75 protein-coding genes, 1 tRNA gene and 2 pseudogenes (1 of these 78 only partly in view) are annotated in these 88,004 nt (G+C 39.2%); 73 read left to right on the top strand and 5 right to left on the bottom strand.

The features are described 5' to 3' along the window. From BM146_RS07295 to BM146_RS07315, 5 genes are all read left to right on the top strand, one after another. Positions 1–11: the 3' end of a PolC-type DNA polymerase III gene (locus BM146_RS07295; protein ID WP_074886591.1), read on the top strand. Its footprint begins 4,534 nt before the window's first position; the window shows 11 of its 4,545 coding nt (coding positions 4,535–4,545); the start codon falls outside the window, past its left edge; the stop codon is at positions 9–11. A gap of 82 nt (positions 12–93) precedes the next feature. Further along, positions 94–756, top strand: a complete 663-nt coding sequence (locus tag BM146_RS07300) for a phosphatase PAP2 family protein (protein WP_177201614.1) — start codon at positions 94–96, stop codon at positions 754–756. A gap of 159 nt (positions 757–915) precedes the next feature. Continuing rightward, a complete protein-coding gene (locus tag BM146_RS07305; RefSeq protein ID WP_074886594.1) occupies positions 916–2,754 on the top strand; it encodes a peptide ABC transporter substrate-binding protein in 1,839 nt (612 codons plus the stop codon). Between the two features lie 15 nt (positions 2,755–2,769). Beyond that, positions 2,770–4,833 (top strand): methyl-accepting chemotaxis protein, encoded by a 2,064-nt coding sequence (locus BM146_RS07310; protein ID WP_074886597.1) that lies wholly within the window; start codon positions 2,770–2,772, stop codon positions 4,831–4,833. A gap of 164 nt (positions 4,834–4,997) precedes the next feature. Further along, positions 4,998–5,708, top strand: coding sequence for an EAL domain-containing protein (locus tag BM146_RS07315; protein ID WP_074886600.1), 711 nt, complete (start codon positions 4,998–5,000; stop codon positions 5,706–5,708). A gap of 192 nt (positions 5,709–5,900) precedes the next feature. Here BM146_RS07315 and BM146_RS07320 read toward each other — a convergent pair whose 3' ends face one another. Continuing rightward, positions 5,901–7,040 (bottom strand): RNA-guided endonuclease TnpB family protein, encoded by a 1,140-nt coding sequence (locus BM146_RS07320; protein ID WP_074886603.1) that lies wholly within the window; start codon positions 7,038–7,040, stop codon positions 5,901–5,903. Between the two features lie 134 nt (positions 7,041–7,174). Here BM146_RS07320 and BM146_RS20395 point away from each other — a divergent pair. From BM146_RS20395 to BM146_RS07445, 25 genes and pseudogenes are all read left to right on the top strand, one after another. Next, positions 7,175–7,351: pseudogene (locus tag BM146_RS20395) on the top strand (transposase); the annotation flags it as partial. A 28-nt stretch (positions 7,352–7,379) separates the two neighbouring features. After that, on the top strand, positions 7,380–8,342 hold the full coding sequence (locus BM146_RS07330; RefSeq protein WP_074886608.1) for a D-2-hydroxyacid dehydrogenase: 963 nt from the start codon (positions 7,380–7,382) through the stop codon (positions 8,340–8,342). A 136-nt stretch (positions 8,343–8,478) separates the two neighbouring features. Next, positions 8,479–8,550: transfer RNA gene (locus BM146_RS07335), tRNA-Glu, on the top strand. Positions 8,551–8,754: 204 nt separating this feature from the next. Then, a complete protein-coding gene (gene rimP / locus BM146_RS07340) occupies positions 8,755–9,216 on the top strand; it encodes a ribosome maturation factor RimP (protein WP_074886611.1) in 462 nt (153 codons plus the stop codon). A gap of 24 nt (positions 9,217–9,240) precedes the next feature. Then, the gene (nusA, locus tag BM146_RS07345; protein WP_074886615.1) at positions 9,241–10,398 is read left to right on the top strand and encodes a transcription termination factor NusA; all 1,158 of its coding nucleotides are present in this window, start codon (positions 9,241–9,243) and stop codon (positions 10,396–10,398) included. Between the two features lies 1 nt (position 10,399). Beyond that, positions 10,400–10,669 carry an RNase P modulator RnpM gene (rnpM, locus tag BM146_RS07350; protein WP_074886619.1) on the top strand — a complete coding sequence of 90 codons (270 nt, stop codon included), beginning with the start codon at positions 10,400–10,402 and terminating at the stop codon, positions 10,667–10,669. Continuing rightward, complete coding sequence (locus BM146_RS07355) at positions 10,659–10,988, top strand: L7Ae/L30e/S12e/Gadd45 family ribosomal protein (protein WP_242949362.1); 330 nt, start codon at positions 10,659–10,661, stop codon at positions 10,986–10,988. Before rnpM ends, BM146_RS07355 begins: the two co-directional genes overlap by 11 nt. Beyond that, positions 10,989–13,949: a translation initiation factor IF-2 gene (gene infB, locus BM146_RS07360; protein WP_074886623.1), complete on the top strand. Its 2,961-nt coding sequence runs from the start codon at positions 10,989–10,991 to the stop codon at positions 13,947–13,949. 44 nt (positions 13,950–13,993) lie between these two features. Beyond that, positions 13,994–14,416: a 30S ribosome-binding factor RbfA gene (gene rbfA / locus BM146_RS07365; protein WP_074886625.1), complete on the top strand. Its 423-nt coding sequence runs from the start codon at positions 13,994–13,996 to the stop codon at positions 14,414–14,416. Between the two features lie 19 nt (positions 14,417–14,435). After that, the gene (locus BM146_RS07370; RefSeq protein ID WP_074886628.1) at positions 14,436–15,380 is read left to right on the top strand and encodes a DHH family phosphoesterase; all 945 of its coding nucleotides are present in this window, start codon (positions 14,436–14,438) and stop codon (positions 15,378–15,380) included. A gap of 63 nt (positions 15,381–15,443) precedes the next feature. Further along, positions 15,444–16,400, top strand: a complete 957-nt coding sequence (truB, locus tag BM146_RS07375; RefSeq protein WP_074886631.1) for a tRNA pseudouridine(55) synthase TruB — start codon at positions 15,444–15,446, stop codon at positions 16,398–16,400. A gap of 23 nt (positions 16,401–16,423) precedes the next feature. Continuing rightward, complete coding sequence (locus BM146_RS07380; RefSeq protein WP_074886634.1) at positions 16,424–17,332, top strand: bifunctional riboflavin kinase/FAD synthetase; 909 nt, start codon at positions 16,424–16,426, stop codon at positions 17,330–17,332. A 43-nt stretch (positions 17,333–17,375) separates the two neighbouring features. After that, a complete protein-coding gene (locus BM146_RS07385; protein ID WP_074886637.1) occupies positions 17,376–18,314 on the top strand; it encodes an AEC family transporter in 939 nt (312 codons plus the stop codon). A 194-nt stretch (positions 18,315–18,508) separates the two neighbouring features. Beyond that, positions 18,509–21,085 carry an alpha-L-rhamnosidase gene (locus BM146_RS07390; RefSeq protein WP_074886640.1) on the top strand — a complete coding sequence of 859 codons (2,577 nt, stop codon included), beginning with the start codon at positions 18,509–18,511 and terminating at the stop codon, positions 21,083–21,085. 18 nt (positions 21,086–21,103) lie between these two features. Continuing rightward, complete coding sequence (locus BM146_RS20290) at positions 21,104–22,591, top strand: MFS transporter (protein ID WP_074886643.1); 1,488 nt, start codon at positions 21,104–21,106, stop codon at positions 22,589–22,591. Positions 22,592–22,602: 11 nt separating this feature from the next. Continuing rightward, positions 22,603–25,695: a beta-glucosidase gene (locus BM146_RS07400; protein ID WP_074886646.1), complete on the top strand. Its 3,093-nt coding sequence runs from the start codon at positions 22,603–22,605 to the stop codon at positions 25,693–25,695. 13 nt (positions 25,696–25,708) lie between these two features. Beyond that, the gene (locus BM146_RS07405; RefSeq protein ID WP_074886648.1) at positions 25,709–26,140 is read left to right on the top strand and encodes a hypothetical protein; all 432 of its coding nucleotides are present in this window, start codon (positions 25,709–25,711) and stop codon (positions 26,138–26,140) included. Positions 26,141–26,366: 226 nt separating this feature from the next. Continuing rightward, a complete protein-coding gene (locus tag BM146_RS07410) occupies positions 26,367–27,425 on the top strand; it encodes a Fic family protein (RefSeq protein ID WP_074886651.1) in 1,059 nt (352 codons plus the stop codon). 12 nt (positions 27,426–27,437) lie between these two features. Continuing rightward, on the top strand, positions 27,438–28,937 hold the full coding sequence (locus tag BM146_RS07415; protein WP_330391777.1) for a class I SAM-dependent DNA methyltransferase: 1,500 nt from the start codon (positions 27,438–27,440) through the stop codon (positions 28,935–28,937). Between the two features lie 42 nt (positions 28,938–28,979). After that, positions 28,980–29,276: a hypothetical protein gene (locus BM146_RS07420; RefSeq protein WP_074886659.1), complete on the top strand. Its 297-nt coding sequence runs from the start codon at positions 28,980–28,982 to the stop codon at positions 29,274–29,276. Positions 29,277–29,298: 22 nt separating this feature from the next. Further along, entirely contained in the window at positions 29,299–29,958 is a 660-nt protein-coding gene (locus tag BM146_RS07425) for a TIR domain-containing protein (protein ID WP_074886662.1), read from the top strand. 23 nt (positions 29,959–29,981) lie between these two features. Further along, entirely contained in the window at positions 29,982–31,067 is a 1,086-nt protein-coding gene (locus tag BM146_RS07430; RefSeq protein ID WP_074886665.1) for a restriction endonuclease subunit S, read from the top strand. 10 nt (positions 31,068–31,077) lie between these two features. Further along, complete coding sequence (locus BM146_RS07435) at positions 31,078–31,509, top strand: hypothetical protein (RefSeq protein ID WP_074886668.1); 432 nt, start codon at positions 31,078–31,080, stop codon at positions 31,507–31,509. 96 nt (positions 31,510–31,605) lie between these two features. Beyond that, positions 31,606–32,751, top strand: a complete 1,146-nt coding sequence (locus BM146_RS07440) for a HipA domain-containing protein (RefSeq protein WP_074886671.1) — start codon at positions 31,606–31,608, stop codon at positions 32,749–32,751. A gap of 47 nt (positions 32,752–32,798) precedes the next feature. After that, entirely contained in the window at positions 32,799–36,089 is a 3,291-nt protein-coding gene (locus BM146_RS07445) for a DEAD/DEAH box helicase family protein (RefSeq protein WP_074886674.1), read from the top strand. A gap of 58 nt (positions 36,090–36,147) precedes the next feature. Here the strand turns inward: BM146_RS07445 and BM146_RS07450 are convergent, their stop codons facing one another. The 3 genes from BM146_RS07450 to BM146_RS07460 form a co-directional block, all read right to left on the bottom strand. Next, positions 36,148–37,347 (bottom strand): leucine-rich repeat protein, encoded by a 1,200-nt coding sequence (locus tag BM146_RS07450; protein WP_177201616.1) that lies wholly within the window; start codon positions 37,345–37,347, stop codon positions 36,148–36,150. Between the two features lie 111 nt (positions 37,348–37,458). Beyond that, on the bottom strand, positions 37,459–38,772 hold the full coding sequence (locus tag BM146_RS07455) for an MBOAT family O-acyltransferase (RefSeq protein ID WP_177201617.1): 1,314 nt from the start codon (positions 38,770–38,772) through the stop codon (positions 37,459–37,461). Between the two features lie 206 nt (positions 38,773–38,978). Next, positions 38,979–40,733 carry a leucine-rich repeat protein gene (locus tag BM146_RS07460; protein ID WP_177201618.1) on the bottom strand — a complete coding sequence of 585 codons (1,755 nt, stop codon included), beginning with the start codon at positions 40,731–40,733 and terminating at the stop codon, positions 38,979–38,981. A gap of 301 nt (positions 40,734–41,034) precedes the next feature. Between BM146_RS07460 and BM146_RS07465 the strand changes: the two genes are divergently transcribed. The 26 genes from BM146_RS07465 to bsh all read left to right on the top strand — a co-directional run bounded on the left by BM146_RS07465 (position 41,035) and on the right by bsh (position 69,204). Further along, positions 41,035–41,763 (top strand): LytR/AlgR family response regulator transcription factor, encoded by a 729-nt coding sequence (locus tag BM146_RS07465; protein ID WP_074886685.1) that lies wholly within the window; start codon positions 41,035–41,037, stop codon positions 41,761–41,763. Positions 41,764–41,765: 2 nt separating this feature from the next. Then, positions 41,766–43,082, top strand: a complete 1,317-nt coding sequence (locus BM146_RS07470; protein WP_074886688.1) for an ATP-binding protein — start codon at positions 41,766–41,768, stop codon at positions 43,080–43,082. Between the two features lie 84 nt (positions 43,083–43,166). Beyond that, entirely contained in the window at positions 43,167–44,861 is a 1,695-nt protein-coding gene (locus BM146_RS07475; protein ID WP_074886692.1) for a phospho-sugar mutase, read from the top strand. A gap of 159 nt (positions 44,862–45,020) precedes the next feature. Further along, complete coding sequence (gene rpsO, locus BM146_RS07480; RefSeq protein ID WP_022775827.1) at positions 45,021–45,287, top strand: 30S ribosomal protein S15; 267 nt, start codon at positions 45,021–45,023, stop codon at positions 45,285–45,287. Positions 45,288–45,555: 268 nt separating this feature from the next. Further along, positions 45,556–47,646: a polyribonucleotide nucleotidyltransferase gene (locus tag BM146_RS07485; protein WP_074886695.1), complete on the top strand. Its 2,091-nt coding sequence runs from the start codon at positions 45,556–45,558 to the stop codon at positions 47,644–47,646. 243 nt (positions 47,647–47,889) lie between these two features. Continuing rightward, positions 47,890–49,494 (top strand): peptide chain release factor 3, encoded by a 1,605-nt coding sequence (locus BM146_RS07490; RefSeq protein ID WP_022775830.1) that lies wholly within the window; start codon positions 47,890–47,892, stop codon positions 49,492–49,494. A 27-nt stretch (positions 49,495–49,521) separates the two neighbouring features. Beyond that, positions 49,522–50,979: a transglutaminase domain-containing protein gene (locus tag BM146_RS07495; protein ID WP_074886699.1), complete on the top strand. Its 1,458-nt coding sequence runs from the start codon at positions 49,522–49,524 to the stop codon at positions 50,977–50,979. 71 nt (positions 50,980–51,050) lie between these two features. Then, a complete protein-coding gene (locus tag BM146_RS07500) occupies positions 51,051–51,404 on the top strand; it encodes an Asp23/Gls24 family envelope stress response protein (protein ID WP_074886703.1) in 354 nt (117 codons plus the stop codon). A 31-nt stretch (positions 51,405–51,435) separates the two neighbouring features. Next, positions 51,436–51,837, top strand: coding sequence for a transcription antitermination factor NusB (nusB, locus tag BM146_RS07505; RefSeq protein WP_022775833.1), 402 nt, complete (start codon positions 51,436–51,438; stop codon positions 51,835–51,837). Further along, positions 51,827–53,050 (top strand): exodeoxyribonuclease VII large subunit, encoded by a 1,224-nt coding sequence (gene xseA / locus BM146_RS07510; protein WP_074886706.1) that lies wholly within the window; start codon positions 51,827–51,829, stop codon positions 53,048–53,050. The genes nusB and xseA overlap by 11 nt, the downstream gene beginning before the upstream one ends. Next, on the top strand, positions 53,034–53,267 hold the full coding sequence (gene xseB / locus BM146_RS07515) for an exodeoxyribonuclease VII small subunit (protein ID WP_074886709.1): 234 nt from the start codon (positions 53,034–53,036) through the stop codon (positions 53,265–53,267). The genes xseA and xseB overlap by 17 nt, the downstream gene beginning before the upstream one ends. Before the next feature lies 1 nt (position 53,268). Continuing rightward, positions 53,269–54,213: a polyprenyl synthetase family protein gene (locus BM146_RS07520; protein WP_074886710.1), complete on the top strand. Its 945-nt coding sequence runs from the start codon at positions 53,269–53,271 to the stop codon at positions 54,211–54,213. 58 nt (positions 54,214–54,271) lie between these two features. Continuing rightward, positions 54,272–56,122 (top strand): 1-deoxy-D-xylulose-5-phosphate synthase, encoded by a 1,851-nt coding sequence (gene dxs, locus BM146_RS07525; protein WP_074886712.1) that lies wholly within the window; start codon positions 54,272–54,274, stop codon positions 56,120–56,122. A gap of 5 nt (positions 56,123–56,127) precedes the next feature. Beyond that, the gene (locus BM146_RS07530) at positions 56,128–57,042 is read left to right on the top strand and encodes a TlyA family RNA methyltransferase (RefSeq protein ID WP_022775840.1); all 915 of its coding nucleotides are present in this window, start codon (positions 56,128–56,130) and stop codon (positions 57,040–57,042) included. 2 nt (positions 57,043–57,044) lie between these two features. Beyond that, positions 57,045–57,887 carry an NAD(+)/NADH kinase gene (locus BM146_RS07535; RefSeq protein WP_074886715.1) on the top strand — a complete coding sequence of 281 codons (843 nt, stop codon included), beginning with the start codon at positions 57,045–57,047 and terminating at the stop codon, positions 57,885–57,887. Positions 57,888–57,914: 27 nt separating this feature from the next. Next, entirely contained in the window at positions 57,915–58,370 is a 456-nt protein-coding gene (gene argR / locus BM146_RS07540) for an arginine repressor (protein WP_074886718.1), read from the top strand. Between the two features lie 46 nt (positions 58,371–58,416). Next, positions 58,417–60,111, top strand: coding sequence for a DNA repair protein RecN (recN, locus tag BM146_RS07545; RefSeq protein ID WP_074886720.1), 1,695 nt, complete (start codon positions 58,417–58,419; stop codon positions 60,109–60,111). A 1-nt stretch (position 60,112) separates the two neighbouring features. Beyond that, a complete protein-coding gene (locus BM146_RS07550) occupies positions 60,113–60,772 on the top strand; it encodes a DUF1836 domain-containing protein (protein WP_074886723.1) in 660 nt (219 codons plus the stop codon). A 6-nt stretch (positions 60,773–60,778) separates the two neighbouring features. Beyond that, positions 60,779–63,280: a UvrD-helicase domain-containing protein gene (locus tag BM146_RS07555; protein ID WP_074886728.1), complete on the top strand. Its 2,502-nt coding sequence runs from the start codon at positions 60,779–60,781 to the stop codon at positions 63,278–63,280. A 90-nt stretch (positions 63,281–63,370) separates the two neighbouring features. Continuing rightward, positions 63,371–63,637: a hypothetical protein gene (locus tag BM146_RS07560; protein WP_022775848.1), complete on the top strand. Its 267-nt coding sequence runs from the start codon at positions 63,371–63,373 to the stop codon at positions 63,635–63,637. A 10-nt stretch (positions 63,638–63,647) separates the two neighbouring features. Continuing rightward, positions 63,648–65,060, top strand: coding sequence for a 23S rRNA (uracil(1939)-C(5))-methyltransferase RlmD (rlmD, locus tag BM146_RS07565; RefSeq protein ID WP_074886732.1), 1,413 nt, complete (start codon positions 63,648–63,650; stop codon positions 65,058–65,060). A gap of 609 nt (positions 65,061–65,669) precedes the next feature. Then, positions 65,670–65,849 carry a hypothetical protein gene (locus BM146_RS07570; protein ID WP_074886734.1) on the top strand — a complete coding sequence of 60 codons (180 nt, stop codon included), beginning with the start codon at positions 65,670–65,672 and terminating at the stop codon, positions 65,847–65,849. 52 nt (positions 65,850–65,901) lie between these two features. Further along, positions 65,902–66,705, top strand: coding sequence for a hypothetical protein (locus tag BM146_RS07575; RefSeq protein ID WP_074886737.1), 804 nt, complete (start codon positions 65,902–65,904; stop codon positions 66,703–66,705). Positions 66,706–67,138: 433 nt separating this feature from the next. Next, positions 67,139–67,576, top strand: a complete 438-nt coding sequence (locus tag BM146_RS07580) for a DUF4869 domain-containing protein (protein ID WP_074886740.1) — start codon at positions 67,139–67,141, stop codon at positions 67,574–67,576. Between the two features lie 21 nt (positions 67,577–67,597). Continuing rightward, positions 67,598–68,104: a P-loop NTPase family protein gene (locus BM146_RS07585; protein ID WP_074886743.1), complete on the top strand. Its 507-nt coding sequence runs from the start codon at positions 67,598–67,600 to the stop codon at positions 68,102–68,104. Positions 68,105–68,229: 125 nt separating this feature from the next. Next, a complete protein-coding gene (gene bsh, locus BM146_RS07590; RefSeq protein ID WP_074886746.1) occupies positions 68,230–69,204 on the top strand; it encodes a choloylglycine hydrolase in 975 nt (324 codons plus the stop codon). A 234-nt stretch (positions 69,205–69,438) separates the two neighbouring features. On the opposite strand, the gene BM146_RS19435 is transcribed toward bsh, so the two are convergent. Next, entirely contained in the window at positions 69,439–69,612 is a 174-nt protein-coding gene (locus tag BM146_RS19435; RefSeq protein WP_177201619.1) for a hypothetical protein, read from the bottom strand. 199 nt (positions 69,613–69,811) lie between these two features. Between BM146_RS19435 and BM146_RS07595 the strand changes: the two genes are divergently transcribed. From BM146_RS07595 to BM146_RS07680, 17 genes and pseudogenes are all read left to right on the top strand, one after another. Further along, on the top strand, positions 69,812–70,102 hold the full coding sequence (locus tag BM146_RS07595) for a helix-turn-helix domain-containing protein (protein WP_074886749.1): 291 nt from the start codon (positions 69,812–69,814) through the stop codon (positions 70,100–70,102). Between the two features lie 54 nt (positions 70,103–70,156). Further along, on the top strand, positions 70,157–70,723 hold the full coding sequence (locus tag BM146_RS07600) for a hypothetical protein (RefSeq protein ID WP_074886752.1): 567 nt from the start codon (positions 70,157–70,159) through the stop codon (positions 70,721–70,723). A gap of 59 nt (positions 70,724–70,782) precedes the next feature. Beyond that, positions 70,783–72,537, top strand: coding sequence for a recombinase family protein (locus BM146_RS07605; protein WP_074886755.1), 1,755 nt, complete (start codon positions 70,783–70,785; stop codon positions 72,535–72,537). 661 nt (positions 72,538–73,198) lie between these two features. Beyond that, positions 73,199–73,990 (top strand): hypothetical protein, encoded by a 792-nt coding sequence (locus BM146_RS07610; RefSeq protein WP_074886758.1) that lies wholly within the window; start codon positions 73,199–73,201, stop codon positions 73,988–73,990. 79 nt (positions 73,991–74,069) lie between these two features. Further along, positions 74,070–74,207, top strand: a complete 138-nt coding sequence (locus BM146_RS19440; protein ID WP_177201620.1) for a hypothetical protein — start codon at positions 74,070–74,072, stop codon at positions 74,205–74,207. Positions 74,208–74,270: 63 nt separating this feature from the next. Continuing rightward, positions 74,271–74,462, top strand: a complete 192-nt coding sequence (locus BM146_RS07615; RefSeq protein ID WP_074886762.1) for a hypothetical protein — start codon at positions 74,271–74,273, stop codon at positions 74,460–74,462. Between the two features lie 117 nt (positions 74,463–74,579). Continuing rightward, positions 74,580–75,662: an NUDIX domain-containing protein gene (locus BM146_RS20005; protein WP_242949363.1), complete on the top strand. Its 1,083-nt coding sequence runs from the start codon at positions 74,580–74,582 to the stop codon at positions 75,660–75,662. A gap of 109 nt (positions 75,663–75,771) precedes the next feature. Continuing rightward, positions 75,772–76,953, top strand: coding sequence for a MerR family transcriptional regulator (locus BM146_RS07630; RefSeq protein WP_074886766.1), 1,182 nt, complete (start codon positions 75,772–75,774; stop codon positions 76,951–76,953). A gap of 469 nt (positions 76,954–77,422) precedes the next feature. Next, positions 77,423–77,806: pseudogene (locus BM146_RS20400) on the top strand (ATP-dependent helicase); the annotation flags it as partial. Between the two features lie 64 nt (positions 77,807–77,870). Then, the gene (locus BM146_RS07640; protein ID WP_083413449.1) at positions 77,871–78,218 is read left to right on the top strand and encodes a DUF1492 domain-containing protein; all 348 of its coding nucleotides are present in this window, start codon (positions 77,871–77,873) and stop codon (positions 78,216–78,218) included. Positions 78,219–78,383: 165 nt separating this feature from the next. Then, positions 78,384–78,671 carry a hypothetical protein gene (locus BM146_RS07645; protein WP_074886772.1) on the top strand — a complete coding sequence of 96 codons (288 nt, stop codon included), beginning with the start codon at positions 78,384–78,386 and terminating at the stop codon, positions 78,669–78,671. 503 nt (positions 78,672–79,174) lie between these two features. Beyond that, positions 79,175–80,569 (top strand): group II intron reverse transcriptase/maturase, encoded by a 1,395-nt coding sequence (ltrA, locus tag BM146_RS07655; protein WP_074886775.1) that lies wholly within the window; start codon positions 79,175–79,177, stop codon positions 80,567–80,569. Between the two features lie 79 nt (positions 80,570–80,648). Continuing rightward, complete coding sequence (locus BM146_RS07660; protein ID WP_074886778.1) at positions 80,649–81,440, top strand: recombinase zinc beta ribbon domain-containing protein; 792 nt, start codon at positions 80,649–80,651, stop codon at positions 81,438–81,440. A gap of 209 nt (positions 81,441–81,649) precedes the next feature. Continuing rightward, entirely contained in the window at positions 81,650–82,534 is an 885-nt protein-coding gene (locus BM146_RS07665) for a helix-turn-helix transcriptional regulator (protein ID WP_074886781.1), read from the top strand. Between the two features lie 202 nt (positions 82,535–82,736). Beyond that, on the top strand, positions 82,737–84,404 hold the full coding sequence (locus BM146_RS07670; RefSeq protein ID WP_074886786.1) for a nuclease-related domain-containing protein: 1,668 nt from the start codon (positions 82,737–82,739) through the stop codon (positions 84,402–84,404). A 574-nt stretch (positions 84,405–84,978) separates the two neighbouring features. Then, positions 84,979–87,084, top strand: a complete 2,106-nt coding sequence (locus BM146_RS07675; RefSeq protein WP_074886789.1) for a DUF262 domain-containing protein — start codon at positions 84,979–84,981, stop codon at positions 87,082–87,084. 15 nt (positions 87,085–87,099) lie between these two features. Then, positions 87,100–87,303 (top strand): hypothetical protein, encoded by a 204-nt coding sequence (locus BM146_RS07680; RefSeq protein ID WP_074886792.1) that lies wholly within the window; start codon positions 87,100–87,102, stop codon positions 87,301–87,303. Positions 87,304–88,004 lie beyond the last annotated feature (701 nt).

Genomic DNA, 88,004 nt, shown 5'->3' on the forward strand with positions numbered 1-88,004 from the left:
TGAAGGGATGATTACAAAAGTGTTATTTAATAGTCATTTAACTGTAATAAAAATAAATTATTATAGTAGAAAATGACTAGGAGGAGAAAAATAATGGAAACAAATGACAATGTGGAAAAGAAGGGCAATATGTTTGCCAGGATCATGTTTGGAGCTTTTCTGGTTCTGATCTTTTTGGTAAAAAGAGTTGATGTTGCGGCTATAGGTCCGGAGGATACTTCTATAGGGCTTTCTCATATCAATGGCTTTATTCATGAGTTCTTTGGAATTAACATGGTGTGGTATAAACTCACAGAGCTTTTTGGAGTTCTTGCAATTTTAGTTGTTGCTGTTTTTGCGTGCCTTGGAGTGATACAGCTTATTAAGAGAAAAAGTATTGTTAAGGTTGATAAAGAAATTCTCTGCCTTGGAGGACTCTATGCAGTTGTACTTGTCACATATGCTTTTTTTGAAAAAGTTATTGTGAACTACAGACCTATAATTGAAGAAGGAGCTGAGCATGTTGAGGCTTCTTTTCCTTCTTCACATACAATGCTCATCGTTACAATATTTGGGACATTAATGTATGTTCTTCCTAAGTATATAAAGAATGAAAATGTCGTTAAGATATGCAAGATAGTATGTCTGGTGATAGTAGCACTGACTGTTGTAGGAAGACTTGTTTGCGGTGTCCACTGGTTTACTGATATTTTGGGTGGGTGTTTGATAAGTCTTTGCTATATTAGCCTTTTCTCTAATGTTTATAACAGGTTGTAATAAATAAATAGTTTAAAAAAGCCGGGATCGTTTAAGAGATTCCGGCTTTTTAAAATTAATAAAAAGTTAATTGAAATATCGTATAAATATAGTTTTTTTTTGATAGAGTTATATGTAGAGGGTCTGTGTTTTTGGGAATATATATTAGGAGGTAACAAAATGTGGAACAAAGTGTTATCCTGTGGAATAGTTATATCAATGATATTAAGTATTTGCACGGGATGTGGAAAGCAAATTGATAATTCCGAAGATGTAGGTCAGGCTGCAGATAGCGCATCAGGTTCGGCTGTTGAAGCAAATACTGAAAATTCAGTAAGTGGTATTAACTGGCCAACCACACTTACCAATTCTGTGCATAACAGTGCAGCACCTGATTGGATTGAGTATAATCAGTTGATTTTTAATATAAAAAATACCACGGATTATAAAGAGCGAGAGGCAATGATGCATCGGGCTGAAGACATATTAATGTCAACAGGGGCTGTTGTTCCACTGTATTATTATAATGATCCTTATCTTCAGAAGGCATCAATTGATGGAATTTATTCTTCATTGTTTGGTACAAAATACTTTATGTATGCAAAAGGATGTACTGACAATATCTTAAGAGTAAGTCTTTCGTCTGATCCGACTTATCTTGATCCTGCGCTTAATTCCTCTGTGGACGGCGCATGTCTTGTGGCTAACACTTTTGCGGGTCTTTACACCTATAATGCTGATGGTGAGTGCATTCCTGCGCTTGCAGATGAAGCTAACCCATATGAGGTATCGGAAGACGGGCTTAACTATACTTTCCATTTAAAAAAGGATCTGAAGTGGTCTGATGGTTCACCTTTAACAGCATCTGATTTTGTATATTCCTGGAATAGAGCAGTTACACCTTCCGTTAATGCTGATTATGCGTACATGTTCAGTAACTTTGCAGGGTATGATGATGGAAAAGTCAAGGCAAAGGCAGTTGACGATACAACACTGACCTTCACTTTAACATCACCTTGTGCATATATTCTTGATCTTATGGCATTTCCGATTTTCTTTCCTGTGCATCAGCCTTCAGTAGAAGCTGCAGATCCTGACGGAGTTAATCCGGGAGCCTGGGCGGAACATGTGGGATTTGTGGCAAGTGGTGCGTTTACACTACAGTCGTGGGAGCCCGGAAACAGAATGGTCTATGTGAAAAATCCGTACTTTTATGATGCCGAGAATGTATCGGTAGATGAACTTGTTTTTGTTCTTACATCGGATGAAGAAGTGATTTTTAGTCAATACAAAAATGGAGAAATTGATTTTGCAGATTCTGTTCCTACGGATGAAATTGCCGGCTTTATTGCATCTTCAGATCCGGAATTTCATATTGATCCGAACCTTGGAACATACTACTTTGCTTTTAATGTAAACAGTCATTTGTTTGACGGAAAGACATCAATGCAGGCTTCAGCCATGAGAAGGGCAATAGGACTTTTGGTTGACAGAAGCTATATCGTAGAAAAAATCGGCCAGACAGGACAGACTATAGCAACTTCGTTCATACCTGAAGGAATGCTTGACGGTAATGGAGGAGTGTTTAAAGCAAATGACGATAGCTATTCATTCCCTGATTCTTCATCTACAGGCTATTATCCGGCAGAGAAAACAGATGCAACAATTCAGGAGGCAAAAGCACTTTTAGAAGAAGCAGGTTATACCTTTGATTCAGAAGGAAAGCTTTCGCAGGATACGCCCATAGCATTTGAATTTCTGACTAATGACAGTCAATCTCATGTTCTGGTGGCAGAAGCCATAAAAAGAGATCTTGCTGAAATTGGAATCGAGATGACAATAGTAAAGCAGGAGTGGAATACCTTCCTTCAAAACCGCAAGGATGGCAACTATGATGTTGCCAGAGAGGGGTGGCTTGCAGATTTCAATGATCCCGTAAACATGCTTGAAATGTTTATTACTGACTCAGGTAATAATGATCCTCAGTTTGGCAGAGAGCCATATGTAGAAGAAGAGTAAGGAGGGGACACTGTAATGTTAAGAAAAATGAACCTGCTATCCAAGATGCTTTTGGGAATAATACCGGCTGTTGCACTGGCACTGATTATTGTAACTGCAGTCAGCGTTAACAAATCATCGGATGCTATAGAAACATTGACCGAGCAAAAAGCTGAAGAATCTATTATGGCAAATGTCAGTGATATCAATGCAACACTTATGACACTCAGGTCAACGGCAACAACTCTTGCCAATACAGTTGGCGGAACATACAGCTCCACAGATCTTGATGTATATCAGGCAATTTTTAAAAAAGCTGTTTTGTCAAATGACGTTATATCAGGATCAGGAATATGGTTTAAACAGGGCGTATACGAGCACAAGACGTATGCTGGGCCTTACTGGTACAGAGATGGAGATACAATTACATACACTGATGAGTATTCAAATGCTGATTATGACTACTTTAACCAGGAATACTACACAGTGGCAGTTTCTCTTTCCGAGGGAGAGTCAAACATAACAAATCCGTATTATGATCCTTCAAGCAGTAAAGTAATGGCAACGTGCTCTGCTCCGATATATGATGTGGCTGGCTACTATTCGGGATGCATTACTGTAGATATATATCTTGATTCGATTCAAAGCATGGTATCAGGTATTTCACTTGGCAAAAATTCAGCTCCGATACTATTGGATTCTAATGGAGTGTATCTGTATGATGTTGATCCTGAAAAAATTTCTACGGGATTAAATATAGCAAATGACAGCAATACAACGCTTGCCGCTGCCAGCGCAAAGATAATGTCTGAAGATAGTGGAGTTACATCTTTTATCCAAAATGGAGAGAAGTATCTTTTATTCTACGGTACTGTACCTGATGTGGGATGGAAGCTGGCTGTTACGCTTCAGGAGAAAGAAATGAATGCAAGTGTAATTGCCATAAGGTCATTTTTGATTCTTATATGCGTTATAGCACTTGTGGTTTGCGGAGCTATAATAATCGGCCTTGCGTTCTCAATAGTAAAGAGTGTAAACAATGTAAAGGCTTTTGCTGGGAATCTGGCACAGGGAGACTTTACAATTGAACGTATATCTTCTAAAAGTGATGATGAGTTGGGGCAGATGTCGCAATCTCTCAATAACATGTATGAGAGCAATAAATCCGTTATCACACAGGTTTCAGAAGAATCCGAAAGAATTGGCGATGCATCATCCAATCTTGGAAATATGGCTGAACAGTTAAGTAATGATTTCCAGATGATAAGAAGTAATATGACAGGCGTAAATGATGCAATGATGAGCGCTTCTGCAGCAACAGAGGAAGTAAATGCTTCCATAGAAGAAGTTAATGCGTCTGTACAGATGCTCTCTGCTCAGGCTGATGAAACCAGAACACAGGCTGACGATATTCAGAAAAAGGCTGCAGATATTGAAGCAAAATCAAGAATGGCAAGTGAACATGCAACTGCTATAGCTTCTGAAAGAGAAAGAGATGTAGAAGAAGCCAATGAGCAGGCAGAGGTTGTTAAAGAAATAGGTTCCCTTGCTGATTCTATAGCAGAGATAGCAGATCAGATCAATCTTTTGTCATTGAATGCGTCTATTGAGGCTGCAAGGGCTGGCGAACATGGTAAGGGATTTGCGGTAGTGGCATCGGAAATCAACAAGTTGGCAGGTGATACAGCGGAGGCTGTAGGCCAGATTCAGGGAACAGTAGAGAATGTTCAGGCTGCATTTGAAAATCTTTTAAATGCTACCAATGAGCTTTTGAAGTTCCTTAATGAAACAGTTAAGTCTGACTATGATAATTTTGTAAACGTTGCTAGGGAATATGGCAGCGATGCAGAATCTTTTGGGCAGCAGTCGGGATCAATTGCTGAAATGGTCAATACTATACGTGGTGCTATGAATGAAGTCAGCTCGGCAATTCAAAATATTACCGAGTCGACACAGGATACTGCTTCAAGAAGTTCAGAAATAACAGATACGGTAAATACGGTTTCAGGTGTTGTTGATAATGTGTCAGATATGTCTGTGCGTCAGCAGGAAATATCCAGAAGTCTCTCAAGCGTTGTAGGAAAGTTCAAACTTAGATAATGTATATAGCCTAAAAGAGAGTCAGGCGAAAATTCTGACTCTTTTTTAGCGCTTTTAAGCTGTCACTGATGATAAATTGTGCTTGAATTAATAAAAGAAAGCTGATATATTTTCATTGTTTTGTTTTTGTGTGAAATGGGTTTTGTTTTTAGAAAAGGGTTTTAATGAATAACAAGGATGTTACGGTTGAGTATCTGCTTGAGAATCCTCAGAATATAAAGTTTGCGTTTCAACCGATTATTAAACTGGAAGACAATTCAATATATGGCTACGAAGCTCTTATGAGACCTGAACCATATACACCTGTTGAGTTTATAAAAGCTGTAGCTGAGATGGATAAGCTTTATCTGATAGAAGAGATTACCAACTATTACGGAGTTAAGCATTTCATGGAGGCAGGACTTGAAGGAATGCTCTTTATGAATTCTTTTCCATCGGTATGTATGAGGATTGAACAGACTAAACAGGTAGCAGCACTTGGCGGTGATACCATGAGAAATCGCCTTGTTTATGAAATGCTTGAATATACCAAGCTTGAAAAATATGCCTGGGAGATGAAAAAAGTTGCTTTTTCTATTGAAGGAGCAACTCCGCTTGTGGCTATAGATGATTTTGGAACCGGCAGCAACATAGACAAGGAGTGTCTTGATTTTTACAGACCTGATCTTGTTAAGATCGATAGGAAATTTGTATCCGGTGTGGATAAGGATTTTACCAAGCAGCATAACGTAAAAGAAATTATTGAGGAACTTAAGGCAAGAGATATAATTATTCTTGCAGAAGGAATTGAGACTCAGGAAGAATATAATTTCTTTAAGAGAATGAAAATTGACCTTGCTCAAGGGTACTTTTTAGGTGAACCTAAGATTTATTAATCTTAGGTTCTTTTGTAAATAATTTCAAATATTATAAATTGAGGAGAAAAGCAGATGTCAACTACCACGCACCTAAAGGTACGTGGCTTGCGACTCCCCTGTAGTTCGTTGCAATAACTCCTACATTTTGTCGGTGTAACTTCCGTGGGGTCGCATCATGGGACGGTTGACACCGCCCCTTACGACAAAGATTTACTCTGCCGTAACTGTATCAGGTACTTGACTATCTTCAAGATAGTTGATTCCCATGCGGTACAGATTCATAGCTCCAATGCGGTCATCGTTTGATTTATAGCCACAGTTCTTACAAGTAAACAGATGCAATTTCTTATCACGATTGGCTTTTTCAATGTGTCCACATACAGGACAGCACTGACTCGTATAACGAGGGTCAACCTTAATAACAGTAGACTGATTCTGTTTAGCTTTGTAGATGAGTTTCTGTTCAAGGTCATAAAAAGACCACGATACGGAAACGTAGCGGTCTTTGGTTCTGACACACTCTGTAGCATTACGAACGCCTGACAAATCTTCAAGAACAAAGAGCGTATGCTTCGGGTTGGATTCAATGAGTGCCTTTGATACCTGATGGTTAACATCCTGCATCCAACGGTTTTCTCGCTGACCGATAGCTTTTAATCTACGTCTTGAAGATGGTGTCTGACACATTTGGAGTTCTTTACGAAGCTTAGAATAGTGAGCACGTTTCTGCTTGATGGCTTTACCGCTTACAAATCCAGACTTGTGCTTACTGTCATAAGTAGCAACGACAAAGTTTATACCTCTGTCAATACCAACGACATTACAGATGTCAGAAACATTACTTTCTTCGACATCGTAGGTTACGGGGATATGCAAAAAATACTTACCATGCTTATTTACAAGCTTGGCAGTTCCAAACTTATAGATGTCGTGGTCAAAGTATTTTGCCATGCCTTCAGCGAAATAGGGCAACTTAACACGTCCATTCAGTGTATTTACTGAAAAGCAGTTTTGTGTAAGGGAATAATCTCTGTTCCAAACAAGGTCATACTGTGGTTTTTTGAAGGATGGCTGAATCCACTCCTTCTGATTTTCGAGGATGGTCTTATATCTTGCAATAACAGTCTTAAATGCGGATTGAGCCATCTGAGATTTGAGTCCAAACATTTCTCGGAGTGTAGAGTACAAAGCCTTGTTAAGTGAGAACTGCTTTAGGTCGTGAGTGCGGAACACATAGTCAGATACATAATTACAGGCATCAGAATAAACAGACATGGTTTCATCAAGAAAAACCTTACTGTCTGCATTAACAGATATCTGAATTTTAGCTGTAACTGTCATCTGTTCCATAGTGTACCTCGTTGCTGTTTCACTAAATATATAATATAATATTTATTAGTGAAAATCAATTATTTGTAAGGCGATTTTACATGGAAAACTAAGTTAAAGACATAATAATCAAAGCTTTGCAAGATGCAGGCTACGACATAGTAAAGCTTATTAAGCAACAGACCACACACTATCTATGGCAGAAATATCCAAACTTTTTATCTAAGTGTTACTGGAAGCATAAGATATTTTGGTCAGATGGTTATTTTGCTTGCAGTATAGGCGAAGTATTCTCAGCAACTATACAAAAATATATCGAGAACCAAGGTTAATGGCTACGAAATCGAAAGGGGTTTATTTATGAAAATTGTTGTAGCAGATACAGACAGCGTAGGATCAGATATGGACTATACACTCTTTGATGAGCTTGGAGAGTGTACCTATTACGATGATAAGATAACAGATGACAATGCAGCGGAAAGACTTGCAGGCGCCAAGGTGCTTATGATCAATAAAAGTGCAATATCAGACAAGATTCTTGATGCGGCTCCGGATCTTGAACTTATCTGTGAGTTTGCAACGGGATTTGATAATGCCAATATTGAAGCTTGTAACAGACATGGCGTCAAAGTGGCCAATGTAGTTGGTTATTCAACTATGTCAGTTGCTCAGCATACATTTTCACTTTTGTTTTATCTGATGGAAAATTCCAGATACTATGACGAATTCGTTAAGAGTGGAAAGTACGCTAATCAGTCTCATTTTTGTTGTCTTGATATTCCATTTAATGAACTTGATGGAAAAACTTATGGAATTGTTGGAATGGGAAACATTGGAAGAAAAGTTGCGGAGGTAGCAACTGCCTTTGGCGCAAAGGTCATTTTTTATTCTGCTTCCGGAAAGAGCACATGTACAGATTATGAGAGAGTTGAGTTTGATGAACTCTTATCCCGTTCAGATGTTATATCATTACATTGCCCGCTTACAGACAGAACCAGAAATCTTTTCAATAAAGATGCTTTTGATAAGATGAAGAATAGCGCTATTCTTATAAATGTAGCCAGAGGTGCAGTGGTATGTGAGCAGGATCTTTATGATGCTCTTATAGAAGGGAAGATTGCGGCAGCAGGACTTGATGTATTAAATCCCGAACCTATGGCAAAGGATTCACCGCTTCTTAAAATACAGGACAGCGGAAAACTATTTGTAACACCTCACATGGCGTGGGCAAGTACAGAAGCAAGAAAAAGATGCCTTGAAGAAGTAAAGAAGAACGTTGTAGCCTGGCAAAAGGGCGAGATGAGAAATATAGTTAATCCATGAAAGATAGTTAATAAAATAGCGCTATAACGATTTTTGAATTTTTTTCAAAAAAGTACTTGCATTTTTAATTGCAATGGGCTATTATAAACAAGTCGTCGCGATACAGAAGATACAGAAGCGACAAACAAACTGATAAGCCTCGTTGGTCAAGCGGTTAAGACGCTGCCCTCTCACGGCAGAATCAGCGGTTCGATTCCGCTACGAGGTATTGACTGTTTATAACAGCCCAACCCGAATCCCAGATTGCTTTAGCAATCTGGGAATTTTTGTGCATATCCTTGACGAAATGTCGTTTTTGTGATATGGTCAAAATGGTAATTGCGAAGTGGGCTTGAAGAAAGCCCACTTTCTTTATGTAATAATGCGTATGGTAACCATCGGGTTGTGCCATGGCATGTAAAGAGGAAAATGAATGAAGAAAAATGAAATTGAAGCAAAAGTAGAGGAAATGCTTGTCCCTATTGCTAAGGCAAATGAAGTCAGCATCTACGATGTAGAGTATGTTAAGGAAGCCGGCGAATGGTATCTTAGAGCATATATCGACAGGGATGGTGGCGTTGACATCAATAAATGCGTTGATGTAAGCCATGCACTTTCAGATGCTCTTGATGCAGACGACTTTATTGAGGATGCCTACACTTTGGAGGTTTCGAGTCCGGGACTTGGAAGACAACTCAAAAAGGACAGACATTTTGAGAATAGTTTGGGACAGGATGTTGAGCTCAAACTTTTTAAAGCGCGTGATGGTGTCAAAGAGTTTGCCGGTACACTTAAAAGTTATGATAGCGACAGTGTAACCGTGACAATAAATGATAAAGATGAGATTTTTTCAAGAAAAGAGATATCAGTGATTAAGCTTGCACTGGATTTTTAATCCAGGCGGAAAAAGGAGATTACGATGAGTAAAGAATTAATGGATGCCCTTGACCTTTTAGAAAAGGAGAAGAACATCAGCAAAGATTCTCTGTTCGATGCAATTGAGAATTCACTTATCACAGCCTGCAAGAATAATTTTGGCAAGGCTGAGAATATTAGAGTAGAGGTAGATAGAAATAATTGCGATTTTAAGTGCTATGCCGATAAAGAAGTAGTCGAGCTTGAAGATGATGTTATGGATCCACAGCTTGAAATTTGCCTCGACGATGCAAAGAAGATAACAAAAAAGGCAAAGATTGGTGATATCGTTGCAGTTCCTCTTAACTCAAAGGAATTCGGACGTATTGCTACTCAGAATGCCAAGAACGTTATTCTTCAGAAAATTCGTGAGGAAGAGCGTGGCGCTATCTACAATGAGTATTTTGAAAAAGAGCATGATATCGTAACAGGTGTTGTTCAGAGATTTATCGGAAGAAACGTAAGTATTAACCTGGGACGTGCAGATGCGATCCTTAACGAGAACGAGCAGGTTAAGGGTGAAGTATACAGACCAACATCACGTATCAAAGTATACGTTCTTGAGGTTAAAAATGGATCAAAGGGACCAAGAATTCTTGTATCAAGAACTCACCCTGATCTTGTAAAGAGACTTTTTGAGCAGGAAGTTGCTGAAATCCAGGACGGAACTGTAGAAATCAAGTCAATTGCAAGAGAAGCCGGAAGCCGTACAAAAATTGCTGTTTATTCTAACAACCCTAACGTAGATGCTGTTGGTGCATGCGTTGGTGTGAACGGCGCCAGAGTTAACCTTATTGTAGATGAGTTAAATGGTGAAAAGATTGATGTCATCAACTGGGATGAGAATCCTGGAAATCTTATCCAGAATGCTCTTTCACCAGCTAAGATTGTAGCTGTATTTGCTGACCCGGATGAGAAGAGTGCTAAGGTAGTTGTTCCTGATTATCAGCTCTCACTTGCAATTGGTAAGGAAGGTCAGAATGCAAGACTTGCTGCAAGACTTACAGGATACAAGATTGATATCAAGAGTGAGACACAGGCTAAGGATGCTCCTGGATTCCGTATGGAAGATTATCTTGATGATGAAGATTATGATGAGTACGAAGAAGGCGAGTATGAGGAAGGTGAAGCAGAAGCTTCCGATTCTGAAGTAGAGGAATAATATGCAGAAAAAGATTCCGATGAGAAAGTGCGTTGGATGCATGGAGATGAAGGAAAAAAAGGAGATGATCAGAGTTATTAAGTCTCCTGAAGGCGATGTGAAAATAGATTTCACCGGGAAAGCTAATGGCAGAGGAGCTTATCTGTGCAGATCAGAGGAATGTCTGAAAAAAGCATTTAAGAATAAGGGCCTTGAGAGATCTCTTAAATCATCTGTTCCTGAAGACGAGCTTCAAAAGCTTAAAAAGGAGTTAAGCGAGATTGGATTCTAAAGAAAAGATACTTGGTATGCTGGGGCTGTGTCAGCGGGCCGGTAAGCTAAAAAGCGGTGAATTTGCTGTTCTTGAAGCAATCCGGAAAAAAACAGCTGTGATGGTTATTGTCAGCGAGGATGCCTCAGATAACACCAAAAAAGAATTTAGTGATAAATGTAGTTATTATAACGTTCCGTTTTATTTATATGGAAATATGGATGAACTGGGACATGCAATAGGTAAGGACGTTCGAACGAGTTTGGCTATTACTGATGCGGGATTTGCCAAGACGCTCATAAAGAACTTACTTTCAGAAAAAAGTACGGAGGAAATGTGAATGGCAAAGATTAAAATATCCGAACTTGCAAGTGAGCTTGGATGCGACGCAAAGGAGCTGATAAGTGTTTTGCAGGAGAAAGGCATAGAGGCAAAGCGTTCGAACAGTTCAATAGAAGAAACTGATGCGGAGGTGGCTAGAAATCATTTTAAGGGTTCATCTAAGAAAATAGATGAGTCCAAAGCAGAAGAGAAGAAGGCACCTGCAAAAACAGAAACTTCTAAAGCTGACGCGGATGCGCCAAAGAAAAAGAAGAAGATTATCATGGTTACAAATGCCGGCAATTCAAAAATGGGAGGCTACCACAATAACCAGGGCGGTAATAATTCCGGTACTCAGAATAATAACAATAACAATCAGCGCCGTGATAATAACAGAGGCGGTTATGGCAATAACCAGAATAATGGTAATAACAGAAGAGGCACTTTTGCACAGTCTCAGAATATTTACCATCCTATCAAGCCATTAACTGCTCCTTCACAGCTTGAGAGCTATAATACTCCTATTAATAAGAGCGTTACCCCAAAACCGGCTCCTAAGAAGGAAGTAGCGCCTGAAGTTCAGGAGAATAAGGTTGTTAAAGAGCAGCCTGTTCAGCAGGCAGCACCTGTTCGCAATGAATCTCCTAAGAGAGAAAATGCAGCACCTGTTCAGAATGAGAGACCTAGAGATAATAGGGATAATAGAGATAATAGAGACAACAGGGATAGCAGAGACAGCAGGGATAATAACAGAGAAAATAACAGAGACAATAGAGATAACAACAGAGATAACAGAAATAATTCCGGAAGAAATGATCGCAATGACAGAAACGGCTTCCAGAATAGAAATAACGGACAGAATGGCGGATTCCGTAGAGATAACAATCAGGGCGGATTTGGTCAGCGTGGTGGCCGTGACGGTCAGATGAACGGTGGACAGCCTGGTGGCAAGTTCGGCGGAAGAAATGATCGTAACGACAGAAGTGACAGAAACGATAGAAATAACAAGTTCGATAAGAATCAGAGAGGCTCGTTTGCTGATGCAGCTCCTGTAAAGGACGGCGGAAGCCACAGAGACGAAGAGAGACGTCGTATTGGTCAGGAAAAGGATAAGAGAAATAAGAAGGATCTTGCTTATGAGCAGGAAGAGATGATGCCAAGAAGCAAGAGAGTTGGCAGATTCATTAAGCCTGAAGTTAAGAAGGTAGAGGAACCTGAAGAGCAGATCAAAGTAATTTCTATTCCTGAGAAGGTTTCTATCAAGGAACTTGCTGAGAAGATGAAGATGCAGCCTTCAGTTATCATCAAGAAGCTCTTTATGGCTGGACAGGTTTCTACTGTAAATACAGAGCTTACTTATGAAGAGGCTGAGAATATAGCAATCGAGTACGATATCATCTGTGAGAAGGAAGTTCCTGTAGACGTTATTGAAGAACTTCTTAAAGAGGATGAGGATGCAGCTGAGACACTTAAGAAGAGACCACCTGTTGTCTGCGTAATGGGTCACGTTGACCACGGTAAAACATCACTTCTTGATGCAATCCGTAAGACAAGCGTAACTGACAGAGAGGCCGGCGGTATCACTCAGAGAATCGGTGCTTATACAGTATCTGTAAATGATCAGAAGATCACATTCCTTGATACACCTGGTCATGAAGCATTCACAGCAATGCGTATGCGTGGTGCTAATTCTACAGATATCGCAGTACTTGTAGTAGCTGCTGATGACGGTGTAATGCCTCAGACAGTAGAAGCTATCAACCATGCTAAGGCAGCTGAAGTTGAGATCATCGTAGCTGTCAACAAGATTGATAAGCCAAATGCAAATATTGATAAAGTTAAACAGGAAATGACAGAGTATGGTCTTATTTCTACAGATTGGGGCGGAACAACAGAGTTTGTTCCTGTATCAGCTAAATCTGGTGAGGGTATTGAAGACCTTCTTGAGACAATCATCCTTACAGCTGATATCTTAGAGCTTAAGGCTAATCCTGACAGAATGGCCAGAGGACTTGTTCTTGAGGCAAGACTTGATAAGGGACGTGGTCCTGTTGCAAACGTTCTTGTTCAGAAGGGAACACTTCATGTTGGTGACTTCATTTCTGCAGGCGCAAGCTCAGGTAAAGTTCGTGCCATGGTTGATGATAAGGGCAATAAGCTTAAAGAAGCCCGTCCTTCACAGCCTGTTGAGATCCTTGGTCTTTCTGATGTTCCTAATGCAGGTGAAGTATTCCTTGGACATGAGACTGATAAGGAAGCTAAGCAGTATGCAAATACATACCTTCAGCAGCACAAGAAAGACCTTATCGAAGAGACAAAGGCTAAGATGTCTCTTGATGATCTTTACTCCAAAATTGAGGAAGGAAGACTTCAGGAACTTGATATCATCATCAAGGCTGATGTCCAGGGGAGCGTAGAAGCCCTTAAACAGAGTCTTCTTAAGCTCTCTAATGATGAAGTTGTTGTTAAGGTTATCCATGGTGGTGTTGGTGCCATCAACGAGTCAGATGTAACACTTGCTGCTGCATCTAACGCTATCATCATCGGATTTGACGTTCGTCCTGATGCTACAGCAAAGAGCATGGCTGAGCACGAAGGCGTTGAGATCAAGCTTTACAAGGTTATCTACCAGGCAATCGAAGAGATTGAATATGCTATGAAGGGAATGCTTGCTCCTATCTATGAAGAAAGAGTTACAGGACATGCGGAAGTTCGTCAGATATTCAAGGCTTCCAAGATTGGTAATATCGCAGGTAGCTTCGTAAAAGATGGTATCATTAAGAAAGACTGCAAAGTTCGTATTTCAAGAGATGGCGAGCAGATCTTTGAAGGTGACCTTGCTTCACTTAAGAGATTCAAAGATGATGTTAAGGAAGTTAAGGAAGGCTTCGAGTGTGGTCTTGTATTTGATGGCTTCGACCAGATGCATGAAGGTGATATGGTAGAGGCTTATGAAATGGTAGAAGTACCTAGAACATAAGTGATATAGGGGCGAAGCATTCGTATATCACGGAGGAAGCAATAATGCGTAAGAACAGTAACAAAAATAAAAGAATAAATGGCGAAGTAATGAAAGTTATTTCAGAAGCCATTCGTTATAGTAAAGATCCAAGGATCAGTCCATTTGTCTCCGTTATGGAAGTTGAAGTTGCTCCAGACCTTAAAACATGCAAGGTCTGGGTAACTGTAATGGGTGATGAAGAGGACAGACTTCGTACTCAGGAGGGACTTAAGAGTGCTTCAGGTTATATCCGCAGCACTTTGGCAAAAGAGCTCAATATGAGATACACTCCAGAACTTAGATTCATTATGGACGACTCAATTGAGTATGCTATCAATATGTCCAAGAAGATTGATGAAGTTACAGCAAAGGACAATGAAGCAAGAGCAGCCCGCGGAGAAGAAGTAGAAGATTCTTTTGAGGACGAAGAAGATAACGAAGATTGATAGGAAAGAGTAGGTAGATATGAAGATAGATGAATTAATGCAAGGCGTAAAGACAGTAGGTATTAGCGGTCATATAAGACCAGATGGAGACTGTGTCGGATCATGCATGGGAATGTATCTTTATCTATCCAAGAATTATCCTGATACAAGGGTGGATGTTTTTCTAGAGAGTATTCCACCTGAACTTGAATTCATTAAAAAATCAGATAAGGCTAATAAAGAATACACAACAGATGTTGAAAGTTATGATCTGTTTATTGCTCTTGATTGTGGTAAGGATCGTCTTGGTAATGCAGAAGGCTTTTTTGATGCTGCTAAGAACACTGTCAATATTGACCATCACATCAGTAATCCGGGAACAGGAAATGTGAATTATATAGTTCCTACAGCAAGTAGTGCCTGCGAGCTGGTTTATACTGTGATCGATACTGATAAGATGGATGAAGATATTGCAAAATCTCTTTATACCGGAATGGTGACAGATACAGGTGTATTTAAGTATTCCAGCACTTCTCCAAGAACTATGGAGATAGCCGCAAAGCTTATCGGATATGGATTTGATTTTGGAAGTCTTATAGACCATGTATTCTATGAAAAGACATATCTTCAGAATCAGATTCTGGGCAGAGCGCTTCTCGAGAGTATTCTGCTGATGGATGGAAAGTGTATTGTATCAGTTGTTTCAAGACAGACAATGGATTTTTACGGTGCTACCAGCAATGACATGGATGGAATCGTTAATCAGATGCTTCTTACAATCGGTGTTGGTTGTTCAATATTCATGTATGAAGAGGAACCAATGACTTACAGGGTAAGCCTTCGCAGCGACGGAAGTGTAGATGTTTCGAAGGTTGCCAAGATTTTTGGCGGCGGCGGACATATGAGAGCTGCAGGTTGTACTGTCAATGGAACACAGCATGATGTTATAAATAACATTACAAAATATATTCAGCAACAGTTATAATAATATAGCCACAAGATATGAGATGTCTTGTGGCTTGTTTTGACTAAGAATGAGAATAAGAACATGAACAAATATAATGGTTTGATAAATATATATAAGGAGCCCGGCTTTACATCTAATGATGTGGTGGCTAAACTAAGGGGAATCCTTAAGCAAAAAAAGATTGGACATACCGGAACTCTTGATCCTGATGCTGTTGGTGTTTTGGTAGTATGCCTTGGAACCGGTACAAAGCTTGTAGAGATGCTTACAGACCATGATAAAGAATATATCGCGGTCTGCAGGCTTGGGGTTACAACTGATACACAGGATATGTCGGGAAATATTCTTAAGGAACTGCCTGTAAATGTAACAAAGGCTGAACTTCATGAGGCTGTTCAGGCTTTTGTTGGCGATTATGATCAGATTCCTCCCATGTATTCTGCTATAAAGCAGGATGGCAAAAAGCTCTATGAGCTTGCAAGAGAGGGAATTGAGGTCGAGAGAAAGCCAAGAAAGATCCATATTGGAGCAATAACTGTTCTTGATGATTCACATTTGGAAAGTGATCATATTTTTACCATTGAGGTTAAGTGCTCAAAGGGAACATATATCAGAACTCTTTGCAATGATATTGGAGAAAGACTTGGCTGCGGAGCGGCAATGCAGCATCTTACAAGAACAAGAGTCGGAGCGTTTAATCTGGAAACAGCTATAACTCTGGCACAGGTGGAAGAGATGCGCGATAATGGTACATTATCAGATGCAATCCAGTCTCCTGAGTACATTTTCAGGGATCTGGACAAAATCCATGTAAAAGACAGTGCAAGAGTCCTTCTTGAAAATGGAAACAGCTTTAAGAAAGACAATATTTTGAATGAAGATCCGAGCGGTGTTAACGACAAGGATTTTGAAAAAGAGATGTTCACGGATGGCAACATGATAAGGGTTTATGCGGAAGACGAAACTTTTTTTGGAATCTATAAATATGATGAGAGAACAAGGATGTTCAAAGTCGATAAATTCTTTTTCGAGAAATAATGATTTAATTGGTGGTGATTTGATTGGAAATAATAACCAGACTTGATGAACTGAATATAAATAGCAAAACTGCCATAGCAATGGGAAAGTTTGACGGTATCCATTTAGGACACAAAAAGCTTTTGGGGAAGATTCTTGAGCAGAAGCAGGATGGTCTTAAGGCCTGTGTGTTTACATTTGAACCTTCACCTGAGGAGTTCTTTGTTGGACACACGGTCAGACAGCTTTTTACCAGAAATGAAAAGAGACGTGCCTTTGAAAAACTGGGTGTTGATATCCTGGTTGAATTTCCTCTTACAGAGGCTACAGCAGCCACGGATCCTGAGGATTTTGTAAGAGATATTCTCTGCGATGATCTGAAAGCTGTGTATATCGCTGCGGGGAGCGATGTATCTTTTGGCGATAAAGGAAGAGGAGATCAGCATCTGCTCAGAAACTTAAGCAAGGAACTTGGCTTTGAGCTTAATCTTATTGAGAAGGTTATGCTTGATGGAACAGAAGTCAGCTCTACAAGAGTCAGAAACGAAGTCGCAGACGGCAATATGGCTGAAGTAAAAAGGCTTCTTGGCACAGAGTACAGCATAAGCGGAATTGTGGAGCATGGAAGACATATTGGTCATACAATAGGAGTTCCTACAGTCAATATCCTTCCTCCAAATAATAAGCTTCTTCCTCCATTTGGAGTATATTCAAGCATTGTGGTCATAGATGATAAGGAATATGCAGGAATGACCAATATTGGCAGGAAACCAACAATTTCTGAAAAAGAAGCAGTTGGGGTCGAGACTTATATTTATGACTTTGATGAGGATGTATATGGTAAAGGTCTTACAGTAAGATTAAAAGAGTTTTTACGACCTGAAATGAAGTTTGACAGTATTGAGGACCTTAAGCATCAGATTGAAAGTGATCTGAAAAGGGCTGCGAATTAAGATAAAAAAACGGGGAATTGGGATAGTCTAAGAGGAGAAGAGTATGGAGAATCTGCAAATTGCAACGGGGGCTGTAATACCTTTTATGGTGTACATTTTTCTGGGGATGATCGCCAAAAAAAGTGGCGCTGTAAAAGAGAGTTTTTTAAAGGAATTAAATGGGGTTGTATTTAAAGTTTTTTTCCCATTCATCATGTTTAACAATCTGTATGATGTGGACTTTAGCAGGCTGAGCAATGCGGGGTATGTAGCTTTTGCATTTGTGGCTACGCTGATAGTTATATTTGCCTGCTTCTTTATTGTTCCTATTTTTGTAAAAGAAAACCCAAGGCGCGGAGTTGTGATGCAGGCAATCTTCCGGAGTAATTCGGTTCTTTTTGCCATTCCTCTTACTGAAAGCGTGTTCGGAAAAGAGGGAGCTGTAATGGCCAGCATCATGGTCGCATTTATTGTTCCTTTGTACAATATAGCTTCGGTGGCTATTCTTGAGTATTTCAGAGGAGGCAAGGTCTCTTTCCCGGTACTTTTGAAGAATATACTTAAAAATCCGCTTATTATAGGCGCTATTGCAGGTGTTGTGTTTAATATGCTTCCTGTGACCATGCCATCAAGCCTTGTAAAGCCTATAGCTGAGCTAAACAGCATGGCAACACCTCTGTCGCTATTTGTTCTCGGAGGAAGCCTTCATGCAGCAAACATGAAAAGAGATGTGCTTCCGCTTTGCACAGGAATATCTCTTAAGCTTGTTATCATTCCAAGTATCATGGTGACTGCTATGTCCCTGGCCGGAATAAGTGGAGCAGAGCTGTTTGTTGTATTTTGTATGTTTGCAACTCCTGTTGCTGCAGCCTCTTATCCAATGGCTCAGAGCATGGGCGGAGATGCGGATCTTGCCGGAGAATATGTGCTTGTTTCAACTCTTTTGTCAATTGTGACAATATTCTTCTGGATACTTATACTAAAGAGCTTTGGATTGATGTAAAAAACAAATTTCAAAAAACTAAATACTATCGGATTGGTGAAAATATACAATTATTATCCGTGGTTTATTGTGCATAAACACCAACGTAAAGACCAAATATGTAATAAAAGGAGCAAAACATGACAAAATTGTTTTGCTTCTTTTTTTTGTGAGAATATAAGTTAACAAGATTAGGTTGAGAAAAGAGGCTAAGTATGTTTGAGATAGCGCGACTTACAGTTGAAGGTCTTGAGAACAATATTGTTACTGATAAGAGCAATCCTCATATTTCTTACAAAGTGGCATCAGACGGACAGAATGTGCATATTACAAACTGTCATATTGTAGTGAGAGATCAGGCCGGCAAAACAATGTGGGAAACAGATACCACAGAGCAGATAGAAATATTATATGAAGGAGAAAAACTAAAACCTTCTTCTGAATATACTGTTGATGTGGCAGTAAAGTCAGACACCGGGGAAGAAGCATTTTCCTCAATAAGATTTACGACAGGGCTTATGTCAGACAAGTGGCCGGGAACATTTATTACTGATGGAAGCTATTCTTTTACGGAAAAGAAAGTATCTCCTGAGCCTATGACTTTCAGGAAAAAGATAAGGGCAGCAGGAAATGTTGTAAAGGCGTATGTGTATGCTACAGCCATGGGAATATATGAGATGTATTTCGATGGAGAAAAAGTTGGCGACAGATATTTTGCTCCCGGATTTACATCCTATAAAAAGAGGCTACAGTATCAAACCTATGATGTAACTGAGTATTTTAACCAGGGAAAAGAAATAAATGTTGATTTCACTGTATCGGGTGGCTGGGCAGTTGGCTCTTTTATTTACAGCAGAAACAACAGATTTGCAGCAGACAGACAAGCTCTTTCAGCAATGTTTTATTTTGTCTATGACAACGGAGAGGCAGATCTGTTTGGAACGGATTCCTCATGGCTTGTAACAAGGCAGGGTAAGGTTAAAATGGCTGATCTCTATGATGGAGAAACCTTCGATAGTACGGTAAAGCTTGAGGAAAGTGCTTGGAAAAATGCCGAAGAAGAAAAGCTAAAATACAATCCACAAATAATAGCAGAGTGTGGAGCACCTGTTACAGAGCATGAAGTATTTTTACCCTTATCTGAAGATAAAAAAGGTGAAGAGATAATATATGACTTTGGTCAGAACTTTGCAGGAATTGTGCGATTCACAGTAAAGAATGCAAAGAAGGGCCAGGTCATTGAGATAAGACACGCAGAAATCCTTAATCCTGACGGGACACTTAATACCAGCTTTTTAAGAAGCGCAAAAGCAACAGTTACATATATTTGTAGTGATGGAGAGCAGATATTTAGCCCGTCATTTACATACATGGGATTCAGGTATGTAGCAGTTAAAGGAGTAAAAAGAGAAGACTTTGAGATCAAGGCAATAGCTCTATACTCAGATATGGCTGACAGAGGAAGTTTTGAATGCTCAGATGAGATGATAAATAAACTTCAGTCAAATATACGATGGTCAACAAAATCAAACTTTGTAGACATTCCAACAGACTGTCCGCAGAGAGATGAGAGAATGGGCTGGACAGGAGACATAGCTGTCTTTAGTACAACAGCTTGCTTTAATTTCGATACAGGAAGATTTTTGAAGAAATGGCTTGGAGATGTAAGAAGTGAGCAGCTTCCTACAGGAGGTCTGCCAAACACAGTACCTGCAAACGGTTTTGGGTTCCCTGTTACCATGCCAACTATGGCAATTGATTGGTGGGGAGATGCATGTGTACTTGTTCCATGGGCTTTGTATATGTCAGATGGCGATATAAGTGTGCTTAAAGACAACTATGACATGATGAAAAAGTACGTTGGTGCATGCAGAAGATGGGCAGCAGCATTTAGTCTTGGAAAGAACAGATTTATCTGGCATACGCCTTCTATTTTCCATTTTGGAGACTGGGTTGCACCTGATGCACCAAAGATGCCACAGTGGCAGAAAAGAAGCAAATGGACAGCCACAGCAAGTCTTTATAACACCAGCAGCATTCTGGCTAATGTAGCTGAAATTCTTGGGCATAATGAAGATGCAAAAGAGTATAGAAAATTATCTGAAAATGTGGCAGATGCCTATGAGTGTATTTTCACTGATGGCAACGGCAGGCTTAAGGAAGAATTTCAGACTGCATATGTACTTCCTATACAGTTTGGAATGTTTAAGAAAGAAAACCGGAAAAAAGCAGTTGATAACCTGGTTAAGCTTATCGAAAAGAATAATTACTGCATAGGGACAGGATTTCCGGGAACTCCATATATTCTTTTTGCCCTGGCGGATAACGGAAGAGCAGATGTGGCCTATAAGATGCTCCTTAATACAAAATGTCCAAGCTGGTTATACGAGGTAAGGACAGGAGCTACAACAATCTGGGAGAGATGGGACGGACTTGATGAAAATGGACAGTGCCCTATAGGAGATGATGGCACTGGAAATATGATATCTTACAATCACTATGCTTCAGGAGCTGTTGGTGATTTCCTATACAAGAGAGTTGCAGGAATTGAACCTTTGGACGCCGGCTATAAAAAATTCAGGATTAAGCCTGTTCTTGGAGGAAATCTTACTTACGCCAAGGCAAAAATAGATACTTCTTATGGAGTGGCAAGCTCCGAATGGCGTATAGAGGATTCAGTATTTTCCATTGATATTGAAGTTCCTGTTGGATGTCAGTGTATTTTGGAACTTCCAGACGGAAAGACTTTAGAGTACGGCAGTGGGCATTATAGTGCAGCTGCAAAGCTATAAGCAAATGCGGAGGATAAAATGTTAAAAGAAATTGTCGAATCACCGGTATTAAAAACGAAAATAAAAAGTCCGGAAGTAAAACTTAATGAAAAAGCACTTGGATATCTGATCGGACCATTTTGTGCCTTGATATCAAATGCGATTTTCGGTTCATATCTAAACAGGTATTATTCCGATGTTATAGGGTGGACAGACACAGCCAGGTTTGGAACTTTTTCAGGACTTCTTCCAATTTTGTCAGTGATTTTTGTAATCATAGGAAACCTTTTTGTTGGAAGAGTTATGGATAATACCAGAACCAATCAGGGAAAGGCAAGACCACTTCTTATTTTGTCAATGCCACTTATAGTGGTTGCCATAATAACTCTTTTCATGGTTCCCAAGGATAGCTCTCCTGTAGTTCAGATGATTTGGATAGCGGTTTCTTACAATCTCTACTACGCAATGGCTTATCCATTTTATTACACAGCTCACAGCGCGCTGGTTTCTCTTTCAACAAGAAACAGCGATGACAGAGGGCAGCTTGCAACATTTTCAAATGCGGCAGGTGTGGCAGCGGTTGGTGTAGGTGCCAGCATACTGGTTCCGATACTTTTACAGAACTTTTTGTTTGTTCCAAAGGCTGACGGCGGAATTGATGCTGTGGCAAGTTATAACAACTGGAAAGTAGTTATGCTTGTTCTTTGTGTTTCTACTTTGATAGGCATCATTATTGAGTATTTCTTTACAAGAGAAAGAATTACCGAAGAGACTTATGGACTAGAGGAAGAAAATAAAAAGATTCCTCTTTCTAAACAGATTGAAGTATGCGTTAAAGAAAAATACTGGTGGATAATAATTCTTTATTTCCTCCTTTTCCAGTTTGGAGGACTTGTTAAAAACGGATCAATGAATTATTACTGCACATGGGTTTTTGAAGGAATAGATGGTGGAACAGCCATGGGACTTCTTGGAGCTATAGGCGGAATTCCTACAGGAGTTGGAATGCTTCTTGCATGGCCAATTGCCAATAAGCTTGGCAAGCAAAAAGCTGTAACACTTGGCCTTTTGATATCAGTTATCGGAGGTCTTGTAAGCTTTATAAATGTTCATAATTTCATCATCGTAACTATCGGTGTCATTTTAAAAGGTGTTGGTTCAATACCGGCTATGTACGTGACACTGGCTCTTTTGGCAGATGTACTTGATCATCTTGAAGCCAAAAACGGATTCAGATCTGACGGATTTACCATGGCTGTTTATGGGGCGATCATGGTAGGAATGACAGGACTTGGTAACGGTATTATCAATGTATTTTTGACTGCAGCAGGATATGATGCAACTTTATCAGTCCAGAATGCTTCTGTTCAGAACATGCTTGTTCTTTGTTACCTTGGTATCGAGCTTATCTGCTACGCAATAATAGTTGTTCTCATGAGCTTTTTGAAGGTAGAAAGTCATATAGAAGAAGATCACAGGTTAATACGCGAACGTCAGGAAAAAGAAGGCGCAGCGTTAAACAAATAAGGGAGGTTAATATGAGTAAAGGTAAAAAAATATCGCTCTACAGAGGCTTGACCGCTAGTGGAGCAGCATTACTTGCTTTGTCTGTATCAGCAACAACAGTGGTAAATGATCACAGAACTGATATAGATAAGTTTCTTGGTACATCAAGTACCAAAATCGTAACAGATGGAGATGTGGATACATCAAATATGTACACATATACATCAGATTATTCCAATACAACTGAACTTGTTCAGGCTATTGCAGATGTTGGGGAGAGGATGAGTGAAGAAGGAAGTGTCCTTTTGAAAAACAATGGAGCTCTTCCACTTTCATCAGATGAAACTCAGAAAGTAAGTCTTTTAGGATTTTCAAGCTATTATCCTGTACAAGGCGGCGATATGGGCTCATCCCTCACACCAAATGTTGGTACAGATGCAGATACAGTGGATTTTGTCGGAGCACTTAAGGCAAAAGGATTTGTAATAAACACAGAGCTGCAGGATGCATATGAAAAGCTTAAAGAGACATTCAAAACTGAAGTTGAGAACTGGGGCGGAACTTCAACATACTACAACATCACTGCTCCTTCCATAGGTGCTCAGTTCACAAGTAAAGAGCCATCACAGGATGCTTTGACCGGAGCCAGCGCTTCATGGAAAGATTCACTTGCCAAGAACAATGTAATGATCATTACAATAGCAAGAAGCGGAAGTGAGAATAAAAACTACACACCGGGACAGGATGGTGTTGATTCAACTCAGAATCTTGGTCAGAGCGATCCTCTGGGACTTTCAGATGATGAGAGAGATTTGATCCAGGCTGCTATTGATGCAAAGAATGCAAATGGCGGTAAGGTAATAGTTCTTTTAAATAACTCAAGTGCAATGGAGGTGCAGGAGCTTCAGGATAATGAGGGTGTAGATGCAATCCTTCAGATTGGACTTCCGGGCGGCTATGGATTCTATGGAATTGCAGATATCTTAAGCGGAGAAGTTAATCCTTCAGGACATCTTACAGATACATATGCGGTAGTAGCTGCAAACTCACCTGCTGCACAGAACTATGGTGATCTTAGATGGACAAATGCGGATGATACTCTTTATATCAACGATGCGCTTGTTGAGGCAGAGGGTATCTATACAGGATATAAATATTATGAGACCCGTTACGCTGATGTGGTTTTAGGCCAGGGTAATGCAGCTGATGCAATTGGCAGCAGCACTGGAAATGCCTGGAACTATTCCGATGAAGTAACATACACATTTGGTTACGGACTTTCATATACAACCTTTGAGCAGACAATCGACAGCATTGATGTTGATACTGCTGCCAGAAAAGTAACTGCTCAGGTTACTGTAACAAATACAGGTGACACAGCCGGAAAAGATGCAGTACAGCTTTATGTATCACTTCCTTATACTCAGTATGATATTGAGCACGGAATTGAAAAATCAGCTATTCAGCTCCTTGATTTTGGAAAGACGGAAAGTTTGGAGCCCGGCGCATCTGAGACAGTAACTATCGAAGCAGATATGGACTACATGACCAGCTGGGACAGCACAGCTTCAAACGCAACGGGAACAACAGGATGCTATATCCTTGATGAAGGTGATTATTACTTCACTGTTGGCAATGGTGCTCACGAAGCACTTAACAATGTGCTTGCAGCCCAGGGAAAAACAGTTGCTGATGGAATGACAGAAGATGGCAATGGAGAAAACGTAAAGGTTTGGACTTTGTCAGACTTTGACGGATCAACTTTTGCAACAACAAAAAATGGAACAGCTGTAGAAAATCAGCTTTCTGATATGGATCTTAACAACTGGCTTCCTGACACAGTAACCTACCTTACAAGAAATGACTGGGCAGGTACCTGGCCAAAGACTTACGAAGGTCTTACAGCAACAGATGAGATGCTGGAAGTCCTTGACAATGATACTTATGAGATCACAGCAAACGGCGATCCATCATCAGTAGTATTTGGTGCTGACAATGGTCTTAAGCTTGCTGATCTTAAGGGAGTTACAGATATAAACGACGAGAGATGGGATCTTTTAATTGATCAGATCACTCTTTCAGAAGCAATGATCAGAACAGGTTTTGGTGGAACAAGTACAAAGACTATTGATTCTATTTCTTCTCCTGAAGTAATTCAGAATGATGGTGCAAACGGAATTTACTCATATCCACTTAGCCAGTATGCTAACACAGATACATCTTCAGATGATCCTTGTGCTATTGATGCAAATGATAAGAATGCAGGCTACAAGGCAGGTGTTATGGCAAATGCAACAGTTATTGCCCAGACATTTAACAAGAACCTTGCTTCTGAGTATGGCGCAGTAATGGGTAACTACTCACTTTGGTCAAACCTTACAATTTGGTGGGGAATATCAAACAACATCCACAGAGTTCCTTACAATGCTCGTAACCATGAGTATTATTCTGAGGATCCTGTACTTTCATCCTTCACTGGACTTGCTGAAGCAACTGCAGCTCAGAAATATGGTGTGATCGTAGCTACAAAGCACCTTGCATTCAATGATACAGAAGTAAACAGAACCGGTGTTTCAGTATTTATGACAGAGCAGAAGGCTCGTGAGCAGGAACTTAGAGCAACTCAGGCTCCTATCGAGACAGGAAAAGTTCTCGGTGTAATGACAGCCTTCAACCGTGTAGGTATAACACCTGCTAATGCTCATGCAGGTCTTTTACAGAATATTCTCCATAAGGAATGGGGATTCTATGGACTTATGTCAGAAGACTTTATTATGGATCCTACTTATGTAGTATTAAAAGAAGCTGTTCAGAATGGTGTAACAATGTCATGTAATACCGGTGACAACACAATGGATGCAGTATCTTCTACATATTCTTACTGGACACTTGATAATGTTTCCAAGGATGCAACTCTTATGCAGGCACTGAAGGATTGCATGAAGATGCAGAACTATGCTATTGCTAATTCAAATGCAATGGATGGACTTGTTTCTAATTCCAGACTTGAAAGCGTAAGAACATGGTATGACAACCTTCTTACAGTACTTTCAATAATATTTGGACTTGTAGTAGTATGTGGAATCGGTTTGTATGCAAATACAGCCCGCAAAAAAGAGGACTGATAGGAGGCAGAGTATGAATAAGAAATTAGGAAAAGGAATGATAACAAGCTGCATAACGTTTATCCTTGCGGTTGTTGGATTTGTAGCTTACATAATCAATACAAACACAGCGTATTTTTCAAACCTTGGAAAAAACACTACAATTATTGCTTCACTTGCAATTGCAATAGTGGCCTTGGTCCTTTGGATGACACTTGGAGATGTATCACCTTCATGGACAGATATATTACCTGTGATCGCACCGGCTTGTCTTTTTGTTGGAGGAATTACACTTCTCAACTCAAGAATAAACGGAATGGCTGCTATTATGACATTTACCAACAATGCTCAGAACATGTCAGATATGTCTAGTGCAGTTGTAGCAATAGCAGCGATCATCGTAGCAGCTATAGTAGGAATTATCAGTGCATTCTTTGATGTGAAAAAAGTAGCTGAGAATAAGTAGCGGTAAGTTCCCTCTTTCATGCGCATGCTACATCAAAAAATCGCAGAGTTAAATAATAAGAGGCAGGTAGTCGATGGTGAAAAGCTATCGATTACCTGCTTTTTATAATATCATCAATCACTTCAACTACATCATTCACAAAAAATGATGCAGTTGAAGCTGACAATGAGTACTATGGGGAGTATTATTTAATTGCATCATTTTATGCTCGCATGAGAATTTTGCAATGAGAAATTTTGATTACAGTAAAAAATGGAAAAAACTACTGATACCGGAAATAGTGGCACTGCTTACGCAGATTCATGAGTATAAAGGTGAGCAGTCATTTTTGATAGAAGCGAAGGCGGATGCACTGGCACAGTTTGTAGAGATTGCCAAGATCCAGAGTACAGAGGCATCCAACAAGATTGAAGGTATCTATATTTCTGATGTAAGACTAAAAGCGCTAGTTAAGGATAAGACTACACCTAAGACGAGAAATGAGCGAGAGATTGCAGGATACAGGGATGTGCTTAATACAATCCATGAGAGTCATGATTACATCTCGATAAGACCGAATATGATCCTTCAGCTTCACAGAGATTTATATAAGTTTGAAGGTTATGATATCGGTGGAAAGTATAAAGCAGCGGATAACATCATTGAGAAAGAGGATGAACAGGGCAACAAATTTATAAGATTCAGACCGGTTCCTGCATGGGAAACGCCCGAGGCAATCGAGAATCTTTGTAATGAATTTGACAAAGCTCTCGGAATCGGGACAATAGATCCGCTTCTTCTGATACCAATGTTTATACTGGATTTTTTATGCATCCATCCGTTTAATGACGGCAACGGAAGAATGAGCAGACTGCTTACATTGCTGATGCTGTACAGGGCTGGATACATCGTAGGAAAGTACATCAGTATCGAGCATCTGATAGAAAAGACTAAGACATCATATTATGAGTGTCTGCAGGAGAGCTCTCTTAACTGGCATGAGGAAGAGAATAATTATGTTCCGTTTGTACAGTATATGCTTGGTGTTATAGTTGCCGCATACAGAGATTTCTCTGACAGAGTAGAGACTTTGGTTACCAGCAGCCTTTCAAAACCGGAGCGCGTGGTTGAATTGATAAAAAATACTTACGGCGAGATCACGAAGTCGCAGATTATGGAGAAATGCCCTGACATAAGCCGTATAACTGTTGAGAGGGCACTGTCAGAACTTCTGTCATCGGAAAGCATAATAAAGATTGGTGGCGGTAGATATACAAAATACGTTTGGAACAGAGATAAAGGATAAAGGAGAACGATAATGACCGGAGAACTTAAGAATAAAATAGACAGCCTTTGGGAGATATTTTGGAATGGGGGAATTACGAACCCTCTTGATGTCATTGAGCAGATGACATATCTCATGTTCATAAAAGATCTGGATGATACAGACAACCTTCGCGCAAAAGAAGCAGCTATGCTGGGACTTTCTTACAAAAGCATTTTTGCGGGTGAAGTAGAGATTGGAGACCGCACGGTTGATGGTAATCAGCTTAAGTGGTCTACATTCCACGACTTCCCGGCGCAGAGAATGTATTCCGTTGTTCAGGAATGGGTATTCCCTTTTATAAAGAATCTTCATGGTGACAAGAACTCCGCATACAGCAAATACATGGATGATGCAATCTTCAAGGTAAATACGCCTTTGATGCTCTCCAAGATTGTTGATGCTATGGATGAAATATATTCCATGATGGAGGAACTTCATCAGACGGACATCCGAGGAGATGTATATGAGTACCTTCTTTCCAAGATTGCTCAGTCCGGTGTTAACGGTCAGTTCAGAACGCCGAGGCATATCATCCGCATGATGGTAGAGATGATGGACCCGAAACCAGCAGACTATATTTGTGATCCTGCCTGCGGAACTTCTGGATTCCTTGTTACCAGCGGAGACTACCTAAGAGAAAAATATAAGAAGGAAGTTCTTCTTGATAAGCAGAATAGAAATCATTTCATGAATGACATGTTCCACGGATATGACATGGACAGAACAATGCTCCGTATCGGCGCCATGAATATGATGACTCACGGAGTAGAGAACCCGTTTATTGAGTACCGTGACAGCTTATCCGATCAGAACCCTGATAAGGATATGTATTCCCTTATTTTGGCGAATCCTCCGTTTAAGGGTAATCTTGATGCAGATACCGTATCAACCGACCTTCAGAAGGTATGTAAGACAAAGAAGACTGAGTTATTATTCCTGGCATTGTTTGTAAGAATGCTTAAGATTGGCGGAAGATGCGCTTGTATCGTTCCTGATGGAGTGCTCTTTGGCTCTTCCAATGCACATAAGGCAATCAGAAAGGAAATCGTAGAAAATCAGCGACTTGAAGCAGTAATCTCCATGCCTTCCGGTGTGTTTAAGCCATATGCCGGTGTTTCTACAGGAATACTTATCTTTACTAAGACAGGACATGGCGGAACAGACGATGTATGGTTCTATGATATGACTGCTGACGGCTTCAGTCTTGATGATAAGCGTACTGAAATCAAGGATAACGATATCCCTGATATCATCAGCCGCTTCAAGAATCTTGAAGCTGAAAAAGACAGAAAACGTACGGACAAGTCCTTTATGGTTTCCAAGAAGGAAATTGCTGATAACGACTATGATCTTTCTATCAACAAGTACAAAGAAGTTGAATATGTAGCGGTAGAGTATCCTCCGACATCGGAGATTATGTCAAATATTAGAGAAATTGAGAAGCAGATCAGTCGGGAAATGGATGAGCTGGAAAAACTGCTGGCGCAGTGACGCAATTAGTTGAAATATGTAACCGTTTGAAGGTGTGACAAGTTGTTACGGGCTATTTTAGACCAATTTCCTGAAGTCGGGAAATTGGTGGAACTATGCCAGAAGATTTGCCAACGCCGTAGAAAAGTATATAGCAAATTGAAAAAGAATAAATGGAATGTCTTAAGTAATTTACAACAACATCAAGCGGAACAACAAAAGAACATCTTAGAGATGAGAAAGGCTATAAGGGATTATTGTGAAGCTGCTCAAAAGGTATCGGCGGAGTATCAGCAAATGGCAATAGATGCGTGTTTGCGGGAGATAGTAATACAAGTAGCAAAAAATGACACTAATTGAGAGATTAGAAAGGAGAAAAAGCATGACTAGAGACTATGTGGCGTCACTTCTTAACCAAAATAATATTAAAATCGAAGAAGAAAAACGGATGAATAATGATTTAGGAGTTGTGCTGAAAACTTATGAAGGTTGTCTGATTAACATATACGATACTGGAAAGGTAAATTGTCAAGGAAAGAATAAGGATAGAGTGGAATCACTGTTAAAATCGCCAGCTACAGTGACAAACAATAGAAAAGTGTTTGTCGTTTACGGTCATGACATGATTGCGCGTACTCAACTTGAAGCGATGTTAAGAAGATGGGACATGGAGCCATTGATTATTGATCAATTAGTTTCATCTGGAAATACAATAATAGAGAAACTTGAGGAATATACAGATAAAGTAAATTTGGGTATTGTGCTTGCTACACCGGATGATATTGGGTATTCAAAAAATAATGAAGATAAGAAAAAGTATCGGGTACGGCAAAATGTTGTATTGGAACTTGGTATGCTTCTAGCTAAAGTTGGAAGAGCTAAGGTGGCTATACTATTGTCACAGGCGGAAGATATGGAAAAACCTTCTGATATAGATGGTCTTATATATATTCCGTTTAAAGACAATGTAGAAGAAACAAAGGTCTCCCTTGCTAAGGAAATGCAGAGAAACGGATATTCATTAGATATTAGTAAATTATAAATTGAGATTTGTAGGGATGATAGATGAAAGTTAAGATAGGAGAAATAACTAAAATTAAAACTGGAAAGCTAGATGCGAATGCTTCCTCGGAAGATGGGGAGTACCCCTTTTTTACATGTTCTAGGGAACCGCTAAAAATATCAACATATTCTTATGATTGTGAATGTGTGTTGGTGGCCGGTAATGGAGATCTGAATGTTAAATACTATAATGGCAAGTTTGATGCATATCAGCGTACATATATCATTGAAGATGATAGTTCAGGAAAATTGTACATGCCATACTTGTATTATTTCATGGAAGGCTATGTTGAAAGGCTTAGAGAACAAGCAATTGGTGGAGTAATAAAGTATATAAAACTTGGGAATCTTACCGATGCGGTAATCGAACTTCCAGAGATTGAAAAACAAAAAGATATAGTTGAAATACTTGAAAAGGCGAAGGAGCTTTTAAATTCAAGAAAAAATCAAATTGATATGTTAGATGGACTCATCAAAGCCCGATTTGTCGAGATGTTTGGCGATCCGAGAATAAACCCATTTGGATATGATACTGAAGAAATAGGAAAAACATGCAAAGTAATTACAGGAAACACACCATCTAGAAAAGTTTCTGAATACTACGGGGATTACATGGAATGGATAAAAACCGACAATATTGTTTCAGGAGTGTTAAATCCAACTAAAGCCGCAGAATGCTTATCAGAATCCGGTGCGGAAGAAGGTAGAATTGTGGATGAAAATGCCATACTAATGGCTTGCATTGCAGGAAGTATTGCCAGCATTGGAAGAGTTTGTGTGACTGACAGAAGGGTTGCTTTTAATCAGCAAATCAATGCCATTGTTCCTGAACAGTATAACACTTTATTCCTATATACTTTGCTTCAGATTTCCAAAGATTATTTGGTAGAGGATATCAATATGGCATTAAAAGGAATTTTGTCTAAGTCAAAATTGGAGGAAAAGGTTTTTATAGTGCCGTCAATGGAACTCCAAGATCAGTTTGCTGAATTTATTGAACAAGTCGACAAATCAAAAGTTGCCGTACAGAAGGCGTTGAATGAAACACAGACTCTTTTCGATAGCCTAATGCAGGAATATTTTGGATAGGAGAAAGATTATGAACTGGGATGCAATAACGGGAATAGGAACAATCGGAGCTGCCTGTGTTGGAATCATTGGCATATGGTTGAATTTGTATGAAAAAACAAAGAAGTTGCTAATTAAGGCAGAGTATGCACCTCGATTTGTTATATATGCAACTAATGACTCTATGCGGACTGTAATTATAACTAGAATAGTGTTTAGCATAGATACTCATGACTTTTATGTGGATATCCGTGATGGATTGCAGGAACTCCGTATACAACCAAGCGGAGTGGATAGAATTACCTTTAATGGACGCAGCGTAGTACAGTCGTACCACAAGGCTGGAATGGAAAAGCTGTGCAATCCGGCTGATAAGATAGATATTACCATTCATGATAATTATAAAAGAAAATACAAGATAAGAACTGATTTGACTATAGGGATGCTTGAAAGTGATTTGTAAATGAGGTTTGCTTATGACTATCACAGCATACATGATACTTGGTGATATAAAAAGTTGTTTGAGATGTTACGAAAACTGCAAAATAGGAGCTTTTTTATGGAATATATTTTAAAACTATTTGACGTAGATTTAATTAAATTTAAAATCATTGAGAATTTGTCTGATCCTGTGTTACAGATTACATGGATAAATGAAAAGAAAAAGCATCTGCTTCCTTTAGGTATGGAACTGAGCGACAAAGGCATTGCTTCCTGGCTGAAGAACAGGACTATTCCCAAAAACCGAGCCTATGTTAATGCCTTCCTTGCAAAGTGTGGCCTTAATGCCAACAGGCCTATGGATGTAATCTCAGTTTGCAGAGGTTTATCCTTAAATGATTCATACTGGGTAGTGGAAGAAGGATTTGCAGGAACATTTGGAGATAATAATCTCTATGAGAATAATTTCAGCCGTGTGCTTGCCATGATTGCTTTTACCGGATATGGGAGCAGTGCCAGATCTTCATTGGCATCTTCTCCGGAGTTTACAACAAACGGAATGCTTCCAAAATGTTGGAGAAGAATTAGTGGGAAAGTTTATCTTTATAAAGGAGCTACATCGGGAGCATCCAATACGGGAAATGAGCCGTATTCGGAATTATATGCATATGAGATAGGGACAGCCTTGGGTATGAATGTTGTTCCTTACAAGGTTTCAAAATGGAAGAAGCAATTGTGCTCTGCATGTGAATTGTTTACGAGTAAAGATATAGCTTTTGTTCCTATAGGTCGGGTAGTAAAAACCGGTGGGATGAGGGCAGTACGAGAGTATTATGAGAAACTTGGATCTGAATATGTAGATGCACTTAACGATATGATAGTGTTAGATGCAGTGATCTACAATACTGACAGGCACTTTGGCAATTTCGGAGTGCTTGTTGATAGTAAAACAAATAAGATAATAGCTCCGGCACCACTGTTTGACCATGGAAATTCCCTGTTTAATCTAGCAGGAGAAGAAAACTGGGCAGATGAGAAACTACTTAAGGAATATGCCGAGACATTACTTCCTTGTGTATATGAAGATTATATGGAAGAGGCAAAAAAGGTAATGGACAGCAGATTAAAAGAAAAGTTAAGAAAGTTGCTGACATATAATCTGAAAAAATCAGGTGCGTATAATTATTCTTCTGATAGATTGAAATTGATCAGTAGGATGATTCAGGAAAGAGCGCGTATGATATTGGATGGGAAGGAGGCATAGCGCATGACCGCCCGATATTTTTCCACGGTCATGCGTTTCTCGTGGCTATGACGAACTTCGATTATCTTCAAAAAGAACCGAAATTTGACACGTTTTCCAATGTGGCAATTGCGGCTGAGAAAATATTATATATAGATCCATCCTCCTGTATCATTAACTGTCGCAGGGCAATGGAGTTTGCAATAAAATGGATGTATTCGGTTGATGCTTCCCTTTCTATGCCTTATCAGGACAATCTGATAAGTCTTATGAGTACAGAGGAATTCAGAGATATCATAGATGAAGATCTCATGAAGCGCATGAATTTTATCCGTAAGATGGGAAATAATGCTGCTCATTCCGGCAAGAAGATTACGGAGGACCAGGCAATACTCTGCCTTGAGAACCTTCAGATTTTCTTGGATTTTGTGTGCTATTGCTATGCTGATGAATATGAAGAGCATACCTTTGACAAGTCTTTGCTGGTAAAGGGTGAAACCGAGCAGGTCAAAAATGATTTCCCTGACGTTGATATTGAAAAACTAATTATAGAGAATTCTGCATTAAAGAAAGAACTGACATCACGACGTGAAAAGCAGGCTTTAGACTATGTTCCGAAGCCGCTGGATCTTTCTGAGTACAAAACACGAAAGATTTATATTGATGCCATGCTTATGGATGCCGGTTGGAATGAAGGCTCTGACTGGATCAATGAAGTTGAACTTCCGGGAATGCCTAATAAATCTGAAGTTGGCTATGCGGATTATGTTCTTTATGACAATTCACATAAGCCTCTTGCTGTGATAGAAGCAAAGAGGACTTGTGTAGATGTGTCAAAGGGAAGGCATCAGGCAAAACTTTATGCGGATCTTTTGGAAAAACAATACAAGAGAAGACCCTGTATTTTCTTGACCAATGGTTTCGAAACAAGAATTATAGATGGACAGTATCCTGAGAGAAAGGTTGCCTGCATTTATTCTAAGGCAGACCTTGAAAAGATGTTCAATCTAAGAAGGATGCGGACATCTCTTGATCATATAAACGTTGATAAAAAGATTGCCGGTCGTTATTACCAGGAAGCAGCAATCAAAGCTGTATGTGATAGCTTTGATGACAAGAATCGCCGTAAAGCGCTTCTTGTCATGGCAACAGGATCTGGTAAGACAAGAACCGTAATCGAACTGTGTCATGTACTTCTTGATGCAGGGTGGATTAAGAATATTCTTTTTCTTGCTGACAGAACATCTCTTGTAACTCAGGCAAAGAGAGCGTTTGTAAACAACTATTCTTCCCTTTCGGTGACAAACCTTTGCGAAGAGAAGGATAACTATAATGCACATTGCGTTTTTTCAACCTATCAGACAATGATGAACTGCATTGATTCGGTAAAGGTTGAAGACCAGAAGTTGTTTACTAGCGGACATTTTGACCTCGTAATATGTGACGAGGCGCACAGGTCCATTTATAACAAATACAGAGATATCTTTACCTACTTTGATGCTCCATTGGTAGGTCTGACGGCTACACCGAAAGACGATATTGATAAGAATACTTATGAAATATTTGAATTGGAGCCCGGAGTTCCTACATACGGTTATGAGCTCGGTCAGGCTGTAACCGACGGATATCTTGTTGATTTCTTATCTGTAGAAACTAAGCTTAAGTTTATAGAACAGGGAATTGTTTATGCTGACCTTTCCGATGAAGATAAAGCTATTTATGAGAGCACATTTGAGATGGAGGACGGAGATGTTCCAGAGGCTATCAGTTCATCTGCGCTCAATTCATGGATATTCAATGAAGATACCATCCGTCAGGTACTGCACACTGTTATGACAGAGGGCATCAAGATAGATTATGGTCAGAAGCTTGGTAAGACTATCATTTTTGCAAAGAACCATGATCATGCGGAGAAGATTCTTGAAATCTTTAATAAGGATTATCCGCATTTGAATGGATTTGCTCAGGTAATCGACAATAGGATCAACTATGCCCAGACTCTTATTGATGAGTTTTCGGAAGCCTCTAAGTTGCCTCAGATAGCAATATCCGTTGATATGATGGATACCGGTATCGATGTACCGGAAGTATTGAACCTTGTGTTCTTCAAGAAGGTAATGAGTTATGCCAAGTTCTGGCAGATGATCGGGCGTGGAACCAGGCTTTGTCCGGGACTTATCGACGGGGAAGACAAGAGTAAGTTTTACATTTTTGATTTCTGCGGCAACTTTGAGTTCTTCCGCATGAGCAAGGGAAAACCTACTGCTAATATGATTGCGCTTCAGGGAGCAATCTTTAATCTGCAGTTCGAGATTACATATAAGCTACAGGATCTGGAATATCAGGTGGACAGGCTTATAGCATATCGTAATGCCTTGGTAGAAATGATGACCGGTAAGGTGCAGGAACTTCCGCGTGAAAATTTTGCGGTAAGACAGCATCTGAAGTATGTTGACTTGTATTCAAATGAGGCAAATTATCAGACGTTGACATATGAAGATACATTGATAGTACGTGAAGAACTTGCTCCTCTGATTCTTCCGAATGATGATGAGGCAAGTGCGGTACGTTTTGATGCGCTCATGTATGGCATAGAGTTGGCATATCTTGTTGGCAAGAAGTATGGCAGAGCCCGTAGCGACTTGTTTAAACGTGTCAGGGGTATCGCAAGCGTTGCAAATATTCCGGAGATAAAGGTGCAGGCAGAACTTATCGATAAGATTCTTCATACGGATTATATCGATAACTGCGGCATCAACGAGTTTGAGGAAATCAGAGAAAAACTTCGTAATCTTATGAAGTATATTCCTCATAATAAGCTTCGTTATGATACGAATTTTGAGGATGATATCCTTGATGTTTCATGGAATGAGTCGGAGCTTGAGAATGATGATTTGAAGAATTACAAGGCTAAGGCTGAATATTATATTCGTGAACACCAGGATAATGAGGCAATCAAGAAGCTTAAGTCTAACATTCCGTTGTCTCATGACGATATAGAGGCACTGGAAAAGGTTCTTTGGTCTGAACTTGGTACCAAAGAAGAATATGAGCAGGAATACGGCTCTAAGCCTCTGGGTGAGCTCGTTCGTGAAATTGTCGGTCTTGATATGAATGCGGCCAAGGCTGCATTTTCAGAATATCTGGAGAGCAACAATCTTGACAGCCGGCAGATATATTTTGTGAACCAGATTGTCGAGTATATTGTTCACAATGGCATGATGAAGGATCTGTCTGTGCTTCAAGAATCTCCGTTCACAGATCAAGGCAGCGTAGTTGAGATATTTATAGATCTAAATGTCTGGATGGGAATCCGGAAAGTTATTGAAAGCATAAATGATAACGCGATAGCGGCATAAAAGTTATTTGCTGTAAGTAATGATTGTTTGGTATGTGGGTTGCGGGGACCAACTATAGTTACTGCTTTTCAGCAAAGAGCCTGTCTGAGTATTGTGAAAAGCGGTAGTCTGTTTTGTAGAGAGACAGAGCTTCTGCGGGGACATAAATATTGGCGTCAGTGCCGTCTAAAAGGTGCTGTCCTATCTGAATTGAGGATGGGACAGTATTATTTATATGTATTTCTTTAAGTGATGTACAGCCTTTAAAAGCGTAGTCCTTTATCATGGATATGTCTGAGCCTACTGTGATTGAAGTGATGGTTGTGTTACCAGAGTAGGTGCTGGAGGTAAGCACACTTTTTTCTGTATTGGCGGCGTATAAAAGAGATGGCTTATCCGGAATATCTATGGCTGTTACAGATGAGTCTGACAGATAGGCCTTGAGATTCCTTATAAACTGCCTTGTATAGAGCTTCTTTCCGCTGCTGTTTAGATGGAAGTTTGTATCGTAGAACCATTCCTTATCCATGATGCTGTCATAAGGGTTCCCTATAACTTCGATAGCAAGAGTATTTCTGAGAAAAAGGTCATAGCCATCAATAGCACTTTCAAAGTTAGATTCTTTAGCTTCTACAACTGCAGCTTTATTTGCAGGGCAGTAAGCAAAAAGAAGAGTAGAACCTTTTTGTGTAGCTTTTTTATCACATTCATTGAGGTATGAAACATAATCGGCAGGTATAACTGAAGTATCATAGGAAACAGCAGTGTTTTCATCAAAGCCATTTAGCATGGTGTTCTGTGGGAGATCATCAGCAATATCCCCATACTCATTGAATGCAGATTTTCTGTAAACAGAGTCAGGGTTGGGAGCTGAATTTGTCACAAAAAGCTTAAGTTTTTGTACTGCAAATCTTGGAAATGCAGCTGCCATTAGGGATATATTCTTTTCTGACATCATAAAGAATGGGAGCATGTAATAAGCACCGTCAAGAGCCTGCCAGGCAAAGTCACTGCCAAGATACATTGATAATGGCTGGGTGTTTTGCTCCGGGGCATAAATAATAATATCTCCAGCATGGCAGTGGGAAATTGCCATATCAAGGACAGAAGCTGTTCCAAGAGCTGCATACATACCTAGATTTACCACTTCATATTCAGGAAAGTTCTCTTTTATCAAACTACTGTCTATATCAAATGCCATTCCACTTCCGCCAACAATGATGATCCTTTTTCCATCAGTGTTTTTTAAACGGTTATATTTGTATTTCAGTTCTCCCATGTAGCTCTTTTCATATTGGGAGGGAAGGCAAAACACTGATAGCAGTAAAACGATAGGGACTAGGAGTAATGCCCAAAGGTAAAATAGTTTCTTTTTCATATAAAACACCTTTTAAAATCTAAAGTAAATAAACGCATTTTCTATGCCGGATTCTAGCTGGTACATTCTGGTAAATATTACAGCCATGGCCATTATGATAATAACTGCAGCTTTACCGATGATCTTTTTGTTCTCAAGGTATTTTGGCAAAAGATATAATGATAAAACTCCGGTAATTGTAAACAGGATACCGACATCAAAAGAAATTCCTGCAATATAGTAAGTGTCTCTGATATTATCAAGAGCATTTGACCAGTTACGCGGAAACTGCATTATCAAAATTGCTGCAGTGGTCATGTTTTTTGCCCTAAAGAATATCCACAGGAAATTTACGATCAGGAAGTTTATGATGATTCTTATGGCTCTTGGTAATCTGCCCCTAAATCTTTTTATAGTGGTAATGTCTTCAAGCAAAACAATAAGTCCATGACCAAGTCCCCACAAAATGAATTTAAGCCCCGCGCCATGCCATATGCCGCTGACTATAAAAACTATGAGAGTATTAAGTACCAGACGCATCTGTCCTTTTCTATTGCCGCCAAGAGGGATGTAGATGTAGTCCGTAAGCCATCTTGTGAGGGTCATGTGCCATCTTTTCCAAAAATCTCGCAGAGAGTCTGACAAATAAGGGTGATTAAAGTTTAGGCTAAGTTCTATACCGAATAGTTTGGCGCTTCCCCTTGCAATGTCGCTGTAACCGGAAAAGTCAGCAAAGATCTGCAAGGAAAAAAGAATTGATGCAAATAAAACTGATGGGCCGGAGGCAAGGTCTGGATTATCAAATACTGCATCAACAAGTGGTGCAAAAAAATCTGCTACTGATACCTTTTTGAAATATCCAAGGCAAAGCAGTGTTAGTCCATCCTTTATCTGAGATGGTGATGCTTTTTCGCAGGACTTTAGCTGTGGAATAAGCTTCCCCGGGCGCTCAATAGGACCTGCAACAAGCTGAGGGAAAAATGAAACAAAAAGAGCGTATTTAAGCAGGTTCTTTTCAGCGTGGGAGTCTTGTCTATAAACATCAATCAGATATGAGATCGTCTGAAATGTATAAAAGGAAATACCTACAGGCAGAGAAAGCCCCAGTCCAAGGTATTTGAATACAACTAAAAATGAGAGTATTAAAGTTATGCCTGTTGTAAGTAAGAAAACTGACTTTTCCTTTTCAAGCTCTTTTCCAAAGATATAAGAAATAAGCGTTACAAGTAAAAGAATCCAAAAAGACTCAGGGCTTCCATGGAGATAAAATCCCCAGCTTGCAACAAGAAGGAGAAAGGCGCGAAACCTGACAGGTATGTGGTTATATGAGATAAATAGAAGCGGCATGGCTCCTAAAAAACACAGAGATAGGAAATTCATCTTACATATTCCGTCCTTTATCACCAGTTTTTGTAGATATCACCAGATGTATTGCCGCAAGTATCAGCATTATGTTCATCAAAACCAGAGCTATTTTCAGGTAGGAGAAGCCCTTAAATAACATAAAAAGGATAAGTATAGGAATTATGAAAAGAAGCAGTGCATTAAACATTTTAATCGCCTTCCTTGTTAAGAGCTTTATTAAGATCGTTAATGATATTCTGAGTTCGTATTTTTACGCCTTCTGTAGAGAGATGGTTGTCAGTTTCAAATAGGTATTTCCCTCTGAATAAGGAATCTGCTATATCTGAAATAACCGGTATTTCTAATGTCTCTCTAAAGTATTCATCCAGCTCTTTTCGCTTCTCAGGGGTGCTGGAATCGGAAATGGCACTTTCATTTCTGGGAGCATAGGTAAAAAAGAATAAAATGCCTTTTTGAGTGAACTTTGAAGCCTCATTATTTAAGGAATTTATATACTCACTTGGAAAAGCATCAATGGTGTAATCCACGGGGAGGTCGTAAACCGGGGTGTCATCTGCAGCATTTGGCCTGTACAGACAATAATCTCCCTGAAGGTTGTAGCTCTTTTCCGCAATAGGATTAAAGTTCTCGTCATAGTCTGAGGGAGAGAGGTCATAGCTTTTTTCTTCGATTCCGTGCCTGCTTGAAAGGTACTGGCCAAATGCGGAAAAGACTCCGGTATAATCCCTAAGATCGAGCTTTTCTATAAGTGAATAATCCTCTTCAATCAGGTTAAAGAACTTGTCGTCAAATTTGTTCGTGACGCAAAACTGCCTTTTTGATGCGTCAAATTCCGGTGAATCAAGAAGAATGTCCCCTGAATTCATATACTGCAAAATAAGGTCAAGCTGTGGGAGAGCGTTGGTATAAGCAAAGACGCCCATATTTGCGACCTTGTATTCTGGCAGAGCACTTTCAAGCATGAGAGAGTCATAGCCAAATCGAGTAGAGGAGCCTGAAAAAAGAACCAGCTTTTTCATGTTTGGATAGTCACTTGAAAGCGACTGAAGGTAATCCATTTTATCAGGGAAGGTTGCGTAATAAGTTCCGGCATAGACTGGAGCTGAAGCAGCATTTATCCTGAGAGTTTTAATGCTATTACAGTCCTTAAATGAGTAGTCGGATATTTTTTCAATATTGTCAAAGAGAATCACTTCTTCCAGCTGACAACCAGAAAATGCGTCATTTTCTATATCTTTTATGGTAGGTGGAAGGATTACTTTTTTGATATCCAGATTCTTAAAGGAATTCTCAGTTATCTTTGTAACGACTTTTCCATCTATTTTGCCCGGTATAACAAGCTCTTTTGCCTCACCCTTAAAACCTGTTATCAGTGCATTGTCGCCCTGGACTTCATATTCAAATAGCGAAGGATCAGTCCACTTTGCCCATTGTCCATAAAGGACGGATGAACTCAGGATTTCTTTATTTATGCGGCTTCCAAGGCTGATATCATTCTCGCTGCCTTCTCTTGATGTGCTCCAGGCATATAAAGTGTAGCCATCTTTGGCAAAAGAATCTTCATATTTACAGGTGTTTATCTTTATATGACTATCATCGGGATAGTCGGTAAAAGAATAGGAATCAAGACAATAGCTTGCTTTGATAGGAGCAATAGATGTAAATATAGAAACTACGCTGGAGTATTTTACATTGTGAAGTGTTATATTATAGTAGTTGTCTATTCTTTCGATATTATAGTCGCTGTAATCGCATCCGGATATTTTGTAACCATCTTTTGGAAAAAGCTGTAAGTGAAGATCTGAATCATAGGTTGTCTCGAAACAATTTGTAGATAATATAAGGTCTTCATTATCTTCGATGATTATTTTTATCTTGTCTTTGGAATCGGTGGATTTAGCATTATCAGAGAAGGTACATGACGCTAAAAGAAATACGATCATTAGAGATATTAAATTTACAAACCATATATTTCTTTTCATGAGACAATTATCTAAAAAATCACTTCTATGGTCAATAAAATTCGTATAATATGGTAACAGAGTGTGATTAAACGTTACTGTTCAGGCAGAAATGCGCACTAAGCTGCGCATTTCGTGAGAACTTGATACGGGAGTGAGCGCATTCCATCGACGAAGTCGATTTGGAATGAATGCGCGAAGTGGTTACTGGAGCGAGCTGTATGCGAGTGAACAGTTACGATTAAACAAGTGATATCAAGTATAAGCTTATTTGGAGGTTGTTTTGATAAGCGTAGCAGTAGTTGATGATGATAAAAAATACAGAGAGCTTCTTTTGGAGTATCTGAAAAAATATGAGGCAGAATCAGGAAACAGGCTTCTTATTACGGAATATACTGATGGAAGTGACCTGACTACGGAGCTTTCCGGTAAGACAAGTTCAGGTTTTGATCTTATCTTATTGGACGTCGAGATGAAGTTTATGGACGGAATGGAAACTGCCCGAATAATAAGACAGTACGATAGAAAAGTTGTGATCATATTTATTACCAATGCGCCGCAATATGCCATATCAGGCTACGAGGTTGATGCGCTGGATTATGTATTAAAGCCGGTCAATTATTTTCCTTTTTCACAGACGATCGACAGGGCGATAGGCAGGATGAAGGAGCGGGAGCACAAATATATCTTTTTGTCAGGAAATGGCTATGCATACAAGATTGATCTATACAACCTTGTATATATTGAGGTTGAGGGAAGGGAACTTGTTTTTCATCTGAAAGAAGGAATGGAGAATTTTAGAATAACCTCTCCCATGAAAAAGATTGAGAGTAAGCTGGAAAGCAAGATGCTATTTAGGTGCAGTCAGGGATTCATGGTAAATCTTGAGTATGTGGATGAAATTGATGGAATGGATGTTATCGTGGATGGAACGAGGATCCCTGTCAGCAAGAACCAAAAACGAGCATTTGTTGATGCACTGAATAATTATATGAGTGAAGTCAGAGGTTAGTCATGGGGATTGATTTAGGCGGGAATATCCCGCGAATATGCACTGCGGTTGCGGACTGGTGCGCATGCGTGCTGTTTTTGCAGCATATGCAGCATAGATTTGAATTAAAAAAACATGTAGCTTTGTGCGGACTCTTTTTGCCTGTAATAGTGTTGTATATGCAGCTTACAGGCGGAAAAGATGGAATTTTGTTCAATGTGTTTATGGCTATTTCGGCAGTCATGATGTTTGGTTTTATGTTTTTGCTGAGTGGTTCAGGAGTTTACAATTCGCTTTACTACTGCTCGAGAGCTTTTTTGCTGGCGGGTTTTTCAGCATCATTTTTTTGGCAATTGTACAGCTTTATGTCTGAACAAAACAGTAATCTGAATGCATTTTGGAAGATGATCCTGATAATGATCTGTGACTATATCATCATTTATGGGATATTTTTTCTCATGGATAAAAGCGACTTTGATGAAGGCTCTCTGGTCAGAATAAGTCCAATGGAAGCTGTAATAAGTGTGCTTGTCGCTTATTTTATCTATATCTTGTCATCTATTAGTTATGCTGGCATCAGATCCCCATTCGGCGGCAGCTCCCAGGCAGATCAGTTTAATGTAAGGACTTTTGTTTATCTTGCGGGAGTGGCTATTCAGACAGCATATCATTACCAGCAGCGGGAACTTTATGCGGAGAAACAGAGTATAGCTATGAGAAATATGCTCAAGATGCAGTACAACAACTACCGCATAGGAAAAGAAAGTATAGAAGTAGTAAATCAGAAATATCATGACTTAAAGCATCAGATAGCGGTTCTTCGTGCGCAGTCTGACCCGGACAAAAGAAATGCTTACCTCGATAAGATGGAAGAAGAGATAAAAAGCTACGAAGCCCAGAACAAAACCGGCAATGAGGTCCTGGACATCATCCTTACAACTAAAGCTTTACAGTGTCAGAAAGAAAGCATTCAGTTGTCTGTTGTTGCTGATGGAAAGCTTCTTGACAATATTGACGAGATAGATATAAGCACTATCTTTGGAAATGCTATAGATAATGCAATCGAAAGTGTCAAGAAGATCAAGGACAAAGAAAAAAGACTTATCCATGTGGTGATCTCCGGCCAAAAGGGGTTTGCTCACATCCTTATCAGCAATTGCTATGAGGGCGAGATCAAAATGGTAAACGGACTTCCAAAGACAACTAAAAAGAATAAGGAATATCACGGTTTTGGAATAAAGGGGATAAAAGAAACTGTCCTGAAATATGACGGCAGTACCACTATCAAGGCTGAGAATGGATGGTTTGAACTTAGAATTTTGATTCCATTGAAAAAATGATAAAATATAAGGCAGAGCAAAGTTATTTTTTTGACATTTTTGCCATAATAGTATATGTTATTTTTTTTATCATAGGAGGTAAATATGGATTACAAAGAAAGATATAACGAATGGCTTGAAAAGTTGCCTGAGAGTGATCCGCTCAGAGCGGAACTTTTAGAAATAAAGGACAATGACACTGAGATTGAGGAGAGATTCTTTCAGAATCTGGCCTTTGGTACAGCAGGTCTTCGTGGAAAGGTCGGAGCTGGAACTAATAGGATGAATTTCTATACTGTTGGTAAGGCTTCTCAGGGTGTTGCTGATTATATTGTAGCTTCAGGAAAAGAGAATATGGAAAAGGGTGTTATCATTGCCCATGATCCAAGACATTTTTCAAAGGAGTTTTCAAAGCTTGCAGCCAGCATCTTTGCTGCTAACGGAATTAAGGTTTATACATTCCCTGACCTTAGACCAACTCCTGAACTTGCATTTATGATCAGAAGACTTGGAACAGTATCAGGTATAAACATTACAGCTTCTCATAATCCTAGAGAGTATAACGGATACAAGGCATACTGGGATGATGGATGCCAGGTTTCATCAGAGATTGCTGACGGTATGACAGAGAAGATAGAAGCTGTAGATATGTGGAACGGCATCCAAAAAGGTGATTTTGATGAGTTCGTAAAAGAGGGTAAGATTACAATCCTTGGCGAAGAATACGACAGAGAATACCTTGATAAGATCGAAGGTATGGCTATTCACGAAGGTGATGAACTTGACCTTTCTATTCCTCTTGTATATACACCACTTAACGGATGCGGTTCTATTCCATTCAGGCAGATGCTTACAGACAGAGGATTCAACAACTGGAAGATAGTTCCTGAACAGGAAAATCCGGATCCTGATTTCACAACTGTCGGATACCCTAACCCTGAGGACCCTAAAGCATTTAAACTATCTGAGCAGTACGGAAAAGAGTTTGGTGCAGAGCTTTTGATGGCAACTGACCCTGATTCGGACAGATTCGCTATCGAGATCAGAAATGACAAGGGAGAGTATATTCCTCTTAACGGTAATCAGACAGGATATATCCTTGTTAATTATGTCCTTGAGGGAAGAAAGGATGCCGGAACACTTCCTGCTAAGGGTGCTATGGTTAAGTCCATCGTTACATCAACTCTTTCAACAATCATGGCTAAGGCTTATGGAGTTGAGATGTTTGAAACTCTTACAGGATTTAAGAACATCTGCGGTAAGATTCCTTACCTTCACGAGAACGGCTATACATATCTCTTTGGATATGAAGAGTCTGTAGGCTACGCGGTATGCGAGGATATCCGTGATAAGGACGGAATTTCAGCAGGTATGCTTGTTGCTGAGGCAGCAGCTTACTATAGAAAACAGGGCAAGACACTCTGGGATGTACTTCAGGAAATCTACGCGAAGTATGGCTTCTTTGCAGAGGATGAACCAAACATTGTTCTCGAAGGAATCCCGGGAGCGCAGCGTATTCAGCGCATGATGAAGTGGTTTAGGGAAAATATCCCTTCTGAAGTTGCAGGAGCTAAGGTGGAAAAAGTCATTGATTATATTAACGGCTACGAGGATATCCCGGCTCAGAATGCTATAAGACTTTTCCTTGATAATGGATCATGGTTTGCAATCAGACCTTCAGGAACTGAGCCTAAGATTAAATTCTACTTCTATTCAAACAGGGATAGCAGAGAGAATGCCCTTGAAACAAACAAAAAGATAAAAGAAGAGATATTTGCACTGATTAACAGCGTAGAGTGATATTCTTCACTTTACATAATTTGTTTTCTGTGCTAATATGTGTTAGTTGCTGACAAGTTTAACAGCAATAGTAACAGAAACTACCGATACTCGGTTCTTGGATACTCCAACCTAAATCTGAGTATGTGGCGGATTCAGTAATTTTAAAGGAGAAAAGAAATGATTTCAAAAGAGAAGAAAACAGAAGTAATCAGCAAGTTCGCAAGAACAGCTGGAGACACAGGTTCACCAGAAGTTCAGGTAGCTATCCTTACAGAGAGAATCAAGGAGCTTAACGCTCACCTTGACAAGAACCCTAAGGATCACCACTCAAGAAGAGGTCTTCTTAAGATGGTAGGTCAGAGACGTAGCCTTCTTGGATATCTCAAGAAAAAGGATATCGAAGCTTATCGTAAGCTCATCGCAGACCTTGGTCTTAGAAAGTAATCTGTTAAGAGAAGACGGGATAAGGCTGATGTATTATCATCAGCCTATTCCGTTTTTTGTATTTTTATAACAAAGATATATGGATTCAAAGTTATAATAAAGATTATGCATGCGTGATTTTTATTATGACCTTGAAAACCATATATCAATAATAATGTTTAAGCTGCACACGCACCTGAAGTACAAAAATTCAATGAAACAGTCGTATATGAGTATGTTTTTGAATTTGTAGATGAAGGACTGCGGATGAGCAGTAGAAGGAGAAAAAATGGTAAAGACTTATTCAATGGAACTTGCCGGACGTACACTTAAAGTTGAAATCGGCAAAGTAGGAAAACAGGCAAACGGATGCGCCTTCATGCAGTATGGCGACACAACAGTTTTATGTACAGCAACAGCTTCAGCAAAGCCAAGGGATGGAATTGATTTCTTCCCACTTTCAGTAGAGTATAATGAGAAGTTCTATGCTGTAGGTAAATTCCCGGGTGGATACAACAAGAGAGAGGGCAAGCCTTCTGAGAACGCTATTCTTACAAGCCGCGTTATCGATCGTCCTATGCGTCCTCTTTTCCCTAAGGATTACAGAAATGATGTAACAATCGAGACAATGGTTATGTCAGTTGATCCTCAGTGCCGTCCGGAGCTTCTTGCAATGCTTGGAGCTTCAATATCAGTTTCAATTTCTGATATTCCTTTCGATGGCCCATGTGCTATGACTCAGATCGGTATGATCGACGGTGAGCTCATCGTTAACCCTACACAGGAACAGTGGAACACAGGTGACCTTAAGCTCACAGTTGCTTCTGTTGGACAGAAAGTAATCATGATCGAGGCTGGTGCCAACGAGATTCCTGAAGAGAAGATGAAGGAAGCTATCTACAAGGCACATGATGTTAACCTTCAGATCATTGAATTCTTCAAGGGTATTGTAGCTGAGGTTGGTAAGCCAAAGCACGAATATACAAGCTGTGCAGTTCCTGAAGAACTCTTTGCAGCTATCAAGGAAGTTGTTCCACCAGAAGAGATGGAAAAGGCTGTATTTACAGATGACAAGCAGACAAGAGAAGCAAACATCGCTGAGATTACAGATAGACTATCAGAGAAGTTTGCTGACAACGAAGAGTGGCTTGCAATCCTTGGTGAAGCAATCTATCAGTACGAGAAAAAGACAGTTCGTAAGATGATCCTTAAAGATCACAAGAGACCAGACGGACGTGGCATAAAGCAGATCAGACCACTTTCAGCTGAGGTTGATCTTATTCCTAGAGTACACGGAAGTGCTATGTTCACTCGTGGACAGACACAGATCTGTGATGTTGTAACACTTGCACCTCTTTCAGAGGCTCAGAAGGTTGAAGGTCTTGACAACTTTGCAGCTGATAAGAGATATGTACACCAGTACAACTTCCCTGCATATTCTGTAGGTGAGACAAAGGTTTCAAGAGGACCTGGACGTAGAGAGATTGGTCACGGCGCACTTGCTGAGAGAGCACTTCTTCCTGTTCTTCCTAGCGTTGACGAGTTCCCATATGCAATCCGTGCCGTATCAGAAACATTTGAGTCTAACGGATCAACATCAATGGCTTCAACTTGCGCATCATGTATGTCACTTATGGCTGCTGGTGTTCCTATCAAGAAGATGGTTGCTGGTATTTCATGTGGTCTTGTTACAGGAGATACAGATGACGATTTCATCGTTCTTACAGATATCCAGGGACTTGAAGACTTCTTCGGAGATATGGACTTCAAGGTAACAGGAACAAAAGACGGTATCACAGCTATCCAGATGGATATCAAGATCCACGGTCTTACAAAGCCTATCGTTGAGACAGCTATTGAGCAGTGCCGTGAAGCAAGATTCTTCATCATGGATGAGTGCATGAGCAAGGCAATTGCTGAACCTCGTAAGGAAGTATCCAAGTACGCTCCTAAGATCGTTTCTATGCAGATCGATCCTGAGAAGATTGGTGATGTTGTTGGACAGCGTGGAAAGACAATCAATGAAATCATCGATAGAACAGGCGTTAAGATTGATATTACAGATGACGGACAGGTTTCTGTTTGTGGAGAAGATCAGGATAAGATCAATGAAGCTGTTAACATGATCAATGTGATCGTTACAGATTTCGAGAAGGATCAGATCTTCACAGGTAAGGTTGTAAGCATCAAAGAGTTCGGCGCATTTGTTGAGTTTGCTCCTGGCAAAGAGGGCATGGTCCACATCAGCAAGATCTCTAAAGAGAGAATCGACCATGTAGAAGATGTTCTTACACTTGGCGATACTGTAAAGGTAATCTGCCTTGGCAAGGATAAGATGGGAAGAATCAGCTTCTCAATCAAGGATTGCCCTAAAGACTGAACTTGATTGATTTAACGCAAGGCTCGTGTCTACCCTATTTGATTGACGTTCTCACTCTATAGAAAACGTAGTGGTACTAAGGCGCCGAAAAACGTCGCCTAAGTACCAACGTTTTCTAAAGCAATCAAATCGGCTAGGCACTTGGCCTTGCGTTTATTTATGAGATGTCAGTTTTGGACACTTGATTGAGTACTGATTTGTGATGTGAGCAACCGGTAAATGTTTTAGTAAAAGGATTTTGAAATGAGTAATACAAAAGAAACAATTAATGAGATAAATAAGCGTCGTACTTTTGCAATTATTTCCCACCCTGACGCAGGTAAGACAACTCTTACCGAGAAGTTCCTGCTTTATGGTGGAGCTATTAATATGGCTGGTAGCGTTAAGGGTAAGGCTACAGCCAGACATGCTGTATCTGACTGGATGGAAATCGAGAAACAGAGAGGTATTTCAGTTACTTCATCAGTTCTGCAGTTCAATTTTGAAGGATGTTGCATAAATATCCTTGATACTCCAGGACACCAGGACTTCTCAGAGGATACATACAGAACTCTTATGGCTGCCGACTCGGCTGTCATGGTCATTGATGCCAGCAAAGGTGTTGAGGCTCAGACAAGAAAGCTTTTTAAAGTCTGCGCCATGAGTCATATTCCAATCTTTACATTTATTAACAAGCTCGACCGTGATGCAAAAGACACTTTTGATCTTCTTGATGATATCGAAAATAACCTGGGAATCGCTACATGCCCTATGAACTGGCCAATTGGTTCAGGTAAGAATTTCAAAGGTATCTATGACAGGCGAGAAGGTCATATAGTTACATTCTCTGAGACACAAAAGGGAACAAAGGAAGGAAAAGAAACTTTCATAGATCTTAATGATAAAGCTGCTATTGACAGTGAGATCGGACAGGATGCTTTTGAAAAGCTTCAGGGAGAAATAGAACTTTTGGATGGAGCAGGCGCTGAATATGATCTTGAAAAAGTAAGAGCAGGTGAACTTACTCCTGTGTTCTTTGGATCAGCTCTTCAGAACTTTGGTGTAGAACTTTTCCTCCATCATTTCTTAAAAATGGCCACTCCTCCTACAGGACGTAAGTCTTCAGACGGAGAGCTTATTGATCCATTTGAGAGAGATTTTACAGCCTTTGTATTTAAGATCCAGGCTAACATGAATAAAGCTCACAGAGACAGAGTCGCTTTTATGAGAATCTGTTCAGGACGCTATGATGCTAACAACGAAGTTAAACATGTGCAGAGCGGCAAGGTTATGAGACTTTCACAGCCTCAGCAGCTTATGGCTGATGAGAGAAAGATACTTAGTGAGGCTTACGCCGGTGATATCATGGGCGTATTTGATCCGGGTATTTTCTCTATTGGTGATACGATCTGTATGCCAAAAGACAATGTGGTATACGAAGGAATCCCTACATTTGCTCCGGAACACTTTGCAAGAGTACGTCAGGTAGATACCATGAAGCGTAAACAGTTCGTAAAGGGTATCACTCAGATAGCTCAGGAAGGTGCTATCCAGATATTCCAGGAGTACAACACTGGACTTGAGGAAATAATTGTAGGAGTAGTTGGTGTTCTTCAGTTTGATGTATTGAAGTTCAGACTCCAGAGCGAGTACAATGTTGATATAATCCTTGAGAATCTTCCATACGAGTACATCAGATGGGTGGACAACCAGGATATCGATATGTCTACACTTGTTGGAACTTCTGATATGAAGAAGATCAAGGATATGCATGACAGACCGCTTCTTTTGTTCATTAACGAGTGGAGTGTTGGAATGACGATGGAGAGAAATAAAGGACTTATTCTTTCTGAATTTAAAAAGAACTAATGCTTATCATAAGTTGGAGGGGAATACTTGAGAAAAGGCATTGGAAAAATTAAGAGAATAATGGCAGCAGTCCTTGTTGCCGGAGTTGTTACGACTTCTCTTACCGGTTGTCAGTATGAAAGCTTTGATGATTATCTGGAGGCGTTAGGACTTAAAGATTCTAAACTGGATAATCCTGTTACAACTAGTGACAGCAATTATCTGTTACCTGAGACCGACATTGAAACAGATAATGCCACTAATAATCTGTCAGGCCTTGAGTCAACTGCTGAGACTACACTATTTGCTGAAAAAGGAGTAGATGAAGCCTTAAAAGAGGAGAGTTCATCAAACAGAACTTTTGATACTACATCCGGTAAGGTAAGCGATGATGATACCTTATCCAAAGCATCTGATGATAAGGATGAAATGTTAAGGGAATCAATTGGGCTTTCTCCTATTGGGATAGAGACGATAAAAAAGAGTCAGGAAGGGCTTTATGCCTATGAAAGGCTCACTGAAGCGGGGAAGACTTTGTATGTTGAGATACTTACAATAATGCAGAATCTTGCTGTTGATGTTATTGTCTCAACTACCAGTGATGAAGCTATTGAGCAGGTTTTTGACTATGTAATGGCAGATCATCCGGAGATTTTTTATGTGGATGGATATCACTATACTAACTATACGATTGATAACGTGATCACTAAGATTTCTTTTACTGGCAACTATACTTGCAGTAAGGAAGAGGCTGAGGAGAAGAAGTTACAGATAAACGAAGCAGTTAACAGATGCCTTTCAAATGCGCCTTCTTCAGAAGATGATTATTATGCGATTAAGTATATTTATGATTACCTGATTACAAATACTGAGTATGATATAGAGTCACCTGATAATCAGAATATATGCTCTGTTTTTTTGAACGGCAGAAGCGTATGTAATGGTTATGCGAAGGCGGCGCAGCTCCTGCTTAATAAGCTTGGAATTGACAGTACGCTTGTTACAGGAACCGTAGATACCAAGAATTCAAAAGGTGTCAGACATGCCTGGAATCTTGTTAGGTGCAATGATGCATATTACTATGTAGATGTGACATGGGGAGACTCCTCTTATCAGACTACAAATGGTGAAAGTGCAGATGTAACCAAGCTTCCTGCCATAAATTATGACTATCTTAATGTCACAACATCAGATATACTTAGAAATCACACGATTTCGGATGAGATTTATATGCCTGATTGCTCAAGTATGGCTGATAATTACTATGTCAGAGAGGATGAATATTTCACATCTGCTGAAATGTCTCTTGTAAAGGATTTGTTTGATCGCAGGTATAATGATGGAAGCAACAATGTGACTATGAAGTGTGCTTCACAGGAAGTATATGACAGCATGTTTGCAGAGCTGATAACAGACAGAAAAGTCTTTGATTATCTGCAGGGTGATACAGCTTCCGTGTCCTACACAACATTTGCAGATACCAAGACAATCATCTTTTGGCTGTGATGTGGAATTGTGGGATTTGTGGGAATTGTGGTATAATAATTCATGATTGTGAATAAATGAGGTGACAAGTTATGGGAAAAGAAATTGCAGAGATTGGATCTGTTAAGATTGCGGATGATGTAGTAGCTAGAATTGCGGCTCTTGCAGCACTTGAAGTAGATGGCGTTTCAGCTATGGCTGGCAATTACACAAGTGACGCCCTTGAAAAGGTAAGCCGTAAGAACCTTACAAAGGGAGCTAAAGTCGTAATAGGTGCATCACAGGTGCAGGTCGATCTGGCACTTATGATGGCTTATGGATATAATATTCCGGCAACTTGCCAGCAGGCACAGACAAGAGTAAAGGCTTCAATAGAAAATATGACAGGCCTTGAAGTTACAGATGTTAATATCAGAATAGCTGGTATAACAATGCCTAAGGCGTGATAAAACTTTATTATAGAATAGGAAAAACGTGATGAATAGAAGTTTACTGAGAGAGCAGATTTTTATGTTGCTTTTTCGTGTTGAATTTAATTCCATCGAAGAGATGGCAGAGCAGGAAGAACTTTTTACAACAGTAAGTGATGAAGAGTTCTCTAAAAAAGATGCTGATCAGATCAGGGAAAAATATGAGAAGATAGCAGAAAAGCTTCCTGAGATCGATGAGGCAATAAACAGTGCCACATCAGGATGGGATACAAAGCGTATGGCTAAGGTGGATCTTACAATCATACGTCTTGCTGTTTATGAAATAAAATACGATGACAGCGTTCCAACAGGTGTAGCGATAAATGAGGCGGTAGAACTTGCCAAGAAGTTTGGACAGGATGGATCACCTGCTTTTGTAAATGGAGTGTTAGCTAAATTTGCGCAGTGAATATACAGTCACACAGGTTAATTCTTATATCAAGAATATGTTTACTCAGGATTTCCTTTTAAGGACTATCACTATAAAAGGAGAAGTGAGTAATTTGAGGTACCACTCATCCGGACATATTTATTTTACTATGAAGGATGCCGGTGGTGCTATTTCTTGTGTGATGTTCCGTGGTGACAAGGAAAGAGGCGGCCTTTCTTTTTTGATGAAAGAGGGACAGCAGATAAAGGCCAGTGGAACAGTTGATGTATATGAAAGAGATGGGAAATATCAGCTTTACGCCAGAAAGATTGAACTTGACGGCGCAGGAGCCCTTTACGAAAAATATGAAGAGCTTAAGAAAAGGCTTGCCGAGTCCGGCATGTTTGATGAAGTATACAAACAGCCTATTCCCAGATATATAAAAACTCTTGGAATAGTTACAGCTCCTACTGGTGCGGCAGTGAGGGATATAATAAATGTGGCTACCCGTAGAAATCCGCATATTCAAATAATTCTTTATCCCGCCATAGTACAAGGAGCAGAAGCTTCTGAGAGTATAGTCAGAGGAATACAGGCTCTGACAGAGAAAAATGTTGATGCCATGATTGTTGGACGTGGTGGAGGTTCTATAGAAGATCTTTGGGCTTTCAACGAAGAAAATGTAGCACAAGCAATTTTTGACTGCCCTATTCCTATCATTTCTGCAGTTGGTCATGAGACGGATACTACAATAGCTGATTATGTTTCTGATAGAAGAGCACCGACTCCTTCTGCGGCAGCTGAGCTTGCAGTGTACGAGTACGAGAGGTTCCTTCAGGATATAGAGGATTATGCTTTTACTCTTACTAAGAGCATGGAAAGCAGGATAAGAGCAAGGAAGCTTATAGAGGACAGGTTAAAAGAGAACCTACGACTTTTAAGTCCTATGAATAAGGTCAGGGACAGACTTCTTAGAATTGATAAACTTGGTGATGCCCTAAACTCAAGGATGGACAGAAGGTTGTCAGAGTACAGGCATAGATTAAATATCGATATAGAAAAGTTAAAGGGACTATCGCCACTTGACAGACTAATGGGCGGATATTCTTATGTCTCAAATGGGGCAGGAGATAATGTCAAAAGTATTGGATCGGTCAAGGAAGGCGATGAACTTAACATATACGTTACAGATGGAATCATAAGAAGTACTGTTGTTGGAACAAAGGAAATATCGTATGGCAAAGAAAAGTGAGAACACAGAAGAAAAGAAGCTTACAGTAGAAGAAGCATTTTCTGAGATAGAGAAGAAAATACAGGCTCTTGATAAAGAAGATATTTCTTTAGAGGATTCTTTTAAAGAATATCAGGAGGGAATGGAACTTCTAAAGTATTGTCATGAGGCTATCGAGAAAGTTGAGCAGAAGGTTCAAAAAATAGCAGCAGATGGCAATCTGGAGGATTTTGAATAAGATGAGCACAGCAGATTTTGAAAAGCGCCTGACTGAAAAGGCAGCTTTTGTTTCAGATATTATTAAGACTTTTCTTCCCAAAGAGGAAGGCTATGCAGCGAAGGTTTTGGAGGCGATGAATTACAGCCTCATGGCTGGCGGCAAGAGAATCAGACCTATAATGATGTTTGAATCTTATAGACTGTTTGCGGGAGATTTAGCAGATGATAGCGTTATAAAACCTTTTTTAGCTGCCATAGAGATGATCCATACGTATTCGCTTGTTCATGATGATCTTCCTGCTATGGACAACGATGAATACAGAAGAGGACGTAAGACTACCCATGCTGTATACGGTGCAGGAATGGCTACACTTGCAGGTGACGGACTTTTAAATTATGCTTTTGAAACAGCTATTTTGGGTGCCATGTCAGGAAAAGAACTCTCTGATTATGACGCAGATACTAAAAACAGATATCTGGCAGCTTTGAATATTCTTGCCACAAAGGCCGGTGTCTACGGAATGGTTGGCGGTCAGTGTGCTGATATTATGGCAGAGAATTCAACAGACCTCTCAGATAGTGAAAAGAAGGATGTGCTTTTTTATATTGACGAGAACAAGACAGGAGCTTTAATAGAAGCGAGTCTTATGGTTGGAGCTGTTTTAGGCGGAGCTGACAGATTACAGGTTGAAAAAATGGAAAAAATCGGAAGCAATGTAGGAATTGCTTTCCAGATCCAGGATGATATTCTTGATATTGAGGGAACTCTTGAAGAACTTGGAAAACCCATAGGTTCTGATGAGAAGAATGGAAAGAGTACCTATGTGAGTCTCTATGGAATTGAAAGTGCCAAGGCAAAGGTAAAAGAGCTTACTGATGAGGCCACAAAGAGTCTTGAAGACATGAATTTTGATGATTCATTTTTAGATGAATTATTTCAGTATATGATCTACAGAAAGAAGTAATATCTATAGTTTGCAGAATAATCTGCTGTAGTATAACGAAATTAGGTAGGTGGAAGTTATGCTTCTAGATGATATAAACAAAACAGGCGACATAAAGAATATTCCACAGTCTAAGTATCCGGAGCTGGCGCAGGAAATAAGAGATTTTTTGATTGAAAAGATTTCTGTTTCAGGTGGCCATTTGGCATCTAATCTTGGAACTGTAGAATTAACCATGGCTCTTCATGTTGCTCTTGATCTTCCGAAAGATAAGATAATATGGGATGTAGGACATCAGTCATACACTCACAAGATTCTTACAGGAAGAAAAGATAAATTTGATACCTTAAGACAGTTTGGTGGAATGAGCGGTTTCCCTAAACGCTGCGAATCAGACACAGACTGTTTTGATACAGGACACAGTTCAACTTCTATTTCTGCAGGTCTTGGAATGGTAAAGGCAAGAGACCTTAAGAAAGAGGATTATACTGTAGTGTCTGTCATTGGCGACGGATCACTGACAGGTGGGCTTGCTTATGAAGCGCTAAATAATGCAGCAAAACTTGAGACCAATTTCATTATTATTCTCAATGATAATGAGATGTCTATTTCTGAAAGTGTTGGAGGTATGAAAAAATACCTCAATTCAGTGCGTACAGCGGAAGGTTATCTGAATCTGAAAGAGGATGTTTACGCCCAGCTTCGAACCAATACAAAAGTGGTTGATAATATCAGAAGGGCAAAAAACAGCTTTAAACAACTCTTTGTACCGGGAATGGTATTTGAAAACCTTGGAATTACATACTTAGGACCTGTTGATGGGCATAACACAGCAGAGCTTGTGAAGGTTATAAAAGAGGCCAAAAAGGTCAAAAAAGCAGTTATGATCCATGTCATGACCAAGAAAGGCAAGGGATATGAACCTGCAGAGAGACATCCTGCGAGATTCCATGGCACCGAACCATTCATTGTCGAAAATGGTCTTCCAAGAAATCCTAGGACTACATCTAACTATCAGGATATTTTCAGCACAGTTATGTGCAAGCTTGGTGACAGGGATGAAAAGGTGGTTGCTATAACTGCGGCTATGGCCGACGGAACAGGACTTAAGAGATTCAGGAACATGTATCCTGACAGATTTATTGACGCAGGAATTGCAGAGGAGCATGCAGTAACTTTTGCAGCGGGAATGGCAGCCGGTGGCTATAAGCCTGTTTTTGCAGTTTATTCCTCATTCCTTCAGAGGGCATATGACCAGATATTGGAGGATGTATGTCTTCAGAAGCTACCAGTTGTTTTCGCAATTGACAGAGCGGGACTTGTAGGAAGCGATGGTGAGACCCATCAGGGAATATTTGATTTGTCCTATCTTTCATCTATGCCTAACATGACTATCTGTGCTCCCAAGAATAAATGGGAACTGTCAGATATGCTCAAGTTTGCCGTGAACTATGGAGCACCGATTGCAATCAGGTATCCGAGGGGCAATGCATATGATGGTCTTAAGGAGTTCAGAGCTCCTGTGGAAGCTGGCAAGTGTGAAGTTATCTATGAAGAAAAAGATATATGTCTTTTTGCACTTGGCTGCATGGTAAAGATTGGTGAAGAAGTAAGAAAAATACTTAAAGATAATGGCTTAAAATGCACTCTTGTTAATGCGAGATTCGCAAAGCCGATAGATACTGATTATATTCACGTTGCATCTTCAAACCACAAACTCTTTGTTACTATGGAAGAGAATGTGGCAAGCGGTGGCCTTGGCGAGAAGGTTAGAGCCTATATTGATGAAAACAGGCTGGATTGCAACGTATTACAGATTGCTATACCTGATAAATTCGTAACCCACGGAAATGTTGATAAACTCAGAAAAGAACTTGGAATTGACGCACAGTCTATAGCAGACAGAATCATGAAAGAGATACAAAGGTAATATTTATGGCAAAAGAAAAATCAAGACTTGATGTCCTTTTAGTTGACAGAGGCTTTGCTCCTTCAAGAGAAAAGGCAAAGGCACTTATCATGGCGGGTGATGTTTTTGTCAACGGACAAAGAGAAGATAAACCCGGAACAACCTTCGATGAGGCCAAGATTACAAGCCTTGAGGTGAAGGGGGATACGCTTCCTTATGTTAGCAGAGGCGGACTCAAGCTTGAAAAAGCAGTTAATAATTTTGGCTTTTCTTTAGAGTCAAAAGTATGTATGGATATAGGGGCATCCACAGGTGGATTTACAGACTGCATGCTGCAGAATGGAGCCACAAAGGTTTATTCAGTGGATGTTGGGCATGGACAGCTTGACTGGAAGCTTAGAAGCGACGAGAGAGTTGTCTGCATGGAAAAAACAAACTTCAGGTATATGGTTAGGGATGATATACAGGATGATCTTGATTTTGCATCCTGTGATGTTTCTTTTATCTCACTTACCAAGATACTTCTTCCGGCCAGAAGGCTCTTAAAAGATAATGGAGAAATGGTATGCCTTATCAAACCGCAGTTTGAAGCGGGCAAAGATAAAGTGGGCAAAAAAGGCGTAGTCAGGGACCCTAAAGTTCATGAGGAAGTAATTCACAGGATCATGGACTTTGTAGGAATAGCAGGGTTTGACGTTCTCCACCTTGATTTTTCTCCTATAAAGGGACCCGAGGGAAATATTGAGTACCTTATACATATAAGGAAAAATCCTGAAAAGAATGATGTGGCAGGGGAACTGTCAGAGGCTGATGGCGAAAAGAAGTTATCTGAAGTTGTTCTTGAAAAAAGTGGAATATCCCATGAACCTGATATGGAGAGTCTCATAGCAGAAACTGTTCTCAGAGCTCATGGAAAACTTGATAAAAATGCTGGGGAATAAAGATGCACAATTTTTGCATTGTCACGAATAGAAGCAAGGATGTCAATCTTGACATCACAAACTACATTAAAGAATATCTTGAAAAGAACGGAAAAGAATGTGTTATCGCAGAGAGCACAAAAATCCGCGATGACAAGCACACAGGTAAAGAGTTTCAAAGCTCTATACCGGAAGATTCAGACTGTTGTATAGTGCTTGGAGGAGACGGAACCATGCTTCAGGCTGCAAGAAGTGCAGCCCGCCTTGATATTCCTCTTATTGGTGTTAATCTTGGAACACTGGGATATCTTGCTGAAGTTGAAAAGAGTGGTATTGACGACGCTCTTGAGAGGATCCTTGCAGGAAAGTATGAGATAGAAGACAGGATGATGCTCTATGGAAGCATGAATGGTCAGGAGGGGTATTGTCTAAACGATATCGCAATTACCAGATATTCATCTATCAAAGCCGTAGATTATGAGATCTATGTCAATGATCTTTTGCTGTGCAATTACCACGCAGATGGAATCATAATCTCTACTCCGACAGGTTCAACCGGCTACAATATGTCAGCAGGTGGCCCAATCGTTGAGCCTTCTGCAAATATGATATTGATAACGCCTATCTGCCCTCATACGCTTAATTCCAGAAGTCTTGTTTTATCAGCGGATACCAAGATTGAAGTTGGAATTGGCGGCTTCAGGGACGGTATAAACCAGAAGGTTGTAGCTTCTTTTGATGGAAGCGGAATAATAGAGATGACTACCGGAGACAGGATTGGTATAAAGAAATCCAGTAAGACTACTAAAATCTTAAAATTAAACAGAGTAAGCTTTTTGGAAGTACTGGGGGAAAAATTCAGATAAAAAAGTATTAAGGAGAGGGGAATCGTAATGAAAAGAAACAGACATGATAAGATAATTGAGATCATAGCTTCTAACGTTGTTGAGACTCAGGAACAGCTTGCGGCTCTTTTGAAAGAAGCAGGATATGACGTTACACAGGCTACTGTATCAAGAGATATAAGACAGATGAAGCTTGCCAAGCAGGCAACAGAGGATGGCAAGTATAAATATGTATACACTACTGCTGACAGCGATGCTATGCAGGATAAATATGTAAGTGTGTTAAGAGCAGGATATGTCAGCATGGACGTTGCACAGAATCTGCTTGTAATAAAGACAGTGTCAGGAATGGCTATGGCGCTTGCAGCAGCTATTGATGCTTTGGATTTTCCACAGATAGTTGGATGTATTGCTGGCGATGACACTATAATGATTGCTATTAAGACCAGTGAAGAGGCAGTTGAAGTTATGGAAGAACTGCGTACTCTTATGGGAAGAAACTAAAAAAAGTTTTTAGCATGGCGGGGTCCTCTTTTGTGAGGAGAAAAATATGTTATATAGTTTACACGTAAAGAATCTTGCTCTTATAAAAGAGCAGGAAATTGAGTTTTCCAAGGGACTTAACATTTTAACCGGAGAGACAGGTGCAGGTAAATCAGTGATTCTGGGATCTGTCAATCTGGCACTTGGCGCTAAGGCTGATGGGAGTCTTATCAGAACCGGAGAAGAATATGCGCTTGTAGAGCTTGTTTTTGGAGTTGAAAATGAACTTCAAAAGAAGCTTCTTTTGGATATGGATATTCCTGTTGAGGAAGACGGAAACGTTGTGATTCAGAGGAAAATCATGCAGGGACGCAGCATCTCCAAGGTTTGCGGCGAGACAGTGACCACAAGGCAATTAAAAGATATTGCCAGTGTTCTTATCAATATTCATGGACAGAATGATCATCAGGAACTTCTTCACAAGAAGAAACATATGGAGATTCTTGATGATTATTGTTTGGACAAATTGAAGCCTCTTTTTGAAAAGCTCTCAACTGAGTATTCAAAGTTAAAAGAACTTGAGAAGAGCCTTGAAAGTACCAATATTGATGAGGCAGCAAGACTGCGAGAGCAGGAGCTTCTTGAGTTTGAGACAGGTGAAATATCAGATGCCGAAATAGTTGTCGGCGAGGATGAGAAGCTTGAGACCAAGTATCACAAGATGGTGAACAGTCGCAAAATTTCTGAGGCTGCCTGTGTGGTATCTTCTATGACCGGGTCAGGAGATGGCGATGAAAATGCGTCAGATATGATTGGAAGAGCAGTCAGGGAATTGTCGTCAGTTGTTTCCTACGACAAGGATTTAGAGGACCTTCTCTCACAGCTTTCTGATGTGGAGAATCTTTTGACTGATTTTAATCATGCTCTTTCAGGCTACCTTGATGATCTTGAATTTGATGATGAGGATTTCAGGACAACAGAGGAGAGGCTCAACACCTTAAATCATCTGAAGGATAAATATGGCGGTACTTTGGAAAAAGTTCTTGAGTACTACAATGAAAAGATGTCCCGCCTTGAGACATTAAGTGATCTTGATGCCAATAGAAACAAGATGATAGCTGATATAGCGGCTCAAAAGGAAAAAGTTCTTTCTCTGTGCAAAAAGATATCAGATATCAGAAAAAAGCAGGCTTTAGTTTTACAGGAAAGCTTAAAAGATGCTTTGATAGACCTTAACTTCATTGATGTCAAACTTGAAATAAGGATTACCAGTGACGAGGATAAGATATCAGCACGAGGTTATGATGATGCACAGTTTATGATATCAACTAATCCTGGTGAGAGCCTTAGAGCTATGGACCAGATAGCAAGTGGCGGTGAGCTTTCAAGAATTATGCTCGCCCTTAAGACAGTGGTTGCAGATAAGGATGATATCAGTACACTTATTTTTGATGAAATAGATGCGGGAATAAGTGGGAAGACAGCCTGGAAAGTATCCAAAAAACTTGGAGAACTGTCAAAGGAACATCAGATCATATGCATTACGCATCTTCCTCAGATTGCAGCAATGGCTGATACTCATTTCATGATTGAAAAAGGTCTTGAAGATGGAAGAACTGTAACAAATATTTACAGACTTAAGGAAGATGATGGTACAAAGGAACTTGCAAGACTCCTTGGTGGAGATGAAGTGACAGCGGCAAGCCTGCAAAATGCGAGAGAAATGCGACAGCTAGCGGAAGAAACTAAACGAGGAAAATGAAATGACTATCGATAATGATGATCTTTTAAATAGTGTTATGGCATCACTTGGGAGAATAGATACAATATCTCTGTCAGATATGCCAAACATAGACCTATATATGGATCAGCTTACAACTTTCATGGATGAGAGGCTAAAAAAGACTACAAGGTATCCGGATACTGATAAGATACTGACAAAGACCATGATCAATAATTATGCCAAGAACAATCTTTTACCTCCTCCTGTAAGGAAGAAGTATTCAAAAGATCATCTGATATTGCTCATTTTTATTTATTACTATAAGAGCATATTGTCTATAAATGACATACAGACACTTATTGAGCCTTTAAAAGAAAGATTTCATATAAGTGACGATGAATTTAATTTAAGTAAGATCTACGAAACTACCTATGAGCTTCAGAACGAAGAGCTTGAGCCTGTGATGGAGGATCTTAAAAAGAAGTATGCACGTTCATTGGAGACATACGAAGATGCGGATATTTCTGAAGAAGAGAGAAAACGCATGCAGATGTTTTCTTTTATAACTCTTTTATCCTATGACGTTTATGTGAAAAAACTTTTGATAGAGAAGATACTTGATAATGTTGTCCTTGACGAAAAAGAAAGTAGCAGTAAAAAAGACAAAGCAAAGGACAAGAAGAACAAAAATAAGGAATAAGATTTAATGGGAATTTACGATACACTTAATGCGCAGCAGAAAAAAGCTGTGCTTCAGACGGATGGACCTGTGTTGATTCTTGCCGGAGCCGGTTCAGGAAAGACAAGGGTTTTAACGCACAGGGTTGCCTATTTGATAGATGAATGTAATGTCAATCCCTGGAATATCATGGCAATCACCTTTACCAACAAGGCAGCAGGTGAGATGCGTGAGAGGGTTGATAAGATTGTAGGATTCGGAGCAGAGAGCATCTGGGTTTCAACTTTTCACTCAAGTTGCGTAAGAATTCTTAGAAGATATGCTGACAGACTTGGCTATGGAAATAACTTCACTATCTATGATACAGATGATTCCAAGTCTCTTATGAAAGACATTTGTAAAAAATATCAGCTTGAAACTACAACACTTAAGCTTCGCGGTATCATGGGAAGCATTTCAAAGTGTAAGGACAATCTGGTTACAACCAATGAGTATGCATTAAACACTCAGAATGATTTTAACAAGGTTCGAATCTCCAAGGCTTACACAGAGTATCAGAATGCTCTTAAAAAGAACAATGCAATGGATTTCGATGACCTGATTTTTAATACTGTTGAGCTCTTTAAAAAGAATCCTGATGTTCTTGAATATTATCAGGACAGATTCCGCTACATCATGGTGGACGAGTATCAGGATACCAATAATGCCCAGTTTGAGTTCATTAGGCTTCTTGCAGATAAATACAGGAACCTATGCGTAGTGGGTGATGATGATCAGAGTATCTATCGCTTTAGAGGAGCCAATATCAGGAATATTCTTGACTTTGAAAAGGTATATCCTGATGCGACTGTCATAAAGCTTGAGCAGAATTACCGCTCAACACAGCAGATCCTTGATGCAGCCAATGCAGTTATCGGAAACAACTACGGGCGTAAGGAAAAAGCTCTTTGGACAGAAGAAAAAGATGGTGAGAAAGTTCACCTTCGTCAGTTCGATACTGCATATGATGAGGCAGAGTTTATTGCTTCAGACATAGGAAAACTTAAGAGAAGCGGCAAGCTTTCTTACAGCGATACAGCTGTTTTGTACAGAACAAATGCACAGTCAAGACTTATAGAAGAGCGATTTGTCCATGAGGGAATTCCTTATGACATCGTTGGTGGTACGAATTTCTATTCCAGACGAGAGATAAAAGATCTTTTGGCTTATCTTAAGACTATTGATAACGGCAGAGATGACATTGCAGTTAAAAGAATAATAAATGTGCCCAAGAGAGGAATTGGCGCTACTACACTTGAGTATGTGCAGAATTATGCGGATGAGAGGCAGATAAGCTTCTTTGATGCCCTGTGCGAAGCTGACCAGATAATGGCCGTTAGCAGAAGCGCTTCAAAGCTAAAAGACTTTGTGACTATGATAAGGGCTTTTAGGACAAAGCAAAAGTCCTACTCTTTGGAAGAACTTCTTAAAGATGTTATAGACATTACAGGCTATATGGACTTTTTGAAGACTCTTGATGACGACGATGACAGCGGAGATAACGACAGAGCTGCCAACGTGGACGAGCTTATTTCCAAGATTGCGGCCTATGAGGAAAGTGATGAGGTTGAGGAGCCAACTCTCTCAGGATTTCTCGAAGAAGTTGCCCTTGTTGCTGATATAGACAGAATCGGAGAGGATAATGAGAAGGTTCTTCTTATGACTCTTCACAGTGCCAAGGGACTTGAGTTTGAGCATGTTTATCTGGCAGGAATGGAGGAAAATGTTTTCCCTTCATATATGACTTTGCAGACTGAAGATTCTGATCCTGAGGGAATAGAGGAAGAGAGAAGACTTGCCTATGTTGGAATAACCAGGGCAAAGAGAAACTTAACTCTTACAGCGGCAAAGCGCAGAATGGTAAGAGGAGAGACCTGGTTTAACCAGCTCAGCAGATTTGTAAAAGAGATTCCCGGTGAGTATTTAGACAGGGAGAAGCCAGAGTTTGATAAGCCGGCATTTCTTTTTGATGATGGCGACTCGATAGATGAGTACGAAGGTGTTGAGGATACCTATGGAACTTCTGGAAGATATAGTGATGAGGATGATTCCTATCGCAGTTCCGGAAGATACGGCAATGGAGATTCCTACGGGAAATCAGGCGGATATTCCGGTATTGGCGTAAAGTCATCCTACCAGAATAAGAACTTTGGAAGCGATAATGGCGCGTCCCAGCTTTCTAACAGCTACAAGATAAAAGCAAAGCCTGCTCCCAAAAAGCCAAGGGCTGTACCACAGAGTAAGCCATATATCGCAACAGCAGCCAAGACCCATGTTAAGGGCTCACTTGCAGGTATCTCCAAAGGCATGCCTATGAAAACAGCAAAGCCTGAATATGAGACAGGAGACAGAGTTTCTCATATCAAATATGGTATTGGCACAGTCACTTCTTTGGAAGAAGGACCTAGAGATTACAAGGTAACAGTTAATTTTGACGATTGCGGACAGAAGATCATGTATGCCGCTTTTGCAAAATTAAAAAAGATGTGAGTATGTCACAATTCTCAGTGAAGTAATGAATGAGCTGGGAATTATGGTATACTGATATTAATAAATTTTTCTTATAGAAAGGGGTTACTTATGGAAGTAAAAACAAAGATCGATGACATTATTGAAATGACACGTATTAACGAACTTCTCGACAAGAGAGAGGCTGCAAATGCTAAGAAGCCTTCCAACGTGATCCTGTGGTGTTTGGCTGTTCTTGGTTCTATCTCAGCGGTTGCGATCATTTCTTATCTTGTTTATCGCTACATGACACCGGCATTTGAAGATGATTATTATGATGATGACTTCGATGATTTCGAAGATGACTTCGACGACGATGACTTCATCAAGGAAAGTTAAGAATTAAAAAGTGAAGAAAAAAGAAGTTTATACAGGAATAGTAAAAAGGGTTGAATTCCCTAATAAAGGAATAATAGAAGCTCCTGACGGGAAGATCGCTGTTAAGGGCGTTCTTCCCGATCAGAAAGTTTCAGTACAGATACAGAAAGTAAGAAACGGTAAGGCAGAGGGAAGACTTTTGGAAGTCTTAGAAGAAGCTCCTGACTGTATTGAAAGCCCATGCATTCATTTCGGAAAATGCGGTGGCTGCAGTTACCTTACAATGCCTTATGTTAAGGAACTAGGCCTTAAGGAACAGCAGGTAAGAAGCTTACTTAAGCCTGCAGTAGAAAGAAATACTACAAGGTTTACCTGGGAGGGCATCAAAGTAAGCCCTATTAAGTTTGCCTACAGAAATAAGATGGAGTTCTCATTTGGCGATGAAGTCATGGGAGGCCCCCTTTGTCTTGGCATGCACAAAAAAGGAAGCTTTTATGACATTGTAACTGTCAGCGGCTGCAGAATTGTCGATGATGATTACAGGGCTATCCTTTCAGCAACACTGGATTATTTTTCACCTATGTATGATAGAAAAGAGATTTCTTTTTACCATAGGATGAAACAGGAGGGCTACTTAAGGCATCTCCTTGTGAGAAAGGCAGTCAGAACCGGAGATATCCTGGTTGACCTTATTACAACAACTCAGGAAGAACATGATCTTACAGGCTTTAAGGAAGCTCTTTTAAACCTTGAGCTTGGAGGCAGGATCACAGGAATCCTTCACACAAAGAATGATTCCCTTGCCGATGCTGTAATTGATGAAGGCACTGAGATCTTATATGGTCAGGACTTTTTCTATGAGCAGCTTTTAGGCCTTAAGTTCAGAATCACTCCTTTCTCATTTTTCCAGACTAACAGCTTAAGTGCTGAGGTTCTGTATCAGACAGTAAGAGGCTATATTCAGAGTCTCTACGATCAGAAGAACATAAAGCAGGACGGAGTTATTTACGACCTCTATTCAGGAACCGGTACAATTGCCCAACTCCTTGCACCTGTTGCCACAAAGGTCATTGGTGTTGAGATCGTTGAGGAAGCTGTTGAGGCTGCAAAAGAGAATGCAAAGCTTAACCACCTCGATAACTGCGAATTCATCGCAGGCGATGTGCTTAAAGTTCTAGATGATATCGAGGTAAAGCCTGATCTTATTATCCTTGATCCGCCTCGTGACGGTATAAATCCTAAGGCTCTTACTAAGATCATAAATTATGACGTAAACTACATTATTTACGTCTCCTGTAAACCAACTTCCCTTGCCCGCGACTTGGAGATACTACAGCAGAATGGCTACATGATGAGCCGCGCCGTTGCTGTGGATCAATTCCCGTGGACAAGCCATGTAGAAACCGTCGTTCTCTTAACGAAAACGACTGATAAGGAAGTTTGAGTTTAGAGAACGCTGTTGTTCTGGCTCGCATGCTTGCATGCGAGAGCAGAACTTCCTTGTGAAATAGTGGTGGGAGTCAAAGGGACGACGTCAGAAGGCTAACGCTGTTGTTCTGGCGAGATAACAATTATATGACTAATTTGCAGTCCGCTGTTCTTGGCGGACTGCTACTATTCTTTCATTCGAAAGACAGGTAGTGATAATTTCTAATCTTTTCGCTGCTGATATTCCAAAGTTTAACGACATATAGCATGTTTTCTGCTGCTTATGACATGATTTTTGCTGCTTGTGGCATGATATCTGCTACTTATGGCATGATTTCTGTTACTTGTGCAATTTCGGTGATAGTGTCAGTTGATTTTAGTGAGGTGAACTCTGCCTATATTCCAAGGCCTGTTGATATAGGCAGTTGATCATTATAAATAAAATGTGGTGGTGTCTGCCTATATTCCTAGTGTTGCTTGTGTAGGCAGTTGATTTTAGGGGATCAGTTCTGCCTATATCCTGAGTATCGCTTGTGTAGGCAGTTGATTTTGAGGGATCAATTCTGCCTATATCCCAAGTATTGCTGCTATAGGCAGTTAATTTTACGTTGGACAAACTGCCTATATGGCGGGAATGGCAAATGGTAGCAGAAAATTGCTGCTTAAAATCAATGCCTATATTGCAAGAGAACTGGATTTAGGCAGAACAGCGATTGATAATTGCAATGCCTATATTGGCGGATGGCTGCATAGTGGCAGTATGACTGGTGAAAAAACAGAAAGTAAAAGCAAAAATAAGCAATAGAAACAACAAGTAAAAGAAGAAACAAGTAAAAAACAAAAAGGAGAAATAAAAAATGATAGGACTAAAGAAATACTTAATTGCAGAAGAGAAAAGACTAAAGAAAATCAAACAGGGTGTAGATAAAAGACTTGTTGAAGTGCCTGAAGGCAATCTTAGGATAACATCATCCGGCAAACATATTCAGTACATGCATTGCAAAGAAAAGGATGGTAAGTATCAAAAACAAGGAGAATACCTAAAGAAAGAGGATATGCCTCTTGTTAGAAGACTGGCTCAAAAGTCTTATGACCAGAAGATGAAAAAGCTGGTAGATAGGAGACTTAAGCAAATCCAGATCATCAGTAAAGAGTATTCGGAAGATGAGCTTGAACTTATCTATACCAATATGAACGTCAATAGGCAGGCTCTGGTTACACCTGTTGAAAAGACATGGGAGCAGAAAGTGGCTGATTGGAAAGCAATCCCATATACAGGGAAAGAGTTTGAGGAAGGTGCACCTGAAATATATACCAAAAAAGGAGAGAGGGTAAGATCAAAGTCAGAAAAGCTGATTGCAGATACTTTATTCGATTTGGGAATTGAATATAAGTACGAATGCCCAATATATCTAAAAGGATACGGACAGATATATCCGGACTTTACAATTCTCAGTCGCAAGACTGGGAAAGAAATGTATTGGGAGCATGATGGAAGAATGGATGATCCTAAATATTCTGAAAAAGCAGTAAGGAAGATAAATTCGTATATCTATAATGGAATAATACCCGGGGATAGGCTAATGCTTACATTCGAGACATCAAACACAGTGCTTAATGATAGAATCATAAAGAAAATGATTGATAATTTCTTGCTATAATACTTAGAGAAAAGCATGTTGGCCTTTTAGTAATAAACGAATGTTGGAAGGAACAATAAAACAATGAAAGTACTTGTAATCCCAGATATACATTTAAAACCTCGGATTTTTGACAGAGCATCAGAAATCCTTACAGAAAAAAATCAGATTGCATTTATATATCGGATTGATAATGAACTATGTACAGACTGCAGTATAAAGATGTGGAGGCTTTTAGGAAAGAAATCTATACGAAGGTGATTGGCCACACTCCGGTTATGAAACTGATTTTCAACAAATTAAATATATGCTGAGATTAGTGGTTGTTGCATTTTTTGCAGCAACCATTTTGTACATTTGTAAAAATGATATAGTTCCGATGATAGGCGAAATGATGCTATAATATCATAAGATATACGGAAATATTGAGACTTCATTTATTAGGTGAACAAATATGCTAAGAATATATTTTGGTGAAAAAGAAGATGTAATGCATGGACCATCATGGTTCAGATTTAATTATGATGAAGAATGGCTGGCAGATCCTTTTGTGGAAGAAATGATGACAGATATTGATAAGTCACATTATAAGGGAGGACAGCTGATAGAAAGTGATGTTTTAGGACCAATTCCACCAGAGAAACTATCCGGTGGATTGCAAACTCTGATTTGCATTTATAAAAGACCTGATCTTGTTTTTAATGCCACAAGCTGTGGCGAAGACTGTGCAAAATGGCTTGCAGAGATTGGCAGAAGAGAGGATATCACCATTAATCTTAGGTATTATATGCCCTTTGATGATTGCAACGATATAGAGATTGAAATTCTTAATGATAATATCAAAGTAACAAATGCCAAGGATTATATGCATGAAGCATTAAAATATGTTTGATGACTAGGAAGTATTTTATATATGAAGAATAAACATCATGTAGTTGTTGAATCAAAACGACTAAAATATGAATTTGATATAAAGAGGAATATTACTGTTATTCAAGGCAATAGCGCTTCTGGAAAGACTACTCTTTTGGATCTATTGGGGACGCATTCTAGATATGGAAAAGAGAGTGGCATTAGTGTACAGTCAGATGTTCCTTGCGTGGTATTTGGTGGAGATGCTAGTCTTTGGAAGACTATTTTGGAAGCTTATCAAGATAGCATAGTGTTTATAGATGAAGATTACCCATTTATATATTCCAAAGATTTTGCAGAGTTGGTACAGGCTTCTTCAAATTATTTTGTTTTGATTACAAGACAGCCTCTATATAATCTGCCGTATAGTGTTCAGGAAATCTACGGCATCAGAACAACAGGTAAATACCACTATCCAGAGCAAGTTTATCATGAGTTTTACAGAATTTATGATGATTCAAATGAAACACTGGATAAAGAAGTTCTAGTATCTATGCAGTATGTTTAAATTGTCTGCGGTAGTACCGCATGTGGAGTGCGTAGTATTGCGGTTAAGGAAAAATACATAAAGCCGACAAGAGTGTTTGAACTGGAAGATGGTGTCGGCATTTATAGAAACAGGAGAAGATGAAGATGTGTACAGCAGCAACTTATTATGCAAAGGATCATTATTTCGGACGCAATCTGGATCTGGAATTTTCTTATCACGAAGAGATCACTATTGTGCCAAGAAACTATCCCTTTATCTTTCGCAAATGCGAGGGCATCAATCATCATTATGCAATGATCGGAACAGCGTTTGTTGTGGAGGGGTATCCGCTCTTCTATGATGCCGTAAATGATAAAGGCCTTGGAATTGCTGGATTAAATTTTCCCGGGAACGCTGCTTATAAGGAAGAAGTTCCAAATGCGGACAATGTAGCACCATTTGAATTCATACCATGGATCCTCAGTCGCTGTGCCGATGTCGATGAGGCAAAGACACTTATTTCCCGGATGAATCCGGTAAATATAAGTTTTAGCCCGGAGCTTCCGTTAACGCCGTTGCATTGGATGATTGCGGATAAAAAAAGAACGATTGTAGTTGAACCTCTAAAAGATGGCATTAGAGTATACGATGATCCGGTGGGGGTCATGACCAACAATCCAACCTTTGATCAGCAGATGTTTCATCTCAGCAATTATATGCATTTGTCAAATAAACCTGTGACAAATACTTTCGCCAAGGGTCTGGAGATTACGGAATACAGCCGTGGAATGGGCGCGATGGGAATGCCCGGTGATCTTTCCTCTGCATCAAGGTTTGTGAAGGCGGCGTTTACCTGCATGAATTCAGTTTCCGGCAATTCGGAGGAGGAAAGTGTAAGCCAGTTTTTCCACATTCTGGGGTCCGTAGAGCAACAAAGAGGCTGTGTTTGTCTAGGCGAAGGAAAATATGAGATAACCGTATATTCTTCCTGCTGTAACATGGATCGGGGAATTTACTATTACAGAACATATGAGAATTCTCAGATTACAGCCGTAGATATGCACAAAGAGGCAACAGACGGAGAAGCGTTGATTCGGTATCCGATGATCAAAGAACAGCAGATACGATATCAAAACTGAAAGAAAAAGTCTTTTCACTTGAAAAAATACTTAATAATGGCGACAAGGCTTTGTCAGGAATACAATATATCTGACGACGGAAAAATGTTATTGAAAAAAAGTAGCTTTTATTATAATGAAACTAACAGGAGCTCCCACACCTCTCTTTGAAGTGTCCAATGGGAGCACATTTTTATTTTAGGGGTTATTATGCAACTTAAAAAGTCTAAGACTTATAAGGAGCAGGTTGAAATATTAAGAAATAAAATTTATATAATCCGGATGCTTAATCATTTCACAAATCAGGCGGACATTAAGTTTCCCACTTTTCAATAAATCTACAGTTTCATCATCTAACCCAAGTTCATCTACAGAGAACGGATGTTGCTCTCTGTTCTCTGTAAGTCCCAGAAGATAATCTGATGTCACTTATCTAATAGAATTCGCGCCAAGAATAAGTCACTATAAACTGATGGAGTTATATTCCAAAAAGTCAGGAATGCTCCATGGCTCCCGGCTGTTAAATAAAAAGAGTGCTGCATAAGTGCCAAGTGTAAATTGACACCGCGATCATGCAATACTATAATTGTGCCATAAGAATGTTGACACAAAGGAGGATATTATTGCTATGACACTTGAAGATGCTTTGAAAAGAATATCGGAACTTGAAGAAGAGAATAAAAATCTTAGGGAAGAACTTGAATTCTATAAAAGTAAAAAGTTTGCCGGTAGACAGAAGCATGATGAGCATTGGATGAAGTCATATAACGACTTTGTGGCGCTATATGAGGACGGTCTTACAATTATGGAGATTGTAGATAGGGGAGATATCAGCCGTCGTACAGCCTACAGGTATAAGGCTTATTATGACGGGCTAAAGAAAAATCATAGAATTGATCAAGATAAAAAGAAAAAGTAATAGAATTTGAGGTGCACTTTTTGCACCTCAAAGTTTTTGGAAGGAAAGAAGAGAATGGAAAAGAATAAAACAAGAAATGTGTCTGTGATAAAGGATGCAGACGGAAACAGCATTGTGATGATAAATGACATCATATTTAAGGGAAAGAGAAGCCTTAATTGGGAAGATGTGGAGCAATATCTCAAAGATTATGTTGGAGATTTTTATTCAATAGCTGGAGATGGAGAGATTGTTTTCATAGGAACAAATCTCCCGGGTGAATATTCAGGTTCAATTTATACAAAAAAACTTAAAGGTGCTGCCGCCAAAGCTAAAGCAAATGCTGCTCAGGGAATTCCGGAAATGATAGAAATAGCAACAAATGGGGTGTTTGAGGAAAATAGGAAGAAAAAACATGGACGTGATGCAAAAAACGGATGGTACAGATATGATACAAGATTCGGGCTGCCTGTTTACGGTGATGATGGGGAAATCAGTGGATACAACATATTCCACGCAAGACTCTTAATTAGGCATGCGGCAAGCGGAAAGAAATATTTATATGATGTTATGGAAATAAAAAAAGAAACGAGCAAGTCCTGTCAGGCTGATGCCCTACCCGGTGATAAACCCATTTCTTGATTCTTATCTTAAAGAGGTTTGGAATAATTGTCAACAGAAATTTGGAGGGTTACTTATTTATGAAGACTAAGAAGACTAAATGCTATATCTATACCAGAGTTTCTACTGCTATGCAGGTTGATGGATATAGTTTGGATGCTCAGAAAGAAAAGCTCAAACGATATGCAGACTATGAAGAAATGGAAATAGTAGGTGAGTATTCTGATGAAGGTCATTCTGGTAAAAACATAAATGGACGACCTGAGTTTGTAAGAATGCTTCAAGACATCGAAGATTGCAAGGATGATGTAAGCTATGTCCTTGTATTCAAACTTTCAAGATTCGGAAGGAATGCAGCTGATGTTCTTAATTCATTACAGTTAATGCAGGATTTTGGAGTAAATCTCATATGTGTTGAGGATGGAATTAACAGTGCTAAAGAGTCAGGTAAACTCATGATCTCAATTCTTTCTGCGGTTGCAGAACTTGAACGTGAAAATATCCTTGTTCAAACTATGGAAGGAAGAAGACAAAAAGCCAGGGAAGGCAAGTGGAATGGTGGATTTGCTCCATATGGATATAAACTTGTTGATGGTAGCCTTGTCATTGCAGAAGATGAAGCAGAGATGATACGCCTTATTTTTGATAAATATATTCATACGGATATGGGAGCAAATGGTGTGGCAGAGTACCTTAACAATCATGGTCATAAGAAAAAACAGCGACAGAATAACACGCTTACCACCTTTGCTCCATCATTTATAAAAGGTGTTCTTGATAATCCTGTTTATATGGGAAAACTGGCATATGGGCGCAGGGCAACAGAGAAGATTCAGGGAACAAGAAATGAGTTCCACGTTGTAAAGCAGGACGAGTTCCCAATATATGAGGGTGAGCATGATGCCATTATATCAGAGGAAGATTTCATGCTTGCTAAAGAAAAGCGTGAACGCACTGGTTTCAAGCATGAGAAGACACATAGCCTTGAACATGAGCATATTCTTTCGGGTATTCTTAAATGTCCTGTATGCGGTGGATCTATGTATGCAAACGTAAATCGTAAAAAGAGGAGTGACGGCTCATATTATAAGGATTTCTTTTATTATGCTTGTAAGCATAGAATCAAATTAGACGGACATCATTGTGACTATCACAGGCAGTGGGGTCAGGATAAGGAAAATGCTGCAGTGGAAGAGACAGTCAAGAAAATGGTAAATAATCCAAAGTTCAAAGCTGCTTTAAAAGCAAAGATAGGAGCTAATGTAGATGCAAGCGAACTGAAAGCGGAGCGTGAAAGTTACAGAAAAAGCCTTCAGCAGTGTATAGGAGCAAAAAATAAGCTAGCCGCACAGATAGATGCACTTGATGTTACTGATAATTATTATGACAGAAAATATCAGGATATGCAGGAGCGATTAGATGCGCTCTATGATCAGATGGGGGATATAGAAGAAAAGATAGAAACTGTAAATAAGAGAATCGAAAACCTTTTGCAGGAGCGACTTTCAGCGGATACAATTTACAAAGTGCTAATTCAGTTTGATAAGCTTTATGATAACTTTACGGATCTTGAAAAAAAGAAATTCATGCAGTCATTTATTGAAGAAGTGCAAATATATGAGCAGCCAAAGGAAAATGGAAGATTCCTAAAGAGCATATCCTTTGCATTCCCTGTGTACTATAATGATAAAGAGTTTACTACTATTGCATTTGGTGAAGATGCACTAAAAGAGTACGCAGACAACCTGACTAAAGAGAATCTTGTTGGTTGGGACAAAGAAATAACAGACGAAACCGTCGTTCTCTTAACGAAGACAAGCGCCAGTGAAGGCTGAGTGTTACAGGCGCGGTTGTTCTGGCGAGCCCCGTATTTCGGGCGAGAGCAGAACTTCATTGTGAAATAGTGGTGAGACATGACAAGCGCATAACCAAATCGATTTACTTATCTGAGATTATTCTATTTACCACGGCTGGCCATCCAGCGCCAGCCGCGTTTCTAATTCACGTAGCAAATCAGTTTGTTGCGATCGAATATTTTTCAAGGAATATTTTTCGACTTTATCAGAATGAAAAAGGCTTAGTTTACTGTCTAAATCTATGTGTTCTAGTTTTCAACAGTAGAATTCTATGGTGTATTACGGTTGATTTTAATAGTTTTTTCAAATTGGATCGTAATGTTTGTGAGGCGATTACGGCAGAAAAATGATATGTGTGGAAGTCGACAGTAGGTAAAGAATGCTTACTACGTGCGGTATTTACATTTTGATGATATTGACCGTAATAAGATTCTTGGTACTACTGTCGATAAATACACATTGGTAATAGACGACCGTAATTGGTGTGCAATTACTACTGGCGGAATTGGGTAAATATTTAGAAAGACCGTAACGGCCGAGATAATGTTACTGCCGAAAAAGTAGATAATGCCAAAAGAGAACGTAATGAGTGCTATAAAAGTAAAAAAAGAGAAAAAATAAAAAAGGAAATAATTAGTAGATGAATGGACTAAAAGAATTATTAGAAATAGAGAAGAACCGCTTGATAAGGATTAAATCTGTCGTAGATAACAGACTTATTGAAGTGCCTGAAGGGGCGTTAAGGATATCAACATCCAATAACTGTACACAATTCAAACAAAGTATAGAAGCGAAGAAGAAACTGATTTACATAAAGAAAGATGATAAGCAACTTGCCTATCGCCTCGCTCAAAAATCTTACGACCAGAAAGTTCAAAAACTTGTAGACAGGCGCTTAAAGCAGTTGGACAAGCTTACTGAAGAATATGAAGACATCGAGATAGAAAAAATCTATGACAAACTTCATCCCATAAGGAAAGCATTGATACAGCCAGTAGAAATTCCATGGGAACAAAGACTTGCTAAATGGAAGAATACTCCGTATGTAGGAAAAGATTTTGCACCTGGTATGCCTGAAATCTATAGCAAGAAAGGGGAAAGAGTCCGCTCTAAATCAGAGAAGATATTAGCTGATACCTTTTATAATATGGGAATTGAATACAAGTACGAGTGCCCAATAAAACTCAAGGGTTATGGAGTTGTGTATCCGGATTTTACATTTCTTAGGAAAAGAGACGGCAAGGAAATCTACTGGGAGCATGATGGAAGAATGGATGATCCTGACTATGCAGAAAAAGCTATTAGAAAGATCAATACTTATATTGCAAATGGTATTTTTCCAGGTGATAATCTTATAGTATCTTATGAATCATCTGGAACGGTTTTGAATGATAGGATTGTTGTAAAGATGATAGATAAATATCTTCGATAGTATTCTTCAGCGGTGATGCATGATTTAATATAAAGAGGTCCAGAAATAAGTTTTGAATAATTCGGGATAAAGGGGAAACGTGGCATCAAGTATTATACATCTGGCAGTTACTAACGAGCTTATTAAACACCATGCCTTTAAGGATGAAAACAGACTTAAGCTTGGAGCTATTCTTCCTGATGCAGGCAAAGGTAAAAAAGGTCATTTAAACAAGTAAATTTGGGGACGAAATAAAAAGTCTTATGATTTCGAATTATTCAGAGATAAGTTCGGAGAATTGATGAGGCAGGACGACTTATATCTTGGGTATTATCTTCACCTTGTTCAGGATATGTGCTACAGGCACTTTGTATATGACAAGTACCACTGGAATCCCATGATTCCAGGCAATGTAGAGAGCTATTTTTCGACAATAGGCATTAGCAGTGATGAACAGGAAAAGATAAAAGCAAAACATACAAAAAGCTTTTGATCATGATGGATAAGTCTATAAGAATGGGAAAATATTAAAAGGAGACCCACATGCATTGACCTTGACCTAAGGGGAGGGTATATCATTAACCCATAATAATTGACCTGGAGGATGAGTATGAAATTTAAGTATTGTGCTGAATGTGGACATGAATTACATGATATAAGGCTCGGCGATGACGATTGTAGGATTTGTCCTTCCTGCAAAAGAATATACGGAAACAATCCGCTTCCTGTTGTAGAGGTACTTGTTGTTAACGAGTTTAATGAGATCCTGTTACTTAAGCAAAACTATATATCGGAAGATAAATGGACTGTAGTATCAGGATATATGACCGAAGGTGAAACAATAGAAGAAGCTGTAGCAAGAGAAGTTAAAGAAGAAACCGGGCAGACTGTAACCGGATATCAGTATGTTTCAAGCTACTATTTTGAACCTAAAGGCCTTATCATGATAGGCTTCATTGCCTATGTGGAAAAGGCTCCTTTTGCAGAGTCCTGTGAAGTTGATGATCTCAAGTGGTACAAGATTACAGAGATAGAAGATGTGATTGCAAGAGAGAATAACTGCTCAGGTATGCATTTTGATATGTGTAAAAAGTATTTGAAAATGTATCCAACAAGAGAAGAAGCAGAACAGCTAATAATAGATGCTGAAAAGTGTAATCCGGGTAAATGGGTCACACATAGCAGAATAACAGCACATTGCGCAGAAAGGATTGCGCAGTATAGTGGAATGGATGCCGATAAGGCATATGTTCTTGGACTTTTACATGATATAGGCAGGAAGTTTGGAGTGTTTCATCTAAGGCATGTGTCAGAAGGATATAAATATATGATGTCTCTTGGCTATGAAGACGTTGCAAGAATCTGCCTCACGCACTCTTTCAACCAGGACAAGATAGAAGCTTATGTGGGAAACTTTGACACCTCAGAAGAAGATACGGAGCTGATTCGTATTAAACTTAAAGAAACAGTTCAGGATGATTATGACAAGCTTATCGAGCTCTGCGATGCTATAGCAGGTGCTGAAGGTGTAATGGACATCATAGACAGAATGAATGATGTTAAAAGCCGCTACGGTTCATATGATCCGGATAAGTGGCAGACAAATCTAAACCTTAAAGAATATTTTGAGAAAAAGATGGGCTTGGACTTATATGTTGCTGTAGACAAAGAAAATTATAAACCATCTCTATGATAATATTTTTTATGATGAGGCCATAAATAAATTTTATGAAAAGCCTGTTGACTCTTCCCTTAGGGAATCCCTTAAGGTGGTTTTATAAACAAATAAGGAGGTTCCAAAAATGGAAAAGAAAATGACATCAGGAGAAATGGCAAAGAAAGCGGGAGTATCACAGAAGGCAATACGTCTTTATGATGAAAAAGGGCTACTTAAACCCACCGAATACTCTGAAGGTAACTATCGTCTTTACGATGACGCAGCACTGCAGATTTTGGAAAAGATTGTGGCACTTAAGCAGATAGGGTTTTCCCTCGAAGAAATCAGAGATAATCTAAAGAGTGGTGAAGCCAGTGACATTAAGGGCGCGCTGGAAATTCAGCTTCAGAAGATGGAGGAAAAGAAATATCAACTGGAGAAGATCACTGACGCAATTAAAAGAACTTTGGCACGAAAGGAAGAACTTGACTGGGATGACGTTGCAGAAATCGTACAGTATGTAAGTGTTGACCAGTCTGCTGATGAGCGCCACTGGGATGCTCTGAAGCATACAAGCGGAGAACTTGACTGGTATGTGAGAATCTTCAATTCTCTTGATCTTAAAGACGGAAAAAGAGTTCTTGATCTGGGATGCGTATACGCTAAGCTTTGGAGAAACAATTGGACTGACATTCCCAAGGGAACAAAGATTACAGGGTATGACATTCACGGCAGCTGGGCAGATGATTTTGCAAGGTTCATTCCTGAGAACAAAGATAAACTGCCTGAAGGCGCAGACATTAAGCTTGAATTTGCAGATCTTGAGGATGAGAAGACCTGGGATAAGATTGATGAAAATGGCGAATATGACGTAGTTATAGCTCATTACCTTGATTCTGAGATAAAAGATATCGAAGCTATCGTGGCACATGCCAGCAAGGTAGTCGCAGAGGATGGTCTGTTTTCTTTCAACGGTGCTAACGTGGCAAACTGGAACAATCTCTTTAAAGAAGCTATTGAAGCTATTGGTGGAAACTCATCATTTATAGATGAAACAATAGCTAGTCAGACCGAGAAGAGAAATCAGTACATAAGCATGATGGAGAAGTATTTTGCAAGGGTGGAGTCAGTTCTTTTGCCTAATTTTTGGCATTATACTGAGGCAAAAGAAATCGTGGAGAAGATGAAGGGTTACTACAGTGCTCATGGGAAAGCTATTGCCGGATATGAGAACAAGCTCCTTGCATATTTTGAAGATAAAATTGAAAAAGACGGTGAGTTTGTGCTTGAGGCAAGAAGCCAGTTCTGGCATTGCTACAAAAAGTGACCGGATTCAAGAAGAGTGTCAACATTAAGAGATACATAGCCTTGCTTAAAAGAGAGCAACTTTTTCGAAAACAGAAATAGTTGTCCGCTATTTCTTCACCACTTTACCCTAAACTATGTAAAGAGGGGGAAACATATCAAAGCCCAGTAGCTACGCAGTATGTTTAAATTAATAGCGGTAGTACCGCATGTTGAGACGGTGGTATTGCTGACAAAGACTGAACACATTTAAATAGAAAGACACAAGTGGCTTAACGGTGCGCTTTGTGGTTAACGTTAAAAGATGTTAGCACGCAGAGATGCACCGTTATTTTTATGCCATTTTGAAAGTGTAGGGAAATTGAACTACGAGAAGGTTGAGACGGCGGTACTCCATGATTTAAAAAATGAATACTGTTTAACGATAGCAAAGGACCTTTTAGTTCTGGCATGATATAATTGTTTGGTGAGTATTTTATATTTTAAATCATAAGCATGATCTTGAGAGGATAACTAAAAAGCTTGATGAGCTTAAGGTTTCTTATTCTAGGATCATCACTGAGGATAGCATCCGTAGCTGGAACAATGGAAAATACCAAGTTGGACTTATCCATCATGCATCAGCAGGTCATGGCCTGAACTTGCAGCAAGGTGGAAATATCATTGTTTGGTTTGGACTTACTTGGTCACTTGAGTTGTACCAGCAAACAAATGCAAGACTCTGGAGGCAGGGACAGGAAAATAAAACTGTTGTTGTAGAACATATCATTACAGCCGGAACTATTGGTGAGGATATTTTGGATGCATTAACAGGTAAGGATAAAAGCCAGAACGCGCTTATCAATGCTGTTAAGGCGCAGGTTGGGAGGAAATAATATGACCGTAAAAGAGTATTTGTCGAGGGCCTACTACTTGGACATGAGAATCAGAAGCTAGGCAATGCAGATAGCAGAGCTTGAGACTTTGACCACAAAGGTTAATGCAGCCCTTAGTCCAATAAAGGTTCAGACATCTAATGATAATCACAAGATGGAAAGTACTGTCATAAAGATGACCGAGTACCAAGAAGAGCTGAACAACGATATGAAAAAGCTCATACAGGTTAAGCGTGAGACAAAGGAAATCATTGATACCGTAACCAATGATGAGTACAGAGTTTTACTTGAGCTTCGCTACCTGTCATCAATGCGCTGGGAGGAGATAGCTGTCGAAATGAATTACAGTATCGATCATGTTTTTCGTTTGCATCGCAGAGCACTTAAAGTAGTAAAACTTCCTGCAGCATAAACATGACAGTATATACCATAAAAAGACAGTAAGACATTATGATATAGTTAAGATGGAAAAATTGATAAGAGCCTCGAAGGACAAACATCATTTGGGGCTTTTGTAATCATAAGAAATAAGTACCTCTTTTATTGTATAATTAACAGCATAGGAGGTAATGAGCTTATGAGTAAAGAAGAATACCAAAAACTGATCTCAGACATTGAATATATAGTTGCTAACCATTGCAAAACAAATGATGGAGATAACTACCGCTACCCCGTATCTTTTGATGGCTGTTCATTAGGAGGTAAAATTGAAGGTCGTATCCCAGATGAGGATTATATTAAATTAGAGTATAGATTTGGAATACACACCCTAGAGATAGGAAAAGCATTAGAAGAGATCATTGATTATTTTAAAGACAATTATGATATTGATGAACCCGGTTTATTTGATATGTTAGATAAATAATAGTTTTAGAACGATGAAGCCTCAAAGGATATAAATCCTTTGGGGCTTTTTACGTGTGCGCCTAGCGGCGCACGTTTCTAACGGGTTAAAGTCCCGAATCCGCCCGGTAGTGGGAAGGATATAGCCGAAGGCAAGGGTGTCCGCCGCGAGGTGGAATCTGAAGGAAGCTGGATGTGAGGAACATACTAACTCACGGGCAAATCTCTGGTCTGACGAACAGAAATCTCATATAAGGTCATGCATGAGGGTAAGACTGCACGACAAGCCGAAGCCCAATAACTACACGGAATCATGCATGATAAATGAGGCAGATGGATGGAGAGGAAGAAACGTGTGGTACCTAGGGAGGTCTGTGTGAAATGCTCTGAAAGGAGTAACCACCGTACAAGGAAACGAGGCGGTGCTGAACGCACAGAAGTCAGCAGAGGTCATAGTAGCCGAGAGGTGAAGGACTGAATCAATAGGAGTCTTAAGTATGACCGAGAAAGGAGGAATGACCGCTAATGGCAGAAAACATAGATAATAATGGCTGTTCACAAAGAGATAGTGCGGAACACGAAGGGTATGCGAAAGCGCTTAGGTCATTCAATCGGATATGGAAAGAAAGAGACAGTGCACAGCCGAAGCTCTTGGAAGCGATACTGTATAAGGATAACTTTAACAGAGCGTACAAAAGAGTTAAGGCAAACAAGGGAGTGCCAGGTATTGATGGTATGACCATTGAAGAGGCACTTCCGTACCTTAAGAAACATCAGCAGGAGTTAACTGACCGCATATACCGCGGTAAGTATACTCCATCGCCAGTCAGGCGAGTTGAGATTCCAAAACCAGATGGAGGTGTGCGTAAGCTTGGCATACCTACTGTGATAGACCGAACACTCCAACAGGCAATAACTCAACAGTTAGTGCCAATCTATGAACCATTGTTCGCGGAAGGAAGCTACGGCTATCGCCCAAACAGAAGCGCAAAGGACGCTATACAGAAGGTAAAAGAATACGCAGAACAAGGTTACACTTTTGCAGTAATCTTGGATTTATCAAAGTATTTCGACACCTTGAATCATGAAATCCTTATCAATCTCCTCAGAAGGAATGTGAAGGATGAACGTGTAGTTCAACTAATAAAGCGTTATCTGAAAAGTGGGGTAATGGAAAATGGAGTGGTCATTGATACAGAAGAAGGTTCACCGCAAGGTGGGAATTTATCTTCACTCCTTGCGAATATCTACCTCAATGAGTTCGACCAAGAGTTTCTGAGAAGGGGTGTGCCCTGCATAAGATATGCAGATGACATCGTTCTTCTAGCGAAAAGCAAAAGAGCATCAGAGAGACTCTTGGAAAGCAGTACAAAATATCTCGAAGAGAAACTGAAGTTAACAGTAAATCGAGAGAAAAGTCGTACGGTCAGCGTGTTTGCAATCCGAAATTTTAAATTCCTTGGCTTTGCATTGGGAAGGAACGGAAGTGGCGTTTTCGTCAGGGTTCATCCAAAGTCATTGAAGAAGTTTAAGTCCAAGCTGAAAGACTTATCTTCCCGTAAGTCTGTTCAGTCCATCAAGCCGAGCCTTGAGAAAATCAAAGTATACGCTAGAGGATGGCTTAATCATTACGGAATAGCAAGCATGAAGAACAGCATAGATGAAATCAATGGATGGCTCTATCACAGAATACGTATGTGTATATGGAAGCAATGGAAGAAGCCCAAGACAAAGGTGCGAAATCTGATTAAGATGGGTGTACCCGAGGACTTGGCGTACATGGCTGGAAACAGTCGGCGCGGACATTGGTTTACCACGCATACAGTCGCAGTCAATATGGCTATGACAAAAGAAAGACTGATAAACAGTGGCTTTTATGATTTAGCCACAGCCTATCAGTCTGTGCACGTCAACTATTGAAAGCGCCGTATACCGAACGGTACGTACGGTGCTGTGAGAGGACGGCGGTTAGTCACCGCCTCCTACTCGATGGAGGAACATGCCAAGAAGAGCTTTACATCCTTGTCAGCATCCCGGATGCCCTAACATCTGTGAAGGTAGATACTGCGATGCACACAAGATGATGCATCCCAACAACGATAGAATGAATGCTGCTGAGCGTGGTTATGGAAGCAAGTGGCAGAAAGCAAGAAAAAGGTTCCTGGATAGACCAGAGAACTTTTTTTGTTTGGAGTGCAAAAAGGAAGGAGTTTTTACGAGGGCAATCAATAAAGGACAGGTCAACCAATATTATGTTGAAGGAAATCATGAAGCTATTATTGATACTGAGACTTGGGAAGCGGTGCAAGAAGAGCTAAAAAGGCGCGAAGACTTTATGCGTGATCACAACAGTAAAAGGTACAACTACGGTAGTGACCCTAATCCATTTTCAGGAAGAGTGTTCTGCGGCGAATGCGGAAGCAGATATGGAAGATATACCTGGCCGGGCAGAGGAATTCATCAGTGGCAGTGTTGTAACCATCGTGTGGAAGGTAAACTTATATGCCGGAATGCATTTGTGGACCAGAAGAACTTAGAAAGAGGCTTTGTACTCGCTTATAACGAGTTCATAACGGATAAATCCCGGTTTGAAGGATGGAAAAAAGAAAACAGAAGCCCTTTAAAACACCTCAGGGCCAGACAACTTTTAGAACTATCAAAGCAGGAGCCTTTGACGGGGATGGTAGAGGAGTTGGCGGAGCTTGTTGTATGGGAAGTCATAATCCTCGGAAAAAAAGAATACGAATTCACTTTCATGGATGGAAGCAAAGTAAAGGCTACAGTCGAGTGATGGACTGTGGCCTTATTACTGTTTTTGAGATTTTTGATTGGAGTAATTATATCTTTTAATATTCAAAGAATTGAACAGTAAGCAATTTAGCATGTTACTCTTATTTAGTGAATGCGATTGATGTATAAACGTTTGATATTTGATGCTATATCAAGTCATTGATGCTAAAATGATTATATATTGTTGTTGATTAAGGAAAGCGGTTTGAGATGGATAATAACAATCTATTAGGAAAGAATATAAAATGTCTTCGTAATTTTTTTGGTGAAACACAGTCAGATTTAGGTAAAATATTAAATTTGGAAAAAAACACTATAAGTGAATACGAAAATGGTAAAAGAACTCCTATAACTGAAACTATGGTTAAAATTGCTGAACATTATGGGATATCTGTAGAAGTGATGATGCATTCAGATCTTTCACCGATGGTGAAAATGATGAAGAATACTCCATTTATTGAGAATTTGGTTGGACCTAATAGTTATATATTTTATCCTTCATTTGTGAGTGAAGATTGTTTAGACACTGGAAATGACCATTTGAACAAGGCGTACAATAAAATAAGGTATATAAAAAGAAATTTAGGAAATTACGAAGAAATCTCGACGACCATATTTTGTGATACGCTTATGGAACTAATCACTGCTTCAAATGAAGAAAATGGATGTAATATGGAAATACATGCAAATATCTTATGGACTATTTTTATGTGGTGGTCGGCTTTTGTTGACATAGAAATACAACGGAATATTAAACAAAAAATAATGTTAAAGAAGATTAAAGCATCAGATTTATTGGGGATTGATGAGAAAAATTCCGCTGTAATGAATAATAAACGAGTCGATTTTTTGAAGACCAATGAAATATATATCAATACGGCAATAAAGATACTTAAATCACGTGAAGAATGGGCTGATTTGGGTGACTATTATATAGCGTTTAGATATTTGACAAACATGGTAGACACTGATTTCCCGGCGAACTTAAATAGGACAATTGGACAAGAGATGATGCTTTCATGTATAAAAATGGGAAACAAATATGCTATTAATATTTTGAGCTATTTTATGGATAATCAAAATCCTTTTAATTAGGCAGAAGCCTGCAGTTGTTATATACTGCAGGCTTTTTTAGTTCTCAAATTTCGAACTTAAAATTTAAAAATCTCTGTTATATTACGATTACAAGATGGTAGTCTACCTTTTTACTTGGGAAGTGGATACTTATAAGTAAAGATGCATCTAAGATACTTATTTGTCACAAAATTTAAGTAAATAATAATTGGAGGTATTTAACATGACACATAATAAGATAATAATTGATTATTTAAATGAGAAACTTGAAATCCAAAATTTTTATGAGCTTACAAGAGAGTATTACAGAAATCTTAGGTTGGATTTTTCTGAGATTATTTCTGTTAAGCAAGCGGTTGTTAATGTTTATAAATACGGAGAGGTTCATTTTGTTTGTTTTGAATACTATACTTATTGGAAGTCATGGAGCGGTATGTTTGATAAAAGTTATCGTAACAAACATATAATATGTCAGGATAACCTTAATGAGATTTTGAGCATAATATGTTCATATAGTAGTCAATATGGGAATATAAATTCATTGATTACGGGAACTGATGAAGAAAAGAAATTGTTTGAAGCTTTATTGTATAAGTATGACAGTAAGCGCGCTTACCGTTTTTGTAATGGTTATAATATTCGTGATTATACTTTGGTTTCTGAACAAGATTTTATAAAAGCCAGCAAAGAAATTGAGGATATAAATGGGGCTAGACTCCAAGCAAAAAAGCTCTCTATATATGAAAAAAAATATAATAATATTTTATCTGGTGGTAAATGGGATTTAGGTAGTACAGACATTCCACAGGAGACATTTGATAAATGGGTAAAGAAACAAAATGATAAAATTTCGAAGGCTTCTTTGTTATATATGAAGATCGCTGATACTAAGTTGTATTCTTCAGAGGATCTTATGACTATAAAAGATAAAGTTGAAACTAGGAAGAGGCAGTTGAATTGTTGCATAATCGAATTTGAACGAAGAAAGTTACAAGACGATTATGGCGATATTGCTATTACAAAGGAAAGATTATTGTCTCAAATAAATGAAATGACATTTAATGACGCACGTGAGCTGTATAAAAATTTTAAGCGTAATTCATATGAACTTAAAGGAAAAACTGAAGAAATCAATTCTAGTGTGCAACCAGTCCTAAATGAGTACATTAGTTTTTATGAGAATGCAGCTAACTTTGTTAGTAATTATTTAAATCAGATAAATAAAAAAAGGAATGGTTTGAGACCGATACCTGAAAAAGATTTATTGAGCATGTTTAACTATTTTTATGGAACAAATGATTATTTGGAGGTTATTCAAAAACGAAAAGAGTTAAATTATGGTTTCAATAGGGAAAAAGGAAGAAAAGGTGAGCGTAACGTCAATTATGCATTACAATGGTTAAGCAGGGACTATGTGGTTTTGAATGATGGCAATAGTATTACATTGAAAAATGATGAATATGGTCCATACAGACAGGAATATGACAATATAGTTATTGGACCCCAGGGAATTTTCCTTATCGAAACAAAATACTATTCAGGGGAAATACGTGTGAATAAAAATGGTGATTGGTATAAGGTAAAGGATTCAAAGACATGTGGCATTTCAAACCCCTTACAGCAGATAGAACAGCATGAGAAACTCATGGGATCTATTGTAGGAACAGATATTCCAATAACTAACATTATTTGTATGGCACACCCAAAGGTTATCATCAAGGGGCGAAAGAATTGTCAGGTTCCAATAGTAAGATGTGATAGGATTGCCTACTATATTGAGAATAATAAAACAGATAAAAAAACACTCACTGATTTAGATATACAACATATTAAGAAAAAAATAATGGAACATAGCGTACTTAACGGAAGTATAATACAAAGTATAAGTTGAGAAAAATCTCAAATAATAATGGTATAAAAAATACACTTTAGGATAACAAGAAAAGAATATATAGTTATAAAAGCAGGCGCTTTTTATTGAAAAATAAAGAAGCATCTGCTTTTTTATTTGATGTGAGGGGAGGGTAGAAGTTTTACCCTCTATTATTTTACCTATTAATAAAGCTACTTAAAATGGAGGCGGGTGTCTAAATTATATGATTGGCACATACATTATGCTGAAAGGCCCTGTTTTATTGGCTTTTCAGAGAACGTAATTGGAATAAATACATAGTAAATGTTGAAATAATGAAAAGTGTATAAGAAATTATCAGAGGTGGGGTATTAAAATTTGGCGTAATTAAAAGATTTGGCAAAATACTTGATTGCTCTAAATATGATTCACAGATATAATGAATAGTGTGTTTTATATGAGATCTTTTACCTTTTCGAAAGAGGATGATTTTGGAAGTGTCCTGATTATCGTACATATCGAAAGGGTATTGTTTTATTATGAAAAGTAAATGAAAAATAGAAAACTAGAAAATAAGAAAGAATATTAGATAAATAAATGGAGGTTTTTTGCAATGAAGGCTAATGAGACTACTTTGATTGAACTTATTGGTGTAAGGAAAAGGACATTTAGTATTCCAGTTTATCAAAGAAATTATGATTGGAAGGCTGATAACTGCAAACAACTTTTTTATGATATTCAAACAATTGCAGAAAGTGGAAAGGATCATTTTTTAGGAACAATAGTATACATACCGGATAGAAGTACAGCAACAAGTCCAATATTCATTGTTATCGACGGACAACAGAGAATAACTAGTGTGATGCTTTTTATTAAGGCATTACATGATTCTATCGATGATCCTGAGGTTAAAGAAGATATAGAAGATGATTACCTAAGAAATAGTAAAAGTGGAGGGGATTATAGATTAAAACTTAAGCCAATCGAATCTGATCAGAATGTATATGAAAAACTCATGATGCAGAATGATTTCAATGAGGACAGTTTTACCCCTGCTGAGAAGCAGACTGTAATATATAGGAATTATGATTTATTTAAAGACCTCATAAATGAAAGTAGTGTGCCTGCTAAGGAGCTATATGAGGCTGTATTTAAACTTGAAATAGTTGAAATTCAGTTAGATAAAGAAAATCCTCAAGAGATATTTGAGAGCTTGAATTCTACAGGATTAGACTTGAGTAACGCCGATTTATTGAGAAATTATCTTCTGATGTCATTGGATTATGATCAGCAGCAAGATTTGTATAAAAGGTATTGGATCGAAATCGAGCATATGCTTGGGAATGATCAGATTGAGCCTTTTATGACTCACTATTTAATATTGAAAAAAAAATCGGATTCAGTAAGTCTAGAAGGCAAGAGAGCTCATATAAACCCTGGAAATTTGTATAAGGCTTATAAAATGTATCTTTCAGATATTGAGCAGAAAGATGGCTATCTAGAAGAATTGCTGGCCGACATGAAAAAGTATGCGACATATTACCAGCACTTTGTTAATTTTGATGTATCACGCAATGGAGTAGATAAAAAGCATAGTGAGATATTTACGCAGTTTAATAGCCCTTCCATAGCAATAACATTGATGTATTTTTATGATTTGTTGAGTGCGGGTAAGATAAGTCTATCTGAATATGAGAAATCTTTAGATATTTGCATTTCTTATTTATTCAGAAGCAGAGTATCAGGGCATAATGTTGGTCCACAATTTTCAGCTTTATTAATTCAATACTTTGAAAGAAGTAAAGAGGTCTCGTTCATTGATAAGGTATGGGATGCATTTAACAGTGGAAAAGGAAAAAATGCTTTTCCTTCAGATGAGAGCTTTAAAAAGAATCTTCAATCTAAGGACCTGTACTTAGCATTACGTGCTTCTGGCATGAGATATTTATTATATAAACTTGAAGAAAATCTCTCAAAAGAAGTGGTAAGGGAAGAAAATGCAACGATTGAACATATTATGCCGCAGACATTAAGTAGTGAATGGAGAACATATTTAGCTAAGCAGAATGACACTGCCTATGATTTATATGTGCACAGACTAGGTAATCTTACACTTACAAAAGAAAATAGCAAGTTATCTAATAATTTGTTTAAAGACAAATTAGATGAATATAGTGAGTCAAATTACAAACTTACTAGGCAGTTGACTAAATATAAGGAATGGACTAGTAAGGAAATTCAGTTAAGATCATTAAAACTTAGTGAATCATCAACTGAGATATGGCCGCTTCCACGGAAGTACAATGATCTTATTTCAAAAGATGAGTTAAGAGAGGGGATGGCTTATTCTCTAGATGACGACCTTGAATTATTTAATGGGACTAAGCCAGCGACAGTAATGTTTATGGATGAGGTGTTTACCGTTAATAGTTGGATGGATGTATATATAAATGTTCACAGAAGGTTATATGAAATTGATTCTACCCCTTATACATCTTATTTGTTTACTGACGATAATATCAAGGAACAAGTATTAACCGATTCTGAAGAAGGATTCGCTAAGACATCTAAGATTGGTGAGCATTCATATCTTAATATGACATTCAGAAATACTAGGCGTATGCTGCGTAAGCTTAGATTGTTTATTGACTATTTTATGGACAATACCCACAGTATCAATAAAGATCTAGTAGAAGAACTGGTATTTGAACTAGCTTAAAAATAGGTGAAGAAAATGGCAAATTTAAATAGTATTAACAGTATAACAATTCCAACTACTTTGTTTCAAAAGTGGGGGAATATTTGGCAGGGTAATATAGATTCCAAAGGTAATGCTAAGAGCAGCAATTGTTTTGATAAAAAGCAAGGTATGGATTTTGGTAAGGAGATTGATCCAATAATCGCCAATGAGTTTGCTGCTATGCTCGGAGGAATATAAGAGAATTCTATGGATTCTAGTATATAAGGGAAGTTCTAGTGCAGGAAGATCTTTTTAAGAGGGCTGACTGATGCCTTGAACACTGGTTTATAAAGATGAGCATGTCATTTGTGGCATGTTCATTTTTTTGTACTTGTGTCATGCTACGATCTGATTGTAAAGAGAAAGAATCAGATGAGGAGGGCAAGAAAATGTTAACTAGCGAATTTCAGTTGATTGATAACGAAGGAAACGTTATTGCCAAGAAACAAGTGCTGGGACACTTACAAGGTAACACCCGGAAAAAAGCATACATTCCCAAGAGGCAACTTATACTTTTGAGTGCGCCTACTGTAAAAGGTACTTTTTAGCATATTGGAATAAGTTTAGAAAATACTGCAGCCATGATTGCTATGTCATGGTGAATAATCTGGGGCTATTTGAGCCGCCTGTCCGGTGAAAATGAGCCATCATTCCGTTTTGGGATGAGCCACTCTACCGGTGTCATTGAGCCACTATCTTGATCTAACTAAAATGAATATATGCGCGTTATTGCGTAAATTCATTTTAAGGAGGGTCAAGTTTATGACCAAATATCGAGAAATCCTAAGACTTAAAAGTCTGGGATTCAGCGAACGGAACATTGCTCTATCGGTTCCATGTTCGCGAAACACTGTGTCCAAGGTTGTAAAAAGCGCAGAAGAAAAAGGAATCTCCTGGCC

It is taken from the genome of Butyrivibrio proteoclasticus (assembly GCF_900115735.1).
Taxonomy (GTDB): Bacteria; Bacillota; Clostridia; order Lachnospirales; family Lachnospiraceae; genus Butyrivibrio; species Butyrivibrio proteoclasticus_B.

What these genes read in the sequence shown, in the direction of transcription:
- rpsO (WP_022775827.1), top strand. Translation starts at nt 45,021, where the DNA reads ATGATTTCAAAAGAGAAGAAAACAGAAGTAATCAGCAAGTTCGCAAGA.
- BM146_RS07435 (WP_074886668.1), top strand. Translation starts at nt 31,078, where the DNA reads ATGAACTGGGATGCAATAACGGGAATAGGAACAATCGGAGCTGCCTGT.
- BM146_RS07315 (WP_074886600.1), top strand. Translation starts at nt 4,998, where the DNA reads ATGAATAACAAGGATGTTACGGTTGAGTATCTGCTTGAGAATCCTCAG.
- BM146_RS07310 (WP_074886597.1), top strand. Translation starts at nt 2,770, where the DNA reads ATGTTAAGAAAAATGAACCTGCTATCCAAGATGCTTTTGGGAATAATA.
- BM146_RS07670 (WP_074886786.1), top strand. Translation starts at nt 82,737, where the DNA reads ATGACACATAATAAGATAATAATTGATTATTTAAATGAGAAACTTGAA.
- BM146_RS07615 (WP_074886762.1), top strand. Translation starts at nt 74,271, where the DNA reads ATGAGGCAGGACGACTTATATCTTGGGTATTATCTTCACCTTGTTCAG.
- rnpM (WP_074886619.1), top strand. Translation starts at nt 10,400, where the DNA reads ATGCAGAAAAAGATTCCGATGAGAAAGTGCGTTGGATGCATGGAGATG.
- BM146_RS07405 (WP_074886648.1), top strand. Translation starts at nt 25,709, where the DNA reads ATGAATAAGAAATTAGGAAAAGGAATGATAACAAGCTGCATAACGTTT.
- BM146_RS07330 (WP_074886608.1), top strand. Translation starts at nt 7,380, where the DNA reads ATGAAAATTGTTGTAGCAGATACAGACAGCGTAGGATCAGATATGGAC.
- BM146_RS07425 (WP_074886662.1), top strand. Translation starts at nt 29,299, where the DNA reads ATGACTAGAGACTATGTGGCGTCACTTCTTAACCAAAATAATATTAAA.
- truB (WP_074886631.1), top strand. Translation starts at nt 15,444, where the DNA reads ATGAACAAATATAATGGTTTGATAAATATATATAAGGAGCCCGGCTTT.
- BM146_RS07400 (WP_074886646.1), top strand. Translation starts at nt 22,603, where the DNA reads ATGAGTAAAGGTAAAAAAATATCGCTCTACAGAGGCTTGACCGCTAGT.
- BM146_RS07445 (WP_074886674.1), top strand. Translation starts at nt 32,799, where the DNA reads ATGACGAACTTCGATTATCTTCAAAAAGAACCGAAATTTGACACGTTT.
- BM146_RS07530 (WP_022775840.1), top strand. Translation starts at nt 56,128, where the DNA reads ATGGCAAAAGAAAAATCAAGACTTGATGTCCTTTTAGTTGACAGAGGC.
- ltrA (WP_074886775.1), top strand. Translation starts at nt 79,175, where the DNA reads ATGGCAGAAAACATAGATAATAATGGCTGTTCACAAAGAGATAGTGCG.
- BM146_RS07640 (WP_083413449.1), top strand. Translation starts at nt 77,871, where the DNA reads ATGCAGATAGCAGAGCTTGAGACTTTGACCACAAAGGTTAATGCAGCC.
- BM146_RS07440 (WP_074886671.1), top strand. Translation starts at nt 31,606, where the DNA reads ATGGAATATATTTTAAAACTATTTGACGTAGATTTAATTAAATTTAAA.
- BM146_RS07550 (WP_074886723.1), top strand. Translation starts at nt 60,113, where the DNA reads ATGACTATCGATAATGATGATCTTTTAAATAGTGTTATGGCATCACTT.
- nusA (WP_074886615.1), top strand. Translation starts at nt 9,241, where the DNA reads ATGAGTAAAGAATTAATGGATGCCCTTGACCTTTTAGAAAAGGAGAAG.
- BM146_RS07675 (WP_074886789.1), top strand. Translation starts at nt 84,979, where the DNA reads ATGAAGGCTAATGAGACTACTTTGATTGAACTTATTGGTGTAAGGAAA.
- rbfA (WP_074886625.1), top strand. Translation starts at nt 13,994, where the DNA reads ATGCGTAAGAACAGTAACAAAAATAAAAGAATAAATGGCGAAGTAATG.
- BM146_RS07595 (WP_074886749.1), top strand. Translation starts at nt 69,812, where the DNA reads ATGACACTTGAAGATGCTTTGAAAAGAATATCGGAACTTGAAGAAGAG.
- BM146_RS07460 (WP_177201618.1), bottom strand. Translation starts at nt 40,733, where the DNA reads ATGATCGTATTTCTTTTAGCGTCATGTACCTTCTCTGATAATGCTAAA.
- argR (WP_074886718.1), top strand. Translation starts at nt 57,915, where the DNA reads ATGAAAAGAAACAGACATGATAAGATAATTGAGATCATAGCTTCTAAC.
- xseB (WP_074886709.1), top strand. Translation starts at nt 53,034, where the DNA reads ATGGCAAAGAAAAGTGAGAACACAGAAGAAAAGAAGCTTACAGTAGAA.
- BM146_RS07610 (WP_074886758.1), top strand. Translation starts at nt 73,199, where the DNA reads ATGAATGGACTAAAAGAATTATTAGAAATAGAGAAGAACCGCTTGATA.
- BM146_RS07560 (WP_022775848.1), top strand. Translation starts at nt 63,371, where the DNA reads ATGGAAGTAAAAACAAAGATCGATGACATTATTGAAATGACACGTATT.
- bsh (WP_074886746.1), top strand. Translation starts at nt 68,230, where the DNA reads ATGTGTACAGCAGCAACTTATTATGCAAAGGATCATTATTTCGGACGC.
- BM146_RS07385 (WP_074886637.1), top strand. Translation starts at nt 17,376, where the DNA reads ATGGAGAATCTGCAAATTGCAACGGGGGCTGTAATACCTTTTATGGTG.
- BM146_RS07305 (WP_074886594.1), top strand. Translation starts at nt 916, where the DNA reads ATGTGGAACAAAGTGTTATCCTGTGGAATAGTTATATCAATGATATTA.
- BM146_RS07370 (WP_074886628.1), top strand. Translation starts at nt 14,436, where the DNA reads ATGAAGATAGATGAATTAATGCAAGGCGTAAAGACAGTAGGTATTAGC.
- BM146_RS07680 (WP_074886792.1), top strand. Translation starts at nt 87,100, where the DNA reads ATGGCAAATTTAAATAGTATTAACAGTATAACAATTCCAACTACTTTG.
- BM146_RS07500 (WP_074886703.1), top strand. Translation starts at nt 51,051, where the DNA reads ATGGGAAAAGAAATTGCAGAGATTGGATCTGTTAAGATTGCGGATGAT.
- BM146_RS07600 (WP_074886752.1), top strand. Translation starts at nt 70,157, where the DNA reads ATGGAAAAGAATAAAACAAGAAATGTGTCTGTGATAAAGGATGCAGAC.
- BM146_RS07575 (WP_074886737.1), top strand. Translation starts at nt 65,902, where the DNA reads ATGATAGGACTAAAGAAATACTTAATTGCAGAAGAGAAAAGACTAAAG.
- BM146_RS07475 (WP_074886692.1), top strand. Translation starts at nt 43,167, where the DNA reads ATGGATTACAAAGAAAGATATAACGAATGGCTTGAAAAGTTGCCTGAG.
- BM146_RS07580 (WP_074886740.1), top strand. Translation starts at nt 67,139, where the DNA reads ATGCTAAGAATATATTTTGGTGAAAAAGAAGATGTAATGCATGGACCA.
- BM146_RS07490 (WP_022775830.1), top strand. Translation starts at nt 47,890, where the DNA reads ATGAGTAATACAAAAGAAACAATTAATGAGATAAATAAGCGTCGTACT.
- BM146_RS07455 (WP_177201617.1), bottom strand. Translation starts at nt 38,772, where the DNA reads ATGCCGCTTCTATTTATCTCATATAACCACATACCTGTCAGGTTTCGC.
- BM146_RS07535 (WP_074886715.1), top strand. Translation starts at nt 57,045, where the DNA reads ATGCACAATTTTTGCATTGTCACGAATAGAAGCAAGGATGTCAATCTT.
- BM146_RS07665 (WP_074886781.1), top strand. Translation starts at nt 81,650, where the DNA reads ATGGATAATAACAATCTATTAGGAAAGAATATAAAATGTCTTCGTAAT.
- BM146_RS07410 (WP_074886651.1), top strand. Translation starts at nt 26,367, where the DNA reads ATGAGAAATTTTGATTACAGTAAAAAATGGAAAAAACTACTGATACCG.
- infB (WP_074886623.1), top strand. Translation starts at nt 10,989, where the DNA reads ATGGCAAAGATTAAAATATCCGAACTTGCAAGTGAGCTTGGATGCGAC.
- BM146_RS20005 (WP_242949363.1), top strand. Translation starts at nt 74,580, where the DNA reads ATGAAATTTAAGTATTGTGCTGAATGTGGACATGAATTACATGATATA.
- BM146_RS07320 (WP_074886603.1), bottom strand. Translation starts at nt 7,040, where the DNA reads ATGGAACAGATGACAGTTACAGCTAAAATTCAGATATCTGTTAATGCA.
- BM146_RS07470 (WP_074886688.1), top strand. Translation starts at nt 41,766, where the DNA reads ATGGGGATTGATTTAGGCGGGAATATCCCGCGAATATGCACTGCGGTT.
- BM146_RS07555 (WP_074886728.1), top strand. Translation starts at nt 60,779, where the DNA reads ATGGGAATTTACGATACACTTAATGCGCAGCAGAAAAAAGCTGTGCTT.
- nusB (WP_022775833.1), top strand. Translation starts at nt 51,436, where the DNA reads ATGAATAGAAGTTTACTGAGAGAGCAGATTTTTATGTTGCTTTTTCGT.
- BM146_RS07300 (WP_177201614.1), top strand. Translation starts at nt 94, where the DNA reads ATGGAAACAAATGACAATGTGGAAAAGAAGGGCAATATGTTTGCCAGG.
- BM146_RS07430 (WP_074886665.1), top strand. Translation starts at nt 29,982, where the DNA reads ATGAAAGTTAAGATAGGAGAAATAACTAAAATTAAAACTGGAAAGCTA.
- BM146_RS07605 (WP_074886755.1), top strand. Translation starts at nt 70,783, where the DNA reads ATGAAGACTAAGAAGACTAAATGCTATATCTATACCAGAGTTTCTACT.
- BM146_RS07450 (WP_177201616.1), bottom strand. Translation starts at nt 37,347, where the DNA reads ATGGGAGAACTGAAATACAAATATAACCGTTTAAAAAACACTGATGGA.
- BM146_RS07660 (WP_074886778.1), top strand. Translation starts at nt 80,649, where the DNA reads ATGCCAAGAAGAGCTTTACATCCTTGTCAGCATCCCGGATGCCCTAAC.
- BM146_RS07645 (WP_074886772.1), top strand. Translation starts at nt 78,384, where the DNA reads ATGAGTAAAGAAGAATACCAAAAACTGATCTCAGACATTGAATATATA.
- rimP (WP_074886611.1), top strand. Translation starts at nt 8,755, where the DNA reads ATGAAGAAAAATGAAATTGAAGCAAAAGTAGAGGAAATGCTTGTCCCT.
- BM146_RS07585 (WP_074886743.1), top strand. Translation starts at nt 67,598, where the DNA reads ATGAAGAATAAACATCATGTAGTTGTTGAATCAAAACGACTAAAATAT.
- BM146_RS07415 (WP_330391777.1), top strand. Translation starts at nt 27,438, where the DNA reads ATGACCGGAGAACTTAAGAATAAAATAGACAGCCTTTGGGAGATATTT.
- recN (WP_074886720.1), top strand. Translation starts at nt 58,417, where the DNA reads ATGTTATATAGTTTACACGTAAAGAATCTTGCTCTTATAAAAGAGCAG.
- BM146_RS07520 (WP_074886710.1), top strand. Translation starts at nt 53,269, where the DNA reads ATGAGCACAGCAGATTTTGAAAAGCGCCTGACTGAAAAGGCAGCTTTT.
- BM146_RS07570 (WP_074886734.1), top strand. Translation starts at nt 65,670, where the DNA reads ATGGCGGGAATGGCAAATGGTAGCAGAAAATTGCTGCTTAAAATCAAT.
- dxs (WP_074886712.1), top strand. Translation starts at nt 54,272, where the DNA reads ATGCTTCTAGATGATATAAACAAAACAGGCGACATAAAGAATATTCCA.
- BM146_RS07630 (WP_074886766.1), top strand. Translation starts at nt 75,772, where the DNA reads ATGGAAAAGAAAATGACATCAGGAGAAATGGCAAAGAAAGCGGGAGTA.
- BM146_RS20290 (WP_074886643.1), top strand. Translation starts at nt 21,104, where the DNA reads ATGTTAAAAGAAATTGTCGAATCACCGGTATTAAAAACGAAAATAAAA.
- BM146_RS07390 (WP_074886640.1), top strand. Translation starts at nt 18,509, where the DNA reads ATGTTTGAGATAGCGCGACTTACAGTTGAAGGTCTTGAGAACAATATT.
- BM146_RS07485 (WP_074886695.1), top strand. Translation starts at nt 45,556, where the DNA reads ATGGTAAAGACTTATTCAATGGAACTTGCCGGACGTACACTTAAAGTT.